This window comes from Xanthobacter pseudotagetidis (assembly GCF_043194795.2).
GTDB classification, from domain to species: Bacteria; Pseudomonadota; Alphaproteobacteria; order Rhizobiales; family Xanthobacteraceae; genus Xanthobacter; species Xanthobacter tagetidis_A.
In genome coordinates this window covers 111,663-222,976 of record NZ_CM195534.1, presented here as the reverse complement: position 1 = coordinate 222,976, position 111,314 = coordinate 111,663, and the positions used below count along the sequence as shown (strand labels likewise).

The 111,314-nt window shown below is 71.1% G+C and carries 95 protein-coding genes, 1 tRNA gene, 1 other RNA gene, 1 pseudogene and 1 other annotated feature (1 of these 99 only partly in view); of the genes and pseudogenes, 38 read left to right on the top strand and 60 right to left on the bottom strand.

From position 1 onward, the window contains the following. A protein-coding gene (ribA, locus tag V5F67_RS01050; RefSeq protein ID WP_394020665.1) for a GTP cyclohydrolase II RibA crosses the window boundary here: on the top strand, window positions 1-621 show its 3' portion. It extends 492 nt beyond the left edge of the window; only the last 621 of its 1,113 coding nucleotides appear in the window; its start codon lies beyond the left edge, outside the window; it ends in the stop codon at window positions 619-621. 103 nt (window positions 622-724) lie between these two features. Here ribA and V5F67_RS01045 read toward each other — a convergent pair whose 3' ends face one another. Continuing rightward, on the bottom strand, window positions 725-1,246 hold the full coding sequence (locus V5F67_RS01045) for an invasion associated locus B family protein (RefSeq protein WP_394020666.1): 522 nt from the start codon (window positions 1,244-1,246) through the stop codon (window positions 725-727). A gap of 423 nt (window positions 1,247-1,669) precedes the next feature. On the opposite strand from V5F67_RS01045, the gene V5F67_RS01040 reads away from it, so the two are divergent. Further along, complete coding sequence (locus tag V5F67_RS01040; protein WP_394020667.1) at window positions 1,670-2,650, top strand: NADPH:quinone oxidoreductase family protein; 981 nt, start codon at window positions 1,670-1,672, stop codon at window positions 2,648-2,650. A gap of 87 nt (window positions 2,651-2,737) precedes the next feature. Here V5F67_RS01040 and V5F67_RS01035 read toward each other — a convergent pair whose 3' ends face one another. The 6 genes from V5F67_RS01035 to V5F67_RS01010 form a co-directional block, all read right to left on the bottom strand. Beyond that, window positions 2,738-3,112, bottom strand: a complete 375-nt coding sequence (locus V5F67_RS01035; protein ID WP_394020668.1) for a YkvA family protein — start codon at window positions 3,110-3,112, stop codon at window positions 2,738-2,740. A gap of 136 nt (window positions 3,113-3,248) precedes the next feature. Further along, window positions 3,249-3,782, bottom strand: a complete 534-nt coding sequence (gene thpR, locus V5F67_RS01030; RefSeq protein WP_394020669.1) for an RNA 2',3'-cyclic phosphodiesterase — start codon at window positions 3,780-3,782, stop codon at window positions 3,249-3,251. A gap of 132 nt (window positions 3,783-3,914) precedes the next feature. Then, window positions 3,915-4,613 carry a GyrI-like domain-containing protein gene (locus V5F67_RS01025; RefSeq protein ID WP_394020670.1) on the bottom strand — a complete coding sequence of 233 codons (699 nt, stop codon included), beginning with the start codon at window positions 4,611-4,613 and terminating at the stop codon, window positions 3,915-3,917. 107 nt (window positions 4,614-4,720) lie between these two features. Beyond that, complete coding sequence (locus V5F67_RS01020; protein ID WP_394020671.1) at window positions 4,721-5,641, bottom strand: TIM barrel protein; 921 nt, start codon at window positions 5,639-5,641, stop codon at window positions 4,721-4,723. 500 nt (window positions 5,642-6,141) lie between these two features. After that, complete coding sequence (locus tag V5F67_RS01015) at window positions 6,142-6,936, bottom strand: glutamine amidotransferase (RefSeq protein WP_394020672.1); 795 nt, start codon at window positions 6,934-6,936, stop codon at window positions 6,142-6,144. Beyond that, window positions 6,920-7,399 carry a tellurite resistance TerB family protein gene (locus V5F67_RS01010; protein WP_394020673.1) on the bottom strand — a complete coding sequence of 160 codons (480 nt, stop codon included), beginning with the start codon at window positions 7,397-7,399 and terminating at the stop codon, window positions 6,920-6,922. The genes V5F67_RS01015 and V5F67_RS01010 overlap by 17 nt, the downstream gene beginning before the upstream one ends. Window positions 7,400-7,765: 366 nt before the next feature. On the opposite strand from V5F67_RS01010, the gene V5F67_RS01005 reads away from it, so the two are divergent. Next, window positions 7,766-8,269 carry a PRC-barrel domain-containing protein gene (locus V5F67_RS01005; protein ID WP_394020674.1) on the top strand — a complete coding sequence of 168 codons (504 nt, stop codon included), beginning with the start codon at window positions 7,766-7,768 and terminating at the stop codon, window positions 8,267-8,269. Window positions 8,270-8,529: 260 nt separating this feature from the next. Next, a complete protein-coding gene (locus tag V5F67_RS01000) occupies window positions 8,530-11,289 on the top strand; it encodes a response regulator (protein ID WP_394020675.1) in 2,760 nt (919 codons plus the stop codon). Window positions 11,290-11,503: 214 nt separating this feature from the next. On the opposite strand, the gene V5F67_RS00995 is transcribed toward V5F67_RS01000, so the two are convergent. Then, a complete protein-coding gene (locus tag V5F67_RS00995; RefSeq protein WP_394020676.1) occupies window positions 11,504-11,797 on the bottom strand; it encodes a hypothetical protein in 294 nt (97 codons plus the stop codon). Window positions 11,798-12,101: 304 nt separating this feature from the next. Next, window positions 12,102-12,881 carry a response regulator gene (locus tag V5F67_RS00990; RefSeq protein WP_394020677.1) on the bottom strand — a complete coding sequence of 260 codons (780 nt, stop codon included), beginning with the start codon at window positions 12,879-12,881 and terminating at the stop codon, window positions 12,102-12,104. A gap of 155 nt (window positions 12,882-13,036) precedes the next feature. On the opposite strand from V5F67_RS00990, the gene V5F67_RS00985 reads away from it, so the two are divergent. The 3 genes from V5F67_RS00985 to V5F67_RS00975 all read left to right on the top strand — a co-directional run bounded on the left by V5F67_RS00985 (window position 13,037) and on the right by V5F67_RS00975 (window position 16,069). Then, entirely contained in the window at window positions 13,037-14,857 is a 1,821-nt protein-coding gene (locus tag V5F67_RS00985; protein WP_394020678.1) for a sensor histidine kinase, read from the top strand. Between the two features lie 75 nt (window positions 14,858-14,932). Then, window positions 14,933-15,211 (top strand): con-10 family general stress protein, encoded by a 279-nt coding sequence (locus tag V5F67_RS00980; RefSeq protein ID WP_394020679.1) that lies wholly within the window; start codon window positions 14,933-14,935, stop codon window positions 15,209-15,211. Window positions 15,212-15,529: 318 nt separating this feature from the next. After that, window positions 15,530-16,069, top strand: coding sequence for a sigma-70 family RNA polymerase sigma factor (locus V5F67_RS00975; protein ID WP_394020680.1), 540 nt, complete (start codon window positions 15,530-15,532; stop codon window positions 16,067-16,069). Between the two features lie 94 nt (window positions 16,070-16,163). On the opposite strand, the gene V5F67_RS00970 is transcribed toward V5F67_RS00975, so the two are convergent. Together V5F67_RS00970 and gloB are read right to left on the bottom strand one after the other, a co-directional pair. After that, entirely contained in the window at window positions 16,164-16,604 is a 441-nt protein-coding gene (locus V5F67_RS00970) for a cupin domain-containing protein (RefSeq protein ID WP_394020681.1), read from the bottom strand. 4 nt (window positions 16,605-16,608) lie between these two features. Further along, window positions 16,609-17,382, bottom strand: a complete 774-nt coding sequence (gene gloB / locus V5F67_RS00965) for a hydroxyacylglutathione hydrolase (protein WP_394020682.1) — start codon at window positions 17,380-17,382, stop codon at window positions 16,609-16,611. A 314-nt stretch (window positions 17,383-17,696) separates the two neighbouring features. Here gloB and V5F67_RS00960 point away from each other — a divergent pair, with 314 nt between their 5' ends. After that, window positions 17,697-18,428, top strand: coding sequence for a methyltransferase domain-containing protein (locus V5F67_RS00960; protein ID WP_394020683.1), 732 nt, complete (start codon window positions 17,697-17,699; stop codon window positions 18,426-18,428). Between the two features lie 21 nt (window positions 18,429-18,449). Here V5F67_RS00960 and metW read toward each other — a convergent pair whose 3' ends face one another. Then, window positions 18,450-19,118: a methionine biosynthesis protein MetW gene (gene metW, locus V5F67_RS00955; RefSeq protein ID WP_394020684.1), complete on the bottom strand. Its 669-nt coding sequence runs from the start codon at window positions 19,116-19,118 to the stop codon at window positions 18,450-18,452. Between the two features lie 5 nt (window positions 19,119-19,123). Continuing rightward, window positions 19,124-20,338: a homoserine O-acetyltransferase MetX gene (gene metX, locus V5F67_RS00950; protein WP_394020685.1), complete on the bottom strand. Its 1,215-nt coding sequence runs from the start codon at window positions 20,336-20,338 to the stop codon at window positions 19,124-19,126. A 167-nt stretch (window positions 20,339-20,505) separates the two neighbouring features. On the opposite strand from metX, the gene V5F67_RS00945 reads away from it, so the two are divergent. From V5F67_RS00945 to fdxA, 6 genes are all read left to right on the top strand, one after another. Next, on the top strand, window positions 20,506-21,567 hold the full coding sequence (locus tag V5F67_RS00945; protein ID WP_394020686.1) for an ABC transporter substrate-binding protein: 1,062 nt from the start codon (window positions 20,506-20,508) through the stop codon (window positions 21,565-21,567). Further along, window positions 21,564-22,577, top strand: coding sequence for a FecCD family ABC transporter permease (locus tag V5F67_RS00940; protein WP_394020687.1), 1,014 nt, complete (start codon window positions 21,564-21,566; stop codon window positions 22,575-22,577). Before V5F67_RS00945 ends, V5F67_RS00940 begins: the two co-directional genes overlap by 4 nt. After that, window positions 22,574-23,389, top strand: a complete 816-nt coding sequence (locus V5F67_RS00935) for an ABC transporter ATP-binding protein (RefSeq protein WP_394020688.1) — start codon at window positions 22,574-22,576, stop codon at window positions 23,387-23,389. The genes V5F67_RS00940 and V5F67_RS00935 overlap by 4 nt, the downstream gene beginning before the upstream one ends. Window positions 23,390-23,942: 553 nt before the next feature. Further along, entirely contained in the window at window positions 23,943-27,257 is a 3,315-nt protein-coding gene (locus V5F67_RS00930; RefSeq protein ID WP_394020689.1) for a helicase-related protein, read from the top strand. Window positions 27,258-27,260: 3 nt separating this feature from the next. After that, a complete protein-coding gene (locus V5F67_RS00925; RefSeq protein ID WP_394020690.1) occupies window positions 27,261-27,536 on the top strand; it encodes an RNA-binding S4 domain-containing protein in 276 nt (91 codons plus the stop codon). A gap of 82 nt (window positions 27,537-27,618) precedes the next feature. Then, entirely contained in the window at window positions 27,619-27,954 is a 336-nt protein-coding gene (gene fdxA, locus V5F67_RS00920) for a ferredoxin FdxA (RefSeq protein ID WP_394020691.1), read from the top strand. 13 nt (window positions 27,955-27,967) lie between these two features. Here fdxA and V5F67_RS00915 read toward each other — a convergent pair whose 3' ends face one another. Further along, on the bottom strand, window positions 27,968-28,399 hold the full coding sequence (locus tag V5F67_RS00915) for a hypothetical protein (RefSeq protein WP_394020692.1): 432 nt from the start codon (window positions 28,397-28,399) through the stop codon (window positions 27,968-27,970). 54 nt (window positions 28,400-28,453) lie between these two features. On the opposite strand from V5F67_RS00915, the gene V5F67_RS00910 reads away from it, so the two are divergent. The 3 genes from V5F67_RS00910 to V5F67_RS00900 all read left to right on the top strand — a co-directional run bounded on the left by V5F67_RS00910 (window position 28,454) and on the right by V5F67_RS00900 (window position 31,628). Further along, a complete protein-coding gene (locus tag V5F67_RS00910) occupies window positions 28,454-30,070 on the top strand; it encodes a peptide chain release factor 3 (protein WP_394020693.1) in 1,617 nt (538 codons plus the stop codon). Between the two features lie 61 nt (window positions 30,071-30,131). Continuing rightward, a complete protein-coding gene (gene dapD / locus V5F67_RS00905; protein ID WP_394020694.1) occupies window positions 30,132-30,989 on the top strand; it encodes a 2,3,4,5-tetrahydropyridine-2,6-dicarboxylate N-succinyltransferase in 858 nt (285 codons plus the stop codon). A 549-nt stretch (window positions 30,990-31,538) separates the two neighbouring features. Next, window positions 31,539-31,628 (top strand) — tRNA-Ser (locus V5F67_RS00900). Between the two features lie 1,185 nt (window positions 31,629-32,813). On the opposite strand, the gene V5F67_RS00895 is transcribed toward V5F67_RS00900, so the two are convergent. The 11 genes from V5F67_RS00895 to V5F67_RS00845 form a co-directional block, all read right to left on the bottom strand. Continuing rightward, window positions 32,814-33,137 (bottom strand): hypothetical protein, encoded by a 324-nt coding sequence (locus tag V5F67_RS00895; protein WP_394020695.1) that lies wholly within the window; start codon window positions 33,135-33,137, stop codon window positions 32,814-32,816. 66 nt (window positions 33,138-33,203) lie between these two features. After that, entirely contained in the window at window positions 33,204-34,028 is an 825-nt protein-coding gene (locus V5F67_RS00890; protein WP_394020696.1) for a metal ABC transporter permease, read from the bottom strand. A 2-nt stretch (window positions 34,029-34,030) separates the two neighbouring features. Beyond that, on the bottom strand, window positions 34,031-34,900 hold the full coding sequence (locus V5F67_RS00885; protein ID WP_394020697.1) for a metal ABC transporter permease: 870 nt from the start codon (window positions 34,898-34,900) through the stop codon (window positions 34,031-34,033). Between the two features lie 220 nt (window positions 34,901-35,120). Next, complete coding sequence (locus V5F67_RS00880; RefSeq protein ID WP_394020733.1) at window positions 35,121-36,005, bottom strand: manganese/iron ABC transporter ATP-binding protein; 885 nt, start codon at window positions 36,003-36,005, stop codon at window positions 35,121-35,123. A 20-nt stretch (window positions 36,006-36,025) separates the two neighbouring features. Further along, complete coding sequence (locus V5F67_RS00875) at window positions 36,026-36,958, bottom strand: metal ABC transporter substrate-binding protein (protein ID WP_394020698.1); 933 nt, start codon at window positions 36,956-36,958, stop codon at window positions 36,026-36,028. A 72-nt stretch (window positions 36,959-37,030) separates the two neighbouring features. Next, window positions 37,031-38,911 (bottom strand): YbaL family putative K(+) efflux transporter, encoded by a 1,881-nt coding sequence (gene ybaL / locus V5F67_RS00870; RefSeq protein WP_394020699.1) that lies wholly within the window; start codon window positions 38,909-38,911, stop codon window positions 37,031-37,033. A 267-nt stretch (window positions 38,912-39,178) separates the two neighbouring features. Further along, the gene (leuD, locus tag V5F67_RS00865) at window positions 39,179-39,784 is read right to left on the bottom strand and encodes a 3-isopropylmalate dehydratase small subunit (protein ID WP_394020700.1); all 606 of its coding nucleotides are present in this window, start codon (window positions 39,782-39,784) and stop codon (window positions 39,179-39,181) included. A gap of 101 nt (window positions 39,785-39,885) precedes the next feature. Further along, window positions 39,886-40,440: a cytochrome b gene (locus V5F67_RS00860; RefSeq protein WP_394020701.1), complete on the bottom strand. Its 555-nt coding sequence runs from the start codon at window positions 40,438-40,440 to the stop codon at window positions 39,886-39,888. Window positions 40,441-40,499: 59 nt separating this feature from the next. Beyond that, window positions 40,500-40,922 carry a metallopeptidase family protein gene (locus tag V5F67_RS00855; protein ID WP_394020702.1) on the bottom strand — a complete coding sequence of 141 codons (423 nt, stop codon included), beginning with the start codon at window positions 40,920-40,922 and terminating at the stop codon, window positions 40,500-40,502. Between the two features lie 478 nt (window positions 40,923-41,400). Beyond that, complete coding sequence (gene leuC, locus V5F67_RS00850; RefSeq protein ID WP_394020703.1) at window positions 41,401-42,825, bottom strand: 3-isopropylmalate dehydratase large subunit; 1,425 nt, start codon at window positions 42,823-42,825, stop codon at window positions 41,401-41,403. A 79-nt stretch (window positions 42,826-42,904) separates the two neighbouring features. Then, window positions 42,905-43,072 (bottom strand): hypothetical protein, encoded by a 168-nt coding sequence (locus V5F67_RS00845; protein ID WP_394020704.1) that lies wholly within the window; start codon window positions 43,070-43,072, stop codon window positions 42,905-42,907. 153 nt (window positions 43,073-43,225) lie between these two features. Here V5F67_RS00845 and V5F67_RS00840 point away from each other — a divergent pair, with 153 nt between their 5' ends. Then, on the top strand, window positions 43,226-43,639 hold the full coding sequence (locus V5F67_RS00840; protein ID WP_394020705.1) for a VOC family protein: 414 nt from the start codon (window positions 43,226-43,228) through the stop codon (window positions 43,637-43,639). A gap of 105 nt (window positions 43,640-43,744) precedes the next feature. Further along, on the top strand, window positions 43,745-44,458 hold the full coding sequence (locus V5F67_RS00835; RefSeq protein WP_394020706.1) for an MgtC/SapB family protein: 714 nt from the start codon (window positions 43,745-43,747) through the stop codon (window positions 44,456-44,458). 16 nt (window positions 44,459-44,474) lie between these two features. On the opposite strand, the gene V5F67_RS00830 is transcribed toward V5F67_RS00835, so the two are convergent. Together V5F67_RS00830 and V5F67_RS00825 are read right to left on the bottom strand one after the other, a co-directional pair. Further along, window positions 44,475-45,305 (bottom strand): TrmH family RNA methyltransferase, encoded by an 831-nt coding sequence (locus V5F67_RS00830; protein ID WP_394020707.1) that lies wholly within the window; start codon window positions 45,303-45,305, stop codon window positions 44,475-44,477. A gap of 10 nt (window positions 45,306-45,315) precedes the next feature. After that, entirely contained in the window at window positions 45,316-46,371 is a 1,056-nt protein-coding gene (locus tag V5F67_RS00825; protein WP_394020708.1) for a LacI family DNA-binding transcriptional regulator, read from the bottom strand. A gap of 109 nt (window positions 46,372-46,480) precedes the next feature. Between V5F67_RS00825 and V5F67_RS00820 the strand changes: the two are divergent. From V5F67_RS00820 to V5F67_RS00810, 3 genes and pseudogenes are all read left to right on the top strand, one after another. Next, window positions 46,481-47,400: pseudogene (locus tag V5F67_RS00820) on the top strand (NAD(P)-dependent oxidoreductase). Between the two features lie 166 nt (window positions 47,401-47,566). After that, window positions 47,567-47,622: a sequence feature (sul1 is cis-regulatory element that is thought to sense ions involved in sulfur or methionine metabolism; They are found in Alphaproteobacteria), on the bottom strand. A gap of 192 nt (window positions 47,623-47,814) precedes the next feature. Continuing rightward, window positions 47,815-49,638, top strand: coding sequence for a monovalent cation:proton antiporter-2 (CPA2) family protein (locus V5F67_RS00815; RefSeq protein WP_394020709.1), 1,824 nt, complete (start codon window positions 47,815-47,817; stop codon window positions 49,636-49,638). Window positions 49,639-49,739: 101 nt separating this feature from the next. Then, window positions 49,740-50,957: a site-specific DNA-methyltransferase gene (locus V5F67_RS00810; protein ID WP_394020710.1), complete on the top strand. Its 1,218-nt coding sequence runs from the start codon at window positions 49,740-49,742 to the stop codon at window positions 50,955-50,957. 7 nt (window positions 50,958-50,964) lie between these two features. On the opposite strand, the gene V5F67_RS00805 is transcribed toward V5F67_RS00810, so the two are convergent. The 3 genes from V5F67_RS00805 to mutY all read right to left on the bottom strand — a co-directional run bounded on the left by V5F67_RS00805 (window position 50,965) and on the right by mutY (window position 54,821). Beyond that, window positions 50,965-52,326, bottom strand: coding sequence for an APC family permease (locus V5F67_RS00805; RefSeq protein ID WP_394020711.1), 1,362 nt, complete (start codon window positions 52,324-52,326; stop codon window positions 50,965-50,967). A gap of 224 nt (window positions 52,327-52,550) precedes the next feature. Continuing rightward, on the bottom strand, window positions 52,551-53,366 hold the full coding sequence (locus V5F67_RS00800) for an SAM-dependent methyltransferase (protein ID WP_394020712.1): 816 nt from the start codon (window positions 53,364-53,366) through the stop codon (window positions 52,551-52,553). A gap of 333 nt (window positions 53,367-53,699) precedes the next feature. Then, complete coding sequence (gene mutY, locus V5F67_RS00795; protein WP_394020713.1) at window positions 53,700-54,821, bottom strand: A/G-specific adenine glycosylase; 1,122 nt, start codon at window positions 54,819-54,821, stop codon at window positions 53,700-53,702. Window positions 54,822-55,085: 264 nt separating this feature from the next. Here mutY and V5F67_RS00790 point away from each other — a divergent pair, with 264 nt between their 5' ends. The 3 genes from V5F67_RS00790 to V5F67_RS00780 all read left to right on the top strand — a co-directional run bounded on the left by V5F67_RS00790 (window position 55,086) and on the right by V5F67_RS00780 (window position 57,856). After that, window positions 55,086-56,270 (top strand): pyridoxal phosphate-dependent aminotransferase, encoded by a 1,185-nt coding sequence (locus V5F67_RS00790; RefSeq protein WP_394020714.1) that lies wholly within the window; start codon window positions 55,086-55,088, stop codon window positions 56,268-56,270. 2 nt (window positions 56,271-56,272) lie between these two features. Beyond that, complete coding sequence (locus V5F67_RS00785) at window positions 56,273-56,824, top strand: lysozyme inhibitor LprI family protein (RefSeq protein ID WP_394020715.1); 552 nt, start codon at window positions 56,273-56,275, stop codon at window positions 56,822-56,824. Window positions 56,825-56,935: 111 nt separating this feature from the next. Continuing rightward, window positions 56,936-57,856, top strand: a complete 921-nt coding sequence (locus V5F67_RS00780) for a sugar kinase (protein ID WP_394020716.1) — start codon at window positions 56,936-56,938, stop codon at window positions 57,854-57,856. A gap of 3 nt (window positions 57,857-57,859) precedes the next feature. On the opposite strand, the gene hypF is transcribed toward V5F67_RS00780, so the two are convergent. From hypF to V5F67_RS00725, 11 genes are all read right to left on the bottom strand, one after another. Beyond that, entirely contained in the window at window positions 57,860-60,178 is a 2,319-nt protein-coding gene (hypF, locus tag V5F67_RS00775; RefSeq protein ID WP_394020717.1) for a carbamoyltransferase HypF, read from the bottom strand. A gap of 10 nt (window positions 60,179-60,188) precedes the next feature. Beyond that, window positions 60,189-61,646: a nickel-dependent hydrogenase large subunit gene (locus V5F67_RS00770; RefSeq protein ID WP_394020718.1), complete on the bottom strand. Its 1,458-nt coding sequence runs from the start codon at window positions 61,644-61,646 to the stop codon at window positions 60,189-60,191. After that, window positions 61,643-62,656, bottom strand: a complete 1,014-nt coding sequence (locus V5F67_RS00765) for an NADH-quinone oxidoreductase subunit B family protein (protein ID WP_394020719.1) — start codon at window positions 62,654-62,656, stop codon at window positions 61,643-61,645. Before V5F67_RS00765 ends, V5F67_RS00770 begins: the two co-directional genes overlap by 4 nt. Then, window positions 62,653-64,038 (bottom strand): sensor histidine kinase, encoded by a 1,386-nt coding sequence (locus tag V5F67_RS00760; protein WP_394020720.1) that lies wholly within the window; start codon window positions 64,036-64,038, stop codon window positions 62,653-62,655. The genes V5F67_RS00765 and V5F67_RS00760 overlap by 4 nt, the downstream gene beginning before the upstream one ends. A gap of 232 nt (window positions 64,039-64,270) precedes the next feature. After that, window positions 64,271-65,053, bottom strand: a complete 783-nt coding sequence (locus tag V5F67_RS00755; protein ID WP_394020721.1) for an outer-membrane lipoprotein carrier protein LolA — start codon at window positions 65,051-65,053, stop codon at window positions 64,271-64,273. Between the two features lie 147 nt (window positions 65,054-65,200). Next, window positions 65,201-67,720 carry a DNA translocase FtsK gene (locus tag V5F67_RS00750; RefSeq protein ID WP_394020734.1) on the bottom strand — a complete coding sequence of 840 codons (2,520 nt, stop codon included), beginning with the start codon at window positions 67,718-67,720 and terminating at the stop codon, window positions 65,201-65,203. A gap of 44 nt (window positions 67,721-67,764) precedes the next feature. After that, window positions 67,765-68,979: an aminotransferase class I/II-fold pyridoxal phosphate-dependent enzyme gene (locus tag V5F67_RS00745; RefSeq protein WP_394020722.1), complete on the bottom strand. Its 1,215-nt coding sequence runs from the start codon at window positions 68,977-68,979 to the stop codon at window positions 67,765-67,767. A 251-nt stretch (window positions 68,980-69,230) separates the two neighbouring features. Continuing rightward, entirely contained in the window at window positions 69,231-70,061 is an 831-nt protein-coding gene (locus tag V5F67_RS00740; protein WP_394020723.1) for an amino acid kinase family protein, read from the bottom strand. A 10-nt stretch (window positions 70,062-70,071) separates the two neighbouring features. Continuing rightward, a complete protein-coding gene (locus tag V5F67_RS00735; RefSeq protein ID WP_394020735.1) occupies window positions 70,072-70,884 on the bottom strand; it encodes an amino acid kinase family protein in 813 nt (270 codons plus the stop codon). Window positions 70,885-71,152: 268 nt separating this feature from the next. Continuing rightward, the gene (locus tag V5F67_RS00730; RefSeq protein WP_394020724.1) at window positions 71,153-72,109 is read right to left on the bottom strand and encodes a bifunctional riboflavin kinase/FAD synthetase; all 957 of its coding nucleotides are present in this window, start codon (window positions 72,107-72,109) and stop codon (window positions 71,153-71,155) included. A gap of 112 nt (window positions 72,110-72,221) precedes the next feature. Beyond that, window positions 72,222-73,106, bottom strand: a complete 885-nt coding sequence (locus V5F67_RS00725; RefSeq protein WP_394020725.1) for a TIGR01459 family HAD-type hydrolase — start codon at window positions 73,104-73,106, stop codon at window positions 72,222-72,224. A 144-nt stretch (window positions 73,107-73,250) separates the two neighbouring features. On the opposite strand from V5F67_RS00725, the gene V5F67_RS00720 reads away from it, so the two are divergent. Next, a complete protein-coding gene (locus V5F67_RS00720; protein WP_394020726.1) occupies window positions 73,251-73,667 on the top strand; it encodes an Ohr family peroxiredoxin in 417 nt (138 codons plus the stop codon). 84 nt (window positions 73,668-73,751) lie between these two features. On the opposite strand, the gene murD is transcribed toward V5F67_RS00720, so the two are convergent. After that, entirely contained in the window at window positions 73,752-75,317 is a 1,566-nt protein-coding gene (gene murD, locus V5F67_RS00715) for a UDP-N-acetylmuramoyl-L-alanine--D-glutamate ligase (RefSeq protein ID WP_394020727.1), read from the bottom strand. A gap of 345 nt (window positions 75,318-75,662) precedes the next feature. Here murD and V5F67_RS00710 point away from each other — a divergent pair, with 345 nt between their 5' ends. From V5F67_RS00710 to V5F67_RS00700, 3 genes are all read left to right on the top strand, one after another. After that, complete coding sequence (locus V5F67_RS00710; protein WP_394020728.1) at window positions 75,663-75,878, top strand: YgaP family membrane protein; 216 nt, start codon at window positions 75,663-75,665, stop codon at window positions 75,876-75,878. Between the two features lie 148 nt (window positions 75,879-76,026). Further along, complete coding sequence (locus V5F67_RS00705) at window positions 76,027-76,992, top strand: IS5 family transposase (RefSeq protein WP_509210584.1); 966 nt, start codon at window positions 76,027-76,029, stop codon at window positions 76,990-76,992. Between the two features lie 304 nt (window positions 76,993-77,296). Beyond that, window positions 77,297-78,262, top strand: coding sequence for an IS5 family transposase (locus V5F67_RS00700; RefSeq protein ID WP_509210583.1), 966 nt, complete (start codon window positions 77,297-77,299; stop codon window positions 78,260-78,262). Between the two features lie 187 nt (window positions 78,263-78,449). Here the strand turns inward: V5F67_RS00700 and mraY are convergent, their stop codons facing one another. From mraY to V5F67_RS00665, 7 genes are all read right to left on the bottom strand, one after another. Next, window positions 78,450-79,535, bottom strand: coding sequence for a phospho-N-acetylmuramoyl-pentapeptide-transferase (gene mraY / locus V5F67_RS00695; RefSeq protein WP_509210595.1), 1,086 nt, complete (start codon window positions 79,533-79,535; stop codon window positions 78,450-78,452). A gap of 7 nt (window positions 79,536-79,542) precedes the next feature. After that, window positions 79,543-81,018, bottom strand: coding sequence for a UDP-N-acetylmuramoylalanyl-D-glutamyl-2,6-diaminopimelate--D-alanyl-D-alanine ligase (locus tag V5F67_RS00690; RefSeq protein ID WP_509210594.1), 1,476 nt, complete (start codon window positions 81,016-81,018; stop codon window positions 79,543-79,545). Beyond that, window positions 81,015-82,472, bottom strand: coding sequence for a UDP-N-acetylmuramoyl-L-alanyl-D-glutamate--2,6-diaminopimelate ligase (locus V5F67_RS00685; protein WP_509210651.1), 1,458 nt, complete (start codon window positions 82,470-82,472; stop codon window positions 81,015-81,017). Before V5F67_RS00685 ends, V5F67_RS00690 begins: the two co-directional genes overlap by 4 nt. Window positions 82,473-82,569: 97 nt before the next feature. Continuing rightward, window positions 82,570-84,462 (bottom strand): penicillin-binding transpeptidase domain-containing protein, encoded by a 1,893-nt coding sequence (locus V5F67_RS00680; protein ID WP_509210593.1) that lies wholly within the window; start codon window positions 84,460-84,462, stop codon window positions 82,570-82,572. An 11-nt stretch (window positions 84,463-84,473) separates the two neighbouring features. Continuing rightward, on the bottom strand, window positions 84,474-85,085 hold the full coding sequence (gene ftsL, locus V5F67_RS00675; protein WP_509210592.1) for a cell division protein FtsL: 612 nt from the start codon (window positions 85,083-85,085) through the stop codon (window positions 84,474-84,476). 5 nt (window positions 85,086-85,090) lie between these two features. After that, window positions 85,091-86,128, bottom strand: a complete 1,038-nt coding sequence (gene rsmH, locus V5F67_RS00670; RefSeq protein ID WP_394020919.1) for a 16S rRNA (cytosine(1402)-N(4))-methyltransferase RsmH — start codon at window positions 86,126-86,128, stop codon at window positions 85,091-85,093. Then, the gene (locus V5F67_RS00665; RefSeq protein ID WP_394020920.1) at window positions 86,125-86,598 is read right to left on the bottom strand and encodes a division/cell wall cluster transcriptional repressor MraZ; all 474 of its coding nucleotides are present in this window, start codon (window positions 86,596-86,598) and stop codon (window positions 86,125-86,127) included. The genes rsmH and V5F67_RS00665 overlap by 4 nt, the downstream gene beginning before the upstream one ends. Window positions 86,599-87,235: 637 nt before the next feature. On the opposite strand from V5F67_RS00665, the gene V5F67_RS00660 reads away from it, so the two are divergent. Together V5F67_RS00660 and V5F67_RS00655 are read left to right on the top strand one after the other, a co-directional pair. Beyond that, window positions 87,236-87,940: a TerB family tellurite resistance protein gene (locus V5F67_RS00660; RefSeq protein WP_394020921.1), complete on the top strand. Its 705-nt coding sequence runs from the start codon at window positions 87,236-87,238 to the stop codon at window positions 87,938-87,940. Beyond that, window positions 87,937-88,734: an N-acetylmuramoyl-L-alanine amidase gene (locus V5F67_RS00655; RefSeq protein ID WP_394020922.1), complete on the top strand. Its 798-nt coding sequence runs from the start codon at window positions 87,937-87,939 to the stop codon at window positions 88,732-88,734. The genes V5F67_RS00660 and V5F67_RS00655 overlap by 4 nt, the downstream gene beginning before the upstream one ends. 189 nt (window positions 88,735-88,923) lie before the next feature. Here V5F67_RS00655 and V5F67_RS00650 read toward each other — a convergent pair whose 3' ends face one another. The 6 genes from V5F67_RS00650 to V5F67_RS00625 all read right to left on the bottom strand — a co-directional run bounded on the left by V5F67_RS00650 (window position 88,924) and on the right by V5F67_RS00625 (window position 96,251). After that, window positions 88,924-89,937, bottom strand: a complete 1,014-nt coding sequence (locus tag V5F67_RS00650) for a KpsF/GutQ family sugar-phosphate isomerase (protein ID WP_394020923.1) — start codon at window positions 89,935-89,937, stop codon at window positions 88,924-88,926. A gap of 68 nt (window positions 89,938-90,005) precedes the next feature. Next, window positions 90,006-90,704 (bottom strand): DUF1045 domain-containing protein, encoded by a 699-nt coding sequence (locus V5F67_RS00645; protein ID WP_394020924.1) that lies wholly within the window; start codon window positions 90,702-90,704, stop codon window positions 90,006-90,008. A gap of 8 nt (window positions 90,705-90,712) precedes the next feature. Then, on the bottom strand, window positions 90,713-91,360 hold the full coding sequence (locus tag V5F67_RS00640; RefSeq protein ID WP_394020925.1) for an MBL fold metallo-hydrolase: 648 nt from the start codon (window positions 91,358-91,360) through the stop codon (window positions 90,713-90,715). Between the two features lie 161 nt (window positions 91,361-91,521). Further along, the gene (locus V5F67_RS00635; protein WP_394020926.1) at window positions 91,522-92,877 is read right to left on the bottom strand and encodes a DUF3422 family protein; all 1,356 of its coding nucleotides are present in this window, start codon (window positions 92,875-92,877) and stop codon (window positions 91,522-91,524) included. 108 nt (window positions 92,878-92,985) lie between these two features. Next, a complete protein-coding gene (locus V5F67_RS00630; RefSeq protein ID WP_394020927.1) occupies window positions 92,986-95,550 on the bottom strand; it encodes an ABC transporter permease in 2,565 nt (854 codons plus the stop codon). Continuing rightward, the gene (locus tag V5F67_RS00625) at window positions 95,547-96,251 is read right to left on the bottom strand and encodes an ABC transporter ATP-binding protein (RefSeq protein WP_394020928.1); all 705 of its coding nucleotides are present in this window, start codon (window positions 96,249-96,251) and stop codon (window positions 95,547-95,549) included. Before V5F67_RS00625 ends, V5F67_RS00630 begins: the two co-directional genes overlap by 4 nt. 127 nt (window positions 96,252-96,378) lie before the next feature. Here V5F67_RS00625 and V5F67_RS00620 point away from each other — a divergent pair, with 127 nt between their 5' ends. Beyond that, entirely contained in the window at window positions 96,379-97,044 is a 666-nt protein-coding gene (locus tag V5F67_RS00620; protein WP_394020929.1) for an arylesterase, read from the top strand. A gap of 12 nt (window positions 97,045-97,056) precedes the next feature. On the opposite strand, the gene V5F67_RS00615 is transcribed toward V5F67_RS00620, so the two are convergent. From V5F67_RS00615 to V5F67_RS00605, 3 genes are read right to left on the bottom strand one after another with little or no spacing between them, the layout of a single operon-like run. Next, entirely contained in the window at window positions 97,057-97,611 is a 555-nt protein-coding gene (locus V5F67_RS00615; protein ID WP_394020930.1) for a 2,4'-dihydroxyacetophenone dioxygenase family protein, read from the bottom strand. Between the two features lie 17 nt (window positions 97,612-97,628). After that, on the bottom strand, window positions 97,629-98,750 hold the full coding sequence (locus V5F67_RS00610; RefSeq protein ID WP_394020931.1) for a glycerol dehydrogenase: 1,122 nt from the start codon (window positions 98,748-98,750) through the stop codon (window positions 97,629-97,631). A 31-nt stretch (window positions 98,751-98,781) separates the two neighbouring features. Continuing rightward, on the bottom strand, window positions 98,782-99,501 hold the full coding sequence (locus V5F67_RS00605) for an SDR family NAD(P)-dependent oxidoreductase (RefSeq protein ID WP_394020932.1): 720 nt from the start codon (window positions 99,499-99,501) through the stop codon (window positions 98,782-98,784). A gap of 250 nt (window positions 99,502-99,751) precedes the next feature. On the opposite strand from V5F67_RS00605, the gene V5F67_RS00600 reads away from it, so the two are divergent. Beyond that, window positions 99,752-100,585, top strand: a complete 834-nt coding sequence (locus V5F67_RS00600) for a hypothetical protein (RefSeq protein ID WP_394020933.1) — start codon at window positions 99,752-99,754, stop codon at window positions 100,583-100,585. 158 nt (window positions 100,586-100,743) lie between these two features. Here V5F67_RS00600 and rnpB read toward each other — a convergent pair. Next, an RNA gene (gene rnpB, locus V5F67_RS00595) (RNase P RNA component class A) lies at window positions 100,744-101,112 on the bottom strand. Between the two features lie 254 nt (window positions 101,113-101,366). Between rnpB and V5F67_RS00590 the strand changes: the two genes are divergently transcribed. From V5F67_RS00590 to V5F67_RS00570, 5 genes are all read left to right on the top strand, one after another. Next, window positions 101,367-102,968 carry a carboxyl transferase domain-containing protein gene (locus tag V5F67_RS00590; RefSeq protein ID WP_394021063.1) on the top strand — a complete coding sequence of 534 codons (1,602 nt, stop codon included), beginning with the start codon at window positions 101,367-101,369 and terminating at the stop codon, window positions 102,966-102,968. A gap of 202 nt (window positions 102,969-103,170) precedes the next feature. After that, window positions 103,171-103,947 (top strand): enoyl-CoA hydratase/isomerase family protein, encoded by a 777-nt coding sequence (locus tag V5F67_RS00585; RefSeq protein WP_394020934.1) that lies wholly within the window; start codon window positions 103,171-103,173, stop codon window positions 103,945-103,947. Beyond that, window positions 103,944-105,956 (top strand): acetyl/propionyl/methylcrotonyl-CoA carboxylase subunit alpha, encoded by a 2,013-nt coding sequence (locus V5F67_RS00580; protein ID WP_394020935.1) that lies wholly within the window; start codon window positions 103,944-103,946, stop codon window positions 105,954-105,956. The genes V5F67_RS00585 and V5F67_RS00580 overlap by 4 nt, the downstream gene beginning before the upstream one ends. After that, a complete protein-coding gene (locus tag V5F67_RS00575) occupies window positions 105,956-106,861 on the top strand; it encodes a hydroxymethylglutaryl-CoA lyase (protein WP_394020936.1) in 906 nt (301 codons plus the stop codon). Before V5F67_RS00580 ends, V5F67_RS00575 begins: the two co-directional genes overlap by 1 nt. A gap of 263 nt (window positions 106,862-107,124) precedes the next feature. Further along, complete coding sequence (locus V5F67_RS00570) at window positions 107,125-109,989, top strand: HD domain-containing phosphohydrolase (protein ID WP_394020937.1); 2,865 nt, start codon at window positions 107,125-107,127, stop codon at window positions 109,987-109,989. Between the two features lie 93 nt (window positions 109,990-110,082). On the opposite strand, the gene V5F67_RS00565 is transcribed toward V5F67_RS00570, so the two are convergent. After that, on the bottom strand, window positions 110,083-111,192 hold the full coding sequence (locus V5F67_RS00565; protein WP_394020938.1) for a site-2 protease family protein: 1,110 nt from the start codon (window positions 111,190-111,192) through the stop codon (window positions 110,083-110,085). Window positions 111,193-111,314: the final 122 nt, after the last annotated feature.

Genomic DNA, 111,314 nt, shown 5'->3' with positions numbered 1-111,314 from the left:
GCCAGCCTGCGCATCGTCGGACGCGCGCGGGTGCCGCTCGAGGGCGCGCGGGACTGTGAGTTCGTGGTGTTCCGGGGCGGCGAGGGCCTGCGCGACCAGGTCGCCGTGGTGGTGGGGCAGCCCGACCCGGCGCGGCCGGTGGCGGTGCGCCTGCATTCGGCGTGCCTGACCGGCGACCTGTTCGGCTCGCTGAAGTGCGACTGCGGCGACCAGCTGCGCGACACCGTCGCCCGCATGGCGGCCGAGGAGGGCGGCATCCTGCTCTATCTCGACCAGGAAGGCCGCGGCAACGGCATCGCCAACAAGATCCGCGCCTACGACCTCCAGGCCCAGGGCTTCGACACCTTCGACGCGGACGCTGCGCTGGGCTTCGGCCTCGACCAGCGCCGCTTCGAGTTCGCAGCCGAGATGCTGCGGCAGCTGGGCGTCACCACCGTGCGGCTGCACACCAACAATCCGCAGAAGGTGGCGGCGCTGAAGCGCGCCGGTCTCGATGTGGTGGCGGAGCAGCGCGTGCTCGGACGGCCGACCCAGGAGAACGTGCGCTATCTCGCCGCCAAGCGCGACCGCGCCGGCCACGCCATCGACTTCGAGCAGCTCGCCGCCCGGGCGCCCGACTGAGCGCGCCCGACTGAGCGGCCCGACCGAGCCGCCCGGGCGGCCGGGCGCCCGCGCGGGCGCTTCACCGACGATGCGTCACTGGCGATGCGTCAGCTGCATCGCGTCACTTGCATTCCTGCGCCGCCCGGTCGAGCGCCTGGGAGATGCCGGCGAGCGAATATTTGTCGGTGGTCTGGTTGCCGCGGGTGGAGGTGCTCACGACGGTGAGGTCGCGGCCCTTGCGCATGGCATCCACCAGCTTGGCCTCGTCCGCGGCATTGCGCACCCAGGCGCCCTGGTCCTGCGTGTAGAGCTCGAAGCTGGCGCTGCCCACGGTGACCGTCACGGCGCTCTTTTCCTTGAGCGGGAAGCCGACGGTGATGCTCACCTCCTCCTTCACGTTCTGGCTCGGGCGGGTCGAGATGAACAGGAAGGCGGGATCGCGGTTGAGGCCCTCGGGAAGGCGCTGCTTCGGCTGGCTGGTGGCGTAGCAGACCTTGGGTCCGGATGTGGACGCATGCACCACCCAGTCGCCGAACTGCGCCACGGACTTGGATTGGGCCTGACCTTGCGCCATGCTCGGGACGGCGGCGAGGCCGGCGAGGAAAACGCCGAGGAGCGTCGGATGGATACGACGAGGGGCCATGGCTTCTCCTTTTGCTAATACCGGGTCGGTCCGGATGAAAAGCGTGAGCGTCTGCGTGCCGCCCTGAGAACTTTAGGATAGAGAACGCATTGTCCGGCCAGCTTGCAACCTGGGCTGACCGGCGCGGTCTCTAGCGACGGACGCGGTCAAAAAAATGTCCTGCGTGCCGACGCCTGTTTAGACCATACCTTCACCCCGGCTCAATGCCGGCGCGTTGCACGATATTGTCGCTTGACGTTCAACCCATTGGACAATCATATATTTTTTGTTTCAGAACAGGGTGGGGCACGGGGCCGGGGACGGGTCCGCCCGCGCCGGACGGGCCGGCGACGGCGTGGGATTGTCCCCAAGTGATCCCGCAGCATGGGTTAACAGCAGGTTGCCGGCGGCCCGGATGGCGGCCGCGACCGGTGGGGAGGAATGATGAGAGCCGTACTTTGCACCCGCCTCGGTTCGCCGGAGAGCCTTGAGGTCGCCGACCTGCCGGACCCGGTTCCGGGGACCGGAGAGGTGGTCGTGGACGTGGCCGCCGTCGGCCTCAATTTTTTCGACACGCTGATGCTGAAGGACCTCTACCAGTTGAAGCCGCCCGTTCCGTTCTCGCCGGGGGCGGAGTTCGCGGGCCATGTGAGCGCGCTCGGCGACGAGACCGACGGCTTCGCCATCGGCGACCGCGTGTGCGGCTATGTCTCCTACGGCGCGGCGCGGGAGAAGCTGGTGGTGGCCGCGGCGCGGCTGGCGCGGGTGCCGGACGACTTCGACCTGGTGCGGGCCGCCGCCTTGCCGGTCACCTATGGCACCGCGCTCTACGCGCTGCGCGACCGGGGCGCGCTGAAGGCGGGCGAGACGCTGGCGGTGCTGGGCGCCTCCGGCGGCGTCGGCCTCGCGGCGGTGGAGATCGGCGCCATCTTCGGCGCCCGCACCATCGCCTGCGCCTCCTCGCCCGACAAGGTCGCCTTCGCCAAGGCGCATGGCGCCGCCGCGGGGCTCGACTACAGCAAGGAGGACCTCAAGGCCGGCCTGAAGGCGTTCGCCGAAGGCCGGGGCATCGACGTGGTCTATGACCCGGTGGGCGGCGAGCTTGCCGAGCAGGCGCTCCGGGCGCTCGGGCCGCTGGGCCGCTTCCTGGTGATCGGCTTTGCCTCGGGACAGATTCCCAAGATCCCGCTCAACCTGCTGCTGCTGAAGAATTGCGATGCGCGCGGCGTGGATTTCGGCGCCAAGGCGCGCGGCACGCCGACGTGGCTGCGCGACGCCATCGCCGAGCTGATGGCCTATGGCCGGGACGGGCGCATCTCCGCGCACGTGGACGCCACGTTCCCGTTGTCGGAATGCGCCGCCGCCCTGAACGAGATCGCCGGCCGCCGCGTCAAGGGCAAGGTGGTTCTGACCACCGGACGGTAGCGCCACGGCCGCGATGAAGCGGCCTTTCGCTGAGAGCGGGAATGCGTGGTCCGCTCGGCTCGCGGCGCAGGCCGAGCGGCGCGTGCCCTACTCCGCCTTCGCCGCGCGCAGCTCCGACAGGGCCGCGCGGGCGGCGGCATGGTGGTGCGGGCGGATGTGATCCGACAGCAGGCGAAACGCCCCCATCAGCACCGCCGCATCGTCGCCGAAGCCCACCAGCGGCAGCAGATCGGGCGCCAGGTCGAAGGGCAGGACGAAATAGGCGAGCGCCCCGAGCAGCGTCGCCCGCACGTGCAGCGGCGTCGCCTTGTCGAAAGCGGCGTAATAGGCCGCCACCGCTTCCTCGGCGAAGGGGATATAGCTCGCATGGCGCCCGAGCTTGTCCCAGAAACCCGAGCGCACCCGGCGCTCGTCGCGCGCCGCGCGGGCGCCGTCGGCACCCGAAAGTGAGCTCCAGTCCATCCGATCCACCTGTCCTTTCCGTGCCTCGCAGGGCGCTCTGGCAAGAGCGCCCGCTCCGGAGGAATCAGATGGGGACCTTTCCCGCGGGCGCAAGGTTTGCAGGCCCAGGGCTCGGCCGGGAAGGCTCGCACCGGCCTCAGATCAGCGGATAGGCGGCTTCCACGACGTAAGGCCCGCCGCCGACGCTGTCGCGGGACGAGAACAGCACGAAGCGCGGCACGTGGAAGGTTGGGCTGCGATAGGGCCCGCGCGCGGCGAGATAATCGGCGACCTGGCGGGTCGAGGCGTCGCGCAGGCGGGCCAGCGTCACGTGAGGCTTGAAGTTGCGCCCCTCCGCGCCGAGGCCGAGCCGCTGCATCAGCCGCTCCTGCTCGGCCTGGAGCTCGCTCAAGGCGGGATTGGCCTTCACCGCCGCGAACACGGCGCGCGGCTTGTGGCCGCCGAACTGGTCGACGCCGTCCAGCGTCACGTCGAAGGCCGGCCGGCGCACCTGGCCCAGCATCAGCATGATGTCGCGGCCGAGCGCGTCGTCCACGTCGCCGACGAAGCGCAGGGTGACGTGATAGTTCTCCGGATCGATCCAGCGGGCGCCGGAAATGCCGCCGCGCAGCTCGGACAGGGTGGTTCCGACCTCGCGCGGAATCTCGATGGCGGTAAACAGCCGCGGCATTGTCGCCTCCGCGAACCCCTCTCCGACCTTCCCTTGGGACGCGGCCATATCCCGCCGGCCCCGCCCCCGGTCCCTGGTGCAGTGAAGAGGATTCGCGCCGCCGAGGGAAGCGGCGCCTCGCCGCGCCCGCCCTCACTGCACAGGGACGAGGATGTCGATCTCCAGCGCCTCGGGCGCGGCGGTGACGAGGTCGGTGCGGTAGCGCTCGATGTAGAAGTCGCCCGCGGTCAGGTTCTTCACGTCGAGATAGTTGAAGATCTGCTCGTAGGTGTTGTCCATGTCCGAGAACGTGCCGGCGTGGCGGAACCTCAGCACCTTGCCGGCCTGGGAGGCGCCGAGCTTCATGGTGCCGGAGGGCCTCTGCGAGGTGGTCCCGGAAAAGGGGAACTGCACTTCGTAGGCGAAGCCGCGGTCGTCGCTCTCGGTGTAGACCACCATGACCTCGCCGGCCCGCGTCAGGCCGAGGCGCGACAGCTCCGCCTCCCCCGCCTTGGCTGCCCCGACCAGGGCGTCATAGGCGTCGTCCCAGCTTGCCGTGCCGGACACGATCAGGACCGGGACCGAGGCGAGCTCGATCTCCTCGGCGGCGAATGCGCCGCCGCCGGGGCTCACCGGCACGCTCTCCACGCCCTTGGGGCTCACCAGCGGCGGCGCCGTGAGGCCCTCGCCGGCGGGCGGCACGGGGTCGGCCGGAACGGCCTGCGCGGGCACGCCGCTCGCGCCCTGGGCCAGGGCGGGCGTCGCCGCGGACGCTGCGAGCGCGCCGGCAAGCAGGCCCGCCAGCACGGCGCGCGGCGCCCGAAGGATGCGCCGCGAGGCCTTGAGCCACATGTGATCCTCCCTGCCGATCCCGCGGCACCAGCGGCCACCCAAGGCGGGTTGCCCATGGTCTGCTCTTACACCATCCGCGGGCGCGGCTGAATCGCCAATCGGCGGTCTCACGCGGCCAGGGGGGCGGTGGCGAGCCTGCCGGCGAAGTCGCGCAGCACGGCGATCTGGCCCGGCAGCTCCGCCCAATAGCGCCGGTGGAGCTCGAGATTGACCACGGTTCCGGGCGGGAACCGGCAGGCGCCGGCGACCGCGTCCCAGTCGATGGCGCCCCAGCCGAGCGGCAGATGAAGGTCCCCTTCGCCGAGGGCGGCGCGCTCGGCCTCGTCGATGGCCCAGCTCTCCGACGGGCGGCCGAAGCTGTCATGGACGTGAAGGTGCCGGGCGAAGGGCGCGAGCGCCGCGATCTCGCGCATGAAGTCGGCCCGCGCATCGTTGCAGCGCAGGAGCGCGTGGCTGACGTCGAGCGTCGCCCGCACATGGGGATGGTCGATGGCGTCGAGCTCCGCGGCGAGCCGTCCGGGCAGCGCCGTCTCGCGCATGGGTTCGAACCGGAACACGTTCTCGACGCACAGCGTCACGCCGGCTGCGGCCGCCTTGTCGCCGGCGGCCGCCAGGGCGTCGCGCTGGCGCACATAGGCCACCTCCACGTCGTCGTCGCCGCGCACGCAGCCGGCATGGATGACGAGATTGACCGCCCCGACCGCCCCCGCGACGGCGATGGCGGCATCCAGCAGCGCCACATGGCGCGGCAGGCGGTCCTTGGTGTCCATCAGGTTGATGGCGAGCGGGCCGTGGGCGGTGAAGGCGAACGGCCGGTCGCGCGTCGCCGCCACGAGGCGGGCGAGGCGCTCGCTCAGCACCCGCCCGCCGACCACCAGGGTCCAGGCGAACAGAGGCAGCTCGGCGAAGTCCACGCCCAGGCGCTCGGCCTCGTCGAGCTTGGCATCGAGATCGTCGAACTCCGGCGACGTGGCACGGATCGAATAGCCGATCCCGCGGATCGGCGGCAAAGGCGCGCGCGCGTCCATCGCTGCATCCTTCCTCATGCGGACCGGCCGCGCCCGGATAAGGGCGAGAAAGCAAGCCGGCCTCGATCTGACGACAGGGCGATCGGTCGTTGGAACCTTGATGAGGCGCGCCACTGCGGGAAAGAGGTTGAGCCCTTCCCCAGGGGAACTATGTTGATACCGCCGGGCGCGACGTCGGACCATACTGCGTCCGGGGCGGGATGGCACGCGGCTTTTTGCGTTGCAGCGAATTCGCCGCGCGCCGCGGCATCGGCGACGAGGCCCGGAGAGGGCGATGGCGGGAGGCGGAAGCGAAACGGGGCGTCCGCCAAGAGCGGGCGCCCCGATCGGGGCCGGCGACGCATGAACCTGACTGCCGGCACGATGCTGGAGAGCAAGGGGCCGGCCAGAAGGCGGATGCTGGATATAGGGTTATCGGCGCCGAATTCATGCTACATATAGCGATACGCTATCGCGACCTCGCAATTCGCACTTGCGTTTTGCAAATTGCGAGCGTGCGCCTATCGCCCGGTGGCGGCGCCGGCGGGCTTGGCCCCGAGCCAGGTGTCGATGAAGCGGTCGAGCCAGCGGTCCACGGCGCCGTCGTACCGCTCCCATCCCTCCATATGGGCGTCCCCCGCCTGGGCGCCCGGCTGGACGAACCGGTGGGCGCCGCGCACGATCCATACCGACATCATCTCGCGCGTCACCTCGGGATGAAACTGCAGCGCGAACGCGCTGCGGCCGTAGCGGAAGGCCTGGTTGGGAAAGGTCTCGCCGGTGGCGAGCAGCTGCGCGCCGTCCGGCAGGTCGAAGCCTTCCGAATGCCAGTGATAGACGTGGCTCGGCCAGTCCAGCAGCTCCTTGCCCGCCTCGGTGGCGGCGAGCGGGTAGTAGCCGATCTCGCACATCCCGTCCTTGTGCGGGGCGACGCGGGCGCCGAGGGCGCGCGCCATGATCTGCGCGCCGAGGCAGACGCCCAAGAGCGGCCGGCCTTCCGCCAGCACCCGGGCGGAGAAGTCGGTCTCCTCGCGGATATAGCCGTGGCTGTCATTGGCGCTCATGGGACCGCCGAAGATCACCACGCCGGCATAGCTGGCGAGATCGGCGGGCAGCGGATCGCCGAGGGCGGGGCGGCGGACGTCGAGCCCGTGGCCGCGCAGCGACAGTCGCTGGCCGATGCGGCCCGGCGTCGAATGGGCCTGATGGACGATGACGAGGAGCGTGCCGGCCTCGCCGCCGCAGGCGCAAGGGTCTGCGCCGCCGGGCGGGCTTTCTGAGGAGGGCACCTTGGGCAGCCTAGTCCTGTTGCTCACCGTCCCCTTCCGTCTCGTCGCGGACCTCGCGCCGGATGCGGGTGCGCTCGCGCGAGCCCACGTTCAGCAGCTCTGCGGCGCGCCAGACGAGATTGTCCTCGAACTCGCTGAGCCCGCCGTCGGCATAGGCGACCTCGAACATCATCTCCACGATGCGGCGCCGGCCCTCGTCGTCGAGCGCGCGGTTGAGCACGCTCGTGAACGCATAAAGATCGACCGCTTCGGCATCCTTGGCAATGGCTAAGTCGAGCAGCGCCTCGGTGTCCTCGGGGGACAGATCGAAGCGGCGCGCCAGGATGTCCTTCAGGATCGCCTGCTCCTCCGCGGTCACCGCGCCGTCGATGGACATCACATGGACGAGAAGGGCCGCCGCGGCGAGGCGGTAGTCGCTGTCGGCGAAGGCGACGACCTCGCGCTCCCCGCCCGTGATCTCGGTGATGAAGTCTGAAAGCGCGCGGAACATGGGGCGGGCGGTCCTGCTCTGGAAACCGGAGTTATCTGGGTGGCTTTGCCGCGGCTGCAAGACCCGCAGGTCCGGCCTGTGCCCCGGCGCCCGAGGACAGAGGTCTGTTGCCACGGCCCAACGCGTCGCACAAGCCCCAGCTTGCCACCCTTGATCGCTCTCCGTCCCAGGTTTTCCCGGGAACCGGATGACCCTGCGCACGTTTGACCAGAAGAGCATGAGCGTCGAGATGCGATATCGCTTCAGAAATATCGATCCAGGGCTCCGAGATGTGAGGTCCCGGGGCTCTGAAGCGCGATAGATCAGGAGTAGTTGTCGCATTTTCGCCATGACATCTAAATCACAACCAATGGATTGGAGGATGATATGAAAAACATCAAGTTCTTGACTGTGGCCGCGGCCTCTCTTCTCGCCTCGGCGGCAATCGCCCAGCAGGCCGCGCCGACCACGACACCCGCCAATCCGGCAACCCAGCCTCCGGCGGCCACGGCCCCCGCGACCCCCGCGCCGGCCGCCAGCTTCATCGGCATGCAGACCGCCGATCAGATGCTCGCAAGCGATCTCATCGGCATGTCCGTCCGCGGCGCGGGCAACGAGTCGATCGGCGAGATCAACGACGTGGTGCTGGCGCGGGATGGCCGGGTGATCGGCGCCGTGATCGGTGTCGGCGGCTTCCTGGGCATCGGCGAGAAGGACGTGGCGGTTCCGTTCCAGATGGTGGAGCTGGTCCGCGGCTCCGACGCCGGTGACCACGTGGTGGTGCGCAAGACCAAGGACGAGCTGAAGGCGGCGCCCACCTTCCAGGAATACGAGGCGCCGAAGTCCAACAGCGCCGCCAAGGCGCCGGCCCAGCCGGTCCCGACGCGCTGACGAGAGAGCGGGCCGGGCGCCCCGCGCGCCCGGCCCGGCACGCCACCTTGCCATCTCCCGACCCATCCCCACCCGCCAAGCGCGACCCTGCGTCGACGCCGGTAAGCGGCTGCGCATTGAAACGTGCGGCCGTTCAAGGCCATGGTGAGCCGGTGAAAGCATCGGGAGGGGGAATGGACGCGCCAGTTTCAGGACCTGTCGCGTCATCCATGCGGTTTATCGCGCGCCAACGCACCCTTGGCTGGCGAATCGCCTTCGCGGTGGCCGTCATCGCGGCCGCGTTCGCGCTCCGCTCGCTATCCGCCTACGCGTTGCGCGACTACGCGCCCTTCCTGCTGCAGATTCCGGCGGTGCTGCTGGTGGCGCTGGTGGGCGGGCTGCGGGTCGGCCTGTTCGGCCTGGTGCTTGCCGTCGGCGCCAATGCCACCTTCGTCCCCGGGGAGACGTGGACGGGCGCGAACGCCACCGGGGCCATCGTCTCCCTTACCTCCTTCGCCATCAATGGCTTGGCCTGCTGTCTCATCGCCGCGCTGCTGCGCGCGAGCCTCGTCAACCTCGATCAGACCCGCGCCTCGCTCGCCGAGACGGCGCGCGAGAAGGAAACCACGCTCGCGACCCTGGAATCACTGCTTTCCCACGCGCCGCTGGGTTTCGCCTTCTTCGACCGGGACCGTCGTTTCGTCCAGGTGAACGAGACGCTCGCGCGCATGGGCGGCATCTCGCGCGAGACCCATCTGGGCCGGACGGTCGCGGAGTTGCTGCCCGAGTTCGCCGACCGGACCGCGGCGCTGATCGACCGCGTGTTCGAGACCGGCGAGGTCGTCCCGGACGTGGAGATTCAGGGCATGACGCCGGCGAAGCCCGGTGTCGAGCGGCACTGGCTGGTGAGCTTCTATCCCGTGAGGGACGGCGCCGGCGTCACGCGCTTCGTCGGCACGACCGTGGTCGAGATCTCGGAGATCAAGAAGGCCGAGCAGCGCCTCGCCGTCAGCGAGCGCCGGTATCGCCTGCTGGCGGAGGCGCTCCCCAAGATGGTGTGGACCGCCGACCCGCAGGGCGAGGGGGACTACTATAATCACCGCTGGGAGGAATATACTGGCGCCTCGGTGGAGGATGGCAGCTTCGGGGAATGGTTCGGGTACGTCCATCCCGACGAGAAGGGCGAGCTGACCCTGGCTTGGCAGGCCTCCATCGCCAGCGGCGAGCCGTTCAACCGCGAATGCCGCTTCCGCGCGGCCGACGGCTCCTATCGCTGGTTCCTGTGCCGCGCCGTGCCGGTGCGCGACGAGGACGGGCGCGTCGACCGCTGGTACGGCAGCTGCACCGACATCGCCGAGATCGTCGCGGCCCGCGAGGCGCTGGCCCGTTCCCACGAGGAGCTCGAACGCCTGGTCGCCCAGCGCACGACCGAACTCGCCCAGGCCAACGAGCGCCTGCGGATGGAGATGAAGGAGCGCTTCGCCACCGAGGCGCAGCTGCGCCAGGCGCAGAAGATGGAGGCCGTCGGCCAGCTGACCGGCGGCATCGCCCACGATTTCAACAATTTGCTCACCGTCATCGTCGGCAACCTGGAGGCCGCCGAACGGCGCATCGGCCCCGAGAACCTGCAGGCGCGCACCTTCCTCGACCACTGCCGCCAGGGCGCCATGCGCGCCGCCACCCTCACCCAGCGCCTGTTGGCGTTCTCGCGCCGCCAGCCGCTCGATCCCAAGCCGACCGACGTGAACCGGCTCCTGGTCGGCATGTCGCAGATGCTGCGCAGCGCGCTCGGCGAGCGGGTCACCCTGGAGACGGTTCTTTCCGGCGGGCTCTGGCCCACGGAGATCGACCGCAACCAGCTGGAGAACGCGGTCCTCAATCTCGCGGTCAATGCGCGCGACGCCATGCCGGACGGCGGCAAGCTCACCATCGAGACCGCCAATGCCTACCTCGACGACGCCTATGCCGAGGCCCACGACGTGGTGGCCGGCCAATATGTGGTGATCTGCGTCAGCGACACCGGGACGGGGATGCCCCCCGAGGTGATGGCGCGTGTGTTCGAGCCCTTCTATTCCACCAAGGGGCCGCGCGACGGCACCGGCCTCGGCCTCAGCCAGGTGTACGGCTTCGTCAAGCAGTCCGGCGGCCACGTGAAGATCTACAGCGAGGTGGGCGAGGGCACCACGGTGAAGCTCTATCTGCCGCGCCTGGAGCGGCCGGTGGACGAGGACGAGCGCGCCGAGCGGCAGGAGCCCGCGGAGGCACGCAAGGCGCGTATCCTGGTTGTGGAGGACGATCCCCAGGCGCGCCAGCTCGGCGTCGGCGCCCTCAGGGCCGCGGGCCACGAGGTGAGCGAGGCGGAGAACGGCGCGGCGGCGCTGGCGCTTGTGGAGGCGCTTGATCCCGCCCAGCGCCCCGAGGTGCTGTTCACCGACATCCGCCTCGGCGCGGGACTGGATGGGCCGGCCCTTGCCGCGCGCCTGCGCGCGGTGGTGCCGCAAATTCGAGTGCTCTTCACCACCGGTTATGCGAGAAATGCGGTGCTGCGCCAGGGACGGCTGGACAGGGGAGTGAACCTGCTCACCAAGCCCTTCACGCAGGCGGAGCTGGTACGCAAGGTGACGAGCATCCTGGAACAGGCCATCGAGAGGAAGGGCGCGGCGCTGCTCGTGGAGGACGAGCCCTTCGTCGCCATGGTGGCGCAGCAGATCCTGGAGGACCACGGCTTCGAGGTGACGGTCGCCTCGCATGGCAAGGCCGCGCTCGCCCATGCCCAGGCCGCCCAGGAGATGCCGGAGCGCGAGGCCTTCCGCCTCGCAGTGGTGGATCTCGGCCTGCCGGACATGCGCGGCGACGAGGTGGTGCGCGAGCTGCGCACCCTGGTGCCCGGCCTCTGCGTCGTCATCGCCACCGGCTACGGCACCGAGGACCTCGAAGGCGAGTTCGGCGGCGTGGAAGGGGTGGCGCTGGTGGGCAAGCCCTATGACGGCGCCACTCTGCGCGGGGCCCTGCGCGGCATGGGCTTCAACATTCCGGATTGAGACCGCGCCTTGCCGGCGCGAGCGGCCGTTGCGAGCCTCTTCGACGGCCGCAACGCGCCCTGCCCGGCGGCGGACCCGGCGCAAGAGATGCTGCCGAAGGCGCCACCTCGCCGGACGCGGCCGGTCATCAGCGCCGCGTCCGGGGCTTGGGCCGATGCCCGGCGAACGGCCGGGCACGACGGGCAATTGCGGGGACGTCTTCGGTTGAGGACGCTCAGCGGCGCAGCAGCACCTGGCCCAGGACCAGGCCGATGCCGGCGGCGACCGCGCAGGCCGTCAGCGGCTGGGCGCGGATGGTTTCGCGCAATTGGAGATACTGCTCCTCCGCCCAGTCGGACACCTCGCCCGCAGCCATCTCCGCGCCGCCGGCCGCGTCCTTCGCCGTCTGCCGGGCGGTCTTGCCGAGGGTCTCGGCGAGACGCGTGAAGTCCTCCTTCAGCGTCTCGAGGTCCTTGCGGATGTCCTCGATGGAGGGTTCGACCTTGGCGGTCACGGGCTTGTCGGCCATGGGCGCATCTCCGCTTCCTGTGTGACGTCTCGTCCGCCGGTGGGGCCCTGTGGGGCGCCCGCCGACGCAACCGCAAACTTAGAGCACGCGCCGATCGGCCTGCAACGCAAGGTGATCGGATAACGCGTTCTCTGTCATTAAGTTAGAGGGCGATTCACCGATCAAATTGATTCAATTTGATCGGATCGCGCGCATCCGAAGGGGTGTCCGCCGGCTGGTCGTGCGCCCGGCCGGCGTGGCCCCGACCTTCAAACGCCCGGCGGCGCAAAGCGATCCCGCCCGGCGGCAAATCGCCCCGTGCGGATCAGGCGGCGGTGGGCTCGCTGCGCGCCTCGTGGAAGAACAGCGCCTGCGCCACCGTCGCCTTCACCGTCTCGCTCAGGAACGGTTTGGTGATGAGGTAGGTGGGCTCCGGCCGCTCGCCGGTGAGCAGGCGGTCCGGGAACGCGGTGATGAAGATCACCGGCACGTTGAAATGGGAGAGGATGTCCGTCACCGCGTCGATGCCGGAGGAGCCGTCGGCGAGCTGGATATCCGCCAGGACCAGGCCGAAGTCGCCGTTGCGCGCCAGCTCCACCGCCTTCTTGTGCGTCGGGGCGACGCCGATCACCTCGTGTCCCATCTCGGTCACGAGCGTCTTCAGGTCGAGCGCGATCACCCATTCGTCCTCGATGATGAGCACGCGGGTGGCGATCTGCCGGTCGATCTCCCGCTGCGCGGCGACCACCTGGGCTTCCACGTCGTCGATGGACGTGGAAAGGATCGAGGCCACCTCCGCATAGGTGAAGCCTTCCATGGCCGTCAGCAGGAGCGCGACGCGCGCGCCGACATCGAGCGCCTGCAGCCGCTCGTCGGTCCGCGAGGCCGGATCGCCTCCCGCCCCGGCGCGCCGCGTCCAGACGCCGTGGAACGCGCGGTAGAGCGCGACGCGGGGCGAGGCGCCCGGATTGATGACGATCTTGCCGTCGAGGATCGCCTGGAGGGTCTCCTGCACCAGGAGGTCGCCCGCTCGCTGGGTTCCCGAAAGGGCGCGCGCGTAGCGGCGCAAGAAGGGCAGCTGCTTGACGATCGACTGATGGGGCATGCGCAATTCCTCGCTTGCGGCGCGGATGAGGTCCGACCGCGTGGAACGCCCGAAGGCGGCGAAAGTTCCCGATTTTTGCGGGAACTTGCACCTTACCCTGGCATTATAGGTTGAACCGGTGCGCGCCGTCTGCCGCTGGCCTGGACGGGACTGGCATGCGGCAGCTTGGGGAGACCTCGGAGCAGGGGATGGAGCTGGTGCCACAGGAAGCGGCGCGCGTTGACCCCCGCAGGCGTGCCGGCATCTTCTCTCTCGCGGCGGGCCAGCCGCGGGACCTGCTCGACAGTGTGCGGCGGCGCCTGCTCCTGGTGGCGCTGCTCGCCATCGCTCCGGTGGCGACCCTGAGCATGGTGCAGGGGCTGATGCACCTGAGCGGGGCGCAGGACGAGGCGCGCCAGCGCCTGCTCCAGCTCGCCGTCTCGGCCGCGTCCAGCCAGGCCAACATCATCGCCTCGGCCGAGAGCGTGCTTCAGACCCTCCAGACGGTGGACACGGTGCGGGCCGCGGGCGCGGGCTGCCAGGCGACGCTCTACGGCGCCACGCTCAGCCTGCCCTTCGTGTCAAACATGGGCGTCCTGGACAAGGAGGGGACCATCACCTGCAGCGCCATCCCCGGGCCGCGCTCGGTGGCGGGCGAGCCGTGGTGGCAGAGCCTGTCCAAGGCGCCCTCGCGCCTCGCCATGACGGAACGCCAGGTGAGCGCCGCCACGCGGAACGAGATCATCATCGTGCTGGAACCGCTGCGTGCCCCCGACGGCAGCTTCGATGGCGCCATGGCGCTCGGCCTCGACGCCGCCCGCCTCGACACCATGCTGCGCCAGGCGACGGTGGAGGCCGGCGGGGTGGCCGCGATCTTCGATGCCGCGGGCCGGGAACTGGTCTCCAATTCCCGCGCCTTGAGCCAGGTCCTGTTCGATCCGTCCCGCTTCGCCGGGGCCGGGAACGAGCTGCGCGAGGTGACCGACGCCACCGGCCGCAGCTGGACCTATACCGTCGCGCCGCTCGACCGGCAGGGACTGATCGCGGCCTATGCCTTGCCGACCCAGGACCTGTTCGGCTGGACCCCGTTCGCGGTGGCGGCGAGCTTCGCCCTGCCCGGCCTCGTGGCGGTGCTCAGCCTCGTCGGCCTGTGGTTCGCGGTGGACCGGATGGTTCTGCAATGGCTGAACTATCTGCGGCGCGTGACCTCGGTCTACGGCAAGGGCCACTATCGCTTCCGTCCCACGCGGCTCGAACGCGCGCCGAGCGAGTTCCGCGCCCTGGGCGCGGCGGTGGAGCACATGGCGCTCGCGGTGCGGCTGCGGGACGCCAAGCTCAGGGAAAATCTCGCCGAGAAGACCGCGCTGGTGCGCGAGATTCACCACCGCATCAAGAATTCGCTCCAGGTGGTGGTGAGCCTTCTCAGCCTCTATGGCCTCGGCATCGGCCAGGGCGAGGACCGGCGCCGCTTCGAGGAGCTGCGCACCCGGGTCAACACGCTCGCCGTGGTCCATCGCATCCTGCACGAGGCGAACGAGGGCTCGACGGTGAAGCTGCGCGAGCTGCTGCGCGAGCTCGCGGCGCTGCTCGAAGGCGTGCCTGACCGCAGCCTGGCGGTGCGCATCGACGCTCCGGACCTGCTGCTGCCCATCGACATGGCGGTGCCGTTCGCGCTCATGGTGGTGGAGATCGTCCTGGGCCTGGCCGCGCCGGACGCGCCCAGGCTTCTGCCGGTCACGGTGGGCTGCGACCAGGGCGGCGGGCGGTTCACCATCACCATCGCCGCCGGGCCGGTGGCGGGCTCCGGCGCGCAGCCCGGCCGGTTCGATCTCGACCAGGGCTTCGCCAGCCAGCTCGGCGGCCAGCTCCAGCGCGTCGAGGACGGCGATAACGTTCGCGTGACGGGTGACTTCCCGCTGCGGACCGGCGCCGCCCCCGGCGGGCAGCGCCATGGGCACGATCGCGTTCAGGCCGCAGGCCCCGGCAGGGAACCGTAGCGGTTCTGCCTCGTTATCCTCGAGCGAGTCCCATCCGTGCGACTCGACGGGCCTGCCAAGACTCGAGGATGAACCATGGATAAAGCGCGTTCGAAGGGCACCTCCAACCGCGGCTTCGCCGCCATGGACGCGGAGAAGCAGCGCGCCATCGCCCGCAAGGGTGGCGAGAGCGTTCCTGCCGAGAAGCGCAGCTTCTTCCAGAACCGGGCGCTCGCCGCCGAGGCCGGCCGCAAGGGCGGCCAAAGCGTTGCCGACGAGGACCGCAGCTTCTCCCGCAACCGCGCGCTGGCCTCCCAGGCCGGCCAGAAGGGCGGCCAGAAGAGCAGCGCGCCGGTCGGCGGAGGTCGGTCCTGAGCGAAGCGGGAACCAAACAGCCGAGCTCACGTTATCGGGAGGCGCGGGCGGGCCGGTCGGCTCCACCCGCGTCCGTGATCCGGTTGGCGTCGGAGATCGTATGATTTCGGTGGTGTTCGCGCCGCGGTCGGCAAGGCCGCCCGCTTCGCTCGCGGGAGCTGCGCGTTCCAGCGTCGTGCCGGGGCCTGGTCGGTCCGGGCAGCCGGACATCCTGACCGCCCTTCGTCCGCTGGACGCGGATGGGCAGGACAAGGGTGACGACCGCAACCCATCGGTCCGAAGAAGGTGTCCATGAATCCGCCGGGAAAAACGCCAGGAATGGATGCCAGCTCCCTCCAGAGGGAGGTGCTCGAGTTCCTGCCCGCCTTGCGCGCCTTCGCGCGCTCGCTGACGCGCGACCGCACGGAGGCCGACGACCTGGTCCAGGAGACGCTCCTCAAGGCGCTGTCGAACATCGACAAGTTCGATCCCGGCACCAATCTGCGCGCCTGGCTCTTCACCATCCTGCGCAACACCTACTACACCGAGATCCGCAAGCGGCGGCGCGAGAGCGACGGCCTGTCGGTGCTGGCGCAGCAGGACACGAACATGGGACCGGGCCAGGAATGGTCCATGACCCTCTCCTCGCTGAAGGATGCGCTGGGCCAGCTGCCGGACGACCAGCGCGAGGCGCTGGTGCTGGTGGGCGCGGCGGGCCTGTCCTACGAGGAGGCGGCGGAGGTGTGCGGGTGCGCGCTCGGCACCATCAAGAGCCGCGTCAACCGGGCCCGCACCAAGCTGCTCGGCCTCATGGGAGCGGAAGCCACCGCTGACGTGGTGGAGGGCGACGCGGTGGCGATCTCGGCGGCGCGCAGCTGACGAGGCGCGGCCGCCGCAATGCCCGGGGCGTGCTCTGTCATTCAGCCAGAGGGCGGTTCACCGATCAAAATGATTCCATTCGATCGGCTCGCGCCTAGCCCGGCTCCCATCCCGCCGGCGCCAGCACGAAGCCCTCGAAGGCGAAGGCGGGCGCCACGGTGCACCCCACCAGCGTCCAGTCGCCGAGGCTCTCGGCCGCCTGCCAGGCGTGAGCCGGCACGATCCCCTGCGGACGGTGGCCGGCCGCGAGGCCGGGCCCGAGCACCTGCTCGCGCGGCAGGGCGCCCTCTTCCGCGACCCGCAGCACCAGCGGCGCGCCGGCGTGCCAATGCCACATCTCCACCGCGTCCACCTTGTGCCAGTGCGAGCGCTCGCCGGCGCGGAGCAGGAAATAGATGGCGGTCGATGCCCCCCGCCCGCCCGGCGGAGCCGCGTCGCGGAAGGTTTCCCGGAAATGGCCGCCCTCCGGATGCGGGGCGAGGCCGAGCAGGGCGATGATCTCATCGGCGCCCAGCGCCGCTGGAGGCACGCTCATCCCCTCAGCCCCGGAACGCGCTCTTGCGGGCGCGCAGCTCGGTGAACACGGCGCCGGGGTCGGCGCCGTCCACCCCGAGCATCTCCGCCATGGCCGGATCGTCGGCGCGCAGGAACGGATTGGCGGCGAGCTCGTCCGCCATGGCGGAGGGGATGGTCGGCTCGCCCTTGGCGCGCTTCGCCTCGGCTACCGCCGCCTGCGCCTTGAGCGCGGCATTGCCCGGGTCCACCGAGAGCGCGAAGCGGGCGTTGGAGAGGGTGTATTCGTGGCCGCTATAGACCTGGGTGTCGCCCGGCAGCCCCTTCAGGCGCTGGAGCGAGGCCCACAGCACCGGCGGGTCGCACTCGAACGGCCGGCCGCAGCCGAGCGTGAACAGCGTGTCGCCGGCGAACAGCAGGCGCTCGCCCTCGAACAAATAGGACACATGGCCCGCGGTGTGGCCCGGCGTCTCCAGCACCCGGCCCACCAGGGAGCCGACGGCCACAGGGTCACCGTCCACCACCGCCACGTCGAGCCCGGGAATGGCGGCGGCCTCAGCCTTCGGACCCACCACGGTCGCCCCATAGCGCGCCTTGAGCGCCGGCACGCCCTGCACATGATCCTGATGGTGGTGGGTGATGAGGATGTGGGTGAGGTTCCAGCCTTCCTTCTCCAGCGCGGCGATGACCGGGGTGGGCTCGGGCACGTCGATGACCGCGGTGGCCTCGGTCACCGGATCGTGCAGCAGCACGGCGTAATTGTCGTCGAGGCAGGGAACGATGCGGATCTCGGCCGGCAAGGTGATCCTCCTGTCGCGCCTTGAAGCACGAACCGCGCAGATCGGATCATCTGCCCGGATCGTGCCTCGGGTGTGAATAGGCGGCGCCCAGTATGACGCCATCGTGTGTCCGGGACATGAGGGCGGTGTCGAAGTCCCCCGTTTCCCGCGCCGCCCGTCGGCATGATGATAGCCCGATGCCGTGCCGGCGCCAGCGCACGCCGCCCGGGTTGCGCTCGGCATGCGCGTGGCGCAAGAGGAGAGCGACAACCTGCCGCCTGCGGCGGGGCTGGGTCCGCCTTCAGGGCGCCATCGGCTTCAGGCATTGGGCATCCATGTTCCTCGACGTCGTCGACCTCCGCAACTTCTACGCCCAGCCGGTGGGCGTGATGACGCGCCGCCTTCTGGGCCGGGCCATTCGCGCGCGGTTCGAGAACGTCACCGGCATGGCGGTGCTCGGCCTCGGCTATGCGACGCCGTATCTCGGCGTGTTCCGCGAGGAGGCGGAGCGCTGCATCGCCGTCATGCCGGCAGCGCAGGGGGTGGTGCGCTGGCCGTCGGCGGCGCCGACGCTCGCCACGCTCTCCGACGAGACCATGCTGCCGTTCCCGAGCGGCCGGTTCGACCGGGTGGTGGCGGTGCATGTCCTGGAGATGACCCCCAACGCCGCGGAACTGCTCGGAGAGGTCTGGCGCGTGCTCGCCCCCGGCGGGCGGCTCCTGGCCGTGGTGCCCAACCGGCGCGGCGTGTGGGCCCGGCTCGACACCACGCCGTTCGGCAATGGGCGTCCGTTCTCCCGCGGGCAGGTGGTATCGCTGCTGCGCGAGGCCCTGTTCACCCCCGTGGGGTGGAGCGAGGCGCTCTATGCCCCGCCCAGCCGCTGGTTCCTGCGCACCGCGGTGGCCTGGGAACGGGTCGGGTCGCGGCTCTCGCTGCCGTTCTCCGGGGTGCTCGTGGTGGAGGCGACCAAGCAGCTCCATCGCCCCGCCCAGGTGCGCCGGCGCGCGGCGGTCATCGAGCCGGCGATGGAGCCGGTGCTCGTTCCCGGCGGCGTCCCGGCGGGCTGAGCGCGCCCGCGCGGGAGCGGTTCAGCCGGCCCGGCCGGCGCCCTTGCGCGAGAGTAGGAACACCGCCTGCTCGCCCAGCAGGTTCCAGACCCACCAAGGCATGTTCACCCGCACCCGGTGGCCGGAAGAATCCAGCGCCACCGCCTTCTCCATGCGGGCGTCCAGGATTTCCACCAGCTCCACGAAGTCGCGGATGGTGCAGAAGTGGATGTTGGGCGTGTCGTACCACGGCACCGGCATGTTATCGGTCAGCGGCATGCGGCCGTGGACCAGCAGGTCGAGCCGCGAGCGCCAGTGGCCGAAGTTCGGGAACGACACCACGGCGCGCCGGCCGATGCGCAGCATCTGCTCCAGCACCCAGCGCGGGCGCCGCGTCGCCTGGAGCGTCTGGGAGAGGATGACGTAGTCGAAGGCGTCGTCCGGATAATGGGCGAGGTCCACGTCGGCGTCGCCCTGGATCACGGCGAGGCCGCGGGCGACGCCGGCATTCACCCCCTCGCGGGACAATTCGATGCCGCGGGCGTCGCACTGGCGCGTGGTGGCGAGCAGCTCCAGCAGCGCCCCGTCACCCGAGCCCACGTCGAGCACGCGCGAGCCGGGCACCACCATCTCCGCCACCACCACGAGATCGACACGCCCGCCCTTGGAGCGGACGACGCTTTCGTCGAGCACCTCATCGCGCACGCTCATGGCGCTCATCCTTCCCGTCCCGCCGGCAGGCCGAAGGCGCGCGCCGCGCTGTCGAGGAAGCCGCGGGTGATGGCGAACAGCTCCGGCTCGTCGAGGAGGAAGGCGTCGTGGCCCTTGTCGCTCTCGATCTCGGCGAACGACACGCTCGCCCCCGAGGCGTTCAGCGCATGGACGATGGCGCGCGAATCCTGCGTCGGGAACAGCCAGTCCGAGGTGAAGGAGACGAGGCAGAAGCGCGTCTTCGAGCCGGCGAAGGCGTTGGCGAGCACGCCGCCATAGTCGGCGGCGAGGTCGAAATAGTCCATGGCGCGGGTGACGTAGAGATAGGAGTTGGCGTCGAAGCGCTGCACGAAGCTCTCGCCCTGGTGCCGCAGATAGCTCTCCACCTGGAAGTCGGCGTCGAAGCCGAAGGTGGGGTTGGCGCGGTCCTGCAGCCGGCGGCCGAACTTGCGGTGCAGCGCCTGGTCGGACAGGTAGGTGATGTGCGCCGCCATGCGCGCCACCGCCAGCCCGCGATGGGGCGTCACACCGTCGGCGAGGTAGCGTCCGCCGCGCCAGTCGGGATCGGCCATCACCGCCTGCCGGCCGACCTCGTGGAAGGCGATGTTCTGCGCCGAATGGCGCGCCCCGGTGGCGATGGGCAGCGCCGAGAACACCCGCTCGGGATAGCTCGCCGCCCATTGCAGCACCTGCATGCCGCCCATGGAGCCGCCGGCGACGCACAACAGCTTCTCGATGCCCAGATGGTCGAGCAGCATGGCCTGCGCGTTCACCATGTCGCGGATGGTCACCACCGGCATGTCGAGGCCGTAGGCCTTGCCGTTGGCGGGATTGGTGGAGGCCGGCCCGGTGGTGCCCATGCAGCCGCCGAGCACGTTGGACGAGATGACGAAGAAGCGCTCGGTGTCGATGGGCCGGCCCGGCCCGACCATGGTCTCCCACCAGCCCGGTTTGCCGGTGACGGGGTTCGGGTTCGCCGCGTGCTGGTCGCCGGTCAGCGCGTGGCACACCAGGATGGCGTTGGAGCGCGCGGCATTGGGCTCGCCATAGGTCTGGTAGGCGATCTGCAGGTGCGGCAGCGCGACGCCGGCATCGAGGCGCAGCGGCTGGTCCGCGCCGAAGCGCACGACAGCGGAGTGGGGCTCGTTGACCTCCTGCCGCGCCTTGGCCTCGATGTTCGGCAGAAGGGACGATGCGTCCTGTGGAACGAACGATGTCATGGCCTCCACCAAAGCGACGGCGCCTCGCTCCTGTCAAGCGCCGCGGGCGGGTGGCGGGGGCGTGCGGGGATGCCTTGCGGGCGGGAAGGTCTGTCGCTTCCGCACCGGCGTCGGATATGCGGTATATATGAACGGATACATGATCCACAGCAGCTTGAGGACGCGGGATGGGGTGGCGCACCTGGCACGGCGCGGGCGCGATCGGGCGGGCGGGGCTTGCGGCGCTGGCGTTGCTCGCGCTGGCGATCGCGCCGGCGACGGCCCGCAGCGTGACCGATTCGGCGGGGCGGACGGTGGAGGTGCCGGACCGGATCGCGCGGGTGTTCGCCGCCGGCCCGCCGGCCTCGGTGCTGCTCTACGTGGTGGCGCCGCGGAAGATGACCGGCTGGGTGCGCACGCCCCGGCCGGCCGAGCGCGAGCTGCTCCTGCCGATCGTGCGGGACCTGCCCGAGACCGGCCGCCTCACCGGGCGGGGCGACACGCTGAACCTCGAACGGCTGATCGCCGCCAGGCCCGATCTGATCGTCGATTTCGGCACCATTACAGACACCTACCGCTCGCTCGCCGACCGGGTGCAGGCCCAGACCGGCATCCCCTACATCCTGATCGACGGGCGCTTCTCCAACACCCCGGCGGCGCTGCGCCTCGTCGGCGCGATCCTCGGCGAAGCGGCGCGCGGCGCCGCGCTCGCGGCCGCCGCCGAGGCCATTTTCGCCCGCGTCGACAAGGCGTTGGCTGAGGTGCCGCCGGAGCGCCGGCCGCGCGTCTACCTCGCCCGCGGCCCCGAGGGGCTGGAGACCGGAACCCGCGGCTCCATCAACGCCGAGACCATCGAGCGGGTGGGCGCCGTCAACGTCGCCGAGGGCTTGCGGGAGAAGGGCGCGCTTGCCGCCGTGTCGCCGGAGCAGGTGATCGCGTGGGCGCCCGACACCATCGTCGCCCTCGACCCGCTCTTCGCCGCCACCGTGGCGCAGCAGCCGGCCTGGAGGCCGGTGCCGGCGGTGAAGGCGGGGCGGGTGTTCCTGGCGCCCAGCCTGCCGTTCGGCTTCGTCGACGCGCCGCCCTCGGTGAACCGGCTCGCCGGCCTCCTGTGGCTGCTCCACACGCTCTATCCGGCCCAGGCCGGCGGCGCGATGGAGGACGACCTGGCCGATTTCTACCAGGTATTCTACCAAATCCCGCTCGGTCCAGTCCTGCCCGCCCGCCCGGCCGGCGAGCCGGCCCGATGAGGGCGGCGCGGACCGCCGCCGCGCTCGGCCTTCTGTCGGCGCTGCTCGGCGCGAGCCTGGTGATCGCCGCCGGCATCGGCCCGTTCCCCATCTCCCCCCGGGACGTCCTCACGTCCCTTCTCACGGTCCCGTTCGGCGAAACGAACGACGCGGCGGCCGCCACCGTGCTGTTCCAGATCCGCCTGCCGCGCATCCTCGCGGCGGCGCTGGTGGGAGCGGCGCTTTCCGCCGCCGGGGCGGCCTACCAGAGCCTGTTCCGCAATCCCCTGGTCTCCCCGGACATCCTGGGCGTCTCCACCGGGGCGGGGTTCGGCGCGGTGCTCGGCATCCTCATGGGGCTGAACGTCGCGGCGATCCAGCTCATGGGGTTCGCCGGCGGGCTCGCCACGGTGGCGGTGGTGCTGCTGCTGGCGCGGGCGCTCAGGGGCGGCGGCGACATCCTGGTGCTGGTGCTCGCCGGCATCGTCGTCGGCGCGCTGGCGGGGGCGGCGATCGCGCTGGTGAAGGTGCTGGCGGACCCCTACGAGCAGCTGCCCGCCATCACGTTCTGGCTGCTGGGCAGCCTCTCCGGCGTCAAGCCGCAGGACGTGGCGGCGGTGGCGCCGGCCATCGGCCTCGGCCTCGCGGCGCTGCTGCTGGCGCGCTGGCGCATCGGCGTGCTGTCGCTGGGCGAGGAGGAGGCGCAGGCGCTTGGCGTCGAAACCCGCCGGACGCGGGCGCTGGCGATCGGCGGCGCCACCCTCGTCACCGCCAGCGCGGTCGCGGTCTCCGGCGTCATCGGCTGGGTCGGGCTGATGGTGCCGCACATGGCGCGCCTGATCGTCGGCGCGCGCTTCGACCGGCTGCTGCCGGCCTCGATCCTGCTCGGCGCCGCCTTCATGGTGATGGTGGACACGCTGGCCCGCTCGGTGGCACGGATCGAGATTCCGCTCGGCGTGCTGACGGCGCTCATCGGCGGGCCCGCCTTCGTCTGGCTGCTGGCGCGCCGCCGGCGGAGCCTCGTGCCGTGAGCGGACGGGAGGCGGCGCCGCCGGTCACAGCTCTTCTGGAGGCCGAGGGCCTCGCCATCGGCCATGGCGGCCGCGCGCTGGCGCGGGACCTGTCGCTGCGCCTCGACGCCGGCACCGTCACCTGCCTTCTCGGTCCCAACGGGGTCGGCAAGACGACGCTGTTCAAGACCCTGCTCGGCCTGCTGCCGCCGATCGCCGGCGCCGTCCGCCTCGCCGGCGCGCCGCTCGCCGCGCTCGGCGCCGGGGCCAGGGCGCGCGTCGTCGCCTACGTGCCCCAGGCGAGCCCAAGCGACTTCAACTATGCGGTCCTCGACATGGTGGTGATGGGCCGCACGGCCCATCTCGGCGCCTTCGGCGCGCCCGGCCCGCGCGACGTCGCGGCAGCGGCGGCGGCGCTGGCCACGCTCGGCATCGGCGATCTCGGGCCGCGCGCGTTCAACCACCTGTCCGGCGGCCAGCGGCAACTGGTCCTGGTGGCCCGCGCGCTGGCGCAAGGCGCGCCCGTGATCGTCATGGACGAGCCCACCGCCAGCCTCGACCTCGCCAACCGCCTCAAGGTGCTGCGGGAGGCGCGGGCGCTGGCGGCGCGCGGCCTCGCGGTGCTGATCTCCACCCACGAGCCGGAGCAGGCGCTGGCGCTGGCGGACCGGGTGGCGGTGCTGGGCGCCGGCGGTTGGTTCGCGGCCGGGCCGGCGCCGGAGGTGCTGACCGGGGCGACGCTGAGCCGCCTCTACGGCGTGCCGCTCACGGTGGAGCGCGCGCCCTCGGGGCGGCTGGTGGTGAGCCCGGCGGAGGGTGGCGGTGGGGCGTGAGGGCACAAGCGCGGCATCGGCGCCATCGCTCTTCCCTCTCCCTTGCGGGCGAGGGGCGGGGGTTGGGGGGCGCCGGGTGTGTCGCCACTCTCACCCCGCACCCTAACGCTCTCCCGCAAGGGGAGAGGGGACGAGAGAGGGCAAGAGGGGGACGCGAAAGCACCAACCGCCGTCGCCCTCCGGCTTGACCGGAGGGCCCATGGACGCTGGATCTGAGCCCAGCGGCCCTTGGATGCTCCGGTCAAGCCGGAGCATGACGGCGGGAGGGCGGAACGCGCGGCGCGGGGCAGAGGGCAGGGGATAGCGAGGAGAGCTAAGGAGGGGGCAGCGAGGAAGGCGGGGAGGGGCAGCTGGCCAGGGCCTGGCGTGCGGCCGGCGCTGCGACCACCCACCGCCCGCGCCCGCCGCGCCAGGAACAGCCCGGCAACACCATCCCTGCGCCGATTCGCGCCGGCTTCGTTCCCGCCCCGTTCCGCGCGGCCCCTTTCGCCATCGCGCCCGCGTCCCAATATGCTACACAGCCTCCCTCAAACGAGCGGATTCCCCACAGCCGATGGATGACGTGACCCAATGGGCCGTGCTGCCCCGCTCGATCCGGGCGCGGGGGGTGAGCGCGGTCCTCGGCCCCACCAATACCGGCAAGACCCATCTCGCCATCGAGCGCATGCTGGGCCACGAGAGCGGGCTCATCGGCCTGCCGCTGCGGCTGCTGGCGCGAGAGGTCTACCAGCGCATCGTCGAGCGCATCGGGCCGGACAAGGTCGCCCTCGTCACCGGCGAGGAGAAGATCAAGCCGAAGGACCCGCGCTACTGGGTCGCCACCGTGGAGGCCATGCCGCGCGACGTGGACGTGGCGTTCGTCGCCATCGACGAGATCCAGCTCGCCGGCGACTTCGACCGCGGCCACGTCTTCACCGACCGCATCCTCAACCGGCGCGGCCGCCACGAGACCCTGCTGCTCGGCTCCGGCACCATGCGCGGCGTGGTGGAGAGGCTCATCCCCGGCGTGAGCGTGCAGGTGCGCCCGCGCCTGTCCACGCTCTCGTTCGCCGGCGAGAAGAAGATCTCGCGCCTGCCGCGCCGCTCGGCCATCGTCGCCTTCTCGGCCGAGGAGGTCTATTCCATCGCCGAGTTCATCCGCCGCCAGAGGGGCGGGGCGGCGGTGGTGATGGGCGCGCTCTCGCCGCGCACCCGCAACGCCCAGGTCGAACTCTACCAGTCCGGCGACGTCGACTATCTGGTGGCCACCGACGCGGTGGGCATGGGCCTCAACCTCGACGTGGACCATGTGGCGTTCGCCTCGGACCGCAAGTTCGACGGCTGGCAGTTCCGCCGTCTCAATCCCTCCGAGATGGCGCAGATCGCCGGGCGCGCCGGCCGGGCGACCCGCGACGGCACCTTCGGCTCCACCGGCCGCTGCCCGCCCTTCGAGCAGGAATTGGTGGAGCGCCTGGAGGCCCACGCGTTCGATGCCGTGAAGGTGTTGCAATGGCGCAACGGGGCGCTGGACTTCGGCTCCATCGCCGCTCTGGCGGCGAGCCTTGCCGCCGTCCCGCGCGAGGAGGGCCTCGCCCGCGCGCCCACGGCGGACGACGTCAAGGTGCTGGAGATCATGGGCGCGGATGGCGCCGTCGCAGGCCGCGTCAGGTCTCCCGCCGAGGTGGAGCGGCTCTGGCAGGTGTGCCAGGTGCCCGACTATCGCAAGATCTCCCCGGGCGCCCATGCGGAGCTGGTGGCGACGCTTTTCGGCCATGTGGGGGCCGGTGGCCGCATCCCCGACGACTGGTTCGCGCGTCAAATCGCCTTGACCGATCGCCCAGAAGGCGACATCGACACGTTGTCGAGACGGATCGCGCAGGTGAGGACCCTCACCTTCGTCGCGAACCGGCCCGATTGGCTAGAAGACCCGCAGTACTGGCAAGGCGTCACGAGAGGGGTCGAGGACAAGCTGTCCGATGCACTGCACGAGAGGCTGGCGCAGCGTTTCGTGGACCGTCGGACCAGCGTGCTCATGCGGCGCCTGCGAGAGAACACGATGCTTGAGACCGAGATCAGCAAGACCGGTGACGTGACTGTCGAGGGACATGTCATCGGCCACCTCCACGGCTTCCAGTTCGCTCCCGACCCCGCCACCGGCGGCGAGGAGGCGAAGGCCTTGCGCGCGGCCGCGCAGAAGGCGCTGGCAGGCGAGATCGAGGCGCGCGCCCTGCGCGTCTCGCAGGCGGTGGACGAGGCCTTCGTCCTCACCAACGACGGCACCATCCGCTGGACCGGCGAGGCGGTGGCCAAGCTCATCCCCGGCGACGAGGTCCTGAAGCCGCGCTTCAAGGTCATCGCTGACGAGCACCTCTCCGGCGCCGCGCGCGAGCCGGTGGAGGCGCGCCTGACGCTGTGGGTCGGCGCCCACATCGAGAAGCTGCTCGGGCCGCTGAACAAGCTCGCCGGCGCGGAGGACATCACCGGCATCGGCCGCGGCATCGCCTTCCAGATCGTCGAGAGCCTCGGCGTGCTGGAGCGCGCCAAGGTGGCCGAGGAGATGAAGTCCCTCGACCAGGCGGCGCGCGCCACGCTGCGCGGCTACGGCGTGCGCTTCGGCGCCCACCACATCTACCTGCCCGGCCTGCTGAAGCCGGCGCCCCGCTCGCTCGCGGCCGAGCTCTACGCGCTGAAGCATGGCGGCCTCGCCCAGAAGGGCCTCGACGAGCTGCCGCATCTGGCCGCGTCGGGCCGCACCTCGATCCCGGTGGACCACGAGGTGCAGAAGGGGCTCTACCGCGCCGTGGGCTTCCGCGTGTGCGGCGAGCGCGCGGTGCGCGTCGACATCCTCGAGCGCCTCGCCGACCTGATCCGCCCGGCGCTCGCCTGGCGGCCCAACTCGCCCGGCCCCAAGCCGCCGGGCGCGGTGGACGGGCGCGGCTTCACCGTGACCGTGGGCATGACCTCGCTCGCCGGCTGCTCGGGCGAGGACTTCGCCTCGATCCTGAAGTCGCTCGGCTACCGCATGGAGCGCCGCCCGCCGCCGCCGCCGGAGGCCGAGGCGGCCCCGGCCGCCGCACCCGAGGCTGTAGCGCCCGAGGCCGTCGCGCTCGTGCCGGTGCCGGAAGGCGCCATCGAGGCGGACCTGCTGTTCGACGCGCCCGCCGAGGCGGCTGCCGACGCGGCCGCGCAGGCCGTGTCCGAGAGCGCCCCGGCGCCCGAGGCCGCGGACGCTGCGGAAGAGGCCGCCGAAGCGGCGGACGCCGCGGAAGCCGCTGACGCCGCTGACGCCCCCGCCGGCGAGGAGGCCGTCCAGGACGACCTGCCGGCCGAGGACGCGGCGGAGGCGGAGGCGGTCGTCGAGGCGCTGGAGGCGAGCGGCGATCCCACCGCCGCCGAGACCGCCGCCGAAGTGGACGCGCCCGCCCCTCCCGGCGGCCCCGAGGCCGTGGAGGGCGCGCCGGCGGAACCCGAGATGATCGAGGTCTGGCGTCCCGGCCGCCCGCCGGGCGCGCCGCGCCGGGACCGGCCCCAGGGCCAGCGCCAGGGGCAAAGGCCCCAGGGGGATCGCCCGCAGGGAGAACGTCCTCAGGGCGAGCGCTTCCAAGGCGAGCGCTTCCAGGGCGACCGGCGCCGCGAGGGGCGCCCGCCCCATCGCCGCAGCGAGAACGCGCCGGAAGGCGCCGAGGCCGAGCGCGGGCCGCGCCCGCCGCGTCCCGACCGTCCGCCGCGCGGGCCGCGCGAGGGCGGCGACCAGCCGCGTCCGCCCCGGGGCGAGCACCGGCCGGCCCATCAGGACCGCCGGCGCGACAAGCCGCTCGATCCCGACAGCCCCTTCGCGGCCCTGGCGGCGCTGAAGGCGCGCATGGAATCGGAGAAGAAGGGCAACTGAGGCGTGAACGCCCCCGCGCCGCGCCAGCGCATCGACCTCTGGCTCTGGCACGCGCGGGTGGTGCGCACCCGCGCCGCGGCCGCCGACTTGGTGCGGGCCGGCCACGTGCGGGTGGACGGGCGCAGGGTGGATGCGGCCGGCCAGGGGGTGCGGGCCGGCCAGGTGCTCACGGTGGGGCTGGACCGGTCCGTGCGCGTTCTGCGAATCGTTCGCTTTTCCGAGCGGCGCGGGAATGCTACTGCTGCCTCTGCGCTTTTCGAAGAAATCACAGGCGAATGAAGTTGTTATTCGGGCGCGGCGCCGTATCGCCTTGCCTGCGCCATGCGGGTGCGCTAGGCCGTCGCGCGAAAGGGAACCCTCAATGACCTACGTCGTCACCGAGAACTGCATCCGCTGCAAGTACATGGACTGCGTCTCCGTGTGCCCGGTGGACTGTTTCTACGAGGGCGAGAACATGCTCGTCATCCATCCCGACGAGTGCATCGACTGCGGCGTGTGCGAGTCCGAGTGCCCGGCCGAGGCCATCAGCCCCGATTCCACGCCCGGCCTCGAGAAATGGCTCGCCTTGAACGCGGAATACGCCAAGGTGTGGCCCAACATCACCCTCAAGCGCGACGCGCCGCCGGACGCCAAGGAGTGGGACGGCAAGCCGGGCAAGGAGGAGCTGTTCTCCCCGGAGCCCGGCCAGGGCGACTGACGGCGTCCCCCGCTCAGGGCGCCGCCTTCAGCTGCTCGTACTGCGAGAGGACCACCTTTCCGTCCGCGTCGAGATAGGCGCGGCCGAACTTGGAGGCCTGCAGGTCCGGCAGGTTCTGGTAGATGGTGCCGCCGATGGGCGGCAGGGCTTCGGGCGTGGCGCAGGGCACCGCGACGGTCACCTCCTGGCCCTCGGCGTAGGCGGTGCCGCGCTCGACCTTCGCCACCTTGCCGGCCACGGCGCAGTTGCCGAACTCGCGCTTGGGCGCGCTGACCTTCTCCACCGCGATCACGATCACGCTCGCGGCATTGTTGCGCGCCGATTCATAGACGTAAGGCGGCATCACTGCGCGGGCCGCGCCCGACGCCAAGACCGCGGCGCCGAGGGCCGCCGCCGCGAGGACGCGGCCGGCGCCCCCGAACCGTGCCGTGCCGACAAGCATCATCCCATTCTCCCTTCGCCCGTTCCGTGCCGGACGGTTTTTCTCTATATAGCCGCCATGCTCGAGACCTCCCAGCCCTCGGCCGCCGCCATCGCCGGCGACCTGCCCGATTTCGCCCGCCGGCGCACCTTCGCCATCATCTCCCATCCGGACGCGGGCAAGACGACGCTGACGGAAAAGCTGCTGCTCGCCTCCGGCGCCATCCGCATGGCCGGCCACGTGAAGGCGCGCGGCGAGCGCCGCCGCACCCGCTCGGACTGGATGGAGATCGAGCAGCAGCGCGGCATCTCCGTCACCTCCTCGGTGATGACCTTCGAGCGCGACGGCATCGTCTTCAACCTGCTCGACACGCCGGGCCATTCGGACTTCTCCGAGGACACCTACCGCACCCTCTCGGCCGTGGACGCGGCGGTGATGGTGATCGACGCCGCCAAGGGCATCGAGAGCCAGACCCGCAAGCTGTTCGAGGTCTGCCGCCTGCGCGACATTCCCATCTTCACCTTCGTCAACAAGGTGGACCGCGAGAGCCTCGACCCCATCGCGCTGATGGACGAGGTGTCCTTCACGCTGGCCCTCGACCTCACCCCGCTCACCTGGCCCATCGGCATGGGCGTGGACTTCCGCGGCCTCATCGACATCATGGGCAAGCGCGCTCTGCTCGCCACCGAGCGCGGCGGCCCGCTGGTGCGGGAGGTGCCGTTCGACGCGCCGGAGGACCTGATCGGGCTCGACGGCGTGGAGGAGCGCATCCTCAACGAATCCGTCGAGAGCCTGACGCTGGCGCTCGGCGTGCTGCCGCCGTTCGACCTCGCCGCCTTCCGCGAGGGCCACCTCTCGCCGGTCTATTTCGGCTCGGCGCTGAAGGAGGCGGGCGTGGCGGAGCTGCTGTCCGGCCTCGGCTCCGTGGGCCCGAGCCCGCTGCCGCGTTCCGCGGCCGGCGCGCGCACGGTGGAGCCGGCGGAGGACCTCGTCTCCGGCTTCGTCTTCAAGGTGCAGGCCAACATGGACCCGAACCACCGGGACCGCGTCGCCTTCGTGCGCCTGTGCTCGGGCCGCTTCAAGCGCGGCATGAAGCTGTTCAACCCGCGCGAGAAGCGCAACATGGCGATCGCCAACCCGATCTTCTTCTTCGCCCAGGAGCGCGAGACGGTGGACGAGGCGGTGGCCGGCGACATCATTGGCATCCCCAACCACGGCATGCTGCGCGTCGGCGACACCCTCTCCGAGGGCGAGGCGATCCGCTTCGAGGGCCTGCCGGACTTCGCGCCCGAGATCCTGCGACGGGTGCTGCTCTCGGACCCCATGAAGGCCAAGCAGCTGCAGAAGGCGCTGCAGGACATGGCGGAGGAGGGCGTGGTGCAGGTGCTGAAGCCCGTCAACGATCCCGCCCCCATCGTCGGCGTGGTCGGCACGCTCCAGCTCGACGTGCTCGCGGCGCGGCTGGAGAAGGAATACGGCGTGCCGATCCGCTACGAGACCACCTCCTACGTCACCGCCCGCTGGATCGTCGGCGAGCGCGCCGAGGTGGACCGCTTCCTGGAGCTCAACCGCTCCTCCACCGCCCGCGACCGCGACGAGGCGCCGGTCTATCTCGCCCGCAGCCAGTGGGTGCTCGACCGCGCCATCGAGGAATGGCCGAAGCTCAAGTTCGTGGCCGTCAAGGAACGCGGCTGACCCCAACCCGATCCATCAGCATCAAGGGCCGCCGCCGGGGCCGGCCCCAACGGAGGACCAGATGGCCGACGCCGCCCGCCTTGCCGAACTCGCCCGCATCATCGACGACGCCTTCGAGAACCGCGCCGAGATCGGCTTCGCCACCATGGGCGCGGTGCGCCTCGCCGTGGACGAGGCGCTCTCGCTGCTCGACGGCGGCGCCGCCCGTGTCGCCGAGCAGTCCGCCAACGGCGCGTGGACGGTGAACCAGTGGCTGAAGAAGGCGGTGCTGCTCTCGTTCCGCCTCAACGACATGGGCGCCATCGGCGGCGGCCCGGGCGGGGCGCACTGGTGGGACAAGGTGCCCTCGAAGTTCCTCTCCTGGAGCGAGGCCGACTTCCGCGCGGCGGGCTTCCGCGCCGTGCCGGGCGCCATCGTGCGCCGCTCCGCCTTCATCGCGCCGAACGTGGTGCTGATGCCCTCGTTCGTGAACCTCGGCGCCCATGTGGGCGAGGGCACCATGGTGGACACCTGGGCGACGGTGGGCTCGTGCGCGCAGATCGGCAAGAACGTGCATCTCTCCGGCGGCGTGGGCATCGGCGGCGTGCTGGAGCCGCTCCAGGCCGGCCCGGTCATCATCGAGGACGACTGCTTCATCGGCGCCCGCTCCGAGGTGGTGGAGGGCGTGGTGGTGCGTCGCGGCTCGGTGCTCTCCATGGGCGTCTTCATCTCCGCCTCCACCAAGATCATCGACCGCCAGACGGGCGAGGTGTTCATCGGCGAGGTGCCGGCCTATTCGGTGGTGGTGCCCGGCGCGCTTCCCGGCAAGCCGCTGCCCGACGGCACGCCCGGCCCCTCGCTCTACTGCGCGGTGATCGTGAAGCGGGTGGACGCGCAGACCCGGTCGAAGACCTCCATCAACGATCTGCTGCGCGACTGAGGCGGCGCCTTCGGTCGCGGCGGGACGCGGCCTCCCCGGCCGGCGGCTCGGGCCGGGCGCGGCGGATTCGCGCGCGCCGGCGTCGGTGCCGGGCCTCCGGTCCCGGCCACCGCGCGCTGGCATGTTCCCGGCAGGTCCGGCGCCCGGCCGGCGGAGCCGCGGCGGGGGCCTGACGGGACCCGCCTGGCCGTTCCGGGCCCTGGCCCCGCCGCGTGGCGCAGGGCATGGGAAACACCGGCGGCCGGCGAGAAAGCGGCTTGCGCGGCGCCGATCAGCTTGTATATTCCGCCGCCTCGCCTGGGTGCGGCGCAAGTTCCGGCGCGGCACGATTTCTGAAGCATCGGAAGCGGCTGGGTGGGCTCCGTCTTCGGACGGGGTGCGAGGGGCCGGATGGCCGAAGGCGCATGGTCCGCCTTCTGCGGCCGACCCCGACGCGAGTGCTGCGTGCGCCCTGCGTGCGCTGGGAGAGGTGGCCGAGTGGTTGAAGGCGCACAGACCGCCTTCGGCGGTCGCCTTTTCCAAGAGTTAGCGTGCGCCCTGCGTGCGCTGGGAGAGGTGGCCGAGTGGTTGAAGGCGCACGCCTGGAACGCGTGTATACGGGAAACCGTATCGAGGGTTCGAATCCCTCTCTCTCCGCCAATTTCAACAGATAAACATCTGAAAATAAAACGAAATTACTCCATCGCGGAATCGCGCCCCAGCATCTGCCCTAGCGCGCGCCTTGGCTCGTGGTGGTCCTTGGTGGACATAACCGGGATTTGCCGGGATCAGATGGGATTTGGCGGGATAGCGGCTCAGGCCGCCTCCCATACCCTGTTTAGGATCTGCGCTGCGAGAACTGTCCAGGTGGGTAGTCCGGAAGCGAAGAGGCGATGATCTGCACGACGGTCGCGGGGTCGTCCACCTAACGCTGCGCTACATTCGCGACAGCCGATGGTGCTGGCGCCTGACGCCATGGCAGCGTGGCTGGATTGCTGGGCACAGGAAGGGCCTCGTGATGAGGCGCCCGCACCAGCGCTACGGGAGTGGATCGTTTCGACTTAGGTCAACAAGGCCAGTGTCGGCGACGATGATCCAAGCGTGATTGCGCCACTCTGATCGATTCAGCAACCTTGTCGAGATTTCCGATTGCTTTTGGATTGATCTGCTTCCTCGATAGAAGTTAATGTGGGCGCACAAAGATTTCAGGATGAAAACTGGATTGAATTGTCATAAATGCAGCAAATGCAGATATGATACATGTTGCTATTGAAATAATCTTCGCCATCCAGATAATTTCATCGATTGATTTTGGTACATTTTGGCGCTTTTGAGCTTCAATTAATCCATATCTAAGATATTTTTCCCACCAAACTATCAGTCTAATATTGAAAGTAAAAATAATAAAAATGACAAAAAAGTACGAAAAGTATATTTTTACAAATACATTTCCATTGGAAAACTTAAATTTCTCGCATACATATATCAATACAATTAATATTGTAGAATTTATAACGGATGATATGAATAATATTCGTGGTCTACGAGTATTTTTGGACAAATATTTCTTGTCGAAATTATCGAATTGCATTATGTGCGGTCCGTGCTTAAGGGCTTAAGTCAATTGTTGCAATTTGATCATTTCCGCAATGTCGGCGCAACAGTCTCCGGCGCTCCCGGTCTCGCCTCCCTCATGGGGCATGCTATATTCGCCACCTCGTTGCTTTCTCCATCCCCGGCACCCACACCCCCACGATGCGCCCCACCAGCTTCTCGGCCGCGTGCTCGGTGGTGTAGGGGCCTTCGCTGGTGCCGATCCGGCCCGAGCGGAGCGCCGCGGCATAGTCAGCGGGATCGTCGGGCGGAATCCCAGTGGCGGGCCGACCAGCAGGGCGCCAGTTCGTAGCCCTCCTCATAGGGGAGCGAAGGCGCGCGCCACCCGTGGCCCGGCCGGAAATGGTAGGGTCGGCTGCGCATCTGGCAGATGGCGAAGATCAGGCCGCAGTCGGCGTACCGGCTGAGATAGGAGATCAGGAACAGCTCGCCTTGCGCCGGCTGGCGGTCGGAGAGGTCCACCACGGCGAACTCGCCGCGGCGCAGGTGCGGGTGGAAGGCGTCGTCCTCCACCAGGAAGGTCATGTGGCCCGGCGGGAGCGTCGGGAACATCATGAGGGCGCGCAGCCCGGGCTGATGCTCGAACGGGACGGCCGGAAGCTGCGCTCTCTCCGCCAGCCCTTAAGTCGCCACCCGCCCCGCTATCACCCTCCCCCGCACGAACACGGCGATGAACACCGCCGTCATCAGCAGGACGATGGTGGGCGCCGGCGCCGAATCCAGGAAGAAGGAGAGGTAGACCCCGGCGAGCGAGCAGGAGACCGCCACCGCCACCGCCACGGCGAGCATCTGCCCGAAGCGCCGCGTCACCAGGAAGGCGATCGCTCCCGGCGCGATCAGCAGCGCCACGGAGAGGATGATGCCCACCGCCTTCAGCGCCGCGACGATGGTGAGGGAGAGCATCACCAGCAGTCCGTAGTGCAGCAGGCCGGTGTTCAGCCCCACCGCCTTGGCCTGGGCGGGATCGAAGGCGTTCAGCAGCAGGTCGCGCCATTTCGCCAGCAGCGCCAGGGTCACCAGCCCGGCGATGATCGCGCTCTCGGCGATGTCGGCCCAGCTCACCCCCAGCATGTCGCCGAACAAAATGTGGTCGAGGTGAACGTCCGACTGGATCTTGGTGAACAGCACGATCCCCAGCCCGAACATGCCGGAGAACACGACGCCCATCACCGTGTCCTCCTTCACCCGGCTGTTGTCCTTCAGGAAGCCGGTGGCGAGCGCGCACACCATGCCCGCCACGAAGGCCCCGAGCGCCAGCGGCAGGCCGGCGATGTAGGCCAGCACCACGCCCGGCAGCACCGCGTGGGAGACCGCGTCGCCCATCAGCGACCAGCCCTTCAGCACCAGGAAGCAGGACAGCAGCGCCATGGGCACCGCGACCAGGGCGGCGATCGCCAGCGCCGTCACCATGAAGTCGAACTGGAACGGCAGGAGCAGCGTCGCCATCCTCACGCCTCCCGCTTCAGCGCCAGCGCCGCCTGGCGCCGCGCCGCCAGCATGCCGTGCTTGGGCGCGAGCACGAAGGCGGCGAGGAAGATCAGCGTCTGCAGCACGACGATGATGCCGCCGGTCGCCCCGTCGAGGAAATAGGAGAGGTAGGCGCCGGTGAAGCTGGTGCCGGCGCCGATCGCCACCGCAAGGCCGATCAGGCGCGGGAAGCGGTCGGTGAGGAGATAGGCGGTGGCGCCCGGCGTCACCACCATGGCGATGACCAGGAACGCGCCCACGGTCTGCAGCGCCGCCACCGTGCAGGCGGCCAGCAAGGTGAAGAACATCACCTTCAGGAACAGCGGGTTGAGGCCGATGGTGCGGGCGTGGCTCTCGTCGAAGAAGGTCACCATCAGGTCCTTCCAGAACACCATCAGCAGCCCCAGCGAGACGAAGCCGATCAAGGCGAGCTGGAGCGTGTCCGCCGGCGTGATGGCGAGGATGTTGCCGAGCACGATGGTCTGCACGTTCACCGAGGTGGGCGAGAGCGACACCATGAACAGGCCGAGCCCGAAGAAGGAGGTGAAGATCAGGCCGATCACCGCGTCCTCCTTCAGCTTGGTGCGCTCCTGGAGGAACAGCATGGCGCCCGCCGCCAGCGCGCCGGAGAAGAACGCGCCGATGGAGAACGGCAGGCCCAGCATGTAGGCCCCCGCCACCCCCGGCACGATGGCGTGCGAGAGCGCGTCGCCGATCAGCGACCAGCCCTTGAGCATCAGGAACGCCGAGAGGAAGGCGCACACCGCCCCCACCAGCGCCGACACCCACATGGCGTTGACCATGTAGCCGTAGGAGAAGGGCTCGAGGAGTAAGGCCAGGGTGGTGTTCATGGCCTGCGCCCTTCCGCGCCCGGCTCTCTCTCCGCGCCCGCCCAAAGCCCTCTCCCCTCGCGGGAGAGGGTTGGGTGAGGGGAGCGGGACGCCGGAAGTCCGGCCGCGACCCTCTCACCCCGGCCCTCTCCCTGCGGGCGAGGGGGCGCGGAGAGGTGAGCGCGGCGCCAGGCATGCCGGGGCGCGGCGGGCTGCACGGGCCGGGGTCGAGTGCTGGCCATCAGCCGATCCCCTCGCTCGAGCCGGCGGTGCCGCTCTGGGCCGGGCGGTCCTTGTAGAGCACCAGCGGGCGCTCGTCGTCGGTCAGCACGCCCACGGTGCCGGGCGCGGCGGCGTGGCCCTCGTCCAGCACGAAGTGGCGCAGCACGCCGCCGAAGGCTTTCTCGAGGTTGGCCTGGGTGAATATCTCCGAGGTGAGGCCGTAGGCGAGCACGGTGCCCTTCACCAGCACCGTGCGGTCGCAGAATTCCGGCACGCTGCCGAGATTGTGGGTGGAGACCAGCATCACCCGCCCCTCGTCCCGCAGCCCCTTCAGCAGCGTGATGATGGCGTCCTCGGTCTTCACGTCGACGCCGGTGAAGGGCTCGTCCAGCAGGATCACGCGGGCGTCCTGGGCGAGCGCGCGGGCGAGGAACACGCGCTTCCTCTGGCCGCCGGACAACTCGCCGATCTGGCGGGCGCGGAACTCCAGCATGTTGACGCGCGCGAGCGCCGCCTCCACCGCCGCGCGGTCGGCGGCGCCGGGAATGCGCAAGAGGCTCATGTGGCCGTAGCGGCCCATCATCACCACGTCCTCGACCAGGACCGGGAAGGTCCAGTCCACCTCCTCCGCCTGGGGCACGTAGGCGACGAGGTTGGCCTTCAGCGCCGCGCGCACCGGCTGGCCGAGGATGGAGATGGTGCCCCGCGCTGCCTTCACGAAGCCCATGATGGCCTTGAACAGGGTGGACTTGCCGGAGCCGTTCACGCCCACCAGCGCGGTGATGGTGCCGGTGGGGATCTCGAACGAGGCGTCGCGCAAGGCGGTGTGGCCGTTGCGGTAGGTCACCGTCACGTCGCGCACGCAGATGCCGGAGCCGGCCGCGGCCGCGGCGCCAGACGCCATGGCGGGAGCGAGCGGGGCGTTCACCGCGCGGCCTCCGCGCCGAGGCCCTCGGCGATGGTCCGGGTCGTGACCTGGAGCAGGTCAAGATAGGTCGGCACCGGGCCGTCCGGCTCGCTGAGGGAATCCACATAGAGCACGCCGCCGTAGCGGGCCCCGGTCTCGCGCGCCACCTGCTGGGCGGGGGCGGGGGAGATGGTGCTCTCGGAGAAGATCACCGGGATCCTGTCGGCGCGCATGCGGTCGATCACCCGGCGCACCTGCTGCGGCGTGCCTTGCTGGTCGGCATTGATGGGCCACAGGAACAGCTCCTTCAGGCCGAAATCGCGCGCCAGGTAGGAGAAGGCGCCCTCGCTCGTCACCAGCCAGCGCCGCTCGGGCGGCACCGTGTCGAGCCTGGCGCGGATCGGCGCCACGGCGGCGCGGAGCTTCGCCTTGTAGGCCTCGGCATTGGCCTTGTAGGTGGCGGCATTCTTCGGATCGTGCGTGGCGAAGGCATCGGCGATGTTGTCCACGTAGAGGAGCGCCGCCTCCGGCGACATCCAGGCGTGCGGGTTGGGCTTGCCCTTGTAGGGACCCTCGCCGATGCCCATGGGCGCGACGCCCTGCGAGACCACGACGCTCGGCACGCCCTTCAGGCGGCTGAAGAACTTCTCGAACCAAAGCTCCAGGTTCAGCCCGTTCCACAGGATGAGGTCCGCGTCCTGGGCCTTGATGAGGTCGCCGGGGGTGGGCTGGTAGTTGTGGATCTCGGCGCCGGGCTTGGTGATGGATTCCACGATCGCGGCGTCGCCGGCCACGTTCTTCGCCATGTCGGCGATGATGGTGAAGGTGGTCACCGCCTTGAACCTCTGCGGCGGCGTGTCATCGGCGAGCGCAAGCGTGCCGCCGAGAACGGGGATCAAAGCGGCGGCAAGCAACGCGAAAGGCAGCAATCCGCGGGTGAGCGAGCGCATGGGCACGTCTCCGAACGCCAAAGAACGACATCAAAATACGCGCTTAAAAATGCAATTGCAAATCATTCGCATTTAAGAGGCGGGCGGCTTGGCCTCCTGGTCCGAGGCCGACGCCCCCACGGCCGCGGCATCGGCGGCATCCTCGGCCGGCGCGCTCGCCGCCGCATCCGGTCCGGCCGCCGCCGAGGACGAGGGGTCCGGCGCCCCGGCGCCGGCGGGTGTCGCGGAGGCCTGCGCTGCGGAGGCCGGCTCGGGCGCCGGGTCCGCGAGCACGTGCGCGAGCATGCCGCGCGCCACCTCCCGCTCGCCCATGATGATGAGGTCCGCTCCGCTCTGCCGCAGGTGGCCCACCTCGGCATCCGAATGGGCGCGGGCGATGATCTCGATCTCGGGGTTGAGCACGCGCGCCTTCTTCAGCACCCCGCTCGCCTCGAAGCCGTCGGGGATGGCGAGGATCAGGCGCTTCGCCCCGGCGAGGTTGGCGGCCTCCTGCGCCGCCGGGGAGGCGGCGTTCGCATCGATGACCTCGATGTCGGCCTTGCGCAGTTCCTCGACCCGGTCCTCCTGGTCCTCGATCACCAGGAAGACGCGTCCGGCCTCCTTCAGCCCCTCGGCGACCAGGCGCCCCACCCGGCCATAGCCCACGAGCACGATGTGCCCGTCCTTCCCGGTGCGGATGAGCACCGGCGCCGGGGTCGGCTTTTCCGCCGCCGCCCCGTCCGGCGCCGGCGCGGGCGCCGCCGCCTTCTTCGCGCGGAAGCGGTCCAGAAGCAGGAAGAAGAAGGGGTTGGCGAGGATCGACAGGATGGCGGCGGCCAGGATCAGGTCGCGCGCTTCCGCCGGCATCAGGCCGAGGCTCACGCCGAGCGCGGCCAGGATGAAGGAGAACTCGCCGATCTGCGCCAGCGAGGCCGAGATGGTGAAGGCGGTCAGCTGCGAATAGCCGAACAGGCGCACCAGCAGATAGGCCGCCACCGACTTTCCGACCACGACGATGAGCAGGGCGCACAGCAGGGGCAGCGGGCTCTTCACCACGATGGCCGGGTCCACCAGCATGCCCACGGAGACGAAGAACAGCACCGCGAAGGCGTCGCGCAGCGGCAGCGTCTCCTCGGCGGCGCGGTGGGACAGGGGAGACTCGCTCAGGACCATGCCGGCGAAGAAGGCGCCGAGGGCGAACGACACCCCGAACAGCTTGGCCGAGCCGAAGGCGACCCCCAGCGCGATCGCCAGCACCGCCAGGCGGAACAGCTCGCGCGAGCCGATATGAGCCACGAAGTGCATGATCCAGGGGATCACCCGCCGCCCGATCAGCAGCATGAACAGCACGAAGCCCGCCACCTTGCCGAGCGTCACGGCCAGCGAGGTCCAAAGGTCCATGGGGCCGAGGAAGGCCGCCGCCGCTCCGGCGTCGACCGCCTTGCCGCCGAGCGATTCCGACAGCGCCGGCAGCAGCACCAGCGCCAGCACCATGGCGAGGTCCTCGACGATCAGCCAGCCGACGGCGATGCGCCCCTGCTCGCTCTCGATGAGCCGGCGCTCCTGGAGCGCGCGCAGCAGCACCACGGTGGAGGCGACCGACAGCGCGAGGCCGAACACGACGCCGCCGCCGAGGCCCCAGCCCATGGCATAGGAAAGGCCGACGCCCATGCCGGTGGCGACGCCGATCTGCAGCACCGCGCCCGGCACCGCGATCGCCTTCACCGACAGCAGGTCGCTGAGCGAGAAATGCAGGCCCACGCCGAACATGAGCAGGATGACGCCGATCTCGGACAGCTCGACGGCGATGTTCTGGTCAGCCACGAAGCCGGGGGTGAAGGGGCCGGCCATGACGCCGGCCAGGAGATAGCCCACGAGGGGCGACAGCCGCAGCCGCTGGGCGATGGCGCCGAACACGAAGGCCAGCACGAAGGCCCCGACGAGGGTCGCGATCAGCGGCGTATCGTGGGGCAATTTCGCACCTCCTTCCAGGCAAAACGGGTCATCCGCGCGGCGACGCGCAGGCGCAGGACTGATTGGAATGCCAATAGATTAAGCAAATCCGATGGCGGGTCCAGAGCTTTGAGAAAGATTCTTTCGCCGTGCGTCAAAAATTACGGGCGCCCCCTCGCGGGAGCGCCCGATCTTCGTTCAAACTTGAGCTGATGGACCGGCAAGGTCCGGCATTCGCGCCCCGGACAGCGACTTAATATCGCGTCGCGGCGGGCGTCGCGGCCGGGCCTACAGCCAGGGCTGCTGGGCGCCCTTGGCGCTCTCGTAGGCGGCGATGCTGGGCGCCTTCTCGAGCGTCAGGCCGATGTCGTCGAGGCCCTCCAGCAGGCAGCGCTTGCGGAACGGGTCGATCTCGAAATGGATCGCGCCGCCGTCGGGGCCGCGGATCTCCTGGTTCGGCAGGTCGATGGTGAGGGTCGCGTTGGCGCCGCGCTCGGCGTCCTCGAACAGCTTCTCCAGCTCCTCGGGCGAGACCTTGATGGGCAGCACGCCGTTCTTGAAGCAGTTGTTGTAGAAGATGTCCGCGAACGAGGTGGAGATGATGCAGCGGATGCCGAAGTCGAGCAGCGCCCACGGCGCGTGCTCGCGCGAGGAGCCGCAGCCGAAATTGTCGCCGGCCACCAGGATCTTCGCGCCCTTGTAGGCGGGCTGGTTCAGCACGAAGCCGGGATTGTCGGACCCGTCCTCCTTGTAGCGCATCTCCGAGAACAGGCCCTTGCCGAGCCCGGTGCGCTGGATCGTCTTCAGATACTGCTTGGGGATGATCATGTCGGTGTCGACATTGACCAACTTCAGCGGCGCGGCGACGCCTTCGAGAACGGTGAACTTTTCCATGTGGGGCCTCGGCTTTTCTCGTTGTCCTTGGGGTTGGGTGCGCACATGCGCTTGGGTCTTGTCCTAACAGGCGCCGGGGGCGATGCCCAGCACCCGCCGGGTCAGCGGGAAGGGCCGGGCAGCATGCGGCGGAGCACGTCGTCCTTCAGCACGAAGTGGTGCACCAGCGCCGCGGCCGCGTGGATGAGGGCGATCGCCACCAGCGCGTTCGCCAGCCATTCGTGCACCTCCTTGATCTCGCGCGCGAAGGTGCGGTCGGCGGCGATCGGCGAGGGAAAGGTGAACAGCGAGAAGAAGGTCACCGCATCGCCGCGCAGGAAGGCGAGCCAGATTCCCACCAGCGGGGTCGCGATCAGCAGCAGGTAGAGCAGCCCGTGCGCCGCCTCCGAGGCGATGCGCACCGGGCGCGAGAGCGCGGCGGACGGCACCGGCTGGCGCGCGAGCAGGCGGTTGGGGATGCGCAGCGCCACCAGCGCGATCAGCGCGAGGCCGACCGAGATGTGCGTCCACCAGATGTAGGCGCGCCCCACGGACCCGCGCGGGAAGAACGCTTCCAGATAGGTGACCCCGTAGACCACGAGCACCGCGAGCGCCACCAGCCAGTGCAGGGCGCGCATGGAGCAGGAATAGCGAGTGAGGGTCGGATCGGCAGGCATGGCAGGCTCCCATTGTTTGGAGCATTTCTAATCTGTGGCGCGCCGAGGTCCATGTGGCATCAAGGCCCATCCGCCATCTCCTCGATCCGCTCCATGTCGTCGTCGGACAGGCCGAAATGGTGGCCGATCTCGTGCACCAGCACGTGGGTCACGAGGCCGCCCAGCGTCTCCTCGTGCTCGGCCCAGTAGTCGAGCATGGGCCGGCGATAGAGGAACACCATGTTCGGCATCTGGCCGGTCTGGGCGGTGGCGCCGTCCTGGGCGCGGCCGATGCCCTGGAAGAGGCCCAGGAGGTCGAACTCGCTCTCCGCCTCCATGGCCTCCAGCACCTCCTCCGACGGGAAGTCCTCGACCCGGATCACCACGTCGCGGCACAGGCGGCGGAAGCCTTCCGGCAGGCGGGCGAAGGCCTCGCGCGCCAGCTCCTCGAAATCGCCGAGGCTCGGCGCCTCGCGGTCGCGCCAGGCATTGGGGGGGCTCATGATTTCGATACCTCTCCCTGGGCGGGGTCTCCACGACAACTATTCGCGCCTGTCCGGTCGAGTACTCACGCGACCGTTACAACGCTGAACGCTTTATGAACGCGGACCTCAAGCGCCGTTCAGTCCGGTTTGGTTAAGGAACTCTTAATGGGTCTGCATCGTTGACGGCGCAGACTAGGACTTGGGAGAGTGACCATGCTTCGGAAGCTTGCGGTCACCGGTGCGCTGGTGACGATCATTGGAATCGCTGCGTTTTTCGCTCCCCACGAGGCGAGCGCGGCCCCTGTGTCCGCGTTCGTCGCCGCGCTCAGGTGAGGGCGGCACGGAGGCGAACGGTTAGAAATCCGTTCGCACAGGCGGCGATTTCACGATCTTGTGATTGAAGCGGGCGACCCTTTCGGTTGCCCGTTTTTCTTTTGCAACAGTCCAGGGACCGGCCGCCGGACCCGCCGACGGCCGTCCGATACCGTTTCGCCGATCAGCCCTGCGGCCAGGTCCGCACGTCCACGAAGCGGCCGGCGATCGCCGCCGCCGCCGCCATGGCGGGGGAGACGAGATGGGTGCGCCCGCGCGGACCCTGCCGGCCCTCGAAGTTGCGGTTCGAGGTGGAGGCGCAGCGCTCCTCCGGGGACAGCCGGTCGGCATTCATGGCGAGGCACATGGAGCAGCCCGGCTCGCGCCAGTCGAAGCCCGCCGCCAGGAAGATCTTGTCGAGGCCCTCGGCCTCCGCCTGCTCCTTCACGATGCCGGAGCCGGGCACGATCATGGCGGCGACGTTCGGGTTCACCTTCTGGCCGGCGACCATCTTCGCCACCACGCGCAGGTCCTCGATGCGCGAGTTGGTGCAGGAGCCGATGAACACCCGGTTGACCGGGATGTCGGTGATCTTGGTGCCGGCGGTGAGGCCCATGTAAGCGAGCGCGCGGTGCTTGGCGGCGCGCTTCACCTCGTCGGCGATCTGCTCCGGGTCAGGCACCACGCCTTCGATGGAGATCACGTCCTCGGGGCTCGTGCCCCAGGAGACGATCGGCGGCAGGCTGGCCGCGTCGAGCTTGAGCTCGGTGTCGAAATAGGCGCCCTCGTCCGTGCGCAGCGTGTCCCAGTAGCGCCGCGCCGCGTCCCAGTCGGCGCCCCTGGGGCTCTTGGGGCGGCCTTCGAGATAGGCGTAGGTCTTCTCGTCCGGCGCCACCATGCCGGCGCGCGCGCCGCCCTCGATGGACATGTTGCACACCGTCATGCGCCCTTCCATGGAGAGGGAGCGCATGGCCTCGCCTGCATACTCGATCACGTAGCCGGTGCCGCCGGCGGTGCCGATGGTGCCGATGATCGAGAGGATGATGTCCTTCGCGCCCACGCCGTGCGGCAGCTTGCCGTCGACGGTGACGCGCATGTTCTTGGCCTTCTTCTGGATCAGCGTCTGGGTGGCGAGCACGTGCTCCACCTCCGAGGTGCCGATGCCGTGGGCGAGCGCGCCGAAGGCGCCGTGGGTCGAGGTGTGGCTGTCGCCGCAGACGATGGTGGTGCCGGGCAGGGTGAATCCCTGCTCCGGGCCGATCACGTGGACGATGCCCTGGCGCTTGTCGAGTCCGTCATAGTATTCGATGCCGAATTCCTTGACGTTCTCGGCTAGCGCCGCGATCTGCGCCACGCTTTCCGGGTCCGGGTTCGGCAGCGTGCGGTCTGTGGTGGGGATGTTGTGGTCCACCACCGCCAGCGTCTTGGCCGGCGCGCGCACCTTGCGGCCGGACACGCGCAGGCCCTCGAAGGCCTGCGGGCTGGTCACCTCGTGGACCAGGTGGCGGTCGATGTAGAGCAGGCAGGTGCCGTCCGCCTGGCGCTCGACCACGTGGTCGTCGAAGATCTTGTCGTACAGGGTGCGGGGGCCGCCGACGGGTGCGTTCATGGGATCTGTCCCTTAAGGATGCCCGCGCGCGCGAACGCGGCCGGGCGGATGATCTTGGCTGCGGGGAAGGAGAAGGTCGTCAGCGACGAAGCACCGCCGAGGCGGCGGTGGTGAAGCGTCCGAAGAACCGGCCGGGCAGGCGCACATGATCGGGCACCGCGGCAAATTCCATGGTGGTGCGCGCGAACGGTCCGGCGGCGCAGAAGGCCGCCCGGGACAGGGCAGAAGCGGGCACGGTCATGGACATGGAGCGCTTTGTAGCAGTTCCACTGTGCGGCGACAATCTTGCACCGCAGCGCCGCCGCCGGCGCCCGTGAAATCGTGACATCCCCTTGTCACGGAACCCGACCGATGCTCCCGTCCGGGACGGGCGTCGCCGCCCGGCAGGAGGAGCGCGATCATGGCGGAACGGGCGGGATCCGTGATCCCCTATCTCACGGTTGGCTCCGCGCTCGATGCCATTGCCTTCTACCGGCAGGCGTTCCGGGCGGAAGAGACCTACAAGATGATGGCCGAGGACGGCCGGCGGGTGCTGCATGCGCGGCTTCGGATCGGCGAGGGGATCGTGATGTTGTCCGATGATTTCCCCGAGTTTGGCAGCGGTGCCATCGCGCCCGTTCCGGGAGCGCGGGCGAGTGTCGCCGTCGCGCTCGCTCTGGCGTCGGCGGCCGACGTGGACGCGACCTTTGCCCGTGCGCTGGCGGCCGGGGCCAGCGGGGAGATGGTGCCGAGCGACGTGTTCTGGGGCGACCGCTTCGCCACCCTTGCCGATCCGTTCGGCCACCGCTGGATGCTCTCCGCCCCGCAGGGCTGAGGCGCGCGAATTTCCTTGCCAGCCCGCGCGCCGCCGCCCAATGGGATGGCGCGGCCGGAACAGGGTGCCGCGGCGGCCGGCGTGGCGCATGGACAGGGGGCGGGCTTGCGTTTCATCGAGACCTTCAGCGGGCCTGACTTTGCCGACACGGTCGTGAGCCTCCTTGCGGCCTTCGTGCTCGGCACGCTGATCGGGGCCGAACGCCAGTACCGCCAGCGCACGGCGGGCCTGCGCACCAACGTCCTGGTGGCGGTCGGCGCCGCCGCCTTCACCGATCTTGCCGCGCGCGTCGGAACCACCACCGACGTGCTGCGCGTGGTGGCCAACGTCGTCACCGGCGTCGGCTTCCTCGGCGCCGGCGTGATCATGAAGGAAGGCCTCAACATCCGCGGCCTCAACACCGCCGCGACCCTGTGGTGCTCGGCGGCGGTGGGCGCCTGCACCGGCGCGGACATGCTGGCCGAGGCGCTGCTCATCACCTTCATCATCATCGCCGGAAACACGGTGCTGCGCCCGCTCGCCGGCGCCATCGACCGTATTCCGCTGAACGTGCGCGCCTCGGAGCTGAGCTACGAGGTGCACATCACCGCCGATGCGCACGCCGTCGCCGAGGTGCGCGAGGCGCTGATCGAGGAGCTGGAGACGGCGTCCTACCCGGTGGGCGACGTCACCTCCTCGGTCCAGGGCGACGCGGTGGAGCTGGTGGCGAAGCTGGTCAGCACCTCGGTGGACCCGGACGAGCTCGACCAGGTGGTGGCGCGCCTCGCCGCCGCGAAGGGCGTGACCCACGCCAACTGGGAGAGCACCACCCAGGACTGACCGCCGGCCGCCCGGATCAGCCCTTGCCTCCGGCCTCCGCCAGATGGTGCAGGACGATGCCGCAGGTGGTGGCGACGTTCAGGCTGTCGAAGTCCTGCGCCATGGGGATCGCCACCGTGCGGGCGCGCGCCAGAACCTCGGCGGGCAAGCCCGGCCCTTCGGTGCCGAACAGCGCCGCGACCCTTGGCGCCGGGGCGACGTCGGCGAGCCGCTCGGCGCCGGCGGGGGAGAGCGCGATCGCCTCGAAGCCGCGCGCCGCCAGCAGGTCCAGCAGCGCGGACGCATCCGCCACCCGCGCGAACGGCACCGTCAGGCTCGCCCCCACCGAGACGCGGATCGCCTTGCGGTAGAGCGGATCGCACGAGGCCCGGTCGATGAGCACCGCGCCCGCGCCGAAGGCGGCGGCGTTGCGGAAGATGCCGCCCACATTGTCGTGGTTGGCGATGCCGAGCGCCGCCACCACCAGAGCGCGCGGGCCGAGGGCGTCGAGCAGCGCCGCGGCGTCGCGCGCCGGATGGGCGCGGCCCAGTGCCAGGATGCCGCGATGGATCGCGAAGCCGGCGACCGCGTCCATCACCGCCTGCGGCGCCACATAGGCCGGCAGGTCCGGCGGCAGCGCCGCCAGCAGGTCGGCGAGCCGCTGCGCCTGCGGCTCGGACAGCAGCAGCGCCTCCAGCCGATGCCCCGCGCCCGCGGCGCCGGTGCGGGCGATGTGGCGGGAAAGAAGCCGCAGCACCACTTCGCCTTCCGCCATGAAGCCGCCGCCGCGGCCCACGAGGTCGCGCTCGCGCACGTCGCGGAAGGCGGCGATGCGCGCGTCGTCGGCCGCCGCCACGGGAACGATCATGGCGCCGCCGTCACAGGGGCCGGCGCTTCACCGGCACCGGCGCGCTTGTGGTGTCGCGCACCACGAGGCGCGGCAGCAGCTCGACCCGCTCCACCGGGCGGGCGAGGTCGGCCGTGCGGGCCAGGGCGAGGCGCGCGGCCTCGCGCCCGTACTCCGGGATGAAGGTGTGCACCGTGGTGAGGGAGGGATGCCACAGGGCCGCCTCGGCGATGTCGTCATAGCCCACCAGCGAGAAGTCGCGGCCGGCCGTCAGCCCGGCGGCCTGCAGGCCCATGAGCGCGCCGAAGGCGGACAGATCGTTGAAGGCGACGGCCGCGGTGGGCGGCTCCTCCAGCGCCAGCAGGCGCATCATGGCGCGCCGGCCTTCCTCGCGGTGGCCGGGGCCCTCCATCACCAAGGCGGGATCGAAGGCGAGGCCCGCCGCCGCGAGGCCGGCCTTGTAGCCGGCGAGACGCTTGCGGCCGGTGGAGATGGCGTCGAAGCCGCCGATCATGCCGATGCGCCGGTGCCCGAGCCCGGCCAGATGCGCCACGCCGAGCGCCACGCCCTTGGTATCGTCGGAGCCGGCGAAGTCGAAGCCCGATCCCTCGATCTCGCGCGTCACCTGCACCACGGCGATGCCGGTGGCGGCAAGCGCCTTCAGGTCCTCGACCCGGGTGCGCGCGGCGGGGGAGACGATGAAGGCGTCGGGCCGGTATTCGGCCAGCGTGCCGAGGGTGCGGGTCTGGCGCGCCACGTCCTCCTGGCTGACGCCGAGCAGCACCGTCTTGCCCGCCGCCGAGAGCGCGTCCTCGATGGCGGCGAGCAGCTCGGTGAAGGAGGGATTGACGATGTCGTGCAGGCCGACGCCGACGATGTTGGTGCGCGCGGTGCGCAGCGCCGCCGCGCTGCGGTTCGCCACATAGCCGCGCGCGCGGGCCGCCTCCTGGACGCGGACGCGCGTGCCCTCCGCCACCACCGGGCTGCCGCGCAGGGCGAGCGAGACCGTCGCCGTGGACAGGCCAAGCTCCAGCGCCAGGCGCTGCAGCGTGACCTTGCCCAGATGGGCGCTCCTGATGTCCTCCATGCTCCCCCCTTTTTTGAAGGGTTGTTTGGCGCATCGCGCTCGGCTTTGTCACATGCTAAACGATTTAGAGCGCAGCGCCAGAAGCGCATTTTTCATCGGGAGGTCGGGAATGGACAAGCCGCGCATCGGTTTCATCGGCGTCGGGCTGATGGGGCATGGCATGGCGAAATGCCTGGTGGAAAAGGGCTTTCCCCTCTCCGTGCTGGGTCATCGCAACCGCGGGCCCGTGGACGACCTCCTCGCCCGGGGGGCATCGGAGGCCAAGAGCGCCGCGGACCTGGCGGCGCGCAGCGACATCGTCTTCCTCTGCGTGACCGGAGCGCCGCAGGTGGAGGCGATCCTGCGCGGGCCCGACGGGCTGCTGTCCGGCGCCAGGACAGGGCTGCACATCGTCGACTGCTCCACCTCCGAGCCGACCCTGACCATGGCCCTGGCGGCGGAGCTGGCGCCGCAGGGCATCGCCTTCTGCGACGCGCCGCTCGGCGGCACGCCGGTCCAGGCGGAGACCGGCACGCTCACCGCCATGGTGGGCGCGGACGATGCCGCCTTCGCCGTGATCGAGCCGGCGGTCGCCGCCTTCGCCAGCCGGATCGTCCGCATGGGCGCGCCGGGCGCGGGCCACACCATGAAGCTGATAACAATTTCCTCTCGCTCGGCTACGGCGCCATCTATGCCGAGGCGCTCGCCATCGCCGCCAAGGCCGGGGTGACGCCGCAGGCGTTCGACGCCGTGATCCGCGGCGGGCGCATGGATTGCGGCTTCTACCAGACCTTCATGGGCTATGCCCTGGACGGCAACGAGAACAGCCACCGCTTCGCCATCTCCAACGCCCACAAGGACATGCGCTACGTCACCAGCCTCGCCACCAATACCGGCGCCGCCGCCTTCGTCAGCGCCACGGTGAAGAACCTCTACGCCGCCGCCGAGGGCCTGGGCTATGGCGGAAGGAACGTGCCGCTCCTGGCCGACGTGGTGGCGGCCATGAACGGCCTGCCGCCCGTTCCCGGTGCCAAGGCGGCGGCGGAATAAGGGCGCGCGGCGCTCCGCTTCCCGACCGCCGCCGGGGCGCGGCATCCTCGCCGCCGATGGTGGAGAACCAGCGGCGGAAGCAGAGGGTATGCGCCGTCATTGACGAAAAGTCCGCAATAGATCGCCGCCCGCAGGCGAGGCTGCGTGCGAAATGCGATGTCATTTGTGTTGCCCGGCGGATCGGCGGCCCGAAGAGCCACCCGGATGTGCCCCGGCTCCTGACCCGCTAAAGCCTCGGGCGTCCGCATTCGTCTTGCGGTGCAGCGCGATAAATTGTGCAATACGGCCGAACGATGCCGGGAAATTGACTGTGAGCCCGACCGTGCCGGGGGCTCGCCCCGGCGCGGTCCTTTGGTTACGAGATGTCCCGGCTGCGGCGGCACGCGGCTGCTATCCATCTTCGCGAGGTCGGCCATGGCGGAAGCGTCCAATTTCGAGCTGGTGCAGATCGTCGCCGTCCTGGGCGCCGGCGTGGTGGCCGCGCCGCTGTTCAAGCGCGCCGGCTTCGGCTCGGTGCTCGGCTATCTCGCCGCCGGCCTCGCCATCGGCCCGTTCGGCCTCAAGGTGATCTCCGCGCCCGAGGCGGTGCTCCACTTCGCCGAGCTTGGCGTCGTGATGTTCCTGTTCGTCATCGGCCTGGAGATGAAGCCGCAGCGCCTGTGGAGCCTGAGGCGGGAGATCTTCGGCCTCGGGCTGGCCCAGGTCGCCACGTGCGGCGCGCTGCTGACCGGCCTCGGCATCCTGGCGGGCCTCGCGCCGGCGGTCGCCTTCCTGGCGGCCATGGGCTTCGTGCTCTCCTCCACCGCCGCCATCATCCAGATCCTGGACGAGGCGGGCGAGACCGCCACCCCGGCCGGGCAGCGCGCGGTGTCGATCCTGCTGCTGGAGGACCTCGCCATCGTGCCGCTGCTGGCGCTGGTGGCGGTGCTTGCCCCCGCCTCCGGCGGCGGCGGCGCCGACTGGCAGGCCATCGGCATCGCGGTCGGCGCGGTGGCGGTGGTGGTGGCGGCCGGCCGCTGGCTGCTCAACCCGCTGTTCGCTTTGCTCTCGGCGGCGCGGGCGCGCGAGATCATGACCGCCGCCGCGCTCACCGTGGTGCTTGGCACGGCGCTCCTGATGCAGCTGTCCGGCCTCTCCATGGCCATGGGCGCCTTCCTCGCCGGGGTGCTGCTGTCCGGCTCCAGCTTCCGCCACCAGCTGGAGGCCGACATCGAGCCGTTCCGCGGCCTGCTGCTCGGCCTGTTCTTCATGGCGGTGGGCATGTCGCTGAACCTCGCCGTGGTGATGGCGGAGTGGCGCTTCGTGGCGCTCGCGGTGGTCGGCTACATGGTGGTGAAGGCGATCGGCATCTTCGTGATCGCCCTGGTCTTCGGCGCCGACCGGCGCGAGGCGCTCTACCGCGCGGCGCTGTTCGCCCAGGGCGGCGAATTCGCCTTCGTGCTCTACGGCGCGGCGGCGGCCGTCGGCATCTTCGACGCGCGCACCAATGCGGTGATGTCCACCACCGTCATCCTCTCCATGGTGCTGACCCCGCTGACCGTGATCGCCGCCCGCCGGCTGCTGCCGCCGGAGACCGTGGACCTCGACGGCCTGGAGGCGCCGGACGGCCTCACCGGCTCGGTGCTGGTGGTGGGCTTCGGCCGCTTCGGCCAGGTGGCGAGCCAGACCTTCCTCGCCCGCGGCCTGGAGGTCACCATCATCGACAACGATCCGGAGATGATCCGCGCCGCCGCCAAGTTCGGCTTCAAGATCTATTACGGCGACGGCACCAATCTCGACGTGCTGCACGCCTCGGGCGCCGGCGGGGCGCGCGCCATCGCCATCTGCGTCGACAAGCGCGAGGCGGCGAACAAGATCGTCGCCCTTGCGCAGGAGGCCTTCCCCAATGCCGGCGTCCTGGTGCGCGCCTACGACCGCGGCCACGCCCTGGAGCTGATGAACCAGAACGTCGACTTCCAGATGCGCGAGACGCTGGAATCCGCGCTCGCCTTCGGCCGCGGCGCGCTGGAATATCTCGGCCTCACCCCCGAGGAGGCGCAGGAGACCGTCGACGACGTGCGCCGCCGCGACAAGGAGCGGCTGTGCCTGGAGCAGACCAGCGGCTTCTATGCCGGCCTCGACCTGCTGCACGGCAACGGTCCGAAGCCCGAGCCCTTCACCCGCCCGCGCCATGCCGCCCAGCCGCTCAACCCGGCGGCGGACGCCATCGCCGGCGACGTGGTGGCGGAGGAGCGCTGAGCGCGCGGCGGAAAGCTGCTGACGCTGCGTCGGTGTAACTGCACCTTAACCCGCTCCCGCCACACTGCCGGACATCGGTAAGCGTTGCGTAGGGTTGCGTCATGCGTCGTGTGGCCAAGGGGGAGCCTCTGCGTTCTGCGCGCCGGCTCGGCGTGCGGGTGGACAGCGCGGAGGCGCCTTCCTTGGCCGCCCACGACATCGTGCCTGCCGGTGCGCCGGCACGGCTCGCGCGGGACCAGGTGATCGTCGGCGACAGCATCGCCGAGATGGCGCGCCTGCCGGAGAAGAGCGTCGACCTGGTCTTCGCCGACCCGCCCTACAATCTCCAGCTCGGCGGCGAGCTGAAGCGCCCGGACGAGAGCCGGGTGGACGCGGTGGACGACGCCTGGGACCAGTTCGAGAGCTTCGCCGCCTACGACGCCTTCACCCGCGCCTGGCTGCTGGCCGCGCGGCGGGTCCTGAAGCCGAACGGCACGCTGTTCGTCATCGGCTCCTACCACAACATCTTCCGCGTCGGCGCGGCGCTCCAGGACCTCGGCTTCTGGATCCTCAACGACATCGTCTGGCGCAAGGCGAACCCGATGCCCAACTTCCGGGGCCGGCGCTTCACCAATGCCCACGAGACGCTGATCTGGGCCGCGCGCGACGCCGGCGCCAAGTACACCTTCAACTACGAGGCGCTGAAGGCCGGCAACGACGACGTGCAGATGCGCTCGGACTGGCTGTTTCCGCTCTGCACCGGCCAGGAGCGGCTGAAGGATGCGGCGGGGCGCAAGCTCCACCCCACCCAGAAGCCCGAGGCGCTGATCGCCCGCGTCCTGCTCTCCTCGACGCGGCCCGGCGACGTGGTGCTCGACCCGTTCCTCGGCTCCGGCACCACCGCGGCGGTGGCGAGGCGCCTGCGCCGCTCGTTCGTCGGCATCGAGCGCGAGGAGGCCTATGCCGAGGCGGCCCGCGCCCGGATCGATGCGGTGGAGCCGTTGCCCGAGGATGCCCTCCTCGCCCCGCCGAGCGCCCGCGAGGCGCCGCGCGTCGCCTTCTCGGCGCTGGTGGAGCGCGGCTTCGTCACCCCCGGGGTCGAGCTGACCGACGCCAAGGGCCGCTTCCGCGCCGTGGTGCGCGCCGACGGAACCATCGCGCTCGCCCATGCCGCGGCCGACCGCAGCGTCGGCTCCATCCACCGCATGGGCGCCCTGGCCCAGGGGGCGGAGGCCTGCAACGGCTGGACCTTCTGGCATGTGGAGGAGGAGGGCCGCCTCCACCCCATTGACGTGCTGCGCGCCCGCCTGCGCTCCGAGATGGGCATCGCCGCCGAATAGGCCACCTCTACTCCGCGGCCAGGTGTGCCACCGCCCGTTCCGGCGCATCGGGCCGCCGCATCAGCAGCAGAAGCGGCAGCCCGGCGAGCACCACGCCGACGCCGATCAGCGCCCCGGTTCCGGTATAAGCGAGGCTCGAATAGATCAGGCCGGCGCAGGCGGCGCTGAACAGGATCGGCGTCAGCGGATAGAGTGGCACCTTGAAGGGCCGCACCCGGTCCGGCTCGCGCATGCGGAACAGGAACAGCGACAGGCTCACCAGGAACAGGAAGCTCCAGAACACCGGGGCCGTGAAGTCCACCATCGCCTTGAAGCCGTCGCGGGTGAGCGCACCGAGCAGCACCAGCAGCAGCGCCACCGCGCCCTGGACCAGCAGCGCCGCCACGGGCGCGCGCGCTTTGAGGTCGTCGCGGCACAGGAAGGACAGCACCGGAACGTCGGAGCCGAGCGCGTGGAAGGCACGGGCGCCGGTGAGGATGGTGCCGTTGAGCGTGCTCAGCGCCATGACCGCCACCGTGACCGCGAGCAGCGCCTCGCCCCAGGCTCCGCCGATGGCGCGCATGAGGCCGGCGGCCGGCGCGTCGGAGGCGCGCAGCCCGTCGAGGCCGAACGCGTTCAGCAGCGCCAGATTGAACAGGCCGTAGACCAGGACCACCACCGCGGTGCCGATCAGCAGGGTGTGCTTCATGGCGCGCTGCGCGTCGCGCATCTCGCCGGAGAGGTAGACCGCCTCGGTCCAGCCGCCATAGGTGAGCAGCACGAACACCATGGCCATGCCCAGGGCGGCGGAGGGATCGGCGGCGGAGGTGCGCGCCACCGGCCCGGCGTCGGGCGCCAGGAAGCCGGCCACCGCCACCAGCGCGATCGCCACCAGGGTGGCCGCGGTGAGGCCGCGCTGGCCGAGGCTGGAGCGGCGCGTGCCCCAGACGTTCAGCGCCGTCAGAGCCGCCACCGCCAGCGCCGCATGGATCGCCGTGCCCCAGGTGCCGAGCGGCACCAGCGACTGCACGTAGTCGCCATAGACGAAGGCGACGGCGGCGATGGCGCCGGTCTGGATCACGCTGCCGCGCGCCCAGGCGAACAGCACCGCGACGCGCGGGCCGTAGGCGCGGGACAGGAAATGATATTCGCCGCCGCGGTCGGGATGGGCGGCGGCCAGCTCGGCGTAGCAGAGCGCTCCGGCGAGCGTGATCAGGCCGCCGGCCATCCAGACCGCGACGAAGGCGAGGTCGCTGTCGACGTTGGCAGCGACCAGGGGCGGCGTCCGGAAGATGCCGATCCCGACGATGATGCCAACCATGACGGCGACGCCGTCCGTCACCGTAAGCCCCGTAGCGCGACGCGCAGGGGGGAGGGCCTGATCGCTCATGCCGTGTCCTTCATTGAGGCGGATGCGCCCGCCCACGCGCCGGGAGAGAGGTGGCGCCCGGTCCACCGTGACGGCGGGCCGGGCGGATGGCCGGTATGCGCTCGCGCGCCGCTGGAGCACGCGCAGATCAGCTTGCAGGCAACCTGATCGGATGACGCGTTCTCGATCGCGAAGTGAGAGGCCGATTCAGCGATCAAACGGGTTCGATTTGATCGGATCGCGACCTAGCCGCGCGTCGCGCGCCAGGAGCCGGCAGCCGGCTCGATGGCACTGCCGTTGACCTTGCCGCGATAGGTGCGCGCCCCGCCGTCCATCGCCAGGGTCAGCTCGATCTGGTCGCCCACAAGCTTCGCCTTGACCGGCACGGAGCGCCCGTCGACGGCCGCCTGCCCCTGGACGTTCTGGAACGACTGCTTCAGGTCGAGGGTCAGCTTGGTGTTGCCGTCGGTGATCGCCCATCGCCCGGCAACCTGCGCCGGCACCACCCAGGCGAAGACCTCGCGGCCGTTGACGCGGGCGGTCTGGTCCGGTTCCCAGTCGCCGAGGGTGAAGGCGTGGGAGACGAGGCGCGTGCCGGGCTTCAGCTTGGCGAGCGTGGGGCGCAACTGCGCATTGACCGATTCCAGCAGGTACATGGTGATGACGTCCGCGGACGTCAGGTCGGTCTGGAACAGATTCTGCTCGCGGAACTCCACCTTGCCCGCGACGCCGGCCGCCTTCGCGTTCTCCTGCGCCTCGGCGATGCGCACCGGGTTGATGTCGACGCCCAGGGCGCCGCGCGCGCCGCGCTCCTTGACGGCGGCGATGGCGATGCGCCCGTCGCCCGAACCGAGGTCGATGACGAAGTCGTTGGCGCCCACGTTGCCCAGCTCCAGCATGCGCGCGACCACCTCCTCGGGGGTCGGCACGTAGGGCACGTCGAGCTTGGGTTCGGCGCGCACGGGCAGGGCCAGGAGGAGCACGGCCAATGCGGTGCCGACGCCAGCGGCAAGGGAGCGGGGTCCGGCGGTCGGGATGGGTGCGGAATTCGGATGGCTCATGTCACTCCTCACGGGAAGGCCGGCACAAAGCGTGATCGGCGCAATGGAGTAGGTCCAAACTGTTATCCGCCTCGCCAAATGGAGGCTGATGGGCCGACCTTCAGCGTCATTCGTGACGAGACGTTGGTCGCGAACGATCAAATATTCGTAGGCTCATTATTGGGCAGAACGACTCGCGCAGGTGCCGTGAAGTCTTGGTTTCGATAAAAGTTCCCTTACGGCATAAAAGACACGAATCTGTTATCGATCCCGACGCGATCCGAGTTTATCTGTGTGGGGAGGGACGGTTGCAGGGGCCGGGCAAGGGCCGCGCGCGCGCCGAACGCGGGTGCGCTAGATGGCGCGTCCGTGCGCCAGCAGCTTGCGCATCACCGAGGGCAGGGCCTCGCGGTCGAAGTCGCGCGGCAGCACGAAGCGCATGCCGGCGGGCGCCGCCGCCGTCGCCGGCAGGTCGGCGCGCCAGACCGCGAGCTCCAGGGCGAAGTGGGTGAAGACGTGCCGCACCGCCCCCGGCAACGGACGCCACGGCGCGGCGAGCGGCGCATGCGGCAGAGCATCGCCCGCCTTTCCCTTCGGCTCCCAGGGCGTGGAGGGCACTTCCGTCATGCCGCCCAGCAGGCCTTTCTCAGGCCTTGAGCGCAGCAGCACCGCCCCGTCCGCCCGCACGGCGAGGAAGGCGGTGCCGGCGCGCTCCGGCTTCTCGGCCTTGGCCGCCTTCTCCGGGAAGCGGGCGGGGTCGCCCTGCGCGCGCGCGGCGCAGTCGTCCATCAGCGGGCAGATGCCGCAGGCGGGGGAGCGCGGGGTGCAGATGGTGGCGCCGAGGTCCATCATCGCCTGCGCGAAATCCCCCGGCCGCCAGTCCGGCACCAGCGCGGCCGCCAGCGCCCGGATCGCGGGCTTGGCGCCGGGCAGGGGCTCCGCCACCGCGAACAGGCGCGCGACCACGCGCTCGATGTTCCCGTCCACGGGGCTCGCCTTGCGGCCGAAGGCGATGGCGGAGATGGCCGCCGCCGTGTAGGGGCCGATGCCGGGCAGCTCCAGCAGCGCCGCCTCGTCGTCGGGAAAGCGGCCGGCATGGCGCGCGCTCACCGCCTTGGCGCAGGCGTGCAGGTTGCGGGCGCGGGCGTAGTAGCCGAGCCCGGCCCACTGGGAGAGCACCTCCTCCAGCGGCGCCGCCGCCAGGTGCCGCACGGTCGGCCAGCGCGCGAGGAAGGCGCCGAAATAGGGGATCACCGCCTTCACCGTGGTCTGCTGGAGCATGATCTCCGACAGGAACACGTGATAGGGGTCCGCCCGCTCGCCCGGCCCGGCGCGCCAGGGCAGGTGGCGGCGGTGGGCGTCGTACCAGGCGAGCAGGGCTCCGGCCTGGGCGCCGGCACCGGGCTGGGGCGCGGCCGAGCGGGCGTGACGCGGCGCGGCCGCCGCGATCTCGCGCGGAACGGCGGGGGCGCGCACACGCCGGCGCGGACGCGGAACGGAGGCGGGGCTTGGAGTGGAGGCCATGGCCGGAAGGTGCGATGCCGCGCCTCCGCCCGCAAGGCCCCGTGGCGGTCGATCCCGTGCCATTCGGACGATGGGGCGGCAGCGCCTCTGCTTCCCGTCAGGCGGGATGCGTGTGTGCCTTGTTGATGCTATCGAAACAGGCGCGGCTCCCCGGCCGGGAGCAGGCCGCATGTCCGGGCAGGCGCGCCAACGCGCCGCCGCGAGGGAGAAGACGCCATGCTCGCCACCAACCCCGCCTTCGACCGCATCGGCGAGGAGAACGCGTTCGCCGTGCTGGCGCGGGCCACCGCGCTCGCCGCCGAGGGGCGGAGCATCCTCAATCTCGGCATCGGCCAGCCCGATTTCCGCACCCCCGACCACATCGTGGAAGCGGCGGTCAAGGCGCTCCGGGACGGCCAGCACGGCTACACGCCCTCGGTCGGTGTCCAACCGCTGCGCGAGGCGGTGGCCCGCGACCTCCACCGGCGCCACGGCGTGGAGGTGAGCCCGGACCTCGTGATGATCGTGCCCGGCGGCAAGGTGACGATGTATGCCGCCATCCGCCTGTTCGGCGAACCGGGAGCGGAGATCCTCTATCCCGACCCCGGCTTTCCCATCTACCGCTCCATGATCGAGCACATGGGGGCGACGCCCGTTCCGGTGCCGATCCGCGAGCAGAACGGCTTCGCCTTCTCTGCCGAGGAGACGCTCGCCCTCATCACTCCGGCAACGCGCCTCCTGATCCTCAACTCGCCCGCCAACCCCACCGGCGGCGTGACGCCCAAGGCCGAGATCGACAAGCTGGTGGCGGGTCTCGCCGCGCACCCGCACGTGGCGGTGATGTCGGACGAGATCTACGACCAGTTCCTGTTCGACGGCGAGCAGCACCAGACCCTGCTCGCCTACCCCGAGATCCGCGACCGGCTGATCCTGCTCAACGGCTGGTCGAAGACCTACGCCATGACCGGCTGGCGGCTCGGCTATTCGGTGTGGCCCAAGGACCTCTATGACAAGGTGAGGAAGCTCGCGGTCAACGCCTGGAGCTGCGTCAACGCCGCCACCCAGTATGCCGGCATCGCCGCGCTGGAGGGGCCGCAGGACGCGGTGACCGGCATGCTGGCCGAGTTCGACGCCCGCCGCCGCATCGTCGTGGACGGGCTCAACGACCTGCCGGGCGTCTCCTGCGCGACGCCGAAGGGCGCCTTCTACGCCTTCCCGAACGTCTCCCGCACCGGCTGGGGCTCGGCCAAGCAGCTGGCCTCGGCGCTGCTGGAGGATGCGGGCGTCGCGGTGATCGGCGGGCCGGACTTCGGGGTATACGGGGAGGGCTATCTGCGCCTGTCCTACGCCACCTCGCGGGAGAACATCGTCGCCGCGCTCGGCCGCATGGGTGACTTCCTCACGCGCCGCAAGGTCGCCTGAGGGTGGCGGCGGCGCGGCCCGGCCTTCTGGCGCGCCGCGCGCTGCTGCTTGCGCTGCTCGGGCTTGCATCCCCGGGGCACGCGGCTCCGGAGCAGAAGCCGGGGGCGCTGACGCCGGACTACTGGACCGGCCTCTCCATCTGCCCGCGCGACCAGGTGGCGCCGCGCGACTACAACCGCTGCCTTTACGACGCCCAGCGCACCTCGGAGGCGGCGCTGGAGGCGGAGGTGGGCAATGCCATCGCCGTGATCGAATCGCGCGCCGACCTGGTGGCGGTCCAGCGGTCCCGCTGGAAGAACCTGCTGGACGAGGCGCAGTCGCGCTTCCTGATCTTCCGCAATTTCGACTGCCAGAGCGTCGCTCCGTTCGAGGGCAAGCGCGGCATCGGCAATTTCGAGCAGCGCACCCTGTGCCTGATCGAGGCCAACACCCGCCGCGCGCGCGAACTGCGCGCCCGCTACGGCGACCCGCTGCCGGCCGCCCCCGAAGGGCCGAAGGGCCCTCAGGCGCGGCCCGGCGCGTGGGTGTTCCCCATGAGCCCGCCGGTGGACTGAGCGCGGCGGACCCTGGCGCGCGAATATGCTACAGGGCGAGCAGACCGGCGTGCGCGGTCCGGCGGAACGCGTGGCCGGACGCGGCGGCGCGGCAGCCAAGCGGAGGGGCGCGTGTCCAAGGTGATCTGCGTGGGCGAGGTGATGGTGGAGCTCGCCCGCGGCTCCGACGGCCGCTTCGGCCTCGCCTTCGGCGGCGACACGTTCAACACCGCGGTCTATCTCGCCCGCGCCGGCACCGAGGTCGCCTATGCCACCGCGCTCGGCGACGACGCATTCTCCGCCGGCATCCTCGACCTCGCCCACGCGGAAGGGGTGGATACGGGCACCGTGCTCCAGGTGCGCGGGCGCAATCCGGGGCTCTACCTCATCACCACCGACGCGCAGGGCGAGCGCAGCTTCCATTACTGGCGCGACAACGCGCCCGCCCGCGTGCTGTTCGAGCTGGACGGCTGGCAGGCCATCGCCGGGCAGATGGTGGAGGCCAAAGCGGTCTATTTCTCCGGCATCACGCTTTCACTTTACTCGAATGTCGGCCTCGGCCGCTTCCTAGCCACCCTGGAGATGGTGGGGGAGGCCGGGGGGCTTCGCGTGTTCGACGGCAATTTCCGTCCGCGCGGCTGGGCCGGCGATCTCGGCCGGGCGCGCACCGTGTTCGCCGAGGCGCTGAAGCGCGCCTCGGTGGCGCTGCCCACCTTCGAGGACGAGGTGGCGCTATGGGGCGACGCCTCGCCCGCCGCCACCATCGAGCGCATCACCACCTACGGCGTCGCCGAGGTGGTGGTGAAGAACGGCGCCGGCGGCGCGCTGGTCCATGCGGAGGGGCGCACCTTCGAGGTGCCGGTGGAGCATGTGGTGAGCCCGGTGGACACCACCGGCGCCGGCGACAGCTTCAATGCCGGCTACCTCGCGGCGCGCCTCGCAGGCGCATCCCCCGAGGACGCCGCGCAGGCCGGGCACCGCCTCGCGGGCGAGGTGATCATGCATCGCGGCGCCATCATCCCGCGCGCGGCCGCGAGCGGCACCCACCACTGAGCCTTAGCCGTCGCCGGCCATGAGCCGGGCGGCGGCCACCGCCGCCTGGCCGAGCGCGAGGCCGCCGTCATTGGCGGGCGCCTCGGCGGACAGGAGGACGGCGAGGCCGCGGGCGGCGAGCCGGCGCTGCATCGCCTCCAGGAGAATGGCGTTCTGCATCACCCCGCCCGAGAGCGCGACGGCGGGAAGGCCGCGCGCCTGCGCGAGGTCCGCGGCGGCGTCCGCGAAGGCGGTGGCGACGCCTTCGTGGAAGGCCGCCGCGATCTCTCCGGATGCGCGCCCGGCCGCGAGGTCGGCCAGCGCCGCGCGCCAGAGCGGGCCGGGGTTCAGCTCCTGAAGGGCGGCGCCGTCGGGCCCCTCCGTCGTCCGGATCTCGAAGGGATAGGGCGCCGCCCGATGCCCGAAGGCCGCGGCCTCCAGCCCCATGGCCGCCTCGCCTTCATGGGAGAGGCGATCCGGCGCGCGGCCGACGAGGCAGGCCATGGCGTCGAACAGCCGGCCTGCCGACGACGCGGGCGGCGCGTTCAGTCCCTTGTCCATCATCGCCCGGAGCGTCGCCACCGGCTTGCCGGAGAAGAGCGCCGCGAGGCCCGGATGGGCGTCCACCGCCGCGCGCCCGAGCGCCGCGTCCAGATGGGCGAGCAGCACCCGGAACGGCTCGCGCGCCGCCGCATCGCCGCCGGCGAGCGGGATCGGCGCGAGCCGGGCGAGGCGGGTCATGGCGCGGTAGTCGCAGGCGAGGATCTCGGCGCCCCAGATGGTTCCGTCCGTCCCGAGGCCGAGCCCGTCGAGGGCGACGCCGATCACCGCGCCCTGGTCGCGCCGCCAGCCGGCCTCCGCCAGCACGGCGGCGATGTGGGCGTGGTGGTGCTGGACGGCGACGAGGGGCAGCCCCTTCTCCCGCGCCAGCGCCGCGCCGTCGCGGCTCGCCCGGGAGCCGGGGTGGAGGTCCACCGCCACCGCCTCGGGCGTGTGGCGGAAGATGGCGGCGTAGTCGGCGTGGGCCTTGGCGAAGGCGTCGGCGGTGGCCGGCTCGTCGAGGTCGCCCAGATGGTGCGAGAGCAGGGCATTGCGCCCGCGCGTGAGGCAGAAGGCGCTCTTCACCTCCGCCCCCATGGCGAGGACCGCCGGCGCGCCCTCGAAATCCTCCGGCAGGGTCATCGGCAGCGGCGCGCGGCCGCGTCCACGCCGCATCACCCGCGCCCGCCCGGCGGCGATGCGCGCGACGCTGTCGTCGAGGCGCCGGACGATCGGCCGGTCGTGCATCAGGAAGGCGTCGGCGATGCCGGCAAGGCCCGCGCGCGCCTCGTCGTCGCGGAACGCCTGGGGCTCGGAGGAGCGGTTGCCGGAGGTCATCACCAGCGGCCGGCCCGCCTCGGCCAGCAGGAGATGGTGCAGCGGCGCATAGGGCAGCATCAGCCCGAGATGCCGCTGCCCCGGGGCCACGCCCGCAGCCAGACGGGCGCCGGGCCGCAGGGGCAGGAGCACGATGGGCGCGGAGGGATGGACCAGCGCCGCGCGGGCCGCATCGTCGAGCCCGCACAGGGTCTCGGCGGTCGCGAGGTCCGCCATCACCGCCAGCGGCTTGGCGGGGCGGTGCTTGCGGGCGCGCAGCCTGGCCACGGCGGCGGCGTTGGTGGCGTCGCAGGCGAGGTGGAAGCCGCCGATGCCCTTCACCGCCAGGATCGCACCTTCGCCCAGCAGCCGTGCCGCTTCCGTCACCGGATCGGCGCAGGGCAGGACGGTTCCCTCCCGCTCCAGCCACAGGCGCGGCCCGCAGGCGGGGCAGGCGATGGGCTGGGCATGGAAGCGCCTGTCGGCGGGGTCGTCATATTCGGCGCGGCAGGCCGGGCACATGGAAAAGCCGGCCATGGTGGTCGACGGCCGGTCGTAGGGCAGGCAGGCGACGATGGAGAAGCGCGGCCCGCAATCGGTGCAGTTGGTGAAGGCGTAGCGATATCGTCGCGCCGCCGGGTCGGCGATCTCGGCAAGGCAGGCGGGGCAGGTGGCGACATCGGGCACGATGCCCACCGAGACCTCGCCTTCGCCGCTCTCCGCGATCGCGAAGCCCGCGCCCTCGGGCGGCGGCGCCTCCCGTCGCTTCAGCTCGGCGATGCGGGCGAGCGGCGGCGCCTCCGCCACCAGCACGCGGGCGAAGGCGTCCAGCGCGTCGGCGCTCCCGCCGACATGGATCGCCACCAGGCCGCCTTCGTTGCGCACGCTGCCGCGCAGGCCGTGACGCAGGGCGAGGCGGTGCACGAAGGGGCGGAAGCCCACCCCCTGGACGATGCCCCGGACGACGATCTCCTCGGCGCGCTCCATGCCCCGGCGCCTAGTGCACCGTGCAGACCATGCACGGGTCGAACGAGCGCACGATGTGCTGCACGCTCACCGGCGTGGTCTCGCCCTGGCGCACCGGCGCGCCCTCCAGCGCCGCCTCCAGCGGCCCCGGCACCCCGGCGCGGTCGCGGGGGGAGAAGTTCCAGGTGGTGGGGGCGATGATCTGGTAGCGGGCGATGCGGCCCTTCTCCACCACCACCCAATGGCCGAGCGCGCCGCGCGCCGCCTCCGTCAGCCCGAACGCGCGGCCCTCCTGGGGCAGCGCGCCCTGGGCGCACCAGGGCGCGGCGGGCTCCAGCTGCCGCACCCACTCTTCCATGGCGATCAGGGTGCGCGCGGCCTCGACGAGGCGGCCGACAACGCGGCTCCTCACATTGGCGCCCTCGCGCGCCGCGAGGTCCCGCATCAGCGGATGACCCGCCACCACCTGCCGGGCGAAGGCGCCGGTCTCGAACGCCCTTCCCGCAAGGCGCGGCGCCTTGCACCAGGTGTAGCCTTCCTCGTCCAGGCCGTCGGGCAGGGTGGAGCCCTCGAACGGGGCGTGCGGCGCGTCGCGTCCCTCCATGCGGGCGAAGGCGTGGTCCTCGGTGATGGCGGCGGGATCGAGCGCGCCGTCGCGGCCGTCCGCGAAGGTGCCGCCGGCATAGAGGCGGCCCGCCTCCTGCGGATAGGCGCCATAAGAGAGGAAGCGGTCATAGGCGCGGCCGAGGCTTGGGAGCTCCAGGTCGTCGGCGATGTCGAGGAACAGCCTGAGGTCGCTCTGTGGCCCCGTCCGGCGCCACGCCTCCAGCGTCGCCGCGCTGTCGAGCGCCGCCACGTCCTCCAGGCGCGCGCCATAGAGGCGGTCTTCCAGGTCGGCGCGGACGGCGGCGAGCGTCGCCAGGAGCCGCATCTTGTCGCGCTGGTCGGCGGAGCGCGTCACCCCGCCGGCCTGGAGCGCCAGGGTGTGCGGCCAGCGTCCGGCGAGCAGGCCCAGCACGTGGAGCAGGGTCGCGCGGGTGGCGATGGCGGCGCGCACGCGCGCGCCCTGCGCCGCCTTGAAGCGCCGCTCGGCCTCGGCGAACCAGGGCCGGTCCGCGTACACGGCGCGGGCGAAATCCGGCATGAAGAAGACGTGGAAATGGGTGATGTGGTCGGCGACGTTCTCGGCGGCGAGGATGAGGTTGGTGGCGATGCGCCCGTTCGGCGTCGGCGCGATGCCCTCGAGCCCGGCCAGCGCCAGCGCCGCCGCGTGCGACTGCGACACCGAGCAGATGCCGCAGATGCGCGGCGCGATCACCAGCGCGTCGCGCGGGTCGCGGCCTTCCAGGATGCGCTCGAAGCCGCGGAACAGAGGCGAGGAGACGAAGGCCGCGCGCACCTCACCGTCCGCCACCTCAAGGCGCACCTCCAGGTCGCCTTCCACGCGGTTGAAGGGGCCGACCACCAGGCGCCGGGCATCCGCGCTCATCGCCGCCGGATGTCCTTGACCGCGGGCGGCGTCAGCACGTGGTCGGCGGTGGCGTTGCGCCGCAGGCGCTCCGGCGTCGCCGCCTTGGCGAGGGAGGACAAGGCGATGAACCAGGCCTTCGGCATGTCGGTGGGCAGGCCCACGGGAATGCCGCCGATCTTCGGCGTCTCCAGGAAGGCGTGGCCCGGCTCCTCGAACTCGGGTGCGGTGCAGTTGATGCAGGAATAGCCCCCGCGGGTGCAGGAGCCCTCGCCGTTCCACAGCCGCGTGTTGCAGTCGGCATGGGCCTGGGTGCCGAGGCAGCCCAGATGCTCCATCATGCAGCCGAGATCGGAGAGCTTCTCCGCGCTCGCCTTGTATTCGTAGTATTCGTTGCGCGGGCAGCCGTGGTGCACCAGGTGATCGGCGTAGAAGCGCGGCCGGCCGTAGACGTCGAGATCGGCCGAGCCGAGGAGGCCGGCGGCGAGCAGCATCAGCGTCTCGGTGATCCAGTTGGGATGGGTGGGGCAGCCGGCGACGTTGATGACCGGCAGGCCCGAGCGGGAGCGGAACGCCTCGCCCAGCGCGCCCCCGCGCCGGCGCCCGTCGAACTGGAGGCCGCAGGCGTCGGTGGGGTTCACGCCCGCCGCCGTCACCCCGCCATAGGCCGCGCAGGTGCCCACCGCCACCACGTGGCGCGCGACGCCCGCGAGCCGCCGCGCCCAGTCGATGGTAGGGATGCCGGTGCCGGCGAGCACGTGGAAGCGCCCGGTGCCGTTCGGCCCGCGCAGCAGCGCGCCTTCCACGCACAGGGCATCGAGCGCGATCTCGCCCGCCAGCACCGCCTCGAACAAAGCGGTGGCCTCGGTGCCGGTCTCCTCGGACAGGGTCGGGTGCCAGAGGAAGCGGATGTTGGCGCTGTCGAGCGTCGCCGCAAGGTCCGGCGCCTCGGCGCAGAGCAGCGACATGGTGCAGCCGCCGCAGCCGCCGGATTGCAGCCAGAGCACGGTGAAGGGAGCGGGCCGGGTCATCGGCGCGCCTCCGGCGCCGGCAGGGTGAGCGTCATGATCGCCCCGCCTGCGGGATGGTTTTCCGCGTCGAGCGCGCCCTGGTGCTCGGCGACGATGCGGTAGCAGATGGACAGGCCGAGGCCGGTGCCCTTGCCCACCGGCTTGGTGGTGAAGAAGGGATCGAAGATGCGACTGATCACGTCGGCCGGAATGCCCGGCCCGGTGTCGCGCACGCTGACGCGCGCCGTGCCGCCGGCCATGGCGCCGGCGATCTCCAGTCGCGCCTCGGGCCGGCTTTCCATGGCGTCGACGGCGTTCTGCACCAGGTTCATCATCACCTGATGGATATGGCCGGGGTGCCCGATGGCCTCGAACGGCTCGGGCAGGTCCATGGCGATGGCGAGGTCCGGCATCTGCGACTTCGCCACCCAGTCCACCGCCGCCCGCACCACGGCGGCAAGGTCGAACACGCTCGGCGCCTCGCGCCGGTCGGAGGAGAAGCGCCGCAGGTCGGCGACGATGTCGCGCACCCGCTCGGCGCCCTCCAGCATGCCGGCGAGGGTCGGGGCGAGGTCGGCGCGGGCGCGGTCGATGCGCAGTTCCTCCCGCGCCGCCTTGAGCGCGGCCGCATCGGCGCCGTCATGCACCTGGTCGAGATAGGCCACCAGCCGGTCGGCATAGCGCTTCAAGGCGTGGGCGTTGCCGTAGACGAAGGAGATCGGGTTGTTCAGCTCGTGGGCGACGCCGGCCACGAGGCGGCCGAGCGAGGCCATCTTCTCCGCATGCACCAGCTGCTGCTGGGTGTGCTTGAGGTGCTCGTGGGCGGCGGCAAGGTCGGAATAGGCGCGGCGCAGCTCGCCGAGCGGGCGGCCCACCAGAACGATGCCCACGGCGCGCCCGCGCGGGTCGAAGCGCAGCGCCCCATTCACCGCCACCTGCTCCGGGCCGTCCGGGGTCGCGAAGGTGAACTCGCTGTCGACGATGCGGCGCCGGCTCGCCATGGTGGCGAGCACGTCCTGGGCGGTGGCGCGGGAGGAGGGGTCGATGAGGTCGGCGAGCGGGCGGCCGATCAGCGCCTCGGCTTTCAGCCCGAAGGCGCGCTCGGCGGCGTGGTTCACCTGCTCGACGCGCCCGGACAGGTCGCAGGCGATCAGAAGGTCGGTCATGGCGCCCAGAAGCCCGGCGATGAAGCCCTGGACCTCCTCCAGCGCCGCGTTCTTGGCCTCCAGCTCCACCTGCTGGGTCACCAGCTCGGCGTAGGTCTCGTCCATCTTGCGGATGACGGCGATCCACGCCTGATCCGCCTCGGCGCCCGGCACGAGCGGCACGCCGTCCCCGCCGAGCGGCGCGAGGCCGGCGCCCGGGCTGTCCTTCAGCAGGTCCTCGCCCTTGGAGGCGGGCATGGCGGTTCCCACGGCCGTTGCGGGGGGCTCATGCTATGCGAGCGGCGGGATGGCGTCCAATGGGGTGCGGGTGTCGGTGCGCGGCGGCGTTCTTCCGCCCATGCCCAGGGTAGCGCCTTACTCCCCGTTGCGGAGAGGGGAGCCAGGGCGCGCCGGGACGGGAGCGTTCTGCCTCATGATGAATGAGGACCTTGCCTGACCGGCACAGGGCGATGAAGCCGTCCCGCCTTGCCTACTGAAGCATGCGCTCGAAGTTGATCACGAACAGCTTCGGATCCGGGCGGCCGTTGGGCTTGAGGTTCGCGAGCGACACCTGGGTGTCGTAGCCCTGCGGATCGGTGACGATCCACTGCTTGAGCGTGTAGTCCTTGGCGTCGAACAGGATCAGCAGGCGATAGGTGCCGATCATGGGCACCTTCTCCTCGATCGCCACCGAGACGAAGTGGTCGTCCTGGTAGATGCCGGTCACGTGGGGGTCGTTGGCGAGGTCGATGCGCTCGGCGAGCAGGAAACGCAGCGGTGTCTGGTCCAGCGGCGTGATGTCCTGGGTATTGAGCTTGCGGTCGCGCACCGCCACCGACTGGCCGTTGGCGATCAACTCGATCGGGCTCGGCGCGTCGTACTCGAAGCGCACCCGGCCCGGCTTCTGCATGTAGAAGTCCCCGGTTCGGCGGCTGCCGTCCGGGTCCACCTGGGTGAAGGTGCCGGTGAGCGACTGGATCGAGTTGTAATAGGCGTTCACCCGGTCGACCGTGGCACGCTGGGCGCGTCCGTCCGGTGACGGGGCGGGGGGCAGCGGCCGCGGACCGGCGGCCTGGGGCGCCGGCGGGGCCGGCTTCTTGGGCGGCAGCGGCGCCGCGGCGGGCGGCTGCGCGCCACCCTGGGGCGCCTGAGCCTGCGTCGCCCCCTGGCCGCGCGTCACGTCCCCCGGAGGCAGCAGGCCCTGCGCCATGGCGACGGAGCCGGCCGCCAGCCCGAAGGCGAAGGCGAGCGGAGAAAGGGTGCGAAGCAGCATGATCGATGTCTCTGACACGGATGGGCGCGGCCGTCGAGGGCCGGCCAATTCCCCGTAACTGCGGCCTGTGGCGATCCTGTGGCCCGCCGGAAGGCGATGCAAGCGCCATTTCGCGGTGCTCCGGAGCCGCCGGAGCACCGGGATGGGCTATTCCGCCGCCTCGTCGCTCAACAGGATCTCCCGCTTGCCGGCATGGTTGGGGGCGCCGACGACGCCTTCCTTCTCCATCCGCTCCACCAGCGAGGCGGCGCGGTTGTAGCCGATCTGGAGCCGGCGCTGGATGTAGGAGGTGGAGCACTTCTTGTCGCGCAGCACCACCTGGACCGCCTGGGAATAGAGGTCCTGCCCCTCCTCCCCGAACGATCCCTTGTCGAACACCGCGCCGTCCTCGTCCCCGCTTTCCTCATCCATGTCGGCGGTGACCGCCTCCACATAGTCGGGCACGCCCTGGGACTTCAGGTGCTTGACCACGCTCTCCACCTCCTCGTCGGCGACGAAGGGGCCGTGGACGCGGGCGATGCGGCCGCCGCCGGCCATGTAGAGCATGTCGCCCTGGCCGAGCAGCTGCTCGGCGCCCTGCTCGCCGAGGATGGTGCGGCTGTCGATCTTGCTCGTCACCTGGAACGAGATGCGGGTGGGGAAATTGGCCTTGATGGTGCCGGTGATGACGTCCACCGACGGGCGCTGGGTCGCCATTACCAGGTGGATGCCGGCGGCGCGCGCCATCTGGGCGAGGCGCTGGATCGCGCCCTCGATGTCCTTGCCCGCCACCAGCATGAGGTCGGCCATCTCGTCGACGATGACGACGATGTAGGGCAAAGGCGAAAGGTCCATCTCCTCGCTCTCGTAGATGGCCTCCCCGGTCTCGTGGTCGAAGCCGGTCTGGACCGTGCGGGACACGGTCTCGCCCTTCTCCAGGGATTCGCGCACGCGGGCGTTGAAGCCGTCGATGTTGCGCACGCCGAGCTTCGACATCTTCTTGTAGCGGTCCTCCATCTCCTTGACCGCCCACTTGAGCGCCACCACCGCCTTCTTGGGGTCGGTGACGACCGGGGCGAGGAGATGGGGGATGCCGTCATAGACGGACAGCTCCAGCATCTTCGGGTCCACCATGATGAGGCGGCACTGCTCGGGCTTCAGCCGGTAGAGCAGCGACAGGATCATGGTGTTGATGGCCACCGACTTGCCCGAGCCGGTGGTGCCGGCCACCAGCAGGTGGGGCATGCGGGCGAGGTCGACGATCACCGGCTCGCCGCCGATGGTCTTGCCGAGGGCGATGGCGAGCTTGTGGCCGCTGTCGCCGAAGTCGCGGGTGGCGAGCAGTTCGCGCAGCAGCACCTTCTCGCGCTTGGAATTGGGCAGCTCGATGCCGATCGCGTTGCGGCCCGGCACCACGGCGACGCGGGCGGAGACCGCGCTCATGGAGCGGGCGATGTCGTCGGCGAGGCCGATGACGCGGGACGACTTGATGCCCGGCGCCGGCTCCAGTTCGTAGAGCGTCACCACCGGTCCGGGGCGCACCTGGCCGATCTCGCCGCGCACGCCGAAGTCCTGGAGCGTGCCTTCGAGCAGGTTGGCGGTCTCCTTGAGCGCCTCCGGGCTCATGGCGGGTGCCTTGGCGGGCGGCGGCGCCGCCAGGAGGTCGAGGGCCGGGTGCTGGTAGCCGCCGCGGCGGCCCTTGGGCGGATCGCGCGCGGGCGGTCCCGCGGGCCGGCGTTCGCCGGCGCGGGCCGGCGCCGGACGCGGCGGATCGAAGTCCGGCACGGCCGAGCGCGGCGGCGGCGCATCATAGTCCATGTCGTCGTCGGCCTCGTCCTGCGCCGGCGGCGCGGCGGCGCGCCGGCCGGCCAGACTCGGCTCCATTCGGCTCCTCGTGTCGGCCGCCGGGCGCTCGGAGGCGAACATCTCCCGGGCGAAGGCGCGCACCCCGCCCATGGCGATGCGCGGCAGGCGGCGGCCGGGGAACAGGCGCGCCTTCAGGGACAGGAAGGTATGGGTGATGGCGCCGAGCGAGATCGAGGTGCCGTCGTCGCCATCCTCCTCCTCGTCGTGCGCGCCATTGGCGGCGAGCGGCGTGCGCCGTCCCCCGCTCAGGGCGAAGAACAGGCCGCCGAGCGCCAAGGCAAGGCCGGCGATGGCGATCAGGACGCCGTCCATGGGCTCGCCCCAGCCGCCGCGCATCACGGCGGCGGCGCGCGGGAACAGGTCGCCGATCACCCCGCCGAGGCCGGCCGGCGTCGGCCAGGCGCCGAGCCGCGGCAGGCCGGACAGGAAAGCGGTCAGGCCGATCACGCCCGCGGTCCAGGCAACGAGGCGCAGGCGCGCCCGGCTGAACGGACGGTGGGTCAGCATGCGCCAGCCCCACACCAGCAGCGGCGCGACGATGGCGAGGCAGGCGAGGCCGAACAGCTGCATCAGCATGTCGGCCACCACGGCGCCCGGCCGGCCCAGCAGGTTCCTCACCGTCCCGCCGGTGGCGTTGGAGAGGCTCGGGTCGCTGGCCGACCACGTGACCAGGGCCGCCATGGCCAGCATCCCGGCGGCGAGCAGCGCCGCGCCGATGATCTCCCGGCTGCGGCGGCGCACGGCCTGCTTCAGCCCGTCCGGGATGAAGCCGAGCTGCGGCACGTGGAGCGGATCGGCGCGACCCTCCAGGCGCGAATGCATCACGGCGTCGGCGGCGGGGCGGCGGGCCATGGGGCTCCTCTCCTTCAGGCGAGGCCTGCGAGGAGGCGGGCGAGCACCTCCTCGCAGGCGGCGAGGTCTTGCACGAGCGCGACGCGGATATAGGCGTCGCAGGGATTGTGCCCGGCGAGGTCGCGCCGGGCGAGGTAGCCGCCGGGAACCACGCGCAGGCCCTGGTCGCGCCAGAGCTTCAGCGCCGCCGCCTCGCCGCCGCCGGCCGCGGCGACGTCGAGCCACAGGAAGAAGCCGCCGCCGGGCCGCTCATAGCCGAAGCGGCCGGCCAGCATGCGGTCGGCGAGGTCGAACTTGGCCTTGTAGAGGTCGCGCGAGGCGTCGACGTGCGCCTCGTCTGAAAGGGCGGCGACGCCCACGTCCTGGAGCGGCTCGGGTACCTGGGGCGCGGCCACCCAGCGGAAGGCGAGGAAGGCCTTCAGGAAGTCCGCGTCGCCGGCGACGAAGCCGCAGCGCAGGCCCGGCAGCGAGGAGCGCTTGGACAGCGAGTTGAACGCGAGGGCGCCGGTGAAGTCGGCGCCCGCCACTTCCAGGATGCCGGCCGGCTTCTCGGCGCCGAGGTAGATCTCCGAATAGCATTCGTCGGCGAACAGATAGGCGCCATGGGCGCGGCACAGCCGCAGCAGCTCGGCGAGATAGGCGGGCGAAGCGAGCGCGCCCTGCGGGTTGGCGGGCGAGGCCAGGAACACGGCGACCGTGCGCGCCATCAGCTCCGGCGTCAGCGCCGAAAGGTCGGGCAGCCAGCCGCTGTCCCTGGTGGTGGGCACGATCACCGCCTCGCAGCCGGCCGCCTCGGCGCCGGCCGCATAGGCGGCGTAGAACGGGTTCGGCAGCAGCATCGCCGGGCGCCGGCCGCCATGGTCGCGGCGCGCGTCGGAAAGGCGCCGGGCGGCGATGGCGGCGGAGAACAGGCCTTCGCGCGAGCCGTTCAGCACCAGCACCTCGCGTTCGGCGTCCACCGGGCGGGCGAGGGCGTAGCGGTGGCCGAGCCAGGCGGCGGCGGCGTCCCGGAACGCCTTCGTGCCCTCGGCGCGCGGATAGCGGCCGAAGCCGGCGAGCGAACGCGCCAGCACGGCGCCGACGAACGGCGGCATGGCATGCTGCGGCTCGCCCACGGCGGCGCTCAGCGGCGCGCGGCCGGGCGTGACCGGAGCCAGGAGCTCGGCGAGGCGGACGAACGGGGAGCGGCGATCCTCCACAGGGAGCGCCGGCGGCACGGAATCGGACAAGGTCTTCGGCCTCGCTCATGCCTGTCCCAGGCTTCGGGACGACACTTTCTCAAGGCGGCATCATGGCGCGGGACGGTTAAGGCGCGGCTAACCGGACGCGCGCGGCGGCTTCTCGCCAGGCCTGCGCGGCGCGCGATTTCCCGCGCGCCGCGAAAGCGGCCGGCCGCGTTGAGGAGACGACATCCGAACGCCCGTCCGGCCGGTCGGCGTTGCGCGACCGCCGGAGGCGCGCCCGTCCGGCTGGCGCCGCGTCAGTTCCGGCGGGCGCCGGTGTGGACGAGGGTGCCCACGTGCTCGCCCCGGAGCGCGGCCGTGAGGCGGCCGGGCACGAGGCCGTTCACCACCTGCACCCGCTCGATGTGGCGGGCGGTCGCCATCACCTCGACCAGCGCTCGGTCGAAGGGCAGCGTGCCGTCCTTGGCGGCGAGCTCGGCCGCGGAGACCTCCGGCAGGAACGTCGCCTTGTCGCCGCCTTCGCCGTTGGGATCGGCGCTGTAGACCCCGTCCACGTCCTCGACGATGGTGAGCCCGGCGGCCCCCAGCGCGTCGGCCACCAGGAAGGCGCCGGTGTCGGCCCGGTGGATCGGGATGCGCGAGCCCGGGAACTCGTGGTGGTGGTAGGGCGGGAAGGCACTGCCGACCACCGCGCGGGCGGCGGTGAGATGGATCGCCAGCTGGTTGGCGATGGTCGGGTGCTCCACGTATGAGACGCCCTCCGGCGCCAGCATCGCCGCCAGGATATGGCCGTTCTGGCCAGCCTCGTTGGCGGCGAGCGGGGCGAGCGAGCCCACCGGCAGGCCGAGGTCGAGGCCGACGCTGTACAGGTGCCGGGCGCGCACGCCGGCGCCGGTGAGGATCAGCAGGCGGTGCTCGGGCAGCAGCTTGCGGATCTCCTCCACCATGGGAAGGATCGCCTGCGGCCCCCGGTCCATGATGGAGCGGCCGCCGATCTTCACCACCTGGAGCCAGGGCAGGAGGCGGATCGGCTTCACGCCGGCCACGGGGCGGGTGAGCTGGCCGTCGAGCAGGGTCTGGCTCGCGAGCGGCGAGGCCACGTGCTTGATGCTGGAAATCTCGGGCATGGTCGGGTCCTCAGCTCGCGGTGATGATGGTGCCCACGTGCTCGCCGGCGAGCGCGCGGGTGAGGTTTCCGGGCTTGAGCCCGTTCACCACCTGCACCTGCCGCACGTGGCGCGCCTTCTTGAGCAGGTCGAGCATGGGGAATTCGAGGATGGAATCGGCGAGCCCGCGCGCCAGCATCTCGTCGACCGAGATCTTGGGGATGAAGGTGGCGTCCTTGGCGGTCTTCGGGTTGGCGCTGTAGAGGCCGTCCTCGTCCTTCACATAGACCATGGCCTTGCAGCCGAACTGCTCCGCCAGCAGGAAGCAGCCCGCGTCGGTGCGGTAGGGCGGGATCACGCCCTCGGCGGCGGGACGGGTCCACAGGCCGTAGGGCGGCATGCCGCTGAACACCACGGCATTCACCTCGGCGAGATAGAGCGGCACGGCCGAGAGCCCGGCGCCGTCCACCATGGAGATGCCGTGCTTCGCCAGCAGCTGGCCGAGCATGGCGGCGTTCTGGTCCGCCACCGAGGCGCCGAGCTGCGAGAGGACGCCGGCCGGCAGGTTGAGCTCGGCGGCGATGGAATAGAGGTGGCGCGCACGGGTGCCGGCGCCGGTGCCAATCAGCAGCTTGTGCGCCTTGCGGGCGGCGACGATCTCGTCAACCAGCGGGTAGACCGCCGCGCGGCCGCGGTCGATGACGCTCTGGCCGCCGATCTTGATCACCGTGGCGTCGGGGAGGATGCGGAAATCCGCCGCCGCGTCCGCTGCGGCCAGAAGCTCGGGGTCGGTCAGCGAACGCTGCATGAGCAGCGTGTCCAGCTCCGCCGTCGTGTGGGCCATGGTCTTGCCTTTCATTGCCAATATCGCGGCCGCCGCGCGCCCGCGGAGGGCGGCACGGCGCGACCGAACCGGTCGGCGCCCGGTCCCCCCGGCCGGCCAGCCTTGCCGGCGGGCTGCGGTGGCGAGCGTGCGCTTGGCCTTAAGCCTTATCCTGTATCAAAGCAGATACAAGGTGGCAGGGCCGCACCTGGAGCGGACTTGCGCTGAAATGTTGGCTATGTCCGGGGCCAGGGCTTGCGGGCTCCGGGACCTGCCGCGCGCGGAGCGCCTAATCCGCCTTGCCGGACAGCACCGCGCGGGCCTGGGCCGAGTCCACGTGCATCTGGGCGATGAGCGGCGTGATGCCGTCGAACTTCAGCTCCGGACGTAGATAGGCGGCGAGCTCCACCTCCAGCTCGGCGCCGTAGAGATCGCCGGAGAAGTCGAACAGATAGATTTCGAACAGCGGCCGGCCATTGTCGAATGTGGGCCGGCGGCCGTAGCTCGCCACCCCGTCGAGCCGGCGCGTGCCGTGCCAGGCGCGGACCGCATAGACGCCGAAGGCGAGCTCGGCGCCCTCGGGCAGCTCCAGATTGGCGGTGGGAAAGCCCAGCTCCCGGCCGCGCTTGTCGCCGTGGATCACCCGCGCGGCGAAGGAGAAGGGCCGCCCGAGCATGTGCGCCGCATGGCCCACCTGGCCCGCCGCCAGCGCGTTGCGGATGCCGGTGGAGGAGATGGCGTCGCCCTCGTCCCGCATGGGCTCCACCACCGCCACCTTGAAGCCGCGGCGGGCGCCGGCCTCCTTCAGGAAGACGGGCGATCCGGCGCGGGCGCGGCCGAAATGGAAGTCGAAGCCCACCGCCACCCCGCTCACGCCGTAGCGGCCGATCAGGATGTCGGCGACGAAGGCGTCCGCCTCAACCGCTGCCAGCGCGGCATCGAAATCCAGCATGATCGCCCCGTCGAGGCCGGCCTCGGCCAGCCGCGCGAGCTTCGCCGGCTCGGGGGTCAGGCGGAAGGGCGCCGTCTTCGGCGAGAAGAAGGCGCGCGGATGGGGCTCGAAGGTCAGCGCCAGCGCCGGCACGCCTTCGTCCCGGGCCATGGCGCGCGCCGCGTCGATCACCGCCCGGTGGCCGCGATGGACGCCGTCGAAATTGCCGATGGCGAGCACCGGCCGGGCGAGGCGCGCCGGCAAGGCGTCGGCGTTGCGCAGCACGGTGAACACGTCGGGAAGGGCATTCGGCATGAGCGGCGGGTGCCTCGGCTCGGTTCCTTCGGGAGGGGCGCCGCCGGGGCAGCCCTCCGGCGCGTGCTCTAGGCGCAGGCGGCGCAGGCCGTCAAGCGGCGTGGGCGCGCGCTCACCAGGCGAGGCGCGGCATCACCCCGCGCGGATGGGCGTGGCCGTCGAACAGGGCCGAGAGCGAGGCCTCGTCCGGCACCGCCCCGTCCACCGCGTTCAGCTCGCCCGCATGGATGCCGCTGGCGATGAACAGGCTGTCGAAGCCGGCATCGTTCGCGCCGGCGATGTCGGTGCGCAGCGCATCGCCGATGCCGAGCACGCGGTCCTTCGCCACCGGCGCGCCCCGGAGCTCGGCCGCGCGCGCCAGCGCCGCCTGGTAGATGGGGGGATACGGCTTGCCGCAATAGATGGTCTCGCCGCCGATCTTCTCATAGGCCTTGGCGATGGCGCCGGCGCAATAGACGAGCTTCTCGCCGCGCTCCACCACCAGGTCCGGATTGGCGCAGATGAAGGGCAGGCATCGCGCCTTCATGCTGGCGAGCAGGTCCCTGTAGTCGTCCGGCGTCTCCACCTCGTCGTCCAGCAGGCCGGTGCAGACGGTGATGTCGGCCTCCTCCATGGGCACCTTGACCATGTCGAGCCCGTCGAAGGTGCCGATGTCCCGCTCCGGGCCGAGATGGAACACCTTCACGCCCGGCCGCGCGGCGATCAGCGCCCGCGTCACGTCGCCGGAGGTGACCACGTCGTCATAGGCCGTGCGCGGCACCCCGAGGCGGTCCAGCATCTTGACGATGAAGGGGTTGGGCCGCGGCGCGTTGGAGACGAGGAGCACCGTGCGCCCGCCCGCCCGCGCCTTGGTGAGCGCCTCGCCCGCCGGCGCGAACGCGGTCACGCCGTTGTGGAGCACGCCCCAGACGTCGCAGAGGATCAGGTCGTAATCGTCCGCGAACGCCGACAGGCCGGGCACGAGGGGCGGGAACAGGGCGCTCACGGTATCGGCCATCAGGGTCTCCGTCGGTTGCGGCGCACAGGTAGAACGGGCGCTTGCGATCCACAAGGCCGTGCGGAACAGGAACGCTATGCGCGCGAGGCAGTTCTATGCGTGGAACCCGGCCCCGGCGGCCGGGCCGAGCCAGGGGAGATTCCAATGCCGTTCGAGACCCTCTTCACCGCCACCGCCACCGCCAAGGGCGGGCGGCACGGGCATTCGCAGACCTCGGACGGCTCGGTGTCGGTCGACCTCGGCATGCCGAGGAACGGCGTGCTGGAGCCAGGCAAGACCACGCCGGAGCACCTGTTCGCCGCCGGCTATGCCGCCTGCTTCGGCAGCGCCCTGGAGGCGGTGGCGAAGCGCAGGGGGGTGGATGCCTCGCAGGGCGAAGTGACTGTCGCCGCAAGCCTCGGCAAGGTGGAGGACGGGTTCGCGCTGGCGGTGAAGATCACCGGCCGCATTCCCGGCCAGGGCCGGGCGGCGATGCAGGCGCTGCTGGAGGAGGCGCACCTCATGTGCCCCTATTCCAAGGCCACGCGCGGCAATATCGAGGCCACCGTCTCGGCTGCGTGAGCGGGGGGTGCGGCGGAACGCAGCCCGGACGACCTCACCTAAATCCCGGAAAATCCCGCCGCACCGCGCGAAATCCAGTCCCGGTCACCGGCCCGCCGGCTTGCCGTGCGGCGGACCCCCAGGATGGCGCCCCGGGTGGCCCCCCGGATGGCCGCCCATGCCGGGCGGCATGCCGTGGGGCGCGCCATGGGGCATCCCGTGGGGCGGGCCTCCCGCGGCCGGCGCCGCCTGCGCCACCGGCGCGGTGGACTTCGGGTTCGCGGCGACGCCGGGCAGCGCCGTGACCAGGTCGCGGAAGGCGTCGCCCCTGACCTCGAAATTGGGATACTGGTCGAAGCTCGCGCAGGCCGGCGAGAGCAGCACCACCGGATGGGAGAGGCCGGAGGCCTCCGCGTCGCGCGCCGCCGCCGCGACCGCCGCGTCGAGGGTGCCGGCGATCTCGTGCGCCACCGCGCCGCCGAGCGCGTGGGCGAAGTCCTGCGCCGCCTCGCCGATGAGATAGGCCTTGCGCACCCGCCCGAAATAGGGGGCGAGCGGATCGATGCCGCCCGCCTTGGGCTTGCCGCCGGCGATCCAGAAGATGTCCTCGAACGAGAGCAGCGCCCGCTCGGCGGCGTCCGCGTTGGTGGCCTTGCTGTCGTTGACGAACAGCACCTCGCCCTTGCGGCCGACCTCCTCCATGCGGTGGGCGAGGCCCGGGAAGCGCTTCATGGCCACCGCGATCACCTCGGGCGCGAGGCCCAGCGCCCGCACCGCCGCGAACGCCGCCGCCGCGTTCTGGGCGTTGTGGGCGCCGCGCAGCGAGCCGATGCCGCCCAAGGGCAGGCGGAAGCGCTCGGCGCCGCCTTCGGAGACCACCAGGGTCTCGCCGTCGCGCCAGATGCCGTCGGGCAGCGGGCGGCGCACCGAGACGCGCACCACATGGGTGCCGGCGCGCTCGGCCCGGTCGGCCATGGCGGCGGAGAAGTCGTCGTCCACCCCCACCACCGCGGTGCCGCCGCCCTCGACGCCGGTGATGAGGCGCTCCTTCACCGCCGCGTAGTGCTCCAGCGTGCCGTGCCGGTCGAGATGGTCGGGGGTGATGTTGAGCTGGATGCCCACGGAGGGATCGAGGCTCGGCGCGAGGTCGATCTGGTAGGAGGAGCATTCCACCACGTGCACCCGGCCCGGCTTCGGCGGGGCGAGCGAGAGGATGGCGGTGCCGATGTTGCCGCCCATCTGCACGTCGCGCCCGGCGGTGCGCAGCAGGTGGGCGATGAGCGCGGTGGTGGTGGACTTGCCGTTGGTGCCGGTGATGGCGATGAAGGGCGAGCGGCGCGCGCTCGCCTGCCGCTCGCGGCAGAACAGCTCGATGTCGCCGATCACCTCGACCCCGGCGTTGCGGGCGAGCTTCACCGACCAGTGCGGCTCGGGATGGGTGAGCGGCACGCCGGGCGCCAGCACCAGCGCGTCGACGATGCTCCAGTCGATGGCGCGGAGGTCCTGGACCTCGATGCCCTCCTCGCCCGCCTTGAGGCGGGCGCGCTCGGCATCGTCAAAGGCGACGACGCGGGCGCCGCCGGCGATCAGGGCCCTGGCGGTGGGGATGCCGGACCCGCCCAGCCCGAAAAGGGCGACGGTGCGGTCCTTGAAGACGGTGACGGGGATCATCGGGCAATCTTCTCTTCGGCAAAGGGGGCGGGGCGCAAAGCCCGCCGCTCTCGTCTAGAGCGCGATCCGATCAAATTGCCTCAATTTGATCGGTGAATCGCCCTCCAATTTAATGATAGAGAACGCGTTATCCGATCAGCTTGCAACGCAGGCTGATCGGCGCGTGCTCTAGAGCGCCCGTGCGCCGGAGGAAAGCGGCTTCGCGCGTTTCCACCCGCCGCCGTGAGGCGGCCGGCGACCGCGACATCGTGCCTTCGGGAAATCTCCGCATTGACATGGGGCGACATTAAAAACATTGAATGTAACGCGGCCGCAGCGCGCCGCGCATGTTCAGGGAGGCCGGCCATGGCCAATGTCGGCGGCATCGACCGCATCCTGCGCTTCATCGTCGGCATCGTGCTGGTGCTGGTGCCGTTCGTCGCCCCGTCGGTGGCCGCGCTGGCGGGGCTCGGCAACTGGGCCTGGCTGGTCGGCGCCATCGGCCTCGCCATGCTGCTCACCGCCGTGTTCCGCTTCTGCCCGGCCTATCCGCTGCTCGGCATCAACACCTGCGGGAAATAGCCCGCGTCCAGGCCGGGCGGTCGCGTGGTGCGCGTTGAGTTCCGGCGCCGGATTTGGCGCGCGGCAGAACCCTCCCCCGCGTGCGAGACCTCTGCGAAATGACGTGAGCTTTGGGTTGTGATTCACTGCGTGTGAGGGGGATGCGGTGATGGATCAACAGAGCTTCCTTGACGCATTGTTGCCTGCGGGGTTTGGGCGCAATGCGCGGCTCGAGCGGATCAGCGGTCTGCTCGACTGGACGCGGATCGAGGCGCTGGTGGTGGCGGTGCGGCCCGGCGAGACCGGGCGTCCGCCGTACAGCCCGCTGTCGATGTTCAAGGCGCTGCTGCTGCAGCAATGGTACGGCCTGTCCGATCCGGGCCTGGAGGAAGCCCTGCTGGACCGGGTGTCGTTCCGTCGCTTCTGCGGCCTCGCCTTGGATGCCGCCACCCCCGACGAGACGACGCTGTGCCGGTTTCGCAACGCGTTGAAGCAGGCGGGCCTGGGCGAGGCGCTGTTCTGCGAGGTGCTGCGCCAGCTGGAAGCGGCGGGCTTCGTGCTCAAGACCGGCACCCTGATCGACGCCACCCTGGTGCAGAGCGCGGTGCGCCCGCCGCCCTCCCGCTCCACGCCGCGGGAGCAGGAAAGCCGCTCGCCGCAGGACCCGGACGCGAACTGGACCCGGCGGGGGACGGCGCGCACCCTGTTCTTCGGCTACAAGGTCCATATCGGTGTGGACCAGACCTCTGGCCTGGTGAGAAGCCGGGTCCTGACCCCGGCCAAGGTGTATGAGAGCGAGGTCGCCGATCGCCTGATCCTGGGCGACGAACGGGCGGTCTATGCCGACAAGGCCTACGAGAAGAAGGCGCGGCGGCAGGCCCTGAAGGCGCAGGGCATCAAGGACCGCATCCAGCACCGCCGGAACAAGCACCAGAAGGGGCTGCCCCGCTGGCAGGCGGTGCGCAACACGCTGATCGGCCGGGTGCGCTCCGGCGTCGAGCGCACCTTCTCCCAGCTCAAGGGGCGCTACGGCCTGGGGCGGATGCGCTACACCGGCCTGCTCGCCAACGCCTTCCACCTGGACCTGATGCTCATCGCCTTCAACCTCAGGACCCTGACCGGCAAGGCCGCCTGAGCGCCACAGGCGCTCGCCCGAAGCGTCCGCGCACTCCCATCGCTTCGGTGCGCAACACCCTCGGAACACGCCAAACGCTCAATCCCAGCCGTGACGCGATGTTTCGCAGAGGTCTCGCAGGCGGGGGAGGGCAGGGAGGGGGAAGTCCTTTCCGAAGATCTGAACGGCGGTCACGTCCTCGCGGCCGGCCCTTCCCCAACGCTTTCCCCGCACCCCCCTCCCCAACCCTCCCCCGCGTGCGAGACCTCTGCGAAATGACGTGAGCTTTGGGTTGTGATTCACTGCGTGTGAGGGGGATGCGGTGATGGATCAACAGAGCTTCCTTGACGCATTGTTGCCTGCGGGGTTTGGGCGCAATGCGCGGCTCGAGCGGATCAGCGGTCTGCTCGACTGGACGCGGATCGAGGCGCTGGTGGTGGCGGTGCGGCCCGGCGAGACCGGGCGTCCGCCGTACAGCCCGCTGTCGATGTTCAAGGCGCTGCTGCTGCAGCAATGGTACGGCCTGTCCGATCCGGGCCTGGAGGAAGCCCTGCTGGACCGGGTGTCGTTCCGTCGCTTCTGCGGCCTCGCCTTGGATGCCGCCACCCCCGACGAGACGACGCTGTGCCGGTTTCGCAACGCGTTGAAGCAGGCGGGCCTGGGCGAGGCGCTGTTCTGCGAGGTGCTGCGCCAGCTGGAAGCGGCGGGCTTCGTGCTCAAGACCGGCACCCTGATCGACGCCACCCTGGTGCAGAGCGCGGTGCGCCCGCCGCCCTCCCGCTCCACGCCGCGGGAGCAGGAAAGCCGCTCGCCGCAGGACCCGGACGCGAACTGGACCCGGCGGGGGGCGGCGCGCACCCTGTTCTTCGGCTACAAGGTCCATATCGGTGTGGACCAGACCTCTGGCCTGGTGAGAAGCCGGGTCCTGACCCCGGCCAAGGTGTATGAGAGCGAGGTCGCCGATCGCCTGATCCTGGGCGACGAACGGGCGGTCTATGCCGACAAGGCCTACGAGAAGAAGGCGCGGCGGCAGGCCCTGAAGGCGCAGGGCATCAAGGACCGCATCCAGCACCGCCGGAACAAGCACCAGAAGGGGCTGCCCCGCTGGCAGGCGGTGCGCAACACGCTGATCGGCCGGGTGCGCTCCGGCGTCGAGCGCACCTTCTCCCAGCTCAAGGGGCGCTACGGCCTGGGGCGGATGCGCTACACCGGCCTTCTCGCCAACGCCTTCCACCTGGACCTGATGCTCATCGCCTTCAACCTCAGGACCCTGACCGGCAAGGCCGCCTGAGCGCCACAGGCGCTCGCCCGAAGCGTCCGCGCACTCCCATCGCTTCGGTGCGCAACACCCTCGGAACACGCCAAACGCTCAATCCCAGCCGTGACGCGATGTTTCGCAGAGGTCTCGCAAGCGGGAGAGGGAGTTCGGTCAGACCTCAATTTCAAGCTGACACGCCCGGCGGCCGCCCGCCGCGCCCTCAGCGCAGCTTCAGCGTGGCGAGGCCCGCCAGCGCCAGCACCACGGCGACGATCCAGAAGCGGATCACCACCTGCGGCTCGGTCCAGCCGAGCTGCTCGAAATGATGGTGGATGGGCGCCATCTTGAACACGCGCTTGCCGGTGAGCTTGAACGAGACCACCTGGACGATCACCGACACCGCCTCCAGCACGAACAGGCCGCCGATCACCGCCAGCACGATCTCGTGCTTGGTGGCCACCGCGACCGTGCCGAGCAGGCCGCCCAGCGCCAGCGAGCCGGTGTCTCCCATGAAGATCTGCGCCGGCGGGGCGTTGAACCACAGGAAGCCGAGCCCCGCGCCCATGAGCGCGCCGCACAGCACCGCCAGCTCGCCGACGCCGGCCACGTAGTGGATCTGCAGGTAGTCCGCGAACACCACGTTGCCCGAGAGGTAGGCGATCACCCCGAACGAGCCGGCGGCGATCATCACCGGCACGATGGCGAGGCCGTCGAGCCCGTCGGTCAGGTTCACCGCGTTGCCCGCGGCAACGATGACGAAGGCGCCGAAGATCACGAAGAACACGCCGAGGTCGAGCAGCAGGTCCTTGAAGAACGGGAACGCCACCGAGGTGGACAGCCCGCTCTTGCCGGCATTCATCATCACCACCACGGCGACGCCGGCGATCACCGTCTCGATGGCGAGGCGGGTCTTGCCGGAGAGGCCGTTATGGGTCTGCTTCGTGACCTTGAGATAGTCGTCGTAGAAGCCGATGAGCCCGAAGCCGAGCGTCACCATCAGCACCATCCAGACATAGGCGTTGGAGAGGTTCGCCCACAGGAGGGTGGCCACCAGCAGCCCCGAGAGGATCATCAGGCCGCCCATGGTGGGCGTGCCCTTCTTGGTGATGAGGTGCGATTGCGGCCCGTCGGTGCGGATCGGCTGGCCCTTGCCCTGCTTCAGCCGCAGCGTCGAGATGATGCCGGGGCCGAACAGGAACACGAACAGCAGCGCCGTGACCACCGCCCCGCCGGTGCGGAAGGTGATGTAGCGGAACACGTTGAAGGCGGTGAATTCCTGGTGCAGCAGGGCCAGCCACTGGAGCATGAAACGGTCATCCTTCGAGAGAGGCGTCCTCGCCGGAGCGGAAGCGGTCGGCGAGGCTCTTCACCAGCGGGCCCATGCGGCTGCCGTTCGAGCCCTTCACCATCAGCGTGTCGCCGGCGCGGATCGCCGCCGCCACCATCGGTTCGAGATGCGTCGCGTGCACCGCATAGCCGCCGCGCCGCTCCGGGGGAAGCCTCTGCCACAGCGCATGCATGTGCGCCCCGCAGCAGAACACCTGGTCGATGCGCTCGCTGACGATGGCGTCGGCGAGGCCGGCATGCAGCGCGTCCGCGCTCTCGCCCAGCTCCAGCATGTCGCCGAGCACGGCGATGCGCCGCCCGCGCGCGCCGACCGGGGTGCGCCCGAGCACGTCGATGGCGGCGCGCATGGAGGCCGGATTGGCGTTGTAGCTCTCGTCGATCAGCGTCGCCTGCCCGCCCTTCACCGCCAGCAGGATCGGCACGCCGCGCCCCGGCGGCGGCCTGAGCCGGCCGAGCGCGAGCGCGGCGAGCGCGAGGTCGGCGCCGAGAAGCTTCGCGGCGGCGAGCACCGCCAGCATGTTCTGCACGATGTGCCGACCCGGCATGCCCACCTTCAGGGTGAGCGGCGTGCCCATCACGTCCACCACCGCCACCGAGCAATGGGGCTGGAGCGCCACGTCCTTCAGGCGCACGTCGGCGCCCTCGGCGGCGCCGAAGGTGACGACATGGCCGACGCCCTTGGCCTTCGCCGCCGCGGCGAGCCGCGCGAACAGCGGGTTGTCGAGGTTCAGCACCGCCGCGCCGCCGGGCTCCAGGCCGTCGAAGATCTCGGCCTTGGCGTCGGCGATCTCCTCGATGGACGAGAACTGGGCGATGTGCACCGGCTCCACCGTGGTGACGATGGCCACCTGCGGGCGGACCATCCGCACCAGCGGCGTGATCTCGCCCGGGTGGTTCATGCCGATCTCGAACACGCCGTAGCGCGCCTCGCGCGGCAGCCGGGCGAGCGAGAGCGGCACGCCCCAGTGGTTGTTGTAGGAGGCGGCGGAGGCATGGGTCTCCCCGTCCGCCGAGAGCGCGAGGCGCAGCGCCTCCTTGGTGGTGGTCTTGCCCACCGATCCGGTGACGGCGACGATGCCGGCGGATGAGCGCGCGCGCGCCGCCCGTCCGGTGGCCTCCAGCGCCCGCAGCACGTCCGCCACCGCCAGGAGGCGGGCGTCGGCGGGAAACGCGCCGGCCTTCTCCCGCGCCACCACGCAGAGCGCCGCGCCGGCGGCGAGCGCCGCCTCCACGTAAGCGTGGCCGTCGCTGTTGTCGCCGGCGATGGCGAAGAAGGCGTCGCCCGGCTTCAGCGAGCGGGTGTCGATGGAGATGCCGCAGACCGGGCCGGGCGCTCCTGTCAGCCGCCCGCCGGTCGCCGCCGCGAGCTCCTCGGGCGTGTACAGCATGCGCGCCGACGCCTCCACGTTCGCGATCCTTGCCGCGCCGCCTGCCGCGCTCATGCTCCTGTCTCCCCCAAGGCGGCCAGAACCGCCGCCGCATCCGAGAACGGATAGGTTCGCTCGCCGATGATTTGGCCGGTTTCGTGGCCCTTGCCCGCCACCACGAGGGCATCCCCACGTTCCAGCATCGCGACGGCGGCGCGGATGGCCTCGCCGCGGTCGCCGATCTCGCGCGCCCCGGGGGCGGCGGCGAGGATCTCGGCGCGGATCGTCGCCGGGGCTTCCGAGCGCGGATTGTCGTCGGTGACGATCACCACGTCCGCCTTCTCCGCGGCGATGGCGCCCATGAGCGGGCGCTTGCCGGCGTCGCGGTCGCCGCCGCAGCCGAACACGCAGATCAGCCGCCCCGGCACCGCGCCGCGCACGGTGTCGAGCACGGCGGCGAGCGCCTCGGGCTTGTGGGCATAGTCCACGAACGCGAGGCGGGCGGGATCGGCGCCGACCCGCTCCAGCCGTCCCGGCACGCCCGACAGATGCGCCATGGCCCCCAGCGCCTCCCCGCGCGGCGCGCCGCAGGCGATGGCGAGGCCGGCGGCGAGCAGCGCGTTGTCGGCCTGGAAGCGGCCCACCAGCGGCAGCCGCACCGATCCGCCGCCGGCCAGGCGGATCACCTGGCCGTCGCCGTCGTTGCCGATGGCGTCGACGCCGATCCCGGCGCCGTGCGCCGGGGCGCCGATGCCGATGGTCGGCAGCCCGCGGGTTTCCGCCCAGGCGAGCGCGGTGGCGGCATAGGGCGCGTCCAGCACCGCGACCGCCGGCGCCGCGATCGGCATCACCTCGGTGAACAGGCGCAGCTTGGCCTTGAAATAGGCCTCCATGGTGGGGTGGTAGTCGAGATGGTCGCGGCCGAGATTGGTGAAGCCGCCGGCCGAGAGCCGCACCCCGTCGAGGCGCCGCTGGTCGAGGCCGTGGGAGGAGGCCTCCAGCGCCATGTGCGTCACGCCCTCGCCGGCGAGGCGGTCCAGCGTCGCGTGCAGCTCCACCGGGTCCGGGGTGGTGAGGCTGCCATAGGTGGCGCCGTCCGGCGCCACCAGGCCGATGGTGCCGAGATAGGCCGCCCTGTGGCCGAGCCGCTGCCAGATCTGGCGCAGGAAATAGGCCGCCGAGGTCTTGCCCGCGGTGCCGGTGACGGCGGCGATGGTCGCCGGCTGGCGCGGGTGGATGCGGGCCGCAGCGAGGCTCAGCGAGCGCCGCACGTCGAGCGTGAAGGCGAGGCTCGCGCCTTCCGGCAGCGCGGGCCGGTGCCCGGCGGGCTCCATGAGCACGGCGGCGGCGCCGCGGTTGATCGCGTCGGGAATGAAGCGGGCGCCGTCGGCGCGCGTGCCTGGCACCGCCACGAACAGGAAGCCGGGGCGCACCCCGCGGCTGTCGGCGGTGACGCCGGCGATGGGCACGGCTGCGCCGGCGCCAGCGAGGATCCTGGCGTGGCCTTCGAGCAGATGTCCCAGCGTCATCATGGTCATCGGGGCTCCTTTTGGCACCCCTCCTGGCGGCTTGTCATCCCGCCGATGGCGGAGGAGGCCGCGGGCGCCCCCGCGCCGCCCCCGTGCGTCAGCGCATGCCCACGCGCTGGGAGGCGCGCAGGATCTGCTCGGCATTGGGCAGGTTCTGGCGCGGCGAGAGGCCGAGCATGGGCGCGATGCGCTCGACGATCTTGCCGGCGGTCGGCGCCGCGTTCCAGCCGGAGGTGGCGTAGCCGTGGGTCTCGGCCGTGGGCTTGGGCTCGTCCAGCATCACCAGCACCAGGTATTTCGGCTTGTCCATGGGGAACACGGCGGTGAAGGAGGTGAGCAGCTTGTTCTTGGCGTAGCGTCCGTTCACCACCTTCTCGGCGGTGCCGGTCTTGCCGCCGACGAGATAGCCCGGCACCTCGGCCTTGGTGGCGGTGCCCTTCTCGGCGTTGAGGCGCAGCAGGTAGCGCATCTTGTCGGAGGTATCGGGCTTCAGCACCCGGGTCGCCACCTTGCGCGCCTCCTCCTCCGACCGCTTGAGGAAGGTGGGGGGGATGAGGTAGCCGCCGTTCACCATGGAATTGACCGCCATCACCGCCTGGAGCGGGGCGACGGAGAGGCCGTGGCCGAAGGCGATGGTGGCCGAGTTCACCTCGCCCCAGCGCTTGGGAACGATGGGCATGGAGCTTTCCGGCAGCTCGGTGCGCAGGCGGTCGAGCTGGCCCATCTTCCTGAGGAACTGCTTGTGCGCCTCCACCCCCAGCGACAGCACCATCTTGGCGGTGCCGACATTGGACGAGACGAGGAAGATCTCGGGCACGGAGAGCACGCGGTTCTCGGCGTGGTAGTCGGAGATCTTGAAGCGTCCGAACGACATGGCGCCGCGCGCGTCGAACGAGGAATTGAGCCCGATCTTGCCCGAATCGAGCGCCATGGCGAACGACAGCGCCTTGAAGGTGGAGCCCATCTCGTAGACGCCGGTGGTCAGGCGGTTGAGATAGGCCTGGTCGGTGGGGTCGCCCGACTGGTTGGGATCGTAGTCCGGCAGCGACACCATGGCGAGGATCTCGCCGGTGGTCACGTCGGTCACGAGGGCCATGGCGTGGAGCGCGGAGAACTTGGTCTTGGCCGCGTTCAGCTCGTCGCGCACCGCGTGCTGCACCCGAACGTCCATGGAGAGCTTGACCGGCTCCTGCTGCCGGTCGGTGGCGAAGCCGGCGAGGTGGAGGTCGGCGAGCCCGCCCTTGTCGATGTACTTCTCCAGCCCGGCGATGCCCTGGTTGTCCACGTTCACGCCGCCGATCACGTGCGACAGGATCGGCCCGTCGGGATAGACGCGGCGGTTCTCCTTGATGAAGCCGATGCCGGGAAGGCCGAGCCGGTAGATGGCCCGCTGCTGCGCCGGGGTGATCTCGCGCCGGAGCCAGGCGAAGCCGCGCCCGGAATTGAGGCGCGCGCGCACCTCCTTCACGTTGAGGTCGGGCAGCACCTTGAGCAGGCCTTCCAGCGCCTCGTCGGGATCGATCAGGCGGCGCGGCTCGGCGAACAGCGAGGGCGACTTCACGTCGATGGCGACCACGTCGCCGTTGCGGTCGAGGATGTCGGGACGGGCGGAGGCGAGCGCGTCCGAGCCGCCGCGCCGGTTGTGGCTCGGGTCGGTGAAGGTCAGCCACACCAGCTGGCCGGCGATGGCGAGGAACACCAGGCAGAACACGCCCGCCATCAGCTTGAGGCGCGACCGGGCGATGGTGGCCGGATCGGCCCGGTCGAGCCCGGCGAGGCCGCGCACGAAGAGCCGGGCGCCGGCATAGGCGCCGCGCCCGAGCACCCGCAGCAGGCCGAGCAGCGGCACGGCGATCCCCCGGAGCAGCCGCGCGAGGCCGTAGCCGCCGCGGCCGCCGAGCCGGGCGGTGACGAGCGTGGCGCGGGCGGCGCCGCGGACGCAGGCTAGGCCGATCTTTTGGGCGAAGGACAGCGGGCTTGCGGATGCCATGGCGTTCTTCTTCACCGGTTGCCGGACAGGAAGCCGGGCGGGAACAACGGGGCGAGCGCGTCGAACAGGCCGGGCGGCTTCGCCGGCTGCGGCTCGGGCTCCGGCATCGCCGCGGCCGGCGCCACGGGCGCCGGCGGGGCCGCGCGCTGGGCGGTCTGGGGCCGCGGCGGCGACGGCGGCCTGGGCGCGGACGGCTGGCGCAGCGCGGAGGCGGCCGGCACGCTGGGGGAGCCGCCGGCGGCGGCCGGGCCGCCCTGCGCGCCGACGGGCTTGCTCACGGAGGAGGTGACGAGGGGGGTGTCGGTCAGCGCCTCGATCATGCCGCCGATCTTGTCGTCGCTGCCCTGCGGGCGCTCGGGCAGGTCGGACAAATCGGAGATGGAATCCACGTCGAGCCGCTTGAGGTCGAGATGGCGCTGGACGAGGCCCTGGATGTAGATCGGCGAGGTGCGGCGCGCCCACTCCGCCTTCAGGCGGCCGATGACCTCGCGCTCCTTGCGGATCTGCACCCGCAGGCTGGCGAGCCGCTCGGCCTCGGAGGTGGAGGCGTATTTGAGGTGATACACCACACCGGCGGTCACGAGCAGCGCGACCACCATGACGACGTTGGCCACCCGCAGCATCGGTCCTAGCGTCTCCGCCCCTGGCGTTGCACGAAGGGGGCGGGAACGAGCCCCCTCACGTCACCGCCCGGATGCGCCGGGGCGTCCGTGCGCTCGGCCGCCCTGAGCTTGGCGGACCTTGAGCGCGGATTTCTCGCCACCTCCTCCGGGCCGGGCTCCACCGCGCCCTTGGAAACGGGGCGGAAGGAGGGGGCCGGACCTTCGGCTTGCGGCATGTGGCGCGAGGCGGACGGTGCCTTCGTCCGGTTTGCCAGAAAAGTCTTAACGATCCTGTCCTCCAGGGAATGGAACGTCACCACCACGAGGCGCCCGCCCGGCTTGAGCGCCGCCTCGGCCGCCACCAGCGCGCGCGCCAGCTCGTTCAGCTCCTCGTTCACGGCGATGCGCAGCGCCTGGAAGGTGCGGGTGGCGGGATGCACCTCGCCGGGCTTCGCCCACACCACGCGCGCGACGATGTCGGCGAGCTGCGCCGTGCGGGTGATCGGCGCCTCGGCGCGCGCCTTGACGATGGCGCGGGCGATGGCGCGGGACTGCCGCTCCTCCCCCAGCGACCAGATGACGTGGGCGAGCTCGGCCTCCTCCAGCCCGGCCACGAGGTCGGCGGCGGAGGGGCCGTCCGACCCCATGCGCATGTCGAGCGGCCCGTCGCGGCGGAAGGAGAAGCCGCGCTCGGCCTCGTCGAGCTGCATGGAGGAGACGCCGATGTCGAGCACCACGCCGTCGAGCGGCGAGAAGCCCTGCTCGGCAGCCACCGCGTCGAGGCGCGAGAAGCGGTCATGCACCAGCGTCAGCCGCCCGCCCGAGGCGGCGACCAGGGGCGCGCCGGCGGCGATGGCGCTGTCGTCGCGGTCGATGGCGAGCACGCGGCAGTCGGCGGCGGCGAGGATGGCGCGCGTGTAGCCTCCCGCGCCGAAGGTGCCGTCCACGTAGCGGCCGGCATCCTTCGGCGCGAGGTGCGCGAGGACCTCGTCGAGCATCACCGGCAGATGACGGGCGGGTCCGCCTGCGGCGCCGGTCGTGCCGGCTCCGCCGCCCGTCGTCATGCCGGGGAGCCCTTCGGGCCCTCCGCCTGGGAGCCGATGGCCTGCCTCAGCTCGCGCACCCTGCGGGTGGCCTCCGCGAGATGGGACTTGAGCCGTTCCGGTTCCCACATCCTGAACTTGTGGCCGAGGCCGACGAAGGCGACGTGGTCGCCGATGCCGGCATGGGCCTTGAGCGTCTCGGTCAGCACCACCCGGCCCTCCGGATCGATGCGCAGGCTCTCGCTGGTGCCGTAGAGCGCGGTGGCGAGCTGCTCGCGCGCTTCGGAATAAGGCGGGTAGCGCGCGATCAGGTCCTCGATCTCGCCGAGGAGCCGCGACCCGCCCGCATCCAGCGCCGGCTCGGCGAGGCTCGGGTGGCAGTGCAGGCTCTCGGCCCCGTCCTTGGCCAGCACCGCGCGGAACGGCGCGGGGATGGAAACCCGGCCCTTGGCGTCGAGGCGCATCGTGTAGGTGGACACGAAGCGGTCCATGGCGCCCGGCTGCCCCCTCTCGGCGGACGCGCGGCTGGCGCGCCCCTGCGGCGGCAAGGAGCCGCTCGGTCATGTCTTGGGTAATAATGGGTTAACATGGGCAGTCATGGGCGTCAATGGAATGAGGGTGGGAGAGCGAGTTGCGCACGGGCCGTCCAGCAAGGGGGCCTGCCTCTCCGTTCGCCACCCTCCCCCCTTGTGGGGGAGGGCAGGGTGGGGGGTGTCATGGCGTGCTGCGCCGGCGTCCGGCCCGAGGCTTCCGGTCCCGATGCCCCGAACACCCCCACCCCTGCCCCTCCCCACAAGGGGGAGGGGGTCTCCCGGCAGGGGGAGGGGTTCTCCCGGCCGAGCGGGCTGCGACCGCTGCGACCGCCGACGTCCGCCGGGGACATGCCCCGCCCTCTCCGTTCGCCACCCTCCCCCCTTGTGGGGGAGGGCAGGGGTGGGGGTGTCACGGCGTGCCGCGCCCGGCGCCCGGCCGGAGGCTTCCGTTCCCGAATGTCCCGAACACCCCCACCCCTGCTCCTCCCCACAAGGGGCGAGGCGTTCACCGCCGCGCTTTGCCACACGCCGGCCTCCGCCCCCTTGTGAAAGCGCCGGCAACCGCTTAGCTCCTGTCCTCACTCGGGAGAGCAACGTGGCCTTTGGATTGATCGGCGGGGCGGGCATGGGGTTCGCGCTGGGCGGGCCGCTCGGCGCGCTGGTGGGCGTGCTCGCCGGGCATGCGCTCGACCGCCTGCTCGCCCCGGCGCCCAAGAATGCCGCCTTCTCCGTCGCCCTCGTCGCCCTGCTCGCCAAGATGGCGAAGGCGGACGGCGTCGTGGTGGAGGCCGAGGTGAAGGCGTTCCGCGAGGTGTTCGACATCCCCGAGGAGGACCTCCCCCAGGTGGCGCGCCTCTACGACCTCGCCAAGCGGGACACGGCCGGCTTCGAGGCCTATGCCCGCCAGGTGGCGGAGCTGTTCGCCGACGAGCCGGACACCCGCGAGGACCTTTTGGACGCTCTGTTCCACGTGGCGAAGGCCGACCACGCGCTGCACCCGGCCGAGCTCGTCTTCCTCGCCGAGGTGGGCCGCATCCTCGGCTTCACCGGCGTCGCCTATGAGCGCATCGAGGCGCGGCACGTGCGCCGGCCCGGCGATCCCTATGCGGTGCTCGACCTCGACCCCGGCGCCACCGACGCCGAGGTGAAGGCCCACTGGCGGGCTCTGGTCGTGGCCCATCATCCCGACCTCATCGCCGGCCGCGGCCTGCCGCCCGCCGCCATCAAGCTCGCCAATGACCGCGTCGCGGCGCTCAATGCCGCCTACGCCGCCATCGCCCGCCAGCGGGGACTGTCATGACCGATATCGAAGGCGCGGGGGAGGACCTGCCGTTCCAGCCCGATTCGCCGCTGGTGATCGCGCTGCGGCCGTCGCCGAACACCACCGTGCGCACGCTGCCCATCGACATGATCGTGCTGCACTACACCGGGATGGACAGCGCCCAGGCGGCCATCGACCTGCTGGCCGATCCCGAGAGCAAGGTCTCCAGCCACTATGTGGTGCTGGAGGACGGCGGCGTGGTGCAGATGGTGCCCGAGGCGCTGCGCGCCCACCATGCCGGGGTCTCCGTGTGGGAGAAGGAGACCGACACCAATTCCCGCTCCGTCGGCATCGAGATCGTCAATGGCGGCCATTCCGCCGGGCTGCCGGATTTTCCCGGCGCGCAGATCGACGGCGTGATCGCGCTCTGCCGCGATCTTGCGGCGCGCCACGCCATCCGCCCCGACCGGGTGCTGGCCCATTCGGACGTGGCGCCGGCGCGCAAGGAGGACCCGGGCGAGAAGTTCCCCTGGGGGCGGCTTTTCGAGGCGGGGGTCGGGCACCTGGTGCCGGCGGCGCCGCTCGGCGGCGGCGGCTTCCTGATGCAGGGCGACAGCGGGCCGCCGGTGGCGGCGCTCCAGGCCATGCTGGCGCTCTACGGCTACGGCATCGCGGTGACGGGCGACTATGACGAGGCGACGCGCATCGTCGTCACCGCCTTTCAGCGCCATTTCCGCCCGGCGCAGGTGGACGGGGTGGCGGACGGCTCGACCGTGCGGACCCTGCGCGACCTGATCGCCGCCAAGCCGGGGGACGCGCCCCGGGTGGCGTGAGGGGGGAGTTCGCGCGCCCGTCCGACGGAGGTCGTTTCCGCCGTCATGCCCGGCCTTGTGCCGGGCATCCACGCCGTGCCGCCCGTGCGCGGCATGGGCATGTGGCGCCTGGCCGCCGGGCGTGGATGGCCGGGTCAAGCCCGGCCATGAGGGAATGGTGGCGGTGGCTTCGGGCGGACCCGATGCGCCTCAGGCGATGCCGGTGCGCAGCAGGTCGTGGATGTGCAGCACCCCCACCGGCTTGCCGTCGTCCACCACCAGCAGCGCGGTGATGGCCTTGGAGTTCAGCAGCAGCAGCGCCTCCGAGGCGAGCTGGTCCGGACGCACGGTCTTGGGCGCCGCCGTCATGATCTCGCGCGCGGCGCGGGCGGTCAGGTCGTTGGACATGTGGCGCCGGAGGTCGCCGTCGGTGACGATGCCGAGCAGCCGGCCGTCTTCGCCCACCACGCCGACGCAGCCGAGGCCCTTGGCGCTCATCTCCACCAGCGCCGCGCCCATCGGCGTGTCGCCCGCCACCAGCGGCACCGCGTCGCCGCCGCGCATCACGTCGCGCACGAACTTCAGGCTGGCGCCCAGCTTGCCGCCGGGGTGCAGCTGGCGGAAGTCGAGTGCGGTGAAGCCCCGGCTCTGCAGCAGCGCCACCGCCAGCGCGTCGCCGAGCGCGAGCTGCATCAAGGTGGAGGTGGTGGGCGCGAGCCCGTGCGGGCAGGCCTCGGGCGCGGTCGGCAGCGCCAGCACCACGCTGGCGCTGGTGGCGAGCGCGCTCTCGGGGTTGGAGGTGAAGGCGATGAGCGGCACGTCGAAGCGCCGCGAATACTCCACGAGGTCGCGCAGCTCCACCGTCTCGCCCGACCAGGAGAGGGCGACGATCACGTCGTCGGGCGTGATCATGCCGAGGTCGCCGTGGCTCGCCTCGGCGGGATGGACATAGTGGGCCGGCGTGCCAGTGGAGGCGAGGGTGGCGGCGATCTTGCGCCCCACATGCCCGCTCTTGCCCATGCCGGTGACGACGACCCGCCCGTGGGCGTTCTGGATCGTGGCCACGGCCACCTCGAACGCCGCGCCGAGCGGGCCTTCGAGCGCGGCCTTGAGCGCCGCGAGGCCGGCCTGCTCGGCCTCCACCGTGGCGAGCGCGGATACCACCGAGGCGGAATGGATGTGCGGCACGGGATCTGCCGGAGCTTTGTGGGCCGTAGGACGCATGGTCGCTTCTCGATAGCACCGATCGGGCCGGAAGGGGAGCCGAACGCCCCGCCGTCGGGGCGCGGTATTCAGATGCCGGGAACGCCCAGCGGAATGCGCTTCAGCAGCCGGAAGGGCGCGCCCCGCGCCTCCTCCACGAACACGGCGAGGTCGGTGATCTCGGTCGGCACGCGCGCCCCGGAGGCGGCGAAGGCGTCGGCCAAGGCGTTCAGCGCATGCCCCTGCTCGGCGTCCGCCAGCGGGCCCGTGAGGGTCATGTGGAAGCGGAACTCCTCCAGCACATAGGGATAGCCGTAGGCGTCGAGCAGCGCGACCTGGCGCTCGCTCAGCAGATGCGGCCGCCGCCGCGCGCGCTCGCCGTCCGACAGCGGCGCGCGCAGCGGGTCGAGGCCGGCGACGACGCAGGCGGCGATGTCCTCGAGCGTCGGCACGGCCACCGGCGGCGTGAGCGCGACGAAGCGGCCGATCGCCGTCACCGCAAGCGGCGGCAGCTCGAACGGCCGGTGCTCCGCCGCCACCTCCGCGGCCGCCTGGAGCAGGGTCGCCTCGTCGACGCCCGGCCCGAGGCTGAACGGCGCCTTCAGCGTGCCGTGGAAGCCGTAGCGGCGCGGCTCGGCGGTGATCGCGTGCCAGCGCTCGGCATCGAAGCCGGCGAGCTCGGGCGGCGCCGGCGCCGCGCCGGTCTCGGCATCGCGGCCGACCATGGCGCAGCCGAAGCGCCAGAGGGCGCTGTCGGCGTCGGGGGCGAGATAGACCGCGTAGCGCATGGGGCGGCTCAGCGCGGCAGGAACGGGTTGGACGCCCGCTCGTCGCCGATGCTGGTGAGCGGCCCGTGCCCCGGCAGGCACACGGTGGTGTCGCCGAGCGGCAGCAGCTTTTCGACGATGCCCGAGATCAGCTGGTCGTGGCTGCCATAGGCAAAGTCCGTGCGCCCCACCGAGCCGCGGAACAGCGTGTCGCCGACGATGGCGATGCCGGCGGGCCGGTAGACATAGACCAGGTGGCCCGGCGTGTGGCCGGGCACGTGCAGGACCTCGAAGTCGAGGTCGCCCACCTTGAGGGTGTCGCCCTCGCTCATGTAGCGGTCGGGCGTCACCGCGCGGGCGCCGGCGATGCCGTATTTCGCGGCCATGTCCGGGATGCCGTCGATGATGAACTGGTCCGCCGCGTGCGGGCCTTCCACCGGCACCTTGAGGCTCTCCGCCAGCTCGGCGGCGCCGGCGGCGTGGTCCACATGGCCGTGGGTGAGGACGATCTTCTCGATCTGCGCCCCGGTCTCGGCGATGGCGGCGCGGATCTTGTCGAGGTCGCCGCCGGGGTCCACCACCGCGCCCTTCATGGTCTTGGTGCACCAGACGATGGAGGCGTTCTGCTGGAACGGCGTGACCGGGACGATGGCGATCTGGATGGGCTGCTGGTCCATGGGGGTCCTTGGAAAGGCTGGTCCGGGTGCGCCCCTGAGGGGCCCGGCGGAAGGAGGGCGCCGCGCTGCGGCTGTCCCGCCCTAGATAGTCGCTCCCGCGCCGCCGCGCATCCGGGCGCGGCGGCAATGCGCCTTTGCGCCGGTGCCCGCGCGGCGATGCGTCAGTCCTCGTCGCCGTGCGCGCTGCGGATGCGGCGCACCACCGACCAGACCCCCAGCACCGCGACCGGCACGGACAGCGCGGTCAGCAGGCCCACGTCGAGATGGAGGCCGGTGAGGCGGGCGTCGATGCCGCTCTCGTGGATGCCCTGGAACACGTGGTGGATCAGGCTGACCACGTAATAGGAGATGGCGGCCACCGAGAGCCCCTCCACCGTGCGCTGCAGGCGCAATTGCAGGCGGGTGCGCTCGTTCATGGCGCTCAGCAGGTCGCGGTTCTGCTGCTCCAGCTCCACGTCCACGCGGGTGCGCAGGAGGTCGGCGGCGTTGGCGAGCTTGCCGGCGATCTTCTCCTGCCGGTCCTCCACCGCGAAGCAGGTGCGCATGGCGGGCGCCATGCGGCGGTCGAGGAACTGCTGCCAGGTGGGAAAGCCCGGCACCGCCACCTCGCGGATGGCATTGAGGCGCAGCCGCACGATCTCCATGTAGGCGCGGCTGGCGCCGAAGCGGAACAGCGAGGCGGTGGCGCCGGCCTCGATCTCGGAGGCGAGCGCCACCAGCTCGTCGAGCAGCTCGTTGTTGGCGGCGAGCCCCTCGGTGAGGGTCATCTCCTTGGCGGCGTCGGCGAGCCGGCTCTCGATGCGCGAGATGACCGGCGACAGGCGCTGCGCCTCCGGCAGGCCGAGCAGCGCCAGCGTCCGGTATGTCTCCACCTCAAGCAGGCGCTGCACCAGGGCGCCGGCCGCCTCCGCGCCGAGGCCCCGGTCGCGCACCAGGATGCGCACGAAGCCGGAGGGATCGGCCATGAAGTCGGTGGCGATCTCGCCCTGGCCGTCGCCCACGTCCGAGCGGGCGAGGCTGGCGCGGTCGAACACCTTGTCGAGCAGGAAGTCCTCGGCGGTGTCGGTGACGAGGTGCAGGTCCACCGCCACCAGCAGCGGGCCGGGCTGCGGCACCTCGCCGAACGGGCTCGCCAGCGTCGCCGCCGGCGGCTGGAACGGCAGCGCGCCGGGGACGATCTCCGGGCAGGGCATGTCCCAGGTGTAGGTGCAGAACTCCGCGTGGCTCTCCCAGCGCAGGTTGGCGCCGCCGAACGACACCGAATGGTGCTTCGCCCCGGGCGCCGGCGTGGGCAGGCCGCGGGAGGCGCACAGCTCGGCGATGGCGGCGCGGTCCTTCTGGGCCGCCGCCGCGTCCAGCAGGAAGCCGGCATGCAGGAAGCGCCGCGGCGTCTGCGCCGGCACGAACGGACGGGCGTGCAGCTCGCCCAGCACCGCCGCGCGGAGCGGATGGGCGGACAGAAGCCGCCCCTCGCCGATGAGGAGATCCGCCGATCCCGATGCCGCCCGCTGGTCCATGAGGATGATCCCGAAATGCTCCTCACCGGTGCTTGCACGCCATGCGGGCCCGATCAAGGCGCAGGGCTGACCTTCTTGGTCGCAGCAGGCTGCGTCACAGAGGCCGCGTCACAGATGCCGCAGCACGCGCGCGGGCGGCGCGTTCAGGGCGCGAAGCGTCGCCAGCAGGCCGAGCGAGACCGTCACCGCCAGCGCCCCGAGCGCCGCGCCGAAGGCGACGGTGGCCGAGAAGGTGAAGCCGATCTCCATCACGAACACCGCCACCCCGTACGCGGCGAGGCTGCCCGCGACCACCGCCACCACGGCGGTGGCGAGGCCGATGCCGGCATATTCGAGCGCGAAGGCGGCGATGAGACGCGCCCGTGTCGCCCCGAGCGTCTTCAGGATCACCGCCTCGTAGACGCGCCGCTGCTGGCCCGCCGCCAGCGCGCCGGCGAGAACCAGGAGCGAGGTCAGGAGCGTGACCAGGCTCGCCGCGCGGATGCCGAGGGAGAGGTTCTCCACCATCCGCCGCGCCTCCTCCAGCGTCTCCTTCACCCGCACCACGGTGATCGCCGGCCAGGCGGCCGCGACCTGGTTCAAGAGCGCGATCTCCCCCGCCGTGTCGGCGCCGCCGGGGAAGGTGAGGGTCGCCAGCATGGAATAAGGCGCGCCGGCGAAGGTCGCGGGCGAGAACACCATGACGAAATTGATGCCGAGCCGCTCCCACTTCACCTCGCGCAGGTTGGCGATGCGGGCGGTGATGACGCGGCCGAGCACGTTCACGCTCACGCTGTCGCCCACCTTGAGGCCGAGGCCGGAGGCGATCCTGGCGTCGAACGAGACCAGGGGGGCGCTCTCGTTCGCGTCCCACCAGGTGCCCTCCACGAGGCGCGAGCCTTCCGGCAGCGTCGCGGAGAAGGTGATGCCGCGGTCGCTCTGCAGCACCCAGGCGGCGTCCGCCGAGGGCCGCACCGCATCCGCCGGCACGCCGTTCAGCGACAGGATGCGCCCGCGCAGCATGGGCACCGCGCGCAGCGCCGCGCCGGGCGCCCGGGCGGCGATGAAGCGGGCGAACGCCTCCTCTTCGGTGCTGGGTACGTCGACGAAGAAGAAGCTCGGCGCCTCCTCCTGCACCGGGCCGGCCAGCTCCTGGGTGAGCGAGCGGTCGATGAGGCCGATCGCCACCATCAGCGACAGGCCGAGGCCGAGGGAGAGCACCACGGTCGGGGTGAGCGCGCCCGGGCGGTGGGTATTGGCGAGCGCCAGGCGCGGCACCACCGAGCGCGGCCGGGGCAGGCGCCGCGCCAGCGCCACGAGGCCGAACCCCACGAGGCGCAGCAGGACGAACACGCCCACGGCGGCGGCGATGAAGATGGCCGCCGCCTTGACGTCCACGGCGCTCGCCAGCGCGAGGACGACGAGGCCGAGCCCCATGAGCGCCGCCGCGACCAGCGGCAGGCGCGGCAGGCGCGGGCCGGGCTCGCCCGTGGTGTCGCGGAACAGCAGGGCGGCGGGCGTCTCCTGCGCCCGCGCCAGCGGCAGCACCGTGAACAGGCCGGCCACCAGCAGCCCGTAGAGGGTGGCGAGGCCGAGCGTCGCCGGGTCGAGCCGCGGCGCCACCGGGTAGGGGATGACGGCGGAGAGCGCCGCCGCGCCGGCGAACGGGATGGCGGTGCCCACCGCGAGCCCGGCGGCGATGCCGATGGCGGCGATCACGCCCATCTCGATGCCGTAGGCGGCGAACACCTGGGCGCGGGTGGCGCCGAGCGCCTTCAGGGTGGCGATGGTGGCGCGCTTGGCGGCCAGATGGCTCGACACCGCGTTGGCGATGCCGACCCCGCCCACCAGCAGCGCGGTGAGCGCCACCAAGGTGAGGAACTGGCCGATGCGGCCCATGCTGCGCTCCAGCTGCGGGGTGGCACCGTGGCGGGTGCGCATCTCGAAGCCGGCGTCGTCGAAGCGCGCGTGCGCCGCCTCCATGAGGTCGTCCAGCGCTTGCGGGCTCGCGTCCGGCAGCAGCAGCCGGTAGCTCCATCGCACCAGGCTGCCCGGCTGGATCAGGCCGGTGGCGGCGAGGTCGCCGGCCGAGATCAGGAGGCGCGGGCCGAGGCCGATGCCGGCGGAGAGCTTGTCCGGCTCCGAGACCAGCTCGGCGCGGATCTGGAAGGTGGCGTCGCCGAGCTTCACCTGGTCGCCGATCTGCAGCCCGAGGCGGGCGAGCAGCGCGGCTTCCGCCGCCGCGCCGGGCAGGCCGTGGCCGGGCGCGAACAGGGAGCCGGGCGGCATGGGCGGGGAAAGCTCCAGCCGGCCGGCCAGCGGATAGTCGGGGTCCACCGCCTTCAGCTCGGCCAGCGCGGCCTCGCCGCCAAGGGTGCGCGCCATGGCGCGCAGCGTCGCCACCCGGCTGACCTCGCCGCGCCCGGCGAGGAAGCTGAGCTCCATCTCGTTCGCCTCGCGCTGGGTGAGCGTGAAGGACGCGTCGCCGCCGAGGATGACGCGCCCCTCCCGGTCGAGCCCCTCGGTGAGCGCGCGGGCGAAGGAGCCGATGCCGGCGATGGCCGCGACGCCGAGCGCGAGGCACAGGAGGAACACTGTGAAGCCCTGCCGCGCCCCGCGCAGCTCGCGCAGGGCGAAGGCGAGGGCCGCCGGCATCCGGGGGCGCGCGGCGGGACGGCCGGCGGGCGCGCTCATGTCACCTCGGCCGCTTCGGGAACCACCACGCCCGAGCGCAGGCGCACCACCCGGCCGCAGCGGGCGGCGAGCCCCGGATCGTGGGTGACGATGACCAGCGTCATGCCGCGCGCGCGCTGGGCGGCGAAGATCAGGTCCATGATCTGCTGGCCGGTGGCCTCGTCGAGATTGCCGGTGGGCTCGTCCGCCAGGAGGATCTGCGGCTCGGGCGCGAGCGCGCGGGCGAGCGCCACGCGCTGCTGCTCGCCGCCGGAAAGCTGGGAGGGATAATGCGAGGCGCGTTCGCCGAGGCCGACCGCCGCGAGCTCCCGCGCCGCCCGCGCGAACGCGTCGGCGCGGCCGGCCAGCTCCAGCGGCACGGCGACGTTCTCCAGCGCGGTCATGGTGGGGATGAGGTGGAAGGACTGGAACACGATCCCCACATGCCGTCCGCGGAAGCGTGCGAGCGCGTCCTCGTCGAGGCCGGTAAGGCGGGTGCCGGCGACCTCCACGGTGCCGGCGTCGGCCCGCTCCAGGCCGGCCATCACCATGAGCAGGGTCGACTTGCCGGAGCCGGAGGCGCCGACGAGGCCCACCGCCTCGCCCGGCCGGACGGCGACGCTCACGTCCTTCAGCACATGGACACGGGCCGGCCCGGTGCCGAGATAGAGATCGATATGCGATAGGGAGAGGATGGGAGAAGGAGTGGCTATGTCGTCCATGCGCATCGCGGCGAGCAAGAATCCAGAGGCAGCGGGCAGGATCGTGCCCCCAGCGATCCCTTGCGCCAGCAAAGCATCATTCGCCGGCCGTGGGAACGCGGCGCCGATGCCGCAGCCCCGGAGGGCGATGCGGGGGAGGAGGGCCGCGCCCGCGCTGGCGTTCGCGCTCGCGGCGCTTCTCGCCCTGTTCACGTTCGCGTCAGAGGCGGCCGCGCGCCCGATCCGCATCGTCGCGTTCGGCGACAGCCTGACCGAGGGGCTGGGCCTGCCGAAGAGCCAGGCCTTCCCGGCGCAGCTGGAGGCGGCGCTGCGGGCCAGGGGACACGAGGTGGAGATCCTGAACGCCGGCGTCTCCGGCGAGACTGCGCCGCAGGGGCTGATGCGGCTCGACTGGTCGATCCCGCCCGGCACCGACGCGGTGATCGTCGAGCTGGGCGCCAACGACATGCTGCGCGGCCAGAACCCGGACGGCACCCGGCGCGCCCTGACCGAGATCGTGCGCCGCCTGAAGGCCAAGGGCATCTTCGTGCTGCTCGCCGGCATGCAGGCGGCGCCGAACCTCGGCGCGGACTATGCCGCGCGGTTCGATCCCGTGTTCCCGGAGATCGCCGCCCAGGAGGGGGTGCTGCTCTATCCCTTCTTCCTCGAAGGGGTGGCGGGCAGCCGGGCGCTGAACCAGCCCGACATGCTGCATCCCAACGCGCGCGGCGTGGCGGCCATCGTCGCCGGCATCCTGCCCAAGGTGGAGGAGCTGATCGGCGAGGTGAAGGCGAAAGGCGGGGCGGGGAAATAGCCGCCCCGCGCCTCAGCGGATGAACTGGTCGACGAAGCCGGCGCCGAGGCCGGCCTCGGCGTAGTGGCGCCGGCAGAGGTCGATCTTGGTGAACACGTCCTCGTAGCCCATGACGGCGCCGTCCGGGTCCACATAGATCATCGCGCCGTTCACCTGGAACAGGGTGATCATCTCCTCCACGTGGGCGTCCACCACCAGCGTGTGGGTCTCGCCCGGCGCCTCGTAGACATAGCCGCCCTCCTGCGCCACCCAGTCGTGCTCCAGGTAGCGCCAGGAACCCTTCAGCACGTAGCCGTGCACCGGCTGGGGGTGGCGGTGGCGCGAGAGCACGCCGGACTTGCGCACCTTCAGCAGGTTCACCCAGTAGCCGCGCGTCGCCGACAGGCACAGGGGGCGGAACCACACGTTCGGCTGCTGCGGCACCCAGACCCGCTCGTCCTCGGGGATCACGCTCGGGATGACGATCTCCGGCGGGCTCTCCTTCGGCTGGGGGTGGCGGTAGGGGATGCGCGCCTCGGCGGCGCTTTCCGGCGTCCTGGGGCGGCTGGCGAGGTCCGGCAGGGCCATGGCTTGTCTCCGTTCGGTCAGGCGGCGCGGGCAGGGGCGATGGCGCTCAGCCCCTCGAGCCGCTCCATGGCGTCGGCGATGTCGTCGGCGGCGATGGCGCGCTCGAAATTGCGGGCGTGGGGCGCGGCATGGGTGAGGCGGGCGATGGTCTGGACCATCTCCGCGCGCGGCGCGGCGATGCCGAAATCCTTCAGGCAGATGGGCAGGCCCACCTTGCGGTAGAAGGAGAACTGCTCGTGCATGAAGTCCTTGGAGCGCCGCTCCAGCAGGAACTGCACCAGCAGCGCATAGGCCACCTGGCAGCCGTGGAGCGCGGACGCGGTCTCCGGCACCGCCGTGAGGCCGCGCGTCATGGCATGGGCGATGGACAGGCCCGCGCCCTCGAAGCCGAGCCCGGCGAGCAGGAAGCACGCCTCCACCACCTTCTCGAAGGCGGCGTCCGGGGTCTTGGCCTCGGCGGCGGCGAGCGCGTCCACGGCGTGGGCGCGCAGCACCCGGTCGCACAGCTCGGCGAGCGCGGGCGCGGCGAGCGTCGCCCGGGCGCCGAACATGTTGGGCCCGTCCGCGCCGACGCACTGGGCGGCCTCGAAGCGCTTCACCAGCGCGTCGCCGATGCCGGAGACCAGCAGCGCCGCCGGCGCCCCGGCGAGGACCTCGGTATCCACCAGCACGATCTCGGGATTACGCGCCAGCCGGTCCACGCGCGCCAGCCGGTGGTCGTCGTCATAGAGCACGAACACCCGGCTGGTGGCGCCGTCCTGCGAGGCGGCGGTGGGCAGCGTCACGAGCCGCCGCCCGAGCGCATGGGCGACCGCCTTGCCCATGTCGACGCCCTTGCCGCCGCCCGCCGCCAGGACGAGGTCGGGCGCGAGGTCGCGCGCCGCGCCGGCGAGGCGCGCGGCGGTGGTCTGCGTGACCTCGCCCTCGAAGGACAATGTGGAGAAGGCGAGGCCCTGCGCCTCCAGCAGCGGCGCGATGCGCCGGCCGAGCGGCGCCGCCATCAGCGCGTCGGTGACCAGCAGCACCCGGCGCGGCGGGTCCGGCACCAGGTGCGCGGCGATCAGCGCGCCGAGCTCGCCGAGCGCGCCCGGACCCTGCACATAGAGGCTCGGCGCGCCGAGGACCTTGAGATTGCGCATGGGCGTTCCTCCCGTGTCTGGCGAGCCGGCCTCAGGCGATGGAATAGCCGCCGTCCACAGGCAGCACGGCGCCGGTGACGTAGCGGGCGGCCGGCGAGGCGAGGAAGCCCACCACGTCCGCCACGTCGTCGGGCTCGCCCCAGTGTCCAAGCGGGATGCGCGCGGTGATGGCGGCGCGGCGCTCGGGATCGTTCATGGCGCCGGCCGACAGGCGGGTGCGGATCCAGCCCGGGGCGACGGCATTCACCCGCACGCCGTCGCCTGCGAACGCGACCGCGAACGAGCGGGTGAGCTGGACGATGGCGCCCTTGCTCGCCGCATAGGCCGGGTTGCGGCCCGAGCCGAAGAACGACCACATGGAGGCGACGTTGATGACGCTGCCGCGCCTGAGCCGCAGCGCGTCGCGCAGGGCCATGGTCACCGCCTGCGCGCCGCCGAGATTGACGTCGATCACCTTCCGGAAACCGGCCGGCGAGAACTCCTCCATGTCGTGAAGGATGATTCCCGCCGCGTTCACCAGCACGTCCACGCCGGGCAGCCGGGCGGCGAGCCGGGCGATCGCCTCCGGATCGGTGACGTCGAGATCCAGGAAGGTGAATTTCGGGTTGTCGATGCGGGCCTCGCTGTCCCGCCCGACCGCCACGACGCGGCATCCCTCGGCGAGAAAGTGGCGCGCGCAGGCAAGCCCCATCCCCGTTCCGCCGCCCGTGATAACCGCGACCCGTCCGCTTAAATCGATTAGCCCATCCATGAAAAACCGACGCTCCGCTCCCGATTCGCCCCCGGTTGGTCCGGTGTGCGGCGCCAGCGCGCTCCGAAAGAGCGAGCCGGCGCGCGGAAACTAGCATGAGGCACGCGCGCCCGGCCAGAGTAGCGAGGCCCGTTGGGCGCGTGCCCAGACGATGTCGGGCAGGCGCCGCATACTCCAATTGGAGCATGATCGGACGGTCGCGAAAACCTACCGTCGACGGTGGTGCAATTTTCCGCGTCAGGCATAGGGCATGCTTTGTTCTCGTCGGCTTCCGCAATCGCCGCTCCCAACGTGCGGCATCCGCCGCGACGCAAGAAAGGCGCTCCATTTCTTCGGCTTCGCAATCGTGGCGGGCACGCTTCTCGCGACGGGAGCACAGGCCGACGAGGCCACATTCTTCGGCTTCTCATTCGAATCGACGCTTAACGAATTCAAGGCCGAGGCGAGCATATCGCCGCTGGAGAAGACGGCATTCAGGAATGCCTATCGCTACCATCGTCAGCCTGCGGCAAAAATTCCCGGCTTGAAGAATATAAGCTACGAAACAAACCTGTATTTCGTGGATGACGGCCGCCTTGGCCGGGTCGTGATCAATATCAAGGATGCCGGCGGCGGGCTCGACCTTCGCGGTTTTGCGGCGCCATCCATATTCCACGCGATCCGCAGGCAGATCGATCGAAAATATGCTCTCACAGGCCAGAGGCTCGGTTCATTTCTCGATAAATACATGCAGTGCGGCGCAAAGTGTGAGGCTCGGGATGCGTTTGGCACGAATTATGATGATCTTGCCATCGAAATGTGCAGCAGAAATAATCTTGACAACGTTTTTCTTTACACCGCTTTGGATGGCCTTCTAAAGGACGGTGCCACATCCGAAGACGTTGTTAATCTGTTTTCATTCTGCGAAAAGCAAAAATCATACATCAAATACACGTCTGACCAGCTGGACATCCAAATCCACTATGAGCCGAACAGGCCCGGCTCCGCCATGATCTCCCTGGTCGGGTGCACGAAGATGCCACATGCCAGCGGCTGTGAGCAGGTCGAGAAGGACCTGCGGAAGAAGAAAGAAAAGCCCTTCTAGCCCATCGGCCGTGATCCGGCCGCGTCCAACGGACACGGCGTGCGATCGCGCGCCGCCTGGCGACGCAGCATCGCCGCGCGCGGCACGTGGTCCGCGCGGCCACGGGCGACATTGATATCCGCGGCGGCGCCGGAGGCGGGACCGCCTGCGGGCATCAAAGCACCAGCCGGCCTGTAAGCCGGGTTCTGTACGGCGGGATCGCTCCCGCGCGGCGGCCATTCCTCTGGGACGCCGGTTGCCCGGCGCCTCTAGCAGTCAACCCGGACGGCGCCCCGGAGGCGGGGCTGGTTTCCCGTGCCGTCCCTATTCGACTTTGCTCCCGGTGGGGTTTGCCGTGCCGCTTCCGTTGCCGGTCGCGCGGTGGGCTCTTACCCCACCGTTTCACCCTGGCCTGTGCGCGCACAGGTGGTCTGATTTCTGTGGCACTTTCCCTGGGGTCGCCCCCGCCGGACGTTATCCGGCACCGTGTCTCCGTGGAGCCCGGACTTTCCTCGACGCCGAAGCGCCGCGGCCGCCCGGCCGGCTGGTGTCGTGCAGCAATGGGGATGGCGGCGCGCCGCGTCAAGCCCGCCGCCGCCCTTTGCCCCTCCCCCGACTTTGGTGTAACCCCCGTCCAAGGCTGCGGTCTTCCCACTTGCGCCGGCGTTAAAAAAACGTACGATCGTTTCCAAGCCGGACGGAACCGGCATCGGAGGAGACGGCCCGTGCCACGCTGCCCGCCATCGAGGCGCGCGCCAGCGGGCCTCATCTCCTCCCAAACCGGGCGAGGACGCTCATGGCCATGATCGAGGATGCGGTCGACCGCCGCTCCGACACGTACCGGCGCAACCGCGAGGCGCTCGAGGCGAGCGTCGCCGATTTGCGGGAGAAGGTGGAGCGCGCCGCCGAGGGCGGCGGCCCCGTCGCCCGCGAGCGCCACTTGAAGCGCGGCAAGCTGCTGCCGCGCGACCGCATCCGCACCCTGCTCGACACCGGCTCGCCGTTCCTGGAGCTCTCGCAGCTCGCCGCCTACGGCATGTATGACGACGAGGTGCCGGCGGCCGGCATCATCACCGGCATCGGCCGTGTCTCGGGGCGCGAGTGCGTGATCGTCGCCAACGACGCGACGGTGAAGGGCGGCACCTACTTCCCCATGACGGTGAAGAAACACATCCGCGCCCAGACCATCGCCCAGAACAACCACCTGCCGTGCCTCTATCTCGTCGATTCCGGCGGCGCCAACCTGCCGAACCAGGACGAGGTGTTCCCCGACCGCGAGCATTTCGGCCGCATCTTCTTCAACCAGGCCAACATGTCGGCGCTGGGCATCCCGCAGATCGCGGTGGTGATGGGCTCGTGCACCGCCGGCGGCGCCTATGTGCCGGCCATGGCCGACCAGTCGGTCATGGTGAAGAACCAGGCCACCATCTTCCTCGGCGGCCCGCCGCTGGTGAAGGCCGCCACCGGCGAGGTGGTGACGGCGGAGGAGCTGGGCGGGGCGGAGGTGCACACCCGCATCTCCGGTGTCTCCGACCACATGGCGGAGAACGACGCCCACGCGCTCGGCATCGCCCGCTCCATCGTCGCCGACCTCAACACCCGCAAGGGCCACAGCCTCGACATCCGCGAGCCGCGCCCCCCGCTCTACGACGCCAGGGAGATGTACGGCATCGTCTCGGCCGACCCGAAGCAGCCGTTCGACGTGCGCCAGATCATCGCCCGCATCGTCGACGCCTCCGAGTTCGACGAGTTCAAGCCGCTCTACGGGCAGACGCTGGTCACGGGCTTTGCCCGCATCTTCGGCTATCCGGTCGGCATCATCGCCAACAACGGCATCCTGTTCTCGGAGAGCGCGCAGAAGGGCGCGCACTTCGTCGAACTGTGCTGCCAAAGGAACATCCCGCTCGTCTTCCTGCAGAACATCACCGGCTTCATGGTGGGGCGGAAGTACGAGGCCGGCGGCATCGCCAAGGACGGGGCGAAGTTCGTCACCGCCGTGTCCTGCGCGAGCGTGCCGAAGTTCACGGTGGTGATCGGCAATTCCTTCGGCGCCGGAAACTACGGCATGTGCGGGCGCGCCTTCGACCCGCGCTTCCTGTGGATGTGGCCCAATGCCCGCATCTCGGTGATGGGCGGCGAGCAGGCGGCGAACGTGCTCGCCCAGGTGCGGCGCGACGGCATCGAGGCCAAGGGCGGCACCTGGCCGGCGCAGGAGGAGGAGGCCTTCAAGGCGCCCATCCGGCACCAGTACGAGGTGCAGGGCCATCCCTATTATTCCTCGGCCCGGCTGTGGGACGACGGCGTGATCGATCCCGCCGACACCCGCATGGTGCTGGCGCTGGCGCTCTCCGCCGCGCTCAACGCGCCCGAGAAGGAGACGCGCTTCGGCGTGTTCCGGATGTGATGGCGTCCTGTTCGACTCGCCCCGCGGCTGCCGCGCGACGCGCTCCCTCCCCCGCTTGCGGGGCAGGGATGGGGAGGGGGACGGCGCAGCGGTCACATGGACTCAGGGTCTTCCCTGAGCGGCTCCCGGCCTGCCCCCTCCCTGACCCGCAAGCGGGAGAGGGAAGCCCTCGAAGCGGCAGGGTTTTCGGAAGGACGATCCCATGAGCCTTCTCTTCACCGTCGCCAACGGCGTCGCCGTCATCACCCTCGACCGGCCGCAGGTGCACAACGCCTTCGACGACGCGCTCATCGCCGCGCTCACCCGCGCCTATGAGCGGGCGATCGAGGACCCCGCGGTCCATGCCATCCTGCTGCGCGCCAGCGGCAAGAATTTCTGCGCCGGCGCCGACCTCAACTGGATGCGGCGCATGGCGGGCTATTCCCGCCACGAGAACCTCGCCGACGCCATGGCGCTCGGCCAGCTGATGCACACCATCGACACCGCGCCGAAGCCGACGCTGGTGCGCATCCAGGGCTCCGCCTTCGCCGGAGCGACCGGCCTCATCGCCGCCAGCGACATCGCCGTGTGCGCGAGCGACAGCGAGTTCGCCGTCACCGAGGTGCGGCTCGGCATCATCCCCGCCGTCATCAGCCCCTATCTGGTCCGGGCCATGGGCGCGCGCCAGGCGCGGCGCTATTTCCTCACCGCCGAGCGCTTCTCCGCCGAGACCGCGCGCGCCCTCGGCCTGGTGCACGAGGTGGTTCCCGCCGAGGAGCTGGACGAGGCCATCGAGCGGCACCTGAAGGCGCTGCGGGCGGGCAGCCCGGCGGCCATCGCCGCCGCCAAGGCGCTGGTGGCCGCCGTCGACCGGCCGGTCGACCTGACGGTGGTGCAGGACACCGCCCGCCGCATCGCCGACCAGCGCGCCAGCGCCGACGGCAAGGAGGGCATCGCCGCCTTCCTGGAGAAGCGCAAGCCCAAATGGGGAACGCCATGAACAGGTCCGTCAGCCGGCCCATCCGCACCCTCCTGGTGGCGAACCGCGGCGAGATCGCCGTGCGCGTCATGCGCACCGCCAAGTTCATGGGGCTGCGCACGGTCGCGGTCTATTCGCAGGCGGATGCCGACGCGCTGCACGTGGCGGTGGCGGACGAGGCCTATCCCATCGGCCCGGCCCCGGCGCGCGAGAGCTACCTGAGGATCGACGCCATCCTGGAGGCGGCGCGCAGGAGCGGGGCGGACGCGATCCATCCCGGCTACGGCTTCCTGTCGGAGAATGCCGACTTCGCCGAGGCCTGCGAGAAGGCGGGCATCGTCTTCGTCGGGCCGCCGGCCTCCGCGATCCGCGCCATGGGCTCGAAGAGCGCCGCCAAGGCGCTGATGGAGACCGCCGGCGTGCCGCTGGTGCCGGGCTATCACGGCGCCGACCAGGACGAGGCGCTGCTCGCCCGCGAGGCGGCGCGCATCGGCTATCCGGTGCTGATCAAGGCCTCCGCCGGCGGCGGCGGCAAGGGCATGAAGGTGGTGGAGGCCGAAGCCGCCTTCGCCGACGCCCTCGCCTCCGCCAAGCGCGAGGCGAGGAGCGCGTTCGGCGACGACCGGGTGCTGATCGAGAAGTATCTCACCCGCCCGCGCCACATCGAGGTTCAGGTGTTCGCCGACAGCCACGGCGACGGCGTCTATCTCTACGAGCGCGACTGCTCGATCCAGCGCCGGCACCAGAAGGTGGTGGAGGAGGCCCCGGCCCCCGGCATGACCGCCGCGCGCCGCGCCGAGATGGGCCGCGCCGCCGTCGAGGCCGCCAAGGCGGTGGGCTACGTGGGCGCCGGCACGGTGGAGTTCATCGCCGAGGGCGACGGCTTCTACTTCATGGAGATGAACACCCGCCTCCAGGTGGAGCATCCCGTGACCGAGGCCATCACCGGCCAGGACCTGGTGGAGTGGCAGATCCGCGTCGCCGAGGGCGAGCGGCTGCCGCTCTCCCAGGGCGAGATCCCGCTCAGGGGCCACGCCATCGAGGTGCGCCTCTATGCCGAGGACCCGCAGAAGGATTTCCTGCCCCAGGTGGGGCGGCTGGAGCATCTGGCGCTTCCCTTCGGCGCGCCGGGCGCGCGGGTGGACACCGGCGTGCGGGCCGGCGACACGGTCTCGGTGCACTACGACCCGATGATCGCCAAGATCATCGCCGCCGGCGCCGACCGCGCCGAGGCGATCGCGCGGCTGGAGACGGCGCTCGCCAGGACCGAGGTGGTGGGCCTGTCCACCAACCGCGCCTTCCTGAAGGCCATCGCCTCCCATCCCGCCTTCGCGGCCGCCGACCTCGACACCTCCTTCATCGCCCGGCACCAGGCCGACCTCCTGCCGCCGCCCGCGCCCGTGGACGACGCCGTGGTGGCGCTGGCCGCGCTGTTCGTGCTGAAGGAGGAGGCGCGCCAGTCGGCCGAGGCGGTGGACGCGGCGGACCCGTGGTCGCCGTGGGGCCGTGCGCCCGGCTGGCGGCTCAACCGCGACGCCCATGTGGACCTCACCTTCGCCGACCGGGAGCGGCGCATCAATGTGCGCGCGCACTTCCGCCCCGCTGGCTTCGTGCTGGACCTGCCGGACGGATCGATGACGGTGGAAGGCGACGCCGATGCCGATGGCGCCATCCGCGCCCGGCTCGACGGCGTCGCGCTGTCCGCTCGCGTGGTGCGCTCGGGCGCCCATCTCACCGTGTTCGTGCGCGGCGGGGAATACGGGGTCGAGTTCGTCGACCCGCGCCTTGCCTCCCAGGCCGCCACCGGTACTGCCGGGCGCCTCGTGGCGCCCATGCCGGGCACCATCATCCGCATCGCCGTGAGCGAGGGCGAGGAGGTGGCGAAGGGGGCGGCGCTGGTGGTGGTCGAGGCCATGAAGATGGAGCACACCGTCGCCGCCCCGCGCGACGGGCGGGTGAAGGCGTTGAAATTCGCGGTCGGCGACCTCGTGGACGAGGGCGCCGAGCTGCTGGTCCTGGAGGACATGTGATGGCCCGGCCCGCTTCCGTGCGCATCGTCGAGGTCGGCCCGCGCGACGGGCTGCAGAACGAGCCGGGCACGGTGCCGCTCGGCGCCAAGGTGGCGCTCATCGAGGCCCTCGCCGATGCCGGATTGCGGGACATCGAGGCCGGCTCCTTCGTCTCGCCCAAATGGGTGCCGCAGATGGCGGACACCGCCGAGGTGCTGGCGGCGCTGAAGCGCAGGCCCGGCGTGCGCTACACGGTGCTCACCCCCAACCTCAAGGGCCTTGAGCAGGCGCTGGCGGCCGAGATCGCCGAGGTGGCGGTGTTCGCCGCCGCCTCCGAGGCGTTCTCGGCCAAGAACATCAACTGCACCATCGCCGAGAGCCTGGAGCGGTTCGTTCCGGTGCTCGACATCGCCCGGGCCAACGGCATCGCCGTGCGCGGCTACGTGAGCTGCGTTCTCGGCTGCCCCTATCAGGGCGAGGTGCCGGTGGCGAAGGTGGTGGAGGTGTCCGAGGCGCTGGTCGCCATGGGCTGCTACGAGGTCTCGCTCGGCGACACCATCGGCGTCGGCACGCCCGACAAGGCGAAGGCCATGGCGAAGGCGGTGGCGGACCAGATCGGCGTCCGGCGGACCGCGCTCCATTTCCACGACACCTACGGCCAGGCGCTCGCCAACGTGCTCGCCTGCCTCGACCTCGGCATCGCCTCGGTCGATTCGGCGGTGGCCGGGCTCGGTGGCTGTCCCTACGCCAAGGGCGCCTCCGGCAACCTCGCCACCGAGGACCTCGTCTACATGCTCGACGGGCTGGGCGTGGAAACCGGTGTCGACCTCGACCGGCTCGCCGCCGCCGGCCGTGCGATCACAGACGCGCTGGGTCGGCCTTCGGCCTCCAAGACCGCGCGCGCGCTGGCAGCCAGGGCCGGATAGCAGCGCACGGGGTCTCGGCCGGATAATTTTTGCCCGGTTTGTGGCATGGGCCGGCCATAGGCATTGACGCCAAAATGCTTTCGGGATCGGATCATGGCACCGCTTCCTCCGGCCGGAATGGAGCGGCGCGGGTCCGCCAGCATCCGCCTCCGGAGCGGCAGACATGCGGCAGGAGCGGAACGGTTCCGGCCGGTGGAGCGTCGATGGATCGCGCGCCGATAGCGTTTCTTCCGCGCCGTCAGCAGGGCGGAATCACCTGGCCGTTGCCGATTCTCATCGCCGTCGTGGTGGTCGGGGCCATGCTCGCCCTCGGCGCGCTGCTCATGTGGCAGGGCTGGAGCGTGGCGCGCGCCACGCTGCTCCAGTCGGCGCAGGACAGCACCCAGGCCATGGGCCGGCTCGTGGACGAGAAGGTCCGGCGCCTGATGGCGCCGGCCTCGGCGACGCTGAACTATCTCGTCAGCGACCCGGTGATGTTCGCGTTCGATCCGGGCGAGCGGCTGGAGCGGGCGGGCACCTTCGTCCAGATCCTGGAGAGCATCCCGTTCCTGTCGGCGGCCTATGTGGGCTATGAGAACGGCGAATTCATCCTGGTGCGGCCGCTGCGGTCAGACGCCGTGCGCGCCAGCCTCGATGCTCCGCCGGACGCGGCCTTTCTCGTGCAGAGCGTCGAGCACGACGTGCGCGGGCGGAAGCGGACCGTGTGGCATTTCCTGAACGCCGAGCGCACGCGGCTGCTGGCCCGCACCATCTCCGACACCGGCTTCGATCCGCGCACCCGTCCGTGGTATATCGACGCCGACCAGTCGCCGGGCGAGAGCCTCACGGCCCCCTACATCTTCTTCACCACCCAGAACATCGGCGTGACGCTGAGCCTCGCCTCGCGCGACGGGCAGGCGGTGGCGGGCCTCGACATCGATCTCACGGACCTCGGAGACGAGCTGAAGACGCTGCGCCTCACGCCCAATTCGGAGATCGCCATCGTCGGCGCCGATGGCAACGCCTACGCCTACACCGACCTCGCGCGCGCCTATCGCCGGGTCGGGGACGGCGTGCGGCTGAGCAAGCTCGCCGAGCTCGGCGTTCCCGCCCTCACCGCGCTCGGCGCGGCCAACCCCGCGGCCAACCGGCCGGTGAGCCTGGACGTGGACGGCAGCTCCTGGTTCGGCATCGCCATGCCGCTCGCGGCGTTTCCGGTCGGCCAGCTGAAGCTGCTCATGGCCACCCCCGACAGCGACCTGCTGGCGGGCATCCGCGCGGGCCTCATCCGCCAGGCCTGGCTCACCGCCGGCCTTGCCGCCTTGCTGCTGGTGCTGGGCTGGCTGATAGGCCATCGCCTCGGCCGCGACCTGTCGGTGCTGGCGCGCCAGGCCCAGAGGCTCACCCGCTTCGATTTCCGCCAGCCGACGGTGCGCGGCTCGATGATCCGGGAAATACGCCAGCTGGGGGAGGTGCTCGGGGAGGTCTGCACGACGATCCAGAACTTCCTCGCCACCACGGAGACCATCGGCAAGGAGCCCGGCCTCGACAACATGCTGGAGAAGGTGCTCCAGCAGACCGTGGCCTCCACCGCCTGCAGCCGCGGGGCGGTCTACCTCCTGGATTCACGGGACGGCGGCCTGGAGCTCGCCGCGGTGGCCGCGCCGGCGGCGCGCGCCGCGCCCGGAGCGCCGCTTCCCGCGCGGCTCGGCATCGGGGCGATCGCCGGCGAGGGCGGCGATCTCGTCCCGCTCGCCGCCACCCAAGGCCAGTTGCTCCAGCCGCTGACCGACCGCCAGGGCGCCCCCCTCGGCCTGCTGCTGCTGGAGCATCCGCGCGATGCCTCGCACGGCGGCGCCGAGTTCCGCGCCTTCGCCGAGCGCCTGTCCGGCGCCCTGTCGTCGGCGATCGAGACCCGGCGGCTGATCGAAGCCCAGCGCAAGCTGCTCGACGGCTTCGTGCACCTCGTCGCCGACGCGGTCGATGCCAAGAGCCCCTACACCGGCGGCCATTGCCGGCGGGTGCCGGAGCTGGCGACCATGATCGTCGACCGGATGACGCAGGAGGAGGACGGGCCTTTCAAGGCGTTCCGCCTGAGCGAGGAGGAGCGCCACGCGTTTCATCTCGGCGCCTGGCTGCATGATTGCGGCAAGGTCACGAGCCCCGAGCACGTGATCGACAAGGCCACCAAGCTGGAGGCGATCCACAACCGGATTCACGAGGTGCGCACGCGGTTCGAGGTGTTGTGGCGCGATGCCGAGATCGCCCATCTGCACCGCCTCTCCGCGGGGGCGGACCCGGCGCGTTCGGCGGCCGAGCTGGCCTCGGCCCAAGCGGCGCTGAGGGACGACTTCGCCTTCGTCGCCACATGCAATATCGGCGGCGAGTTCATGACCCACGATGCCGTCGCCCGGATCAGGAGCATCGCCGGGCGCACATGGCTGCGCCATTTCGACGACCGGCTCGGCCTCTCGCGCGAGGAGGAGCGGCGGCTCGGCGCCGCGTCGCCGGCGTCACTGCCGGCGCTGGAGCCGCTGCTCTGCGACCGTGACGGCGACATCATCCCCTGGCCGGGGCGGCATCCGCCGGTCCGCAAGGGCGACCCTGCCAACGTCTACGGCTTCGACATGTCGCTTCCGCCGCACCGGGAGAATCGCGGCGAGGTGCACAACCTCTCCATCCGCCGCGGCACCCTCACCGAGGAGGAGCGGTTCCTGGTGAACGACCACGTGGTGCAGACCTATGCGATGCTGAAGAGCCTGCCCTGGCCGCGGCACCTGGAGCGGGTGCCGGAGATCGCGTCCACCCACCACGAGCGCATGGACGGGACCGGATATCCGCGCCGGCTCGAGGGCGGCAAGCTGTCGGTCGAGGAGCGCGTCATGGCGTTGTCGGACGTGTTCGAGGCGCTCACCGCCGCCGACCGTCCCTACAAGCCCGCCAAGCGCTTGTCGGAGGCGCTGCGCATCATGGCGTTCATGTGCAAGGACGGTCATCTCGACCCGGTGGTGTTCGGGTATTTCCTCACGAGCGGCATCTGGCGGCTCTACGCCGAGCGCTTCCTGCGGCCGGACCAGAGAGACGAGGTCGACGCCGACGCCCTGGCGGCGATCGCCGGGGCCGGCGCGCCGGCGAACGGCGCGCCTTGACCCGATCCGCGCGGCGGATCGGGTCTCCATGCCCGGGATCGCATGAAGCCCGGATGCCGGGGCTGGCGGTGCGCGCCGGGCGCGCGTCCCGTCTCAGACCCCCGCCGGCTTCGGCGCGTGGGGCCGGCCGCCGAGCGCCACGTGGATCATCATCAGCTCGCCCACGTTCTCGGGCGTCAGCAGGCCCACCAGCCGGCCGCCGCCGTCGAGCACGCCGACGGCGGGCGCCTGCGCCTCGGTGATGAGCTTCAGCGCGGTGTCGAGCTTGGCGCGCGCATCGACGGTCGGCACGTCCGCCTGCATCACCTCGATCACGGGGGTCTGCGGCCCCTGGTCCTTCAGCGCGCGGATCATGGCGTCGCGGGTCAGGACGCCGCGCAGGCGCCCGCCGCCGTCCACCACCGGGAATTCCTTCTGCGTCGAGCGGATCAGCGCCTCGGCGGCATCGTCGACCGTGGACTGGGGCCCGAGGGTCTCGAAATGGGTGATCATCGCGTCCTGGACCAGATGGCCGCGCGAGGCCTCCTTGAGCTGCGCCTGTCCCGCCTCGCCCGAGGCGGCGAGGAACACGAACACGGCGATCACGATCAGCATCGGATTGCCGAAGATGCCGAGCAGGCCGAGGGCGATGGCGAGCCCCTGGCCGATGGAGGCGGCGAGCGAGGTGGCGCGCGCAAATCCGACGTTCATGGCGAGCACCGCCCGCAGCACCCGTCCGCCATCCATGGGGAAGGCGGGGATGAGGTTGAACACCACCAAGAAGATGTTCGCACCCGCGAGCTTGGCGATGAGCGAGGTGCCCGGGTCCTCGATCTTGGCGAGGTCGTCCACGTTCAGGCTGCCGCCGAGAACCAGGAGCAGCACCGCGGCGATCACCACGTTCACGGCCGGGCCGGCGAGCGCCACCACGAGCTCCTCGGACGGCTTCTCAGGGATGCGCTCCAGATTGGCGATGCCGCCGAAGGGCCACAGCGTGATGTCCGGCGTCTTCACGCCATAGTGGCGCGCCGCCACCACGTGGCCGAGCTCGTGCAGCAGCACGCACAGGAACAGGAGCGCGACGAAGATCACGCCCTCCCATGCCGCGCTCGACCCGCCCATGCGGTAATAGGCCGCCCAGATCCACACCAGGAACAAGAGGAAGGTGACGTGGATCCGGATGGCGGTCTCGCCGAACCGGCCGATCGTCAGCGACCATGGCATGATGCATCTCCTTTGCGGCCCGCTCCGCTCGGCCTGCGACGCAGGCGGACGCGGAAACGCGCGGTCCTCCCACACATAGCGGCTCGACGGCTGCGCGCAACGCGTCCATGCCGCGGGCGCCC

What these genes read in the sequence shown, in the direction of transcription:
- V5F67_RS01045 (WP_394020666.1), bottom strand. Translation starts at nt 1,246, where the DNA reads ATGGCCCCTCGTCGTATCCATCCGACGCTCCTCGGCGTTTTCCTCGCC.
- V5F67_RS01040 (WP_394020667.1), top strand. Translation starts at nt 1,670, where the DNA reads ATGAGAGCCGTACTTTGCACCCGCCTCGGTTCGCCGGAGAGCCTTGAG.
- V5F67_RS01035 (WP_394020668.1), bottom strand. Translation starts at nt 3,112, where the DNA reads ATGGACTGGAGCTCACTTTCGGGTGCCGACGGCGCCCGCGCGGCGCGC.
- thpR (WP_394020669.1), bottom strand. Translation starts at nt 3,782, where the DNA reads ATGCCGCGGCTGTTTACCGCCATCGAGATTCCGCGCGAGGTCGGAACC.
- V5F67_RS01025 (WP_394020670.1), bottom strand. Translation starts at nt 4,613, where the DNA reads ATGTGGCTCAAGGCCTCGCGGCGCATCCTTCGGGCGCCGCGCGCCGTG.
- V5F67_RS01020 (WP_394020671.1), bottom strand. Translation starts at nt 5,641, where the DNA reads ATGGACGCGCGCGCGCCTTTGCCGCCGATCCGCGGGATCGGCTATTCG.
- V5F67_RS01010 (WP_394020673.1), bottom strand. Translation starts at nt 7,399, where the DNA reads ATGTTCCGCGCGCTTTCAGACTTCATCACCGAGATCACGGGCGGGGAG.
- V5F67_RS01005 (WP_394020674.1), top strand. Translation starts at nt 7,766, where the DNA reads ATGAAAAACATCAAGTTCTTGACTGTGGCCGCGGCCTCTCTTCTCGCC.
- V5F67_RS00995 (WP_394020676.1), bottom strand. Translation starts at nt 11,797, where the DNA reads ATGGCCGACAAGCCCGTGACCGCCAAGGTCGAACCCTCCATCGAGGAC.
- V5F67_RS00990 (WP_394020677.1), bottom strand. Translation starts at nt 12,881, where the DNA reads ATGCCCCATCAGTCGATCGTCAAGCAGCTGCCCTTCTTGCGCCGCTAC.
- V5F67_RS00985 (WP_394020678.1), top strand. Translation starts at nt 13,037, where the DNA reads ATGCGGCAGCTTGGGGAGACCTCGGAGCAGGGGATGGAGCTGGTGCCA.
- V5F67_RS00980 (WP_394020679.1), top strand. Translation starts at nt 14,933, where the DNA reads ATGGATAAAGCGCGTTCGAAGGGCACCTCCAACCGCGGCTTCGCCGCC.
- V5F67_RS00975 (WP_394020680.1), top strand. Translation starts at nt 15,530, where the DNA reads ATGGATGCCAGCTCCCTCCAGAGGGAGGTGCTCGAGTTCCTGCCCGCC.
- V5F67_RS00970 (WP_394020681.1), bottom strand. Translation starts at nt 16,604, where the DNA reads ATGAGCGTGCCTCCAGCGGCGCTGGGCGCCGATGAGATCATCGCCCTG.
- V5F67_RS00960 (WP_394020683.1), top strand. Translation starts at nt 17,697, where the DNA reads ATGTTCCTCGACGTCGTCGACCTCCGCAACTTCTACGCCCAGCCGGTG.
- metW (WP_394020684.1), bottom strand. Translation starts at nt 19,118, where the DNA reads ATGAGCGTGCGCGATGAGGTGCTCGACGAAAGCGTCGTCCGCTCCAAG.
- metX (WP_394020685.1), bottom strand. Translation starts at nt 20,338, where the DNA reads ATGACATCGTTCGTTCCACAGGACGCATCGTCCCTTCTGCCGAACATC.
- V5F67_RS00945 (WP_394020686.1), top strand. Translation starts at nt 20,506, where the DNA reads ATGGGGTGGCGCACCTGGCACGGCGCGGGCGCGATCGGGCGGGCGGGG.
- V5F67_RS00940 (WP_394020687.1), top strand. Translation starts at nt 21,564, where the DNA reads ATGAGGGCGGCGCGGACCGCCGCCGCGCTCGGCCTTCTGTCGGCGCTG.
- V5F67_RS00930 (WP_394020689.1), top strand. Translation starts at nt 23,943, where the DNA reads ATGGATGACGTGACCCAATGGGCCGTGCTGCCCCGCTCGATCCGGGCG.
- fdxA (WP_394020691.1), top strand. Translation starts at nt 27,619, where the DNA reads ATGACCTACGTCGTCACCGAGAACTGCATCCGCTGCAAGTACATGGAC.
- V5F67_RS00915 (WP_394020692.1), bottom strand. Translation starts at nt 28,399, where the DNA reads ATGATGCTTGTCGGCACGGCACGGTTCGGGGGCGCCGGCCGCGTCCTC.
- V5F67_RS00910 (WP_394020693.1), top strand. Translation starts at nt 28,454, where the DNA reads ATGCTCGAGACCTCCCAGCCCTCGGCCGCCGCCATCGCCGGCGACCTG.
- dapD (WP_394020694.1), top strand. Translation starts at nt 30,132, where the DNA reads ATGGCCGACGCCGCCCGCCTTGCCGAACTCGCCCGCATCATCGACGAC.
- V5F67_RS00895 (WP_394020695.1), bottom strand. Translation starts at nt 33,137, where the DNA reads ATGATGTTCCCGACGCTCCCGCCGGGCCACATGACCTTCCTGGTGGAG.
- V5F67_RS00890 (WP_394020696.1), bottom strand. Translation starts at nt 34,028, where the DNA reads ATGGCGACGCTGCTCCTGCCGTTCCAGTTCGACTTCATGGTGACGGCG.
- V5F67_RS00885 (WP_394020697.1), bottom strand. Translation starts at nt 34,900, where the DNA reads ATGAACACCACCCTGGCCTTACTCCTCGAGCCCTTCTCCTACGGCTAC.
- V5F67_RS00880 (WP_394020733.1), bottom strand. Translation starts at nt 36,005, where the DNA reads ATGGCGTCTGGCGCCGCGGCCGCGGCCGGCTCCGGCATCTGCGTGCGC.
- V5F67_RS00875 (WP_394020698.1), bottom strand. Translation starts at nt 36,958, where the DNA reads ATGCGCTCGCTCACCCGCGGATTGCTGCCTTTCGCGTTGCTTGCCGCC.
- leuD (WP_394020700.1), bottom strand. Translation starts at nt 39,784, where the DNA reads ATGGAAAAGTTCACCGTTCTCGAAGGCGTCGCCGCGCCGCTGAAGTTG.
- V5F67_RS00860 (WP_394020701.1), bottom strand. Translation starts at nt 40,440, where the DNA reads ATGCCTGCCGATCCGACCCTCACTCGCTATTCCTGCTCCATGCGCGCC.
- V5F67_RS00855 (WP_394020702.1), bottom strand. Translation starts at nt 40,922, where the DNA reads ATGAGCCCCCCCAATGCCTGGCGCGACCGCGAGGCGCCGAGCCTCGGC.
- leuC (WP_394020703.1), bottom strand. Translation starts at nt 42,825, where the DNA reads ATGAACGCACCCGTCGGCGGCCCCCGCACCCTGTACGACAAGATCTTC.
- V5F67_RS00845 (WP_394020704.1), bottom strand. Translation starts at nt 43,072, where the DNA reads ATGTCCATGACCGTGCCCGCTTCTGCCCTGTCCCGGGCGGCCTTCTGC.
- V5F67_RS00840 (WP_394020705.1), top strand. Translation starts at nt 43,226, where the DNA reads ATGGCGGAACGGGCGGGATCCGTGATCCCCTATCTCACGGTTGGCTCC.
- V5F67_RS00830 (WP_394020707.1), bottom strand. Translation starts at nt 45,305, where the DNA reads ATGATCGTTCCCGTGGCGGCGGCCGACGACGCGCGCATCGCCGCCTTC.
- V5F67_RS00825 (WP_394020708.1), bottom strand. Translation starts at nt 46,371, where the DNA reads ATGGAGGACATCAGGAGCGCCCATCTGGGCAAGGTCACGCTGCAGCGC.
- V5F67_RS00815 (WP_394020709.1), top strand. Translation starts at nt 47,815, where the DNA reads ATGGCGGAAGCGTCCAATTTCGAGCTGGTGCAGATCGTCGCCGTCCTG.
- V5F67_RS00810 (WP_394020710.1), top strand. Translation starts at nt 49,740, where the DNA reads ATGCGTCGTGTGGCCAAGGGGGAGCCTCTGCGTTCTGCGCGCCGGCTC.
- V5F67_RS00805 (WP_394020711.1), bottom strand. Translation starts at nt 52,326, where the DNA reads ATGAGCGATCAGGCCCTCCCCCCTGCGCGTCGCGCTACGGGGCTTACG.
- V5F67_RS00800 (WP_394020712.1), bottom strand. Translation starts at nt 53,366, where the DNA reads ATGAGCCATCCGAATTCCGCACCCATCCCGACCGCCGGACCCCGCTCC.
- V5F67_RS00790 (WP_394020714.1), top strand. Translation starts at nt 55,086, where the DNA reads ATGCTCGCCACCAACCCCGCCTTCGACCGCATCGGCGAGGAGAACGCG.
- hypF (WP_394020717.1), bottom strand. Translation starts at nt 60,178, where the DNA reads ATGGAGCGCGCCGAGGAGATCGTCGTCCGGGGCATCGTCCAGGGGGTG.
- V5F67_RS00770 (WP_394020718.1), bottom strand. Translation starts at nt 61,646, where the DNA reads ATGAGCGCGGATGCCCGGCGCCTGGTGGTCGGCCCCTTCAACCGCGTG.
- V5F67_RS00765 (WP_394020719.1), bottom strand. Translation starts at nt 62,656, where the DNA reads ATGACCCGGCCCGCTCCCTTCACCGTGCTCTGGCTGCAATCCGGCGGC.
- V5F67_RS00760 (WP_394020720.1), bottom strand. Translation starts at nt 64,038, where the DNA reads ATGCCCGCCTCCAAGGGCGAGGACCTGCTGAAGGACAGCCCGGGCGCC.
- V5F67_RS00755 (WP_394020721.1), bottom strand. Translation starts at nt 65,053, where the DNA reads ATGCTGCTTCGCACCCTTTCTCCGCTCGCCTTCGCCTTCGGGCTGGCG.
- V5F67_RS00750 (WP_394020734.1), bottom strand. Translation starts at nt 67,720, where the DNA reads ATGCATTCGCGCCTGGAGGGTCGCGCCGATCCGCTCCACGTGCCGCAG.
- V5F67_RS00740 (WP_394020723.1), bottom strand. Translation starts at nt 70,061, where the DNA reads ATGCCCGAGATTTCCAGCATCAAGCACGTGGCCTCGCCGCTCGCGAGC.
- V5F67_RS00735 (WP_394020735.1), bottom strand. Translation starts at nt 70,884, where the DNA reads ATGGCCCACACGACGGCGGAGCTGGACACGCTGCTCATGCAGCGTTCG.
- V5F67_RS00730 (WP_394020724.1), bottom strand. Translation starts at nt 72,109, where the DNA reads ATGCCGAATGCCCTTCCCGACGTGTTCACCGTGCTGCGCAACGCCGAC.
- V5F67_RS00725 (WP_394020725.1), bottom strand. Translation starts at nt 73,106, where the DNA reads ATGGCCGATACCGTGAGCGCCCTGTTCCCGCCCCTCGTGCCCGGCCTG.
- V5F67_RS00720 (WP_394020726.1), top strand. Translation starts at nt 73,251, where the DNA reads ATGCCGTTCGAGACCCTCTTCACCGCCACCGCCACCGCCAAGGGCGGG.
- murD (WP_394020727.1), bottom strand. Translation starts at nt 75,317, where the DNA reads ATGATCCCCGTCACCGTCTTCAAGGACCGCACCGTCGCCCTTTTCGGG.
- V5F67_RS00710 (WP_394020728.1), top strand. Translation starts at nt 75,663, where the DNA reads ATGGCCAATGTCGGCGGCATCGACCGCATCCTGCGCTTCATCGTCGGC.
- V5F67_RS00705 (WP_509210584.1), top strand. Translation starts at nt 76,027, where the DNA reads ATGGATCAACAGAGCTTCCTTGACGCATTGTTGCCTGCGGGGTTTGGG.
- V5F67_RS00700 (WP_509210583.1), top strand. Translation starts at nt 77,297, where the DNA reads ATGGATCAACAGAGCTTCCTTGACGCATTGTTGCCTGCGGGGTTTGGG.
- mraY (WP_509210595.1), bottom strand. Translation starts at nt 79,535, where the DNA reads ATGCTCCAGTGGCTGGCCCTGCTGCACCAGGAATTCACCGCCTTCAAC.
- V5F67_RS00690 (WP_509210594.1), bottom strand. Translation starts at nt 81,018, where the DNA reads ATGAGCGCGGCAGGCGGCGCGGCAAGGATCGCGAACGTGGAGGCGTCG.
- V5F67_RS00685 (WP_509210651.1), bottom strand. Translation starts at nt 82,472, where the DNA reads ATGACGCTGGGACATCTGCTCGAAGGCCACGCCAGGATCCTCGCTGGC.
- V5F67_RS00680 (WP_509210593.1), bottom strand. Translation starts at nt 84,462, where the DNA reads ATGGCATCCGCAAGCCCGCTGTCCTTCGCCCAAAAGATCGGCCTAGCC.
- ftsL (WP_509210592.1), bottom strand. Translation starts at nt 85,085, where the DNA reads ATGCTGCGGGTGGCCAACGTCGTCATGGTGGTCGCGCTGCTCGTGACC.
- rsmH (WP_394020919.1), bottom strand. Translation starts at nt 86,128, where the DNA reads ATGACGACGGGCGGCGGAGCCGGCACGACCGGCGCCGCAGGCGGACCC.
- V5F67_RS00665 (WP_394020920.1), bottom strand. Translation starts at nt 86,598, where the DNA reads ATGGACCGCTTCGTGTCCACCTACACGATGCGCCTCGACGCCAAGGGC.
- V5F67_RS00655 (WP_394020922.1), top strand. Translation starts at nt 87,937, where the DNA reads ATGACCGATATCGAAGGCGCGGGGGAGGACCTGCCGTTCCAGCCCGAT.
- V5F67_RS00650 (WP_394020923.1), bottom strand. Translation starts at nt 89,937, where the DNA reads ATGCGTCCTACGGCCCACAAAGCTCCGGCAGATCCCGTGCCGCACATC.
- V5F67_RS00645 (WP_394020924.1), bottom strand. Translation starts at nt 90,704, where the DNA reads ATGCGCTACGCGGTCTATCTCGCCCCCGACGCCGACAGCGCCCTCTGG.
- V5F67_RS00640 (WP_394020925.1), bottom strand. Translation starts at nt 91,360, where the DNA reads ATGGACCAGCAGCCCATCCAGATCGCCATCGTCCCGGTCACGCCGTTC.
- V5F67_RS00635 (WP_394020926.1), bottom strand. Translation starts at nt 92,877, where the DNA reads ATGGACCAGCGGGCGGCATCGGGATCGGCGGATCTCCTCATCGGCGAG.
- V5F67_RS00630 (WP_394020927.1), bottom strand. Translation starts at nt 95,550, where the DNA reads ATGAGCGCGCCCGCCGGCCGTCCCGCCGCGCGCCCCCGGATGCCGGCG.
- V5F67_RS00625 (WP_394020928.1), bottom strand. Translation starts at nt 96,251, where the DNA reads ATGGACGACATAGCCACTCCTTCTCCCATCCTCTCCCTATCGCATATC.
- V5F67_RS00620 (WP_394020929.1), top strand. Translation starts at nt 96,379, where the DNA reads ATGCGGGGGAGGAGGGCCGCGCCCGCGCTGGCGTTCGCGCTCGCGGCG.
- V5F67_RS00615 (WP_394020930.1), bottom strand. Translation starts at nt 97,611, where the DNA reads ATGGCCCTGCCGGACCTCGCCAGCCGCCCCAGGACGCCGGAAAGCGCC.
- V5F67_RS00610 (WP_394020931.1), bottom strand. Translation starts at nt 98,750, where the DNA reads ATGCGCAATCTCAAGGTCCTCGGCGCGCCGAGCCTCTATGTGCAGGGT.
- V5F67_RS00605 (WP_394020932.1), bottom strand. Translation starts at nt 99,501, where the DNA reads ATGGATGGGCTAATCGATTTAAGCGGACGGGTCGCGGTTATCACGGGC.
- V5F67_RS00600 (WP_394020933.1), top strand. Translation starts at nt 99,752, where the DNA reads ATGCTTTGTTCTCGTCGGCTTCCGCAATCGCCGCTCCCAACGTGCGGC.
- V5F67_RS00590 (WP_394021063.1), top strand. Translation starts at nt 101,367, where the DNA reads ATGATCGAGGATGCGGTCGACCGCCGCTCCGACACGTACCGGCGCAAC.
- V5F67_RS00585 (WP_394020934.1), top strand. Translation starts at nt 103,171, where the DNA reads ATGAGCCTTCTCTTCACCGTCGCCAACGGCGTCGCCGTCATCACCCTC.
- V5F67_RS00580 (WP_394020935.1), top strand. Translation starts at nt 103,944, where the DNA reads ATGAACAGGTCCGTCAGCCGGCCCATCCGCACCCTCCTGGTGGCGAAC.
- V5F67_RS00575 (WP_394020936.1), top strand. Translation starts at nt 105,956, where the DNA reads ATGGCCCGGCCCGCTTCCGTGCGCATCGTCGAGGTCGGCCCGCGCGAC.
- V5F67_RS00565 (WP_394020938.1), bottom strand. Translation starts at nt 111,192, where the DNA reads ATGCCATGGTCGCTGACGATCGGCCGGTTCGGCGAGACCGCCATCCGG.